Annotated in this window: 107 protein-coding genes (2 of these 107 only partly in view); 85 read left to right on the forward strand and 22 right to left on the reverse strand. The window is 52.1% G+C overall.

Annotated features, from left to right (window positions below; all coding sequences use genetic code 11):
* From ACZ481_RS01330 to ACZ481_RS01355, 6 genes are all read left to right on the forward strand, one after another.
* Positions 1-1,110: the 3' portion of a hypothetical protein gene (locus ACZ481_RS01330; protein WP_464768406.1), read on the forward strand. 219 nt of this gene lie to the left of the window's left edge; 1,110 of the gene's 1,329 nt are visible here — the last part of the coding sequence; its start codon lies beyond the left edge, outside the window; its stop codon occupies positions 1,108-1,110.
* 15 nt (positions 1,111-1,125) lie between these two features.
* Positions 1,126-1,506 (forward strand): DUF1257 domain-containing protein, encoded by a 381-nt coding sequence (locus ACZ481_RS01335; RefSeq protein ID WP_464768407.1) that lies wholly within the window; start codon positions 1,126-1,128, stop codon positions 1,504-1,506.
* 26 nt (positions 1,507-1,532) lie between these two features.
* Positions 1,533-3,080 (forward strand): AAA family ATPase, encoded by a 1,548-nt coding sequence (locus ACZ481_RS01340; RefSeq protein ID WP_464768408.1) that lies wholly within the window; start codon positions 1,533-1,535, stop codon positions 3,078-3,080.
* Between the two features lie 20 nt (positions 3,081-3,100).
* Positions 3,101-3,301, forward strand: a complete 201-nt coding sequence (locus ACZ481_RS01345) for a DUF2997 domain-containing protein (protein WP_464768409.1) — start codon at positions 3,101-3,103, stop codon at positions 3,299-3,301.
* Positions 3,298-3,885 carry a 4Fe-4S single cluster domain-containing protein gene (locus ACZ481_RS01350; protein ID WP_464768410.1) on the forward strand — a complete coding sequence of 196 codons (588 nt, stop codon included), beginning with the start codon at positions 3,298-3,300 and terminating at the stop codon, positions 3,883-3,885. Before ACZ481_RS01345 ends, ACZ481_RS01350 begins: the two co-directional genes overlap by 4 nt.
* Positions 3,886-4,077: 192 nt before the next feature.
* Positions 4,078-4,593, forward strand: coding sequence for a GNAT family N-acetyltransferase (locus tag ACZ481_RS01355; RefSeq protein ID WP_464768411.1), 516 nt, complete (start codon positions 4,078-4,080; stop codon positions 4,591-4,593).
* Positions 4,594-4,990: 397 nt separating this feature from the next.
* Here ACZ481_RS01355 and ACZ481_RS01360 read toward each other — a convergent pair whose 3' ends face one another.
* Both ACZ481_RS01360 and ACZ481_RS01365 read right to left on the reverse strand, forming a co-directional pair.
* Positions 4,991-5,422 carry a hypothetical protein gene (locus tag ACZ481_RS01360; protein ID WP_464768412.1) on the reverse strand — a complete coding sequence of 144 codons (432 nt, stop codon included), beginning with the start codon at positions 5,420-5,422 and terminating at the stop codon, positions 4,991-4,993.
* Positions 5,423-5,985: 563 nt separating this feature from the next.
* A complete protein-coding gene (locus tag ACZ481_RS01365; protein WP_464768413.1) occupies positions 5,986-6,870 on the reverse strand; it encodes a LysR family transcriptional regulator in 885 nt (294 codons plus the stop codon).
* A gap of 171 nt (positions 6,871-7,041) precedes the next feature.
* Between ACZ481_RS01365 and ACZ481_RS01370 the strand changes: the two genes are divergently transcribed.
* The 14 genes from ACZ481_RS01370 (at position 7,042) to ACZ481_RS01435 (ending at position 27,080) form a co-directional block, all read left to right on the forward strand.
* The gene (locus tag ACZ481_RS01370; RefSeq protein WP_464768414.1) at positions 7,042-8,007 is read left to right on the forward strand and encodes an ABC transporter ATP-binding protein; all 966 of its coding nucleotides are present in this window, start codon (positions 7,042-7,044) and stop codon (positions 8,005-8,007) included.
* Positions 8,008-8,019: 12 nt separating this feature from the next.
* Entirely contained in the window at positions 8,020-9,045 is a 1,026-nt protein-coding gene (locus ACZ481_RS01375) for an ABC transporter substrate-binding protein (RefSeq protein ID WP_464768415.1), read from the forward strand.
* An 8-nt stretch (positions 9,046-9,053) separates the two neighbouring features.
* The gene (locus ACZ481_RS01380) at positions 9,054-10,727 is read left to right on the forward strand and encodes an ABC transporter permease (protein ID WP_464768416.1); all 1,674 of its coding nucleotides are present in this window, start codon (positions 9,054-9,056) and stop codon (positions 10,725-10,727) included.
* Positions 10,720-12,048 (forward strand): MBL fold metallo-hydrolase, encoded by a 1,329-nt coding sequence (locus ACZ481_RS01385; protein ID WP_464768417.1) that lies wholly within the window; start codon positions 10,720-10,722, stop codon positions 12,046-12,048. Before ACZ481_RS01380 ends, ACZ481_RS01385 begins: the two co-directional genes overlap by 8 nt.
* A gap of 975 nt (positions 12,049-13,023) precedes the next feature.
* Positions 13,024-14,763, forward strand: coding sequence for a methyl-accepting chemotaxis protein (locus ACZ481_RS01390; RefSeq protein WP_464770557.1), 1,740 nt, complete (start codon positions 13,024-13,026; stop codon positions 14,761-14,763).
* A gap of 44 nt (positions 14,764-14,807) precedes the next feature.
* Positions 14,808-15,002, forward strand: coding sequence for an H-type small acid-soluble spore protein (locus ACZ481_RS01395; RefSeq protein WP_464768418.1), 195 nt, complete (start codon positions 14,808-14,810; stop codon positions 15,000-15,002).
* 184 nt (positions 15,003-15,186) lie between these two features.
* A complete protein-coding gene (cydD, locus tag ACZ481_RS01400) occupies positions 15,187-16,875 on the forward strand; it encodes a thiol reductant ABC exporter subunit CydD (protein WP_464770558.1) in 1,689 nt (562 codons plus the stop codon).
* Positions 16,868-18,595, forward strand: a complete 1,728-nt coding sequence (cydC, locus tag ACZ481_RS01405) for a thiol reductant ABC exporter subunit CydC (protein WP_464768419.1) — start codon at positions 16,868-16,870, stop codon at positions 18,593-18,595. The genes cydD and cydC overlap by 8 nt, the downstream gene beginning before the upstream one ends.
* Before the next feature lie 43 nt (positions 18,596-18,638).
* Positions 18,639-19,319 (forward strand): DUF2225 domain-containing protein, encoded by a 681-nt coding sequence (locus ACZ481_RS01410; RefSeq protein ID WP_464768420.1) that lies wholly within the window; start codon positions 18,639-18,641, stop codon positions 19,317-19,319.
* 392 nt (positions 19,320-19,711) lie between these two features.
* On the forward strand, positions 19,712-23,074 hold the full coding sequence (locus tag ACZ481_RS01415) for an ATP-binding protein (protein ID WP_464768421.1): 3,363 nt from the start codon (positions 19,712-19,714) through the stop codon (positions 23,072-23,074).
* Positions 23,075-23,156: 82 nt separating this feature from the next.
* The gene (locus ACZ481_RS01420) at positions 23,157-23,831 is read left to right on the forward strand and encodes a response regulator transcription factor (protein WP_464768422.1); all 675 of its coding nucleotides are present in this window, start codon (positions 23,157-23,159) and stop codon (positions 23,829-23,831) included.
* A complete protein-coding gene (locus tag ACZ481_RS01425) occupies positions 23,832-24,518 on the forward strand; it encodes a response regulator transcription factor (RefSeq protein WP_464768423.1) in 687 nt (228 codons plus the stop codon).
* 194 nt (positions 24,519-24,712) lie between these two features.
* Positions 24,713-24,934: a hypothetical protein gene (locus tag ACZ481_RS01430; RefSeq protein ID WP_464768424.1), complete on the forward strand. Its 222-nt coding sequence runs from the start codon at positions 24,713-24,715 to the stop codon at positions 24,932-24,934.
* A 49-nt stretch (positions 24,935-24,983) separates the two neighbouring features.
* Complete coding sequence (locus ACZ481_RS01435) at positions 24,984-27,080, forward strand: bifunctional diguanylate cyclase/phosphohydrolase (RefSeq protein ID WP_464768425.1); 2,097 nt, start codon at positions 24,984-24,986, stop codon at positions 27,078-27,080.
* A gap of 24 nt (positions 27,081-27,104) precedes the next feature.
* On the opposite strand, the gene larA is transcribed toward ACZ481_RS01435, so the two are convergent.
* Entirely contained in the window at positions 27,105-28,367 is a 1,263-nt protein-coding gene (larA, locus tag ACZ481_RS01440; protein ID WP_464768426.1) for a nickel-dependent lactate racemase, read from the reverse strand.
* 244 nt (positions 28,368-28,611) lie between these two features.
* On the opposite strand from larA, the gene ACZ481_RS01445 reads away from it, so the two are divergent.
* Together ACZ481_RS01445 and ACZ481_RS01450 are read left to right on the forward strand one after the other, a co-directional pair.
* Complete coding sequence (locus ACZ481_RS01445; RefSeq protein ID WP_464768427.1) at positions 28,612-29,238, forward strand: DUF3793 family protein; 627 nt, start codon at positions 28,612-28,614, stop codon at positions 29,236-29,238.
* Positions 29,239-29,390: 152 nt separating this feature from the next.
* Entirely contained in the window at positions 29,391-30,554 is a 1,164-nt protein-coding gene (locus ACZ481_RS01450) for a type III PLP-dependent enzyme (RefSeq protein WP_464768428.1), read from the forward strand.
* 76 nt (positions 30,555-30,630) lie between these two features.
* Here ACZ481_RS01450 and wrbA read toward each other — a convergent pair whose 3' ends face one another.
* Complete coding sequence (wrbA, locus tag ACZ481_RS01455) at positions 30,631-31,245, reverse strand: NAD(P)H:quinone oxidoreductase (protein ID WP_464768429.1); 615 nt, start codon at positions 31,243-31,245, stop codon at positions 30,631-30,633.
* A gap of 257 nt (positions 31,246-31,502) precedes the next feature.
* Here wrbA and ACZ481_RS01460 point away from each other — a divergent pair, with 257 nt between their 5' ends.
* Positions 31,503-32,318: a methyl-accepting chemotaxis protein gene (locus ACZ481_RS01460; protein ID WP_464768430.1), complete on the forward strand. Its 816-nt coding sequence runs from the start codon at positions 31,503-31,505 to the stop codon at positions 32,316-32,318.
* A 287-nt stretch (positions 32,319-32,605) separates the two neighbouring features.
* Here the strand turns inward: ACZ481_RS01460 and ACZ481_RS01465 are convergent, their stop codons facing one another.
* From ACZ481_RS01465 to ACZ481_RS01500, 8 genes are all read right to left on the reverse strand, one after another.
* Positions 32,606-33,463, reverse strand: a complete 858-nt coding sequence (locus ACZ481_RS01465) for a 3-hydroxybutyryl-CoA dehydrogenase (protein WP_464768431.1) — start codon at positions 33,461-33,463, stop codon at positions 32,606-32,608.
* A gap of 12 nt (positions 33,464-33,475) precedes the next feature.
* On the reverse strand, positions 33,476-33,895 hold the full coding sequence (locus tag ACZ481_RS01470) for a MaoC family dehydratase (RefSeq protein WP_464768432.1): 420 nt from the start codon (positions 33,893-33,895) through the stop codon (positions 33,476-33,478).
* Positions 33,896-33,928: 33 nt separating this feature from the next.
* Positions 33,929-35,128, reverse strand: a complete 1,200-nt coding sequence (locus ACZ481_RS01475; protein ID WP_464768433.1) for an FAD-binding protein — start codon at positions 35,126-35,128, stop codon at positions 33,929-33,931.
* 13 nt (positions 35,129-35,141) lie between these two features.
* The gene (locus ACZ481_RS01480; protein WP_464768434.1) at positions 35,142-35,927 is read right to left on the reverse strand and encodes an electron transfer flavoprotein subunit beta/FixA family protein; all 786 of its coding nucleotides are present in this window, start codon (positions 35,925-35,927) and stop codon (positions 35,142-35,144) included.
* A gap of 111 nt (positions 35,928-36,038) precedes the next feature.
* A complete protein-coding gene (locus tag ACZ481_RS01485; RefSeq protein ID WP_464768435.1) occupies positions 36,039-37,178 on the reverse strand; it encodes an acyl-CoA dehydrogenase in 1,140 nt (379 codons plus the stop codon).
* Between the two features lie 78 nt (positions 37,179-37,256).
* On the reverse strand, positions 37,257-38,438 hold the full coding sequence (locus ACZ481_RS01490) for an acetyl-CoA C-acetyltransferase (protein WP_464768436.1): 1,182 nt from the start codon (positions 38,436-38,438) through the stop codon (positions 37,257-37,259).
* A gap of 38 nt (positions 38,439-38,476) precedes the next feature.
* Entirely contained in the window at positions 38,477-40,030 is a 1,554-nt protein-coding gene (locus ACZ481_RS01495; protein WP_464768437.1) for an acyl CoA:acetate/3-ketoacid CoA transferase, read from the reverse strand.
* Positions 40,031-40,392: 362 nt separating this feature from the next.
* The gene (locus tag ACZ481_RS01500) at positions 40,393-41,793 is read right to left on the reverse strand and encodes a GntP family permease (RefSeq protein ID WP_464768438.1); all 1,401 of its coding nucleotides are present in this window, start codon (positions 41,791-41,793) and stop codon (positions 40,393-40,395) included.
* A gap of 429 nt (positions 41,794-42,222) precedes the next feature.
* Between ACZ481_RS01500 and ACZ481_RS01505 the strand changes: the two genes are divergently transcribed.
* From ACZ481_RS01505 to ACZ481_RS01525, 5 genes are all read left to right on the forward strand, one after another.
* Positions 42,223-42,963, forward strand: coding sequence for a beta-ketoacyl-ACP reductase (locus tag ACZ481_RS01505; protein ID WP_464768439.1), 741 nt, complete (start codon positions 42,223-42,225; stop codon positions 42,961-42,963).
* 289 nt (positions 42,964-43,252) lie between these two features.
* Positions 43,253-45,019, forward strand: a complete 1,767-nt coding sequence (locus tag ACZ481_RS01510; protein WP_464768440.1) for a sigma-54 interaction domain-containing protein — start codon at positions 43,253-43,255, stop codon at positions 45,017-45,019.
* Between the two features lie 305 nt (positions 45,020-45,324).
* Positions 45,325-46,533 carry a response regulator gene (locus tag ACZ481_RS01515; protein WP_464768441.1) on the forward strand — a complete coding sequence of 403 codons (1,209 nt, stop codon included), beginning with the start codon at positions 45,325-45,327 and terminating at the stop codon, positions 46,531-46,533.
* A 164-nt stretch (positions 46,534-46,697) separates the two neighbouring features.
* Complete coding sequence (locus tag ACZ481_RS01520; protein WP_464768442.1) at positions 46,698-47,828, forward strand: sensor histidine kinase; 1,131 nt, start codon at positions 46,698-46,700, stop codon at positions 47,826-47,828.
* A gap of 218 nt (positions 47,829-48,046) precedes the next feature.
* The gene (locus ACZ481_RS01525; RefSeq protein ID WP_464768443.1) at positions 48,047-48,463 is read left to right on the forward strand and encodes a TadE/TadG family type IV pilus assembly protein; all 417 of its coding nucleotides are present in this window, start codon (positions 48,047-48,049) and stop codon (positions 48,461-48,463) included.
* A 124-nt stretch (positions 48,464-48,587) separates the two neighbouring features.
* On the opposite strand, the gene ppnP is transcribed toward ACZ481_RS01525, so the two are convergent.
* The gene (gene ppnP / locus ACZ481_RS01530) at positions 48,588-48,899 is read right to left on the reverse strand and encodes a pyrimidine/purine nucleoside phosphorylase (protein WP_464768444.1); all 312 of its coding nucleotides are present in this window, start codon (positions 48,897-48,899) and stop codon (positions 48,588-48,590) included.
* 184 nt (positions 48,900-49,083) lie between these two features.
* Here ppnP and ACZ481_RS01535 point away from each other — a divergent pair, with 184 nt between their 5' ends.
* The 7 genes from ACZ481_RS01535 to rsmI all read left to right on the forward strand — a co-directional run bounded on the left by ACZ481_RS01535 (position 49,084) and on the right by rsmI (position 55,444).
* Complete coding sequence (locus ACZ481_RS01535) at positions 49,084-50,577, forward strand: aminotransferase class I/II-fold pyridoxal phosphate-dependent enzyme (RefSeq protein ID WP_464768445.1); 1,494 nt, start codon at positions 49,084-49,086, stop codon at positions 50,575-50,577.
* Between the two features lie 10 nt (positions 50,578-50,587).
* Entirely contained in the window at positions 50,588-51,265 is a 678-nt protein-coding gene (locus ACZ481_RS01540) for a dTMP kinase (protein ID WP_464768446.1), read from the forward strand.
* Between the two features lie 300 nt (positions 51,266-51,565).
* Positions 51,566-52,018 carry a YaaR family protein gene (locus ACZ481_RS01545; protein ID WP_464768447.1) on the forward strand — a complete coding sequence of 151 codons (453 nt, stop codon included), beginning with the start codon at positions 51,566-51,568 and terminating at the stop codon, positions 52,016-52,018.
* On the forward strand, positions 52,019-53,017 hold the full coding sequence (gene holB, locus ACZ481_RS01550; RefSeq protein ID WP_464768448.1) for a DNA polymerase III subunit delta': 999 nt from the start codon (positions 52,019-52,021) through the stop codon (positions 53,015-53,017).
* 2 nt (positions 53,018-53,019) lie between these two features.
* Complete coding sequence (locus ACZ481_RS01555; RefSeq protein WP_464768449.1) at positions 53,020-53,829, forward strand: PSP1 domain-containing protein; 810 nt, start codon at positions 53,020-53,022, stop codon at positions 53,827-53,829.
* Positions 53,829-54,578: a tRNA1(Val) (adenine(37)-N6)-methyltransferase gene (locus ACZ481_RS01560; RefSeq protein WP_464768450.1), complete on the forward strand. Its 750-nt coding sequence runs from the start codon at positions 53,829-53,831 to the stop codon at positions 54,576-54,578. Before ACZ481_RS01555 ends, ACZ481_RS01560 begins: the two co-directional genes overlap by 1 nt.
* Positions 54,575-55,444, forward strand: coding sequence for a 16S rRNA (cytidine(1402)-2'-O)-methyltransferase (rsmI, locus tag ACZ481_RS01565; protein ID WP_464768451.1), 870 nt, complete (start codon positions 54,575-54,577; stop codon positions 55,442-55,444). The genes ACZ481_RS01560 and rsmI overlap by 4 nt, the downstream gene beginning before the upstream one ends.
* Positions 55,445-55,450: 6 nt before the next feature.
* Here the strand turns inward: rsmI and ACZ481_RS01570 are convergent, their stop codons facing one another.
* Positions 55,451-55,699: an AbrB/MazE/SpoVT family DNA-binding domain-containing protein gene (locus tag ACZ481_RS01570; protein WP_144352568.1), complete on the reverse strand. Its 249-nt coding sequence runs from the start codon at positions 55,697-55,699 to the stop codon at positions 55,451-55,453.
* 286 nt (positions 55,700-55,985) lie between these two features.
* On the opposite strand from ACZ481_RS01570, the gene metG reads away from it, so the two are divergent.
* The 6 genes from metG to rsmA all read left to right on the forward strand — a co-directional run bounded on the left by metG (position 55,986) and on the right by rsmA (position 63,549).
* Positions 55,986-57,917, forward strand: coding sequence for a methionine--tRNA ligase (gene metG / locus ACZ481_RS01575; RefSeq protein WP_464768452.1), 1,932 nt, complete (start codon positions 55,986-55,988; stop codon positions 57,915-57,917).
* 1 nt (position 57,918) lies between these two features.
* Complete coding sequence (locus ACZ481_RS01580) at positions 57,919-58,698, forward strand: TatD family hydrolase (protein ID WP_464768453.1); 780 nt, start codon at positions 57,919-57,921, stop codon at positions 58,696-58,698.
* A gap of 219 nt (positions 58,699-58,917) precedes the next feature.
* Positions 58,918-59,907: a 3D domain-containing protein gene (locus ACZ481_RS01585; protein ID WP_464768454.1), complete on the forward strand. Its 990-nt coding sequence runs from the start codon at positions 58,918-58,920 to the stop codon at positions 59,905-59,907.
* A gap of 363 nt (positions 59,908-60,270) precedes the next feature.
* On the forward strand, positions 60,271-61,998 hold the full coding sequence (locus tag ACZ481_RS01590) for an ABC transporter ATP-binding protein/permease (protein WP_464768455.1): 1,728 nt from the start codon (positions 60,271-60,273) through the stop codon (positions 61,996-61,998).
* Positions 61,999-62,122: 124 nt separating this feature from the next.
* Entirely contained in the window at positions 62,123-62,692 is a 570-nt protein-coding gene (rnmV, locus tag ACZ481_RS01595; protein WP_464768456.1) for a ribonuclease M5, read from the forward strand.
* Complete coding sequence (gene rsmA / locus ACZ481_RS01600) at positions 62,692-63,549, forward strand: 16S rRNA (adenine(1518)-N(6)/adenine(1519)-N(6))-dimethyltransferase RsmA (protein ID WP_464768457.1); 858 nt, start codon at positions 62,692-62,694, stop codon at positions 63,547-63,549. Before rnmV ends, rsmA begins: the two co-directional genes overlap by 1 nt.
* Positions 63,550-63,565: 16 nt before the next feature.
* Here rsmA and ACZ481_RS01605 read toward each other — a convergent pair whose 3' ends face one another.
* Positions 63,566-64,372, reverse strand: coding sequence for a glycosyltransferase family 2 protein (locus ACZ481_RS01605; RefSeq protein ID WP_464768458.1), 807 nt, complete (start codon positions 64,370-64,372; stop codon positions 63,566-63,568).
* Positions 64,373-64,553: 181 nt separating this feature from the next.
* Here ACZ481_RS01605 and yabG point away from each other — a divergent pair, with 181 nt between their 5' ends.
* From yabG to ACZ481_RS01625, 4 genes are all read left to right on the forward strand, one after another.
* Positions 64,554-65,429, forward strand: coding sequence for a sporulation peptidase YabG (gene yabG, locus ACZ481_RS01610; protein WP_464768459.1), 876 nt, complete (start codon positions 64,554-64,556; stop codon positions 65,427-65,429).
* A 346-nt stretch (positions 65,430-65,775) separates the two neighbouring features.
* The gene (locus ACZ481_RS01615) at positions 65,776-67,542 is read left to right on the forward strand and encodes an Eco57I restriction-modification methylase domain-containing protein (RefSeq protein WP_464768460.1); all 1,767 of its coding nucleotides are present in this window, start codon (positions 65,776-65,778) and stop codon (positions 67,540-67,542) included.
* 111 nt (positions 67,543-67,653) lie between these two features.
* Positions 67,654-68,112 carry a helix-turn-helix domain-containing protein gene (locus tag ACZ481_RS01620; protein ID WP_464765965.1) on the forward strand — a complete coding sequence of 153 codons (459 nt, stop codon included), beginning with the start codon at positions 67,654-67,656 and terminating at the stop codon, positions 68,110-68,112.
* A gap of 14 nt (positions 68,113-68,126) precedes the next feature.
* On the forward strand, positions 68,127-68,783 hold the full coding sequence (locus ACZ481_RS01625; protein WP_464770559.1) for an IS630 family transposase: 657 nt from the start codon (positions 68,127-68,129) through the stop codon (positions 68,781-68,783).
* Between the two features lie 173 nt (positions 68,784-68,956).
* On the opposite strand, the gene ACZ481_RS01630 is transcribed toward ACZ481_RS01625, so the two are convergent.
* Together ACZ481_RS01630 and ACZ481_RS01635 are read right to left on the reverse strand one after the other, a co-directional pair.
* Positions 68,957-69,124, reverse strand: a complete 168-nt coding sequence (locus ACZ481_RS01630; RefSeq protein ID WP_464768461.1) for a hypothetical protein — start codon at positions 69,122-69,124, stop codon at positions 68,957-68,959.
* Positions 69,125-69,366: 242 nt separating this feature from the next.
* Positions 69,367-69,648 carry a hypothetical protein gene (locus ACZ481_RS01635; protein ID WP_464768462.1) on the reverse strand — a complete coding sequence of 94 codons (282 nt, stop codon included), beginning with the start codon at positions 69,646-69,648 and terminating at the stop codon, positions 69,367-69,369.
* Positions 69,649-70,153: 505 nt separating this feature from the next.
* Here ACZ481_RS01635 and ACZ481_RS01640 point away from each other — a divergent pair.
* From ACZ481_RS01640 to ACZ481_RS01650, 3 genes are all read left to right on the forward strand, one after another.
* Positions 70,154-70,810 (forward strand): DUF3794 domain-containing protein, encoded by a 657-nt coding sequence (locus ACZ481_RS01640; protein WP_464768463.1) that lies wholly within the window; start codon positions 70,154-70,156, stop codon positions 70,808-70,810.
* 36 nt (positions 70,811-70,846) lie between these two features.
* Positions 70,847-71,794: an SPOCS domain-containing protein gene (locus tag ACZ481_RS01645; RefSeq protein ID WP_464768464.1), complete on the forward strand. Its 948-nt coding sequence runs from the start codon at positions 70,847-70,849 to the stop codon at positions 71,792-71,794.
* Positions 71,795-71,922: 128 nt separating this feature from the next.
* On the forward strand, positions 71,923-72,726 hold the full coding sequence (locus tag ACZ481_RS01650; protein ID WP_464768465.1) for a HipA family kinase: 804 nt from the start codon (positions 71,923-71,925) through the stop codon (positions 72,724-72,726).
* Here ACZ481_RS01650 and ACZ481_RS01655 read toward each other — a convergent pair.
* Positions 72,688-73,173: a L,D-transpeptidase gene (locus tag ACZ481_RS01655; protein WP_464768466.1), complete on the reverse strand. Its 486-nt coding sequence runs from the start codon at positions 73,171-73,173 to the stop codon at positions 72,688-72,690. The two genes, ACZ481_RS01650 and ACZ481_RS01655, sit on opposite strands and share 39 nt — an antisense overlap.
* A gap of 145 nt (positions 73,174-73,318) precedes the next feature.
* Here ACZ481_RS01655 and ACZ481_RS01660 point away from each other — a divergent pair, with 145 nt between their 5' ends.
* From ACZ481_RS01660 to ACZ481_RS01735, 16 genes are all read left to right on the forward strand, one after another.
* A complete protein-coding gene (locus ACZ481_RS01660; RefSeq protein WP_464768467.1) occupies positions 73,319-74,155 on the forward strand; it encodes a cyanophycinase in 837 nt (278 codons plus the stop codon).
* 17 nt (positions 74,156-74,172) lie between these two features.
* The gene (gene cphA / locus ACZ481_RS01665; RefSeq protein ID WP_464768468.1) at positions 74,173-76,839 is read left to right on the forward strand and encodes a cyanophycin synthetase; all 2,667 of its coding nucleotides are present in this window, start codon (positions 74,173-74,175) and stop codon (positions 76,837-76,839) included.
* 94 nt (positions 76,840-76,933) lie between these two features.
* Complete coding sequence (locus tag ACZ481_RS01670; RefSeq protein WP_464768469.1) at positions 76,934-77,410, forward strand: chemotaxis protein CheW; 477 nt, start codon at positions 76,934-76,936, stop codon at positions 77,408-77,410.
* Between the two features lie 10 nt (positions 77,411-77,420).
* Positions 77,421-78,281, forward strand: a complete 861-nt coding sequence (gene ispE, locus ACZ481_RS01675) for a 4-(cytidine 5'-diphospho)-2-C-methyl-D-erythritol kinase (RefSeq protein ID WP_464768470.1) — start codon at positions 77,421-77,423, stop codon at positions 78,279-78,281.
* Between the two features lie 2 nt (positions 78,282-78,283).
* Positions 78,284-78,967: a GntR family transcriptional regulator gene (locus ACZ481_RS01680; RefSeq protein ID WP_464768471.1), complete on the forward strand. Its 684-nt coding sequence runs from the start codon at positions 78,284-78,286 to the stop codon at positions 78,965-78,967.
* 23 nt (positions 78,968-78,990) lie between these two features.
* Positions 78,991-79,749 (forward strand): NTP transferase domain-containing protein, encoded by a 759-nt coding sequence (locus tag ACZ481_RS01685; protein ID WP_464768472.1) that lies wholly within the window; start codon positions 78,991-78,993, stop codon positions 79,747-79,749.
* A gap of 135 nt (positions 79,750-79,884) precedes the next feature.
* A complete protein-coding gene (gene purR / locus ACZ481_RS01690; RefSeq protein ID WP_464768473.1) occupies positions 79,885-80,703 on the forward strand; it encodes a pur operon repressor in 819 nt (272 codons plus the stop codon).
* Between the two features lie 55 nt (positions 80,704-80,758).
* The gene (gene ilvA, locus ACZ481_RS01695) at positions 80,759-81,979 is read left to right on the forward strand and encodes a threonine ammonia-lyase (RefSeq protein WP_464768474.1); all 1,221 of its coding nucleotides are present in this window, start codon (positions 80,759-80,761) and stop codon (positions 81,977-81,979) included.
* Positions 81,980-82,112: 133 nt separating this feature from the next.
* Positions 82,113-83,480 carry a bifunctional UDP-N-acetylglucosamine diphosphorylase/glucosamine-1-phosphate N-acetyltransferase GlmU gene (gene glmU / locus ACZ481_RS01700; RefSeq protein ID WP_464768475.1) on the forward strand — a complete coding sequence of 456 codons (1,368 nt, stop codon included), beginning with the start codon at positions 82,113-82,115 and terminating at the stop codon, positions 83,478-83,480.
* 5 nt (positions 83,481-83,485) lie between these two features.
* Positions 83,486-84,433: a ribose-phosphate diphosphokinase gene (locus tag ACZ481_RS01705; RefSeq protein WP_464768476.1), complete on the forward strand. Its 948-nt coding sequence runs from the start codon at positions 83,486-83,488 to the stop codon at positions 84,431-84,433.
* A 118-nt stretch (positions 84,434-84,551) separates the two neighbouring features.
* The gene (locus tag ACZ481_RS01710; RefSeq protein ID WP_464768477.1) at positions 84,552-85,184 is read left to right on the forward strand and encodes a GNAT family N-acetyltransferase; all 633 of its coding nucleotides are present in this window, start codon (positions 84,552-84,554) and stop codon (positions 85,182-85,184) included.
* 16 nt (positions 85,185-85,200) lie between these two features.
* Entirely contained in the window at positions 85,201-86,019 is an 819-nt protein-coding gene (locus ACZ481_RS01715; RefSeq protein WP_464768478.1) for a polysaccharide deacetylase family protein, read from the forward strand.
* A gap of 1 nt (position 86,020) precedes the next feature.
* Positions 86,021-86,581, forward strand: a complete 561-nt coding sequence (pth, locus tag ACZ481_RS01720) for an aminoacyl-tRNA hydrolase (protein ID WP_464768479.1) — start codon at positions 86,021-86,023, stop codon at positions 86,579-86,581.
* 4 nt (positions 86,582-86,585) lie between these two features.
* Complete coding sequence (locus tag ACZ481_RS01725; protein ID WP_464768480.1) at positions 86,586-87,812, forward strand: radical SAM family protein; 1,227 nt, start codon at positions 86,586-86,588, stop codon at positions 87,810-87,812.
* 606 nt (positions 87,813-88,418) lie between these two features.
* Entirely contained in the window at positions 88,419-89,078 is a 660-nt protein-coding gene (locus tag ACZ481_RS01730) for an N-formylglutamate amidohydrolase (protein WP_464768481.1), read from the forward strand.
* A 6-nt stretch (positions 89,079-89,084) separates the two neighbouring features.
* Positions 89,085-89,435 (forward strand): hypothetical protein, encoded by a 351-nt coding sequence (locus ACZ481_RS01735; RefSeq protein ID WP_464768482.1) that lies wholly within the window; start codon positions 89,085-89,087, stop codon positions 89,433-89,435.
* 31 nt (positions 89,436-89,466) lie between these two features.
* On the opposite strand, the gene ACZ481_RS01740 is transcribed toward ACZ481_RS01735, so the two are convergent.
* Complete coding sequence (locus tag ACZ481_RS01740; protein WP_464768483.1) at positions 89,467-90,057, reverse strand: hypothetical protein; 591 nt, start codon at positions 90,055-90,057, stop codon at positions 89,467-89,469.
* A gap of 121 nt (positions 90,058-90,178) precedes the next feature.
* Here ACZ481_RS01740 and ACZ481_RS01745 point away from each other — a divergent pair, with 121 nt between their 5' ends.
* From ACZ481_RS01745 to gltA, 10 genes are all read left to right on the forward strand, one after another.
* The gene (locus ACZ481_RS01745; protein ID WP_464768484.1) at positions 90,179-91,714 is read left to right on the forward strand and encodes a GGDEF domain-containing protein; all 1,536 of its coding nucleotides are present in this window, start codon (positions 90,179-90,181) and stop codon (positions 91,712-91,714) included.
* Between the two features lie 21 nt (positions 91,715-91,735).
* Complete coding sequence (locus ACZ481_RS01750; protein ID WP_464768485.1) at positions 91,736-93,067, forward strand: PDC sensor domain-containing protein; 1,332 nt, start codon at positions 91,736-91,738, stop codon at positions 93,065-93,067.
* Positions 93,068-93,424: 357 nt separating this feature from the next.
* Positions 93,425-93,598: an indolepyruvate ferredoxin oxidoreductase subunit alpha gene (locus ACZ481_RS01755; protein ID WP_464768486.1), complete on the forward strand. Its 174-nt coding sequence runs from the start codon at positions 93,425-93,427 to the stop codon at positions 93,596-93,598.
* A 72-nt stretch (positions 93,599-93,670) separates the two neighbouring features.
* A complete protein-coding gene (locus ACZ481_RS01760; protein ID WP_464768487.1) occupies positions 93,671-94,351 on the forward strand; it encodes a Crp/Fnr family transcriptional regulator in 681 nt (226 codons plus the stop codon).
* Positions 94,352-94,677: 326 nt separating this feature from the next.
* Complete coding sequence (locus tag ACZ481_RS01765; protein ID WP_464765965.1) at positions 94,678-95,136, forward strand: helix-turn-helix domain-containing protein; 459 nt, start codon at positions 94,678-94,680, stop codon at positions 95,134-95,136.
* 14 nt (positions 95,137-95,150) lie between these two features.
* The gene (locus ACZ481_RS01770) at positions 95,151-95,807 is read left to right on the forward strand and encodes an IS630 family transposase (protein WP_464770559.1); all 657 of its coding nucleotides are present in this window, start codon (positions 95,151-95,153) and stop codon (positions 95,805-95,807) included.
* Positions 95,808-96,415: 608 nt separating this feature from the next.
* A complete protein-coding gene (locus ACZ481_RS01775; protein WP_464768488.1) occupies positions 96,416-97,390 on the forward strand; it encodes a DUF1858 domain-containing protein in 975 nt (324 codons plus the stop codon).
* A 16-nt stretch (positions 97,391-97,406) separates the two neighbouring features.
* Positions 97,407-98,075, forward strand: coding sequence for a hypothetical protein (locus tag ACZ481_RS01780; protein ID WP_464768489.1), 669 nt, complete (start codon positions 97,407-97,409; stop codon positions 98,073-98,075).
* A 118-nt stretch (positions 98,076-98,193) separates the two neighbouring features.
* Entirely contained in the window at positions 98,194-99,078 is an 885-nt protein-coding gene (locus ACZ481_RS01785) for a sulfide/dihydroorotate dehydrogenase-like FAD/NAD-binding protein (RefSeq protein ID WP_464768490.1), read from the forward strand.
* Positions 99,071-100,462 carry an NADPH-dependent glutamate synthase gene (gene gltA, locus ACZ481_RS01790; protein WP_464768491.1) on the forward strand — a complete coding sequence of 464 codons (1,392 nt, stop codon included), beginning with the start codon at positions 99,071-99,073 and terminating at the stop codon, positions 100,460-100,462. The genes ACZ481_RS01785 and gltA overlap by 8 nt, the downstream gene beginning before the upstream one ends.
* 6 nt (positions 100,463-100,468) lie before the next feature.
* Here the strand turns inward: gltA and ACZ481_RS01795 are convergent, their stop codons facing one another.
* Positions 100,469-101,158 carry a heparan-alpha-glucosaminide N-acetyltransferase gene (locus ACZ481_RS01795; RefSeq protein ID WP_464768492.1) on the reverse strand — a complete coding sequence of 230 codons (690 nt, stop codon included), beginning with the start codon at positions 101,156-101,158 and terminating at the stop codon, positions 100,469-100,471.
* A gap of 526 nt (positions 101,159-101,684) precedes the next feature.
* On the opposite strand from ACZ481_RS01795, the gene ACZ481_RS01800 reads away from it, so the two are divergent.
* From ACZ481_RS01800 to ACZ481_RS01810, 3 genes are all read left to right on the forward strand, one after another.
* Positions 101,685-102,029: a DMT family transporter gene (locus tag ACZ481_RS01800; protein WP_464768493.1), complete on the forward strand. Its 345-nt coding sequence runs from the start codon at positions 101,685-101,687 to the stop codon at positions 102,027-102,029.
* 109 nt (positions 102,030-102,138) lie between these two features.
* On the forward strand, positions 102,139-102,768 hold the full coding sequence (locus ACZ481_RS01805; RefSeq protein WP_464768494.1) for a DUF47 domain-containing protein: 630 nt from the start codon (positions 102,139-102,141) through the stop codon (positions 102,766-102,768).
* Positions 102,761-103,753 carry an anion permease gene (locus ACZ481_RS01810; protein WP_464768495.1) on the forward strand — a complete coding sequence of 331 codons (993 nt, stop codon included), beginning with the start codon at positions 102,761-102,763 and terminating at the stop codon, positions 103,751-103,753. The genes ACZ481_RS01805 and ACZ481_RS01810 overlap by 8 nt, the downstream gene beginning before the upstream one ends.
* A 124-nt stretch (positions 103,754-103,877) precedes the next feature.
* Here ACZ481_RS01810 and ACZ481_RS01815 read toward each other — a convergent pair whose 3' ends face one another.
* Positions 103,878-104,789 (reverse strand): LysR family transcriptional regulator, encoded by a 912-nt coding sequence (locus ACZ481_RS01815; protein WP_464768496.1) that lies wholly within the window; start codon positions 104,787-104,789, stop codon positions 103,878-103,880.
* 98 nt (positions 104,790-104,887) lie between these two features.
* Between ACZ481_RS01815 and ACZ481_RS01820 the strand changes: the two genes are divergently transcribed.
* The 4 genes from ACZ481_RS01820 (at position 104,888) to ACZ481_RS01835 (ending at position 112,058) form a co-directional block, all read left to right on the forward strand.
* Positions 104,888-108,676, forward strand: coding sequence for a phosphoribosylformylglycinamidine synthase (locus ACZ481_RS01820; protein WP_464768497.1), 3,789 nt, complete (start codon positions 104,888-104,890; stop codon positions 108,674-108,676).
* Between the two features lie 82 nt (positions 108,677-108,758).
* Positions 108,759-109,892, forward strand: a complete 1,134-nt coding sequence (locus ACZ481_RS01825; protein WP_464768498.1) for an ABC transporter substrate-binding protein — start codon at positions 108,759-108,761, stop codon at positions 109,890-109,892.
* A 16-nt stretch (positions 109,893-109,908) separates the two neighbouring features.
* Positions 109,909-111,684 carry a sensor histidine kinase gene (locus ACZ481_RS01830; protein WP_464768499.1) on the forward strand — a complete coding sequence of 592 codons (1,776 nt, stop codon included), beginning with the start codon at positions 109,909-109,911 and terminating at the stop codon, positions 111,682-111,684.
* 2 nt (positions 111,685-111,686) lie between these two features.
* The gene (locus tag ACZ481_RS01835; RefSeq protein WP_464768500.1) at positions 111,687-112,058 is read left to right on the forward strand and encodes a VOC family protein; all 372 of its coding nucleotides are present in this window, start codon (positions 111,687-111,689) and stop codon (positions 112,056-112,058) included.
* Positions 112,059-112,129: 71 nt separating this feature from the next.
* On the opposite strand, the gene ACZ481_RS01840 is transcribed toward ACZ481_RS01835, so the two are convergent.
* A complete protein-coding gene (locus ACZ481_RS01840; protein WP_464768501.1) occupies positions 112,130-112,351 on the reverse strand; it encodes a hypothetical protein in 222 nt (73 codons plus the stop codon).
* A 156-nt stretch (positions 112,352-112,507) separates the two neighbouring features.
* On the opposite strand from ACZ481_RS01840, the gene ACZ481_RS01845 reads away from it, so the two are divergent.
* The 4 genes from ACZ481_RS01845 to ACZ481_RS01860 form a co-directional block, all read left to right on the forward strand.
* Positions 112,508-113,362 carry a DUF2156 domain-containing protein gene (locus tag ACZ481_RS01845; protein ID WP_464768502.1) on the forward strand — a complete coding sequence of 285 codons (855 nt, stop codon included), beginning with the start codon at positions 112,508-112,510 and terminating at the stop codon, positions 113,360-113,362.
* A gap of 225 nt (positions 113,363-113,587) precedes the next feature.
* Positions 113,588-114,430 (forward strand): adenosylmethionine decarboxylase, encoded by an 843-nt coding sequence (gene speD, locus ACZ481_RS01850; RefSeq protein ID WP_464768503.1) that lies wholly within the window; start codon positions 113,588-113,590, stop codon positions 114,428-114,430.
* A gap of 37 nt (positions 114,431-114,467) precedes the next feature.
* Positions 114,468-115,079, forward strand: coding sequence for a cytochrome b/b6 domain-containing protein (locus ACZ481_RS01855; RefSeq protein ID WP_464768504.1), 612 nt, complete (start codon positions 114,468-114,470; stop codon positions 115,077-115,079).
* A gap of 80 nt (positions 115,080-115,159) precedes the next feature.
* A protein-coding gene (locus ACZ481_RS01860) for a SpoIID/LytB domain-containing protein (protein WP_464768505.1) crosses the window boundary here: on the forward strand, positions 115,160-115,343 show its 5' end (the start). 830 nt of this gene lie beyond the right edge of the window; 184 of the gene's 1,014 nt are visible here — the first part of the coding sequence; it begins with the start codon at positions 115,160-115,162; the stop codon falls past the right edge of the window.

Raw genomic sequence — 115,343 nt, forward strand, 5'->3', positions numbered from 1 at the left:
AAACTGAGTGGCGTGGTTGATGAGCGGCTGGTATACAGCCAGCTAAAGCTTGATGTAATTACAGGCAAACGGGTTTTTGGCCCTGCCGGCGGCCGCTGGCTTTGCCGACAGGATATGGCCAGGGACTATTTAGCAGCTGTCATCCGCCGTGCCAGTCAGGTTCTGGGGTTAGGAAGCGAGGCGGTTATCACCTTTACGGTGCCGGCCGAAGCTTGTCAGGCCGAACCCCTGTGGCAGCGGTATTGCCACTGGCTGAAGGGGACCGTGAGGCAGGCCGGGTTTAGCCGGCTGGATATGATTGAGCATCCCTGGGCCGCGGCCTGGGGGGCCGGTTTGGTTGTGAAGCCGGAGGACCGTTTTATTGTGGTTGACCTGGAGGCCGATCTGGCGGAGGTTGTGATTGCCCAGGCCGGAAAAGAGGCTGGCGGGGAGCCTGAGCGGCATCTGCGGATACTCAGCCATATTCGTGACTGGTTGATTGAACCTGAGCCTGGTCAGGATCAGGATTTGGCTATGTATACCCAGCTTGAGCAGCTCTTGCAGCAGGCGCTCCGGCAGACCGCCGGGCGGGGCTATGGCGGGGACGGGTATGCCGGTGTGGTTGTGACCGGCAGCGGCGGGCTGCCGGCTTTGGATCCAAGCGTTGTCAAGGCGTTTTTTGCCGGTATCCCTGTGTATGATCAATATTCGCTTAGCGCTGCCGCCTGCGGGGCGGCGTCACTGGCGGCCGGCACCGACGCCTGCGGCTATATCCGGCACTCCTATGGCGTGCGGTATCTGGAGCAGGGCCAATACCGCTATCAGCTGCTGGCAGCCAGCGGCACTTTTTATCCCAGCGCTGGCCCTGTGGCTGAATTGTCCATTAAAGCCAGCTATGACGGCCAGCAGGAGTACGGCTTATTTATCTACCGGCTGGAACTGGGGGCCGGCCACTGTGTAAACGGGGAAGAGCCGCTGATATTAAGGACCGGCCAGCCAGGGCGGTCCGGGCAGCCGGCGATCCGGGCCACGCTTCGCATTGACGGAACAGGCCAACTGTCGGTAACCGCCTGCGAGGCCGGCAGCGGCCAGGTTATTGCCACAAATGTACCGGTTGTTAAGCTTATCTAGAGGAGGCGCAGAAGGATGTCACATTTTACGCAGGTGGCTACTAAAATCACGAATAAGGAACTGCTGCTCAGCTGCCTTAAGGAATTAGGCTATGAGGCGGAAGAGGGCGCCGCGATCAAAGGGTACCGGGGCCAGGAAACGCCGGCGGATATTGCGGTGCGCATGCGGCAGGGGTATGATGTCGGTTTTGTTCTGGGCCCTGATGGGACCTACAGCCTGGTGGCCGACTGGTTTGGTGTGCAGGGCGTAAATGAGCAGCAGTTTACGGCCAAGGTCCAGCAGCAGTATGCACTGGCTACGGTTATGCAGCAGGTTAACCGCCAGGGCTTTAATGTTGTCGAGCAGCAGCAGGATGCCAGCGGCCAGATCCGGCTGGTTGTCAGACGCTGGGTATGAGACAGCGATGAAGGGGGCGGGAGTATATGGATAACTTTGCCGAGCAATTTGATACGTATATAAGAGCGCGGGTCACGCTGATTGTTGTCGTAACCCCGGAGGAGGAACGGGCTATTGAGCATGTTAAAACCGTGTGCGAGCAGAAAAACCGCACCTGCCTGTCCTGGGATGTTGCCGACGGCTTTGTGGTATTAACCGGCCGGACCGCGCTTGATCTAAAGTGCAGGGACCCGCTGGTGGCCCTTGATCTAATGGAAAAGACCGGCATGGACAATGCCGGGACAATCTTTGTGTGTAAGGATTTCCACGATTTTTGGACTAATCCGCCGGTGCGGCGCAAGCTGCGCAGCGTGGTCCAGCGCCTGACCCAGACCCGGACGTCAATCGTGATTACAACCCCTACCGGCCAGATTCCGGACGAACTGCAGGACGAAGCCGTGATCATCCATCTGCGCCGCCCCAGCGGGGAGGAGCTTGACGCGGTTCTGGACGGGTTGCTGAAGGGGGCCAATGTTAAGATCAATCTCACGGAGCCCGGGCGGGAAAAGGTAGTCCAGGCGGCGATGGGGATGACTGCCGGCCAGGCCCGGCGGGTATTTTCCAAAGCCATTGTTACCTGCGGCTGCCTGGACGACCGCAGCATCACCCTCATTACCGAGGAAAAGGCCCAGCTGGTCCGCCAAAGCGAGGCGCTGGAGTTCCTGAGCGCCACGGAAACCGCCGACAGCGTGGGGGGGCTGGGGGTGTTGAAAGACTGGCTGCGCCTGCGGGAAAAAGCGTTTACCAAGGATGCCCGCGACTATGGCCTGCCTGCGCCCAAGGGGATTGCCATGGTAGGGATTCCCGGGACCGGTAAAAGCCTGACGGCGAAGATGATCAGCGGCTTATGGCAGCTGCCGCTGCTCAGACTGGACGTAGGGGCTTTATTCGGGTCCTATGTGGGCGAATCGGAGGACAGAACCCGCCGGGCTCTGCATATTGCCGAGACGATCGCCCCCTGCATTTTATGGGTCGATGAAATTGAAAAGGCTTTTGCCTTTGGGTCAGGCGACGCCGGCACCAGCCAGCGGGTTTTTGCCACCCTGCTGACCTGGATGCAGGATAAAAAGGAGCCCTGTTTTGTGGTGGCCACAGCCAATAACATCGCGGCTTTACCGCCTGAACTCATGCGTAAGGGCCGGTTTGATGAAATCTTTTTCCTTGATTTGCCCCATACGGCGGAACGGCGGGAAATTTTTATCACCCATCTTAAGCGGCGGAACCGCTCACCCCGCGACTTCGACATCAACCGTCTGGTGAAGGAAGCGGACGGGTATGTGGGGGCTGAGATTGAGCAGGCCATTATTGATGCCATGTATCTGGCCTTTAGCGACCAGATGCGGGAAATTACCACCGAGGATATTGTGATATCGCTTAAGCGGCAGGTGCCGCTGTCTGTTTCCCAGCGGGAGAATATTCAATACCTCCGGCAATGGCTGCAGGAAGGCCGGGCCCAGTCGGCGTCTTATCCGGGCGAGGTTGCCGGTGAACCGGGTCCGGGCCAGGTGTTACTGGAAATCGAGACTGGCGATTAAGCGGGAAAGGGTGGTGCACGATGGAAAAAGAGGAACTGGAGATAACGATTGGCGCCGACGGCAAAGTCAATATTAAGGTGGCCGGGGCCAAAGGCGGCAAGTGCCTGGATATTACCAGGCCCCTGGAAGAAGCCCTCGGTGAGGTCAAGGTCCGGGAAATGACGCCTGAGTATTACCAGCAGCCGGATGATCTCACTAAAGTTAAGGACAGCCGGCGATGAATACCGGCGCCGGGGGTTTGCCGGGCGGCCTGATTAACATGGCCGCCTTTTTGCCGGCGTCCAGCGTTAACGGACCGGGGCTGCGCGCCGTAGTGTGGGTGCAGGGCTGCCGCCGCCGCTGCCCGGGCTGCTTTAATCCGGAGATGCTGGCGCTTAAAGAAAACCAGCTGGTGACGGCAGCGGAACTTGCCGGCCGGATTCTGGCAGCCGGCAGCATTGACGGGGTTACCTTTTCCGGCGGCGAGCCTTTTCTGCAGGCGGCGGCGCTGGCTGAGCTGGCGGCGATTATGATTAAACACGGCTTAACGGTAATGGTCTTTACCGGTTATGAATATAAGGAGCTTATACAGGCCGGTCAGCCTGACTGGCATAAGCTGCTGCAGGCAACAGACCTGCTGGTAGCCGGTCCCTATCTTGCCCACCGGCCCTCCCGCTCGTATCTGCGGGGCTCAGCCAATCAGGAACTGATTTTTCTTAGTCCCCGCCTGCGGGATCACCCCGATATAATCCGGCCGGCCGGCCAGGCGCGGGAGTTTATTATTGATGGGGCCGGCAATGTCATTATTACAGGCTTAGACGGATAAGCGTGCGGGTTATTAAAAAAAATTGCCGGCTTGCCACTGCCAGACTTTACTTTTTTCTGATAATGTTAGATAATGAGGAATACTATACTTAGTATACTTAGGCAAATAAAAATCCGCTTTTATACATATATTTGCTAAGGAAGGCGTGGTAGTGTGAGGTGTGGCTGTGTGCTTCAGGGAAAAAAAGTCTGTATGCGGACTGTACGGGAAAGTGATCTTGAATTAATTTATAGATTAATGACAGATGTATCGGAAAAGGGTATGTACTGGCTGCTCGATATTCCGGCTGAGCCGGCCTTTCGCCGGGGGTTTGCCGAAAAAGGATTCTGGTCGGAGAATTTTGGCCGGATGCTGATTACCGATAAAGAACAGGCGGGGAAGATTGTCGGCGAGATTATTTACTTCCGGAATGCCGATTACCGGGCCGGCTATGAGGTCGGCTACCAGGTTTTCCGGCGTGAGGACCGGGGGAAGGGCTATATGTCCGAGGCCCTGGCCCTGCTGTCGGCCTTTTTGTTTGAATCCAAACCCATTCCCCGCCTGCAGCTTACCCTGGTTGCCGGCAATGCAGCCAGCCGCAAGGTGGCGGAAAAGTGCGGCTACCGTTATGAGGGCACCCTGCGCAAGGCTGCTTTTCTGGCCGGCGAATATGTCGACCTTGAGATGTTCGGCCTGCTCCGGGAAGACTGCCCGCCCCTGCGGCTGTAAAGCCCGGCCGTGGCTGTCAGGCTGGGCCCGGGGCTAAGGGGAAGGGTAGTAATACATGGGGGGATGCCTGCTGGCATCCCCCTTTTTGGGATATTATCAGAATTTATAAGTTTTGCGAGGCTGAAAGTCCTTATAAAATAAGGGGAGCCAAGGTCAATGCCCAGCTTGAGCAGAGACAGTGCCCCCGCACCCCCGGTAACTTACGGGGTCAGGCCTTACTGTTTATACTAATGCTAATTCTAAATCATGCTGGGAATTCAGCAGAGTGGCCCCCGCTATTATGACCGTAAATCTGACAGCGTGGAAAACCCTGTTGGACAGCCAGCTTGCATAGCAGACTGGAAACAGCGGTAGCCTGGATACGGATGTAGAAGGGTAAGGCCTGACCCCACTCCTACTAGCGCTGCTGCAGGAAGGTCATAAACTCCTGGTGGATCTGGCTGCAGTCCCGCAAGCCCTGCTTGTAGGCGATTTCCGCCGCCTGGCCGGACTCCAGGGCGGTGAAGGACTCGTAATCCATGACCAGCTCCAGCAATTCCGGATACTGGTCCGCCAGCTCCCCGGCCAGGGCCAGCAGCCGGTCGAGGGTGGCGCCGACCTGGCTGACCGTCTTGCTGTAGTCGGCCTCGTTGGTGCCGGCCAGCTTGAGGATACTGTCCACCCGGACAAAGATATACTGATTAAAGGTCTTGGTTAAGATGCTTTGCAGCATCAGCCGGTCATCCGGCTCGGCCCCGGGCGGCTGCGGCTCCCGGTCCCGTTCCGCCGGCCGGAAGGAAGCCAGCCCCGGACAAAAAGCCGCGCCGGCTACCGTTGATTGATCAGACATAGTTATACCCCCTATATTCAGACTGCGGCCGGTATGGCCGTCAGCTTTTTTACAGGGGGAAATTAAAAAGAACGCAGGCAAAGGTTTTTATCCCCTACACATGCGTTCTGTTGCGATAGCTGTTACATACTCAACGCCAATAAGCCGGCAGACCCGGCCGAAACAACAAGGGCGGTCGCAAACCGGTCATCCTGTTTGCCCGCTGCTGCTCCTTAGCGGCTGAGGATAGTCGAATCATTTGCTGCGTCCAGTCGCACTCCCAGCCCGGCAGCGCCCCGGCAACGGCTATCAACCCCGCTCCCCCCCCCGCTTGTGCGGCGGCCGAAGTGCGGTTATAATAGAAATGTCGTCGTGGACAGCTTGGCTGTTACGTGTAGGTGTCTGTGCACCTTGCGCGGGCCTGAAAGTGTTGGCGCACTTTCAGGTCACGGCGACTTTTTAATTTCCACCTATTTCTAATTATAGCCTGTTTGCAGTAAAATGCAAGTACCGCTGACTGGCCGGCAGGGAGTTTCTGGCGGTGATGGGGGCACCTTTCATTTTGCTTGTGTGCCAAGGAAAACTTAAGCCTCAGGCTGACAACGCAAAGCTTCGATAAACCGCTTAACCAGCGCGGACAGATGACGGTCGCCATTAATGGCGACATACACCAGCCGCTTTACACCGCTAAGGGTATGGCAGCACAGACTGCCGGTATTTATCTCCCGGACGACTGCCAGCCGGGAAACTATGCTGATGCCGCCGCCCAACGCCACCACCTGTTTGATAGCTTCCAGCGAGTCGATCTCCATGCAGCTGTGAAATTCCACCCCCTGACTTTTCGCCCAGGTCTCGGTCATGTGCCGGGTATTGGACTCCGGTCCGTGAAGTACCAGCGGATATTGGGCCAATTGGCCGGCATCAGCCGGTAAGCCGGCAGACAGTTCATGGGCCGGCGCAAAGATGACAACAAGCTCATCTCTGCATAAAACCTCACTGGCCAGGGTTGCGTCCTGGCAGGTTGCCGCCGAGAACACCCCGATATCAATCGCATGCTTGTGCAGCAGTTCCTGAATGACCGGAGCCGGCTTAACCGTCAGCGACAGATTCACCTTCGGATGGGTTTGGGAAAAAGCGGTAAGCGCCTGCGGCAGGATGTAGGTCCCCGGTACATAACTGGCTCCGATTTTAAGGCTGCCGCATTCCAGCGTTTCATACTCCTTGACGACCCGGCCGGCCTCCTGCGCCAGGGAATTAATCTTAACCGCATAGTGCAGCAGTGAGTTTCCGGCCTCAGTCAATATGGTCCGGCCATAATGCGACTCAAACAACTGGATGCCGAATTCCTGCTCCATCTTTTTCATGTGGAATGTGACGGTTGGCTGTTTTAAGCCCAATACTTCGGCAACCGCCGTGACTTTTCCATGCGTTGCCATTAGTTCAATAATTCGCAGCCGGGTGATATTCATAGCAACCTCTTTATAAGCGTATTCTGTTTATAATCATAGATGATTTCTATGGAAATGAATATAGTGTATTGATTTTTTTAACCAACACTTTACCCCTGCTTAACATTAAGCCGGAGTATGCCAAGTATACTGGTACTAACAAGTTTTGTACAGGAAGGTCCGGATGGGAGCATGAATATTGAAATACGCGATATCAGCAAAGCCTTTGGTTCAATGCAAGCCTTACAAGCCACCTGTTTATCCATAAAACAGGGACAGTTCACCTCCCTCTTGGGTCCGTCCGGCTGCGGCAAAACCACCCTGCTGCAACTGGTGGCCGGTCTGGAAACGCCGGATACCGGTGAAATCTATATAGGGGATGAATGTATTTATTCCCACGCCAAACACATCAACAAGAGCGCCAGTAGCCGAAATTTCGGCATGGTCTTTCAGGACTTTTCACTCTGGCCGCATATGACCATTTATGAAAATATAGCCTTCGGCCCGAAAGCCAGAGGGCAGACCGCCAGCCTGCAGCAGCAGGTGACGGCCGCCATCGCGGTTGTTCGCCTCCAGGGCCTGGAAAGCCGGTATCCTCATCAGCTGTCCGGCGGCCAGCAGCAGCGGGTGGCTTTTGCCCGCGCCATCGCCACCAAACCCCGGCTGGTCTTATTTGATGAACCGTTAAGTGCGCTTGACGCCGTATTGCGCGACGAAATGCGCTTCGAGCTGATGAATTTGGTGGAAACCGCCGGTCTGACAGCCTTATATGTGACCCACGACCAAACAGAGGCCATGTCCATGTCCGGCAAAATTGCCGTGATGAACAACGGACAAATTTTGCAGACCGGTGAGCCGGAGACCATTTACCGGTCGCCGGCTCACCCTTTTGTGGCCCAGTTTATCGGCAAAGCCAACTGGCTGAAAGAAGGCCAGGCCGTCTTCCGGCCCGAACATATTCGCTGGAAAGCGGCCGACGGCTGTCAGGCCTATACCGGTATCGTACAACGGGTAAGCTACCTGGGAGATAAGTATGAGCTGCAATTGGCGGTGGCCGGTCATGGCATCTGGACCGCCTATCACGCCCGGCGAATGACGGTCGGTGATAACGCGGCCGTCTATGTCTCACCGGCTGACATACATTACATACCAAATTAAGGAGGAATTCCGATGAAAACAGGCAATCTTATAAAAATTTGTTCTCTCCTCGTGTGTATCGCGCTGGCCGGCTGCGGCCCGGCCAACAAGACGGAGGAGGCGGCCGCCCCGGCAGCCGGCGCCAAATTAAGCGGCAAGCTGGTGGTATACAGCGCCGGCCCCAAAGAACTGGCTGAAAAAATCCAAAAGGGCTTTGAAAGCAAAACCGGTGTAAAGGTCGAAATGTTCCAGGGAACAACAGGCAAAATCCTGTCCCGCATCCAGGCGGAAAAAGCCAATCCGGTTGTTGATGTAGTTGTGCTCGCCTCGCTGCCGGCTGCGCAGGGCCTTAAAAAGGACGGACAGACACTGGCCTACGCCAATGTCCGGAATGCGGAAAAACTGATTGCCGGCTGGTCCGATAAGGACGGGCATTTCTTTGGCTACAGCGCGTCGGCGCTAGGCATAGTGTATAATACCAAACTAGTTAAAAATCCGCCCCAGGACTGGAGCGACCTGACCAGGGAAGAATGGCGCGGCAAGGTTAACATTCCTGATCCGGCGCAGTCCGGTTCCGCGCTGGATTTCATAACCGGTTATCTGAGCGGCCAGGGTGAGGCCGGCTGGCAATTATTTGAGCAATACAAACAAAACGGCGTAGCTGTGGCCGGCGCCAATCAGGCGGCCCTGGACCCGGTTATCACCGGCGCGAAAAGCGTTGTGGCGGCGGGAGTTGACTACATGACCTATCAGGCCAAAGCCAAGGGCGAGCCGGTCGACATGGTGTATCCCAAGAGCGGCACCGTGATCAGCCCGCGGCCGGCAGCCATCATCAAGACCGGTAAAAATACCGATAATGCGAAAGCCTTTATTGACTATCTGTTATCCGATGAGGTGCAAAACATGGTGGCCGATACCTACCTGCTGCCGGGACGCAGTGATGTAAAAGCCAAAGACCGGGCCAGCGCCAGTCAAATCCCGTTGCTAAAAATCGACTGGGCCTGGATGGATGCCAACGGGGATGCCGTGGTCAAACGATTCAGCGCCCTGTTTAAATAAGAGAACAGATGCTGCCCCTGCGACTGCCTGATTATAAGCAAGCGGGGATGCTGCTGGCCCTAGTGCTGCTGGCCACCCTCACCGTCATCCCCCTGTTGTGCATCTTTGTCACCAGCTTCTATCCCGCGCAAACGTTTGACCTCTTGGCGCCGCTTAAGACCGTTGCCGCAGGCAACCTCAGCGAAGTGTTCCTGAATTCCCTCTGGCTCAGCGTTTGCGTGGTGGCGGCAACTACCCTGCTCGCCCTGCCGCTTGCCTGGATCTTAGCCAAAACCGATCTTTGCCGCCATAAGTGGCTGGACATTGTCCTGACCATTCCCTTCATGACGCCGCCCTATATCGGCTCCATGGGCTGGATTCTGTTTATGCAGCATAACGGCTATCTGGAGCAATTGCTGCCGGCCGCCGGCGCTGTCACCCCGGCGTTCTTCAGCTTCAGCGGCATGGTCGGCATTATGAGCCTGCATTTATTTCCCTTTCTCTATCTTATCCTGCGTAACACACTTACCGAGATCAGCGGCAATAAGGAGGCTGCGGCCGTTATCCACGGCGGCGGCTTCCTGTATACATTCCGCCGCATCGTCGCCCCGCTGGTCCTGTCCGGCTATGCCATGGGTGCGCTGCTTATCTTTGTTAAGACGATCTCCGAGTTTGGCACACCGGCAACCTTTGGCCGGAAAATCGGCTATTACGTGTTAACCTCGGAAATCCACCGCTACCTTTCTCACTGGCCGATCGACTTCGGCAAAGCCACCGCGCTGGCCTCTGTACTGCTCAGCGCCAGCCTGCTCTTGTGGTACTGTCAGACCCTGATCAGCCGGCGCTTTACTTATCCGTTGGTGGGAGCCAGGGATTCCTTCCGGAAGATATACCGCTTAACCGCCGGCAAGCGGCTCTTCGCCTGGCTGTATATTGCCTGTTTACTGGCCCTGTCAGTGGGCATTCCCTACTTTTCCATAGTCTCAGCCTCGCTTATGAAACTGCGGGGAGGCGGTCTTGGCTGGGATAACCTCACCTTCCAGTATTATTTCGATCTCTTAGCCTGGGGCTCCAGCAGCCTGACGGCCTTGCTGAACAGTCTGGGGCTAGCTCTCCTGGCCGCGACTTTATCCGTAATACTCGGGACCGGCTGCGCCCTGCTGATCGGAACCAGCCGCAGCTGGTGGCAGCGCCTGCTCGATTTATTCAGCCTGCTGCCCAACACCGTGCCGGGTATTGTACTGGTAGTGGGGCTGATTATTTTCTGGAATGCTCCGCACATGCCCATCCCGCTCTATAATACCTATTGGATGGTGGTCCTGACCTATGTCATCCTGTTTCTTCCCTATACAGTCCAATATGTCAAGGCCAATTTAAACCAGCTGCACGTGTCGCTGTTTCATGCCGGCCGGGTTTTTGGCGGCAGCCCGTTATACATTTTCCGGCGCATCGTTTTACCGCTGCTGCGGCCGGGCATGCTGGCCGGCTGGGTGATGACGCTGACCATCGCCATCAGGGAACTGGTCGCGTCCCTGCTGATCCTGCCCCCGTCCATGGAAACAGCCGCCACCTATATCTTTTCTCAGTTTGAGCAAGGCAACGTCGCGCTAGGCATGGCGATGGCCGTGATAGCGGTAGGTCTGACCACCGGCCTGCTCTTGCTGGTCAATCAACTCAATCCTGTCGGAAAGCAGCGTGAATAACTTCATGACCCATACAGCCCAGTTAACCGTTTGCGGCGGGGCAGGGGAGCACGGGCGCGCCTGTTTTCATTTGCAGACTAAATCACTGTCCATTTTGCTGGATTGCGGCGCAAAAAAAAGCGGCGGCGGCGAATATCCGCTGCTGCCGCCCGCTAAAATCGCCGGCTTGCACGCCGTATTTCTTTCGCATGCCCATGAAGATCATTCCATGGCCATTCCACTGCTCTACAAACTAGGCTATCAGGGCAAAGTATGGACCACCCGCGCCACCCGGCAAAAACTGCCTCAGTATTTTTCCGCCTGGGAACAATATGTCGGCGGCCATGGCAACCTCCCCTACGAGCGCCGTCATATTGACCAGATCCGGTTTGCCTGCCTGGAAGACGCCGCTTTTCCCGGCAACTGGACCGACCTTTGCCCCGGCTTATCCGTACTCTGGGGAAAAAGCGGCCACACGCCCGGCGCTGTTTGGTTCCTGCTCACTATGCAGGGCAAGCGCATTTTTTTCTCCGGCGATATGAGCACCGAGGGGCGCCTGCTGGCCGCCGACGTGCCGTTGCCGGGAACGCCGCCGGCATGGTCTGCTGCCGCAGGCAAATTTGCCTGCGATTTGGCCATAGTGGAAGCAGCCTATGGCTTGGATGAGGAAGACCAGCAGACAAAACTCGCCCGGCTAGCCCAGAGCGCCCGGTTTATTCTCGCGCAACAGGGGTGGCTGCTGCTGCCTGTTCCCTTCATTGGCCGCGGTCAGGATTTGCTGGTCTGGGCGAGTGAGAGCTTTCCCCGGACTGTTTTACTGGCGGAAGAAGACCTTGTTGCAACCCTGCGGCAAATGCTTGCCTGCCCTGAGTGGCTGCGTCCCGGTGCCGCCGCTGCCATAAGCCGGGCACTGGCCAATCCCTGCCTCACGGTTATTAAAAACGCCAGAGAAAGAAAAAAAGCCGTATCCGGCCAGCCGGGCGGCATCATCCTTGCCGGTGACGGCATGCTGCAGACCGCCGCTGCCCGCTGGTATTACCGGCAAATCCAAAATCAGGCCGACAGCGGCGTCATCTTTACCGGTCATTTAGCGGCCGGCACTCCCGGCTGGCGGTTGTGGAGCTCCCCGCCCGGCCCTGCAGGCTGCAAGGTGGACGTAACGCACTACAAAGTGCATCAGGGCCTGCAGGATGTCCGGCAATTACTCCGCCGCCTGCCCAGCCGTCACACGGTTTTCTTTCATACCGGCCAGGCGGTCGTCGACGCCCTTTGCCGCACCCTGTCACCGGAATGCGCCGGCAGCCTGCACTCCCTGCTCCCCGGCGACACCCTGGCATTTTAAAGGCGATAGGGGCACTTTTTAAAGGAATTCCCTGAAACTATGGTCCGAACCGATGAACGAGTAGCAAGATTGAGCGAGTGACCGGCCTGGCCTCTCCCGTGGCATTGGCAATATTCTAGCTTAAACAGGACGACGTGTAGGGAGCGAATTTCATTTCCTGTTCGCCGGTAACTTCGGCCAAAGATTTTAAATCTTCATGGCTAGAATCAACTTTCAACTGCAGGTGTTAATGATGTTTTTAATAAAGCGGTTGATATGTTTAAGAATACTTTCTATAATCATATTCAAAATATAGAATAGCCTTTGCAAGGTCGCATTTATTACGCGACAATGGAATATCGTTTCTAACTCAGACCGGTTTCCGTCACTTGCTTTTGACGTACTCCGTTTGTGTGGCAGCAGAATCAATCTGCTGCCACATTTTTTGTTAACGTACGAAAGTGGACAAATGGGGACATTCTCTTTTGTCTCATGCATGGTCAATATGAAAGGGAAGATTTCTGTGGAGAGAGGTAAAAATATGAGCAGACAAGCAAGGAAAATAAACACTATAGGCTTTAACGGAACTGAATTTCATGGGCCTGTTACTAAGTAGAGCTGAGCGGCTAAAACTATATCAGATAATACCAAACAGATTTTTTGTAACAGGCGGGAGGGCACCTCATGAAATAGCAGGTCAGCCTAAAGCAGAACAGGATTAATTAATTGGTCATAGCTATTTATCAAATTGGAGCGGGCAGCAGGAATATTGCACGGTGTCGAAAGAAAAAAAGTTGACAGAAAAGGAACGTCCCCTATCGTAGCTCTATCGTAGCTTCTATCGTAGCTTCTATCGTAGCTTGAGGTAATTTTCAGGATTTAATTCGACAAAAAAATACAAAATACATTTACTTTTATCAAAAATATGTCGAAATATATTATGATAGGTACTATACAGAATATCGTAAGGAAATAGGGGGATTGTTTTTGTTTCGCATGGTTACCGATTTAAAAATGGGAGTAAAAATTAGTTTAGCGTTAGTTCTTATTCTGGGGCTGCTTAGTATTATTGCCGGCACCTCCATATTCTCGTCTTATGCCCTTAAGGCGGAGATTCAGGAGATTGACGTTTCCAATCAACGGTCGATGCTGGCAGCCAAGGCCGAAAACGAATACACCGGTGCGGTCCTGGAGATCAGGCGGTTTATAGCTGACGGCGACGACCAATACAGTAAAAATTTCGCGGACAAGCTGAATCAGGTTATGGCCCTGGAAGCAGAACTGCTGGAACTGACCGGCGCCGGCCAACGGCCGGAGATTGAGAAGCTGATCCAGGATACGGTCAGTTACAAACAGGGGGTAGCGGATCAGCTTATTCCGGTTTTACGGCAGCAGTTTGCAGAAAAACAGGCGGGAAATACGGCTAAATATAACGACCTGGCGGTCCAGTCGGCAGTCATAACGCGCAGCCTGACGCCTTTTGCGCAGTCCATCCAGCAGACGTTGCATGCGGTCATGGAGGATAATGCCAGGGTGGCGGCCACTAATGTGCGTTCGGCGCAGCAGCGCAATGCCGACGCCGTAGCGACGGCGATTACGGTCGGCCTCATATCGTTAGTGGCGGCCATTGTGCTGAGCGTTGTCCTGACTAAAATGGTTATCCGGCCTGTGCAGGCAGTAACAGGCCAGCTCGACAAAATGGCGGCCGGCAATTACACCGGGCAGATTGAGGGGCAGCTGGCCGCCCGCGGCGATGAATTCGGCACTGTCGCCGCCTCGCTGGCGCACCTGCAGCAGAACATGCGGGTGCTGCTGCAGCAGGTTCAACAGGGGGCCGAGCAGCTGGCCGCCTCGTCGGAGCAGCTGACGGCCAGTGCGGACCAGTCGGCGCTGGCAACCCAGCAGGTGGCGGTAAGCATCAGTCAGGTGGCCGCCGGGGTCGAGCAGCAGGTAACAGCCATAAACGGCACGGCAACGGTTGTGGACGAGATATCCTTAAACATTGAGGCTACGGCCGCCAATACCAAGGCGGTAAGCAGCGCCGCCGAGCAGACGGCCCAGGCCGTGCAGGCCGGTACCCAGTCTATTGCCGCCGCGGTGGCGCAAATGGACAGTATAGAAAAAACCGTTGCCGGTTCGGCCGCGGTTGTGGCTAAGCTGGGCCAGCGTTCGCAGGCGATTGGGCAGATTGTGGAAACAATCGCCGGTATTGCCGGTCAAACCAATCTTTTGGCCCTCAATGCCGCCATTGAAGCGGCCCGCGCCGGCGAGCAGGGCCGGGGGTTTGCGGTGGTTGCGGAAGAGGTCCGCAAGCTGGCTGAGCAGTCCCAGGAGGCAGCCAAACAAATCGCCGGTTTAATCGGCGAGATTCAGACCGATACCGCCCAGGCTGTACAGGCGATGGCCGCTGGCACGCACGAAGTAAAGGTCGGCAGTGAGGTCGTTGGTTCAGCGGGTAAGGCCTTTGCGGATATTGCCGCGCTCATAACCGGGGTCTCGGCGCAGATAAAAGAGATTTCGGCGGCGATTCACCAGATGGCCGACGGCAGCCAGCAGATCGTGGCGGCTGTCCGGACGGTTGATGGCGTGAGCAAAGATACGGCCGGCCAAACCCAGACGGTGTCCGCCGCTACCGAGGAGCAGGCCGCCTCGATGCAGGAGATTGCCTCCTCCAGCCAGGTGTTGGCGAAAATGGCGGAAGAATTGCAGGCGGCCGTAAAAAAGTTTGCCGTATAAACCTGTCAGCCGGAGAAAATACTACTCTAAGAAGGGGTGGTATAATGAAAGCCACAAGGGCTGAGGAAATCTTAAAATCCAAAGAGATTATCGGCGTAAAATACCGCAACAATGATGTCTGGATTGAGAGTGTGGATAAAGAACGCAGTACCGCTTATGTTACTTACCTGGAGCAGCATAATACCGTTCATGTTGCTATCGGCCAGCTGGAAGAGACCGGGCCGGTGGACCCCGCGTAAGGCGCCAGGCTTTTGTCGCTGGTTAGCTTGCCTGCCAGGCAGGAATTAGCCGGTATTTGTAGTATATGTATAACAGTAAGCATAATTAAACCGCCTTTTATTGGCGGTTTTCTCTTTATAAGGCAGGTGAGCCAGGCTGATCGACAAATATCTGGGAAAACAGGCGCTGCAGCAGCGGGGGCTGCTGGTAAGGGTTGCCGGCTTAGGGGTGACCAATGGCCTGTTAGCGATTGTTCAGGCCTATTATTTAGCCGGGGTAATTGATATGGTGTTCCTGCAGGGCCAGGGGGCAGCCGCGGCTGCGCCCAGCTTATGGCTGCTGGCCGGTTTGGCTTGCTTGCGGGCCCTGCTGACCTACCGGGAGGAGGTGCTGGCCTTTACGCTGGCGGCAGCAGTAAAAACAGCCGTCAGGGAACGGCTGACGCGCCATGTGTTCCGGCTCGGGCCGGTGGCTCTTGCCAATCAGCCGGCCGGCGAACTGGTTACGATCCTAAGCGAAGGGGTAGAAAATCTGGAGGCCTACTTTGCCAAATATCTGCCGCAATTAGGTAAAGCCGTTTGTATCCCTGTACTGATTTTGGTGATTGTGTGGCCGCTGGACCGGACCACGGCCGCCATTATGCTGGTGACGGCGCCGCTGATACCGGTGTTTATGGTTCTGATCGGCAAAGCGGCTGAACGGATGAACCAGCGTCAATGGGAGACTTTAAATAGGCTGGGTGCCCACTTTCTGGATGTTCTGTCCGGGCTGACGACCCTAAAGCTATTTGGCAGGAGCCTTGAGCAGGTTAACATCATTACCCGGATCAGCCGGGAGTTCCGAGATGCCACCCTGGATGTGCTCCGGGTCGCGTTTTTATCCGCCCTGGCCCTGGAACTATTGGCCACGATCAGTACGGCCCTGGTGGCGGTAGCCCTGGGACTCAGGCTGTTGTACGGGGAGATCGCTTTTATGCAGGCTTTTTTCCTGCTGCTGCTGGCACCGGAATATTATTTGCCCCTGCGGCTGCTGGGCAGCCAGTTTCACGCCGGCATGGCCGGGAAAACGGCGGCGGCCGATATTGTCCGGATACTGTCCCTGACCGGCGGGGAGCGGATTAGCGGCCAGCAGCGGCTGCTGTCCCCCCGCCGGATTTCGCTGGCCTTTAATGAGGTACAGGCCGTGTACCGGGAGGGTAACCGGCCGGCCTTGCACGGGATTTCGTTTACCCTGGAGGCTGGCCGGCATCTGGCTATTGTCGGCCCGAGCGGAGCCGGCAAAAGCACGGTGGCAGCCCTGCTGCTGGGGTTTATCAGGCCGGCGGCCGGAACCATTCTGATTAATGACCAGGATCTCTCAACCCTGGATTCGGCTGAATGGCTGCGCCATGTCGCTTATGTTCCCCAACGGCCGCATGTATTCCAGGGTACGGTAGCGGAAAACATCCGGCTGTCCAGGCCTGATGCGCCGCTGGCGGCTGTTATGGAAGCGGCGAAAGCGGCCGGAGCCCACGAGTTTATCAGCAGCCTGCCGGCGGGCTATGATACGCTGGTGGGGGACGGGGGCCGGGGCTTAAGCGGCGGTGAAAGCCAGCGGCTGGCCATTGCCAGGGCCTTTCTGCAGGATGCGCCGCTGCTTATTCTGGATGAGGCGGCACGCGGTCTGGATGTTGCTGCCCAGGCAAGGCTGGATCAGGCCCTGGCCCGGCTGCTTCAGGGCCGGACGGCCATTATTATCGCCCACCGGCTGGCAACAGTGCGGCAGGCCGATCAAATCCTGGTGCTGGCAGAAGGCACGCTGGCCGAGAGCGGCACGCCGGCCGAGCTGATGCAGCGTCAGGGCGCGTACAGCCGGCTGCTGGCGGCCCAGGCGGGGGAGGGACAATATGCTTAAGCTGTTACTGGGCAGCCGTCGTACGTTAGGGCTGGCTGCGGCTGCCTGTATACTGGGCAGTTTCACTGTGTATGCCGGCATCGGCCTGATGGCGGCTGCAGCCTGGCTGATTGCAGCGGCTGCTCTGCAGCCGCCGCTGGCGGCTTTATCGGTAGCGATTGTCGGGGTGCGGTTCTTTGGCCTGGCCCGGGCCGTCTGCCGCTATCTGGAACGCTATCTGAGCCATCATGTTACCTTCCGGCTGCTGGCCGATATCAGGGTCTGGCTGTATACCCGGCTGGAGCCGCTGGCTCCGGCCGGCCTGCAGGCGGTTAATAAAGGCGATGTCTTTAGCCGCCTGGTCGCCGATGTGGAGACCTTGCAATATTTTTATTTACGGGCCGCATTGCCGTATCTGATTGCCCTGCTCACGGCAACGGCAACCGTACTGCTGCTGGCGTGGCTGGCCCCGGCGCTGGCGTGGCCTGCCGCGGGCGCCTATCTGGCCGCAGGCTGCCTGCTGCCGGCCCTGATCGCCCGGCTTGGCTCGCGGACCGGGCACCAGACGGTCAGGACCAGGGCGGCTCTAAACGGGGCCCTTACCGACAGTATTGAAGGGATAACCGAATTAGCCGCATCAGGCCGGGCCAAGCTGCAAACCGACAAAGTGGCAGCCTTGCACCGGGATTATATGGCAAGTCAAATGCAGGCCGGCAAGATAACCGCCCTGGCAGACGCCCTGGGGACAATGACCATGAATCTGGCCGTTGTTGCGGTGGTGGCTCTGGCTGTGCCGCTGGTCGGCAGCGGCAGCCTGAACGGGGTTTACCTGGCAGTGGTGGCCTTGGTTGTGCAGGCCGGCTTTGAAGCGGTTTTGCCGCTGCCGGCCGTCACGTATTACTGGCGCGAGTGCCAGGCCGCCCTGGCGCGCATTCGGGCCATCAGCGGCCTGCCGCCTGTTGCCGGCCCCGCCGGCAACAAAGAAGTATTGCCGGGACCGGTTGCGCTTGCGGCCCGCCACCTGACCTTTGCTTATCAGCCTGATGGGCCGCCGGTACTGGCGGATATAACGTTCAGCCTGCCGGCAGCCAAGCGCCTGGCGGTTGTGGGGGCCAGCGGGGCCGGCAAAAGTACGCTGGCCGGGATTATTTTACGGTTTTGGGACCATAACAGCGGGGTCTTGCAGCTAAACGGGTCTGACATCAGGGACTATAAACCGGCCAGCGTACGGCAGGCTTTCAGTGTAGTTAGTCAGGACACCTATCTTTTTCAGGCCACGATCAGGGATAATATCCTGATCGCCAGACCGGAGGCAACAGCGGCAGAGTTGAAAAATGCCCTGGCCGGCGCGCGCCTGGAGGATTTCCTGGCCCGGCTGCCGCAGGGGCTGGACACAATGACAGGCCAGAACGGACTGGCGTTATCAGGCGGCGAGCGGCAGCGCATTGCCTTGGCCCGGGCCTTGTTAAAAGCGGCGCCCCTCTGGCTGCTGGACGAACCGACCGCCGGGCTTGACGCCTGTGCCGAAGCGGCGGTTATGGAGAATATCCTGCAGGTGTCCTGTAACCGGTCGGTTATTCTTATTACCCATCGGCTGACAGGTCTGGAAGCGATGGATGAGATCCTCGTATTAGCAAACGGCAGGATTGTTGAACAGGGCACCTGGACTGAATTGCTGGACAAACGCGGGGTGTTTTCCCAAATGTGGGCGATTCAGCGGGATTTGCTAAATATTTCTTGAGCCCTAGGACCTGGTATGGTAAGGTATATATGGAGGCGATGAAATGGCAGAGCCAACCTACTCGGTAGAAAAAACATGTCCTATATGTCAGCAAAATTTTTATGTTACCCGGTTGCGCGGCCGGCAGGTTATGATAAAGCAGGATACCGATTTTTGCGCCTATTTTAAAGATGTAAAACCCTATTATTATACAATCTGGGTCTGTTCCCATTGCGGCTATGCGGCGGAAGACACCTGCTTTGACGAGGTGTCTGCCGCCGCCGGGGACAAGATTGGCACCTTTTTGGCAGGGCGGGATGTCAAGGTTAACCTTGGCGGGGAACGCACCCGTGCCCAGGCTGTCGCCACCTACAAACTGGCGATTTTTTTTGCCGACCTTATTGCCGCCCCTGCCAGCAGGCTGGCTGAGTTATATCTGAAACTAAGCTGGCTGTATCGGGAGGGGGAAGAGCTGGAGGAGGAGCAGCAGGCGCAGGCGAAAGCCTGCGAATACTATGAGCAGGCCCTGCTGCGGGAGCGATTGCCCATCGGCACGCTGAGTGAAGCGGCTGTTACCTATTTAATTGGTGAATTGGCGCGCCGTACGGGTCAGACGGATAAAGCGCTAGTATATTTGGCTAAGGTTGTCGGCAGTCCGGTAGCTAAGCTCGAACCACGGGTAACAAATCTGGCGCGCAGTGCCTGGCATGAAGCCAGGGCGGCCCGGGAGGAGGCTGACAGTTAGCGGCTGTTTGTTCAGCAATTTGCAACCAGGAGCGCTGGCGGAATTGACCGTCGCGCTCTTTTTTAATTATTAATGGCAACGTTTGGAAACGGTGGTAATGGCTTTCAGGTAGATATTCCTGAAAGCCATTTTAATTCAGCCCGGTTATCGGCCTGCCCGGTCCAGGACAAAACCGGACTAAATTAGCTGTTTGCATTGATTTTGACAGCACGATAGAGGGGATTGTCGAAAAATGTTTAATTAAAAATAGCGAAAACCGTAATGTATTAACATTTAAGGGTATAAATGGCAGGAGTGCTAATGAGAGAATAGGAAGAAGGGTGACTGCTTGCGTGAACGATAAATTCCGAGAATTAAAAAAAAGTTGTAAATCTGACCTGGAGAAGGGCAGCTTGTATGGCCAGCTTCAGGTCACTCAGTCGTTGTTGCATATTCTTAGCATTGCCGAATCTACACAAGAATTCTTAGATAAACTGGTTGAACTCATCCGTCAGGCCTGCCAATGCCAAGCTGCCGGTATCCGGGTGCTGCAGGGAAACGGCTATTTGCCGTATCAGGCCTATAGTGGCTACGCCTGTGAGTTTATGGCGGCGGAAAACCAGGTCCACATCAGGAGCGCCGAGTGCACCTGTACGCGGTTGGTCAGGGGTGAATTATTGCCTTGTGAGCAGGATATGACGACTCCGGCCGGCTCTTTGTGGATAAATGATACAGACCTCTTTGCCAAGCGGTTGGCCAAGAGTGAGCGAAGCATGTTCAGGGGTGCCTGCGTTAAAGCCGGCTATGGCAGTGCTGTTTTTGTGCCTATCGCCTGCCAGTCGGCCGTGCTGGGCCTGATTCAGGTGGTCGATGAACGGGCCAACCGGTTTAATCCGGCCATGACGGAGTTATTAGAGTCGATTGGCTTACTGGCAGGTAAGGTTATCCAGGAGGATAAAAAAAAGTCCTGGCAAAGCATAAGCCCGCTGAGTCCGGCCGTATGGGCCGGTGTCGCTGGCAGCAGCCTGGCCTGTGTTATTGACAGGGATACGCTTACGTTAATTTATAGCAGTAAGCAGCTGGACGAGCTGTGGGGTAAATCTATGCTTGGCCGTAGCTGCTATGAAATTCTTGGCTCCTCTTCGCCTTGTCCTGATTGCCATATCAGGCAGGCGCAGCGGCCTGAGAGCCATTTTGGCAGCTGGGAGTGGGAGCGCCACGATGCCGTCAATGACCGTTATTACCTGTTTGAGCTTAAAACGGTTACGCTGCCAAACGATAAAACAAGAGACGCCATCTTGGTGACAGATATTTCCCAGCAGAAACTGGCTGAAAAAAAGCTGTGCGACAGTGAAACCGAACGGGCCCAGATGACCAGGCAGCTGCAACGGCTTGGCAAGCTGCTGAAAGCCGAGGCTGCCGCCAGACAGACCGCTCAGGCTGAGTTATGTAAGCTGCGGCTGTTTTTTGTCCACAGCCAGGACAGTCTGTTCCTGCTTGACCCGCAAGACGGCAGGATTATGGAGGCTAATCCTGCCGCCGAATACAACTATGGTTACACGCGGGCCGAGTTAGTAACTATGAATATTGGGGCCCTGCATCTTGAACAACAGCAGGAAAGCATCACCGCCAGGCTGAGCGTAGCGGCCAAGGGCGGAATCACCTTCGACAGCATTCACCGTTGTAAGCACAATACGCTGTTTCCCGTACGGGTAAATCTGTATAGTGAAAGGATCGGCATAAAACAGGTTGTGATTGGTGTCGTCAGAAAGCTTGCGGAATTTGAACCGGAGCGGCGCCAGCTTCACCCGGCTCAGGCTGAAGCGACGTACCGGCTGGCGCATACCGCTGCGTTCAGGGGGGCGTTGGCCGCGTTCGCGGCGGCAGTTATTCAGCCTGATATTACCAGCGGCGAATTATATCAACTGGTGCTGGAACAAGCAAAATTATTAACAGGCAGCACCCAGGGCTGTATTGCCTTAGTTGATGACTCGGCCGGGGGCGGCTTTGGCCCGGGGCGGGCGGAGACCGGGGCTTTTTATACGAACAACCCTGAGCCGCAGGCGCTGATAAACGAAGTGTTCGGCAGCGCGCTGCCTGGAGAAAATGTTCTTATCGTGCCGGCAATATGTAAAGATGTTTTACTTGGCCATATCATACTCGCTGCTTCGGCCCGGGGCTATACGGCGGCCGAGCTGGAAGCAGTGCAACAACTGGGGAGAATCTTTGCCAGCGCCTTGTGGACCCGGAAGCGGGAGGGGCAGCTGCAGGCGGCCAGAAACTCGGCCGAAGCAGCAGCCCGGGCGAAAACCGAATTTCTGGCCAATATGAGTCATGAGGTGCGAACCCCGATGACCGGCATCTTGATCAGCTCGGAATTGCTGCTGGCCAAGTCTTTGCCGGCCGAAATTGCCGAGCAGGTGAGGGACATTCATGCCAGCGCCAAGTCGCTGGTAACCATACTTGACGATGTGCTTGATTTTGTCCGCTTAGAAGCGGATGTAATCCGGATTGAGGAAAAGGTATTTTCCCTGCCTGACCTGATACGGTCTACTTCCCTGCTGATCAAGGCCAAAGCCCGGGCTAAAGGCCTGGCGTTGGAAACTTCTATTGCGCCCAATTTGCCGGCCTGGGTAGTGGGTGACAGTGTCCGGATCAGACAGGTTTTAACAAATCTGCTGGATAATGCCGTTAAATTTACGGCCGCCGGTCAGGTGGTGCTGGAGGTTGCTCAGGCTGCCGGCCAAGCGGGCGGCACGCCCTTGATTACTTTTTCCGTATCAGATACAGGGCCGGGGATACGGCCGGAGAACCAGGAGCTGATTTTTGAACGCTTTTATCAGATTGACGCGGCGGCGGCAAAACATCACGGCGGCATCGGCCTGGGCTTATCGATTGTCAAGCTGCTGGTTGAAAAGATGGGCGGGAAACTATCTTGCAGCAGCAATATGGGGCAAGGGTCTACGTTTTCGTTTTCCCTGCCCTTACAGCCCGGCAGCCTCAGTAAGGACAGCGCGGCCGGCTGGTCGCTGGCCGAGGCCGTGGTTAAGGGGCTGCGGGTTTTATTAGTAGAGGATAATGAGATGAACCGCAGGGTTGTCGCGCAATTGCTGGCGCAAATGGGTGCAGACGCCGATGTGGCCGTGGACGGGCGGGACGCTTTGAGCAAGTTGAAAAATAAGAAATATGATGTTGTTTTGATGGACATTCAAATGCCGGGCTTAGATGGTTATGAAACGGTGCGGTTGCTGCGCCGGTCGCCGGCAACAGCGAATAACCGGGATGTTTATATTGTGGCTCTGACGGCAGGGGCGCTGGCTGATGAACGGGAGCGGTGCCTTAAGGCCGGTATGAATGATTATTTGGTAAAACCCTTCACCGCCTTGCAGCTTTATCAATTGCTGACAGGTACAACGGCCTGCCCGCCTGGCAATGAGATCCGGCCTGATATTGTTTTCGACCCGGCTGCCCTGCTGGCGTATGTAGGGAATGACCGTACTGCCTTTCAGGAATGCATCAGGCGCTTTCCCCAGACAATAGGCCCGCTGCTGACTGAGCTGTCCGCCGCAATCGGGGCCGGCCAGTGGCGCGAGGGAAAACGTCTGGCTCACATTATCAAAGGGGCGGCCGGCAATTTTGCCGCCCCCCGTTTGCAGCAGGCGGCGATTGGTTTGGAAAAAAGTCTGCAGACGGCAGATGGGCATTATAACGACAAATTACAGGCGGTAGTAGCGGAATATCATTATCTAATAGATAAAATCTATAAAGAGCAATGAAAAACAGAAGACTTTCATGATTTTATAAGATTGCGTAATTTATAATGAGTATGGTGATCTATGTAAAGAAGGTGTCTAATGGATGCGCATTCTGATGGCGGAGGATGATCCTTTTACCGGCGAGATGCTGGTCTTGCAGCTGACAAAAGCAGGCTGGGAGGTTGAGTGGGTTAAGGACGGTCAGGAAGCAATAAAGAAGAGCAGCAGTCATAAATATGATCTGCTGCTTCTGGACTGGATACTACCAGGCTATGATGGTATTGAGATCTGCAGTTTATTACGGCAGCAGCGAAATTACGTACCGATTATCATGCTAACTTCCCGCAACACCGTGGATGATTGTGTTACCGGCCTGAACTGCGGTGCTGATGATTATATTGCCAAGCCCTGTATATTTCCCGAACTTTTGGCCAGAATTCAAAATCTGATACGTCGTACCCACTCTATTGATGAGGCGATTGTTACCAAGTCGGCTGCAATAGAGTACCGGTATGGCGAACGGACGCTTGTTGCCGGCGAGCAGGTGGTTCACCTCTCAAAAAAGGAAGCAGCCTTATTTGAAATCTTATTGCGTTGCAAGGGACAACCGGTTTCACGGGAAAATTTGGCAGTGGCCATTTGGAAAGAGAAATCGGTGTCGCTTGCGGCTGTTGATCCGTTAGTCGCTCAACTGCGACGGCGCCTCGAACCTTTCCATTTTTGCTGCAGTATTGAGAATGAAAGAGGAAGCGGGTTCGTACTTCGCTGGGAAGATTGAATGTTGAAGGAAAAAGAAGCCATGCGAATTTTGTTGGTTGAAGATGAACCGCTCACTGCACGCATGATAAACAATGGGTTGACGACCAATGGAATTGAAGTTGATTGGAGTGAGGATAGTGAACAGGCAAGCAGTTTTTTGTCATATGATCATTATGATGCCATTATTCTTGGTCTGGCGGAGGGATTATCTGTTCTTAAAATTTTACGGCAGCAAGGTGTAAAAGCCCCCATTTTAATGCTTATTCACCGCGACACAGTACAAAACCGGTTAACCGCTCTGGAAAGCGGTGCTGATGATTTTCTGGTAAAACCATTTTCCTTTGTTGAACTGCTGGCCCGGTTAAATGCTTTAACACGGCGGGTTTCCGGAAGCTGGACAGGAAATTATGAATATAACGGGCTGTCCTATGTTCCCAAGGCACGAATGCTGTCGTTTGCAGCAAGCTGTATCCGTTTATCCAAAAAGGAGGGGCAGCTGTTAGAGCTGTTGCTTAAGCACCGGGAAAGAGCCGTGGCCAGAGAGACGATTCTCAGCCATATCTGGGGACCTGGTGAAGCGGTACCGAACAGTGCGGACGCCTTAGTCAAACAACTGCGGAAAAAAGTCGCGGTTTTATCCCCGGCGATCATGATCAGCACCGTCCGGGGCGTGGGGTACCGGCTGAATATTGCTAACCGGGAGTAGCAGCAGACCCGGCCGCGGGTGGGAGGGCCGGCCGGCGTTAAATACACCTGCGAAAATGCCAAAAATCATTTTTTGTCATGATTTTTATAGATAAAGCCTGTTATAGTAATAGTGGTGCAATATAACTTTGCAGGGAACAGAAACGCTACTTTTTATGATATGGGAAGACAATCTATTATTGAAGGAGCGCGGTGATGGGGAGCAGGCGTAGTGCAAATCAACGAGAGAATGAACTTACTGATAAGATTGAAGAAAAATTACAGCAGATCCGAGAGTGGGAAAAAGATGAAACCGCTGGTGATGTCTCTGCTCTTTATGTGGAGCTGGAGAAGCTTTTAAACGAAGTCAACAGACTGAGGGCCACAGCTAAAGCTCAGACCGCTGGCAGAAGCGGTGTTTTTTTTAAAACAGTTTAATATAAGCCCCCGATACTGATGCAGAGAGAAACGTTGGAGGAATACCGGAATGATGCCAACAGATGATAATGTGAATATGCGGGATTGTAAGGACCTTATATTATACAAAAGTGTTACAAATAAAAAGCTTACAGCGGCGTATGAAGAATTATTAGCCTCGCAGGAAGAGTTGCGCTACCGGCTGGACGAGTTGTTAGCAAAGGAAGTCATCATAAGCCGCCAAAATGCGATTTTAACCTCCCTGAATGATATTGCCGTGGGCCTGATGCATAAAATTGATCTGGACGACGTGCTGGCAATGATTGTTGACAGTGCGACTCAGCTGGTCGGTACTCACGATGGCTTTATAGCGCTGGTGGACGAAGAAGCGGGGGTATTTGACCGCAAAGCCGCCGTAGGCTCTTTTGCCGATGACGCAATCCGGCGGATTAAGGTAACCGAAGGGTTGCTGGGCCGGGTCTATCGTACCGGGAAACCGGCAATTGCCCGAGACTATAATACCTGGGAACACCGTTTGCGCCATCCGGTTTTTGATAAAACCCATTATTTTGTTATTATCCCGCTCCGGCGGGGCATAAAGGTGATTGGGGCGTTTGGGCTGGCATTCGCCGACAAGGGGAGAAGCCTGGCTGAACATGAGGTTGCTTTGCTGCAGCGATTTGGCGATCTCGCTGCCATTGCCCTGGATAATGCCACCCTCGTCAACTCCTACAAGCAGGACTTGCAGGAGCGCAGGCTGGCTATCGAGGCGCTGCGGGCTTCACAGGCCAGTAATCAGGCCTTGATTCATGCGATTCCCGATCCGCTGTTCATCCTTAAACCCGATGGTACGGTTGTTGATTACAAGGCCGGTAAAGAGCAATTATTTATGCCTCCTACCTGGTTTATTGGCAAAACGGTGTTTGAGCTATTTCCGGCTGAGATTGCTGCGAAAATGCTGCAAAGCGCCGAATTGGTCCTGGCCGGCGGCGATATCCAGAGTTTTGAGTATCAGGTTACCGTCCAGGGCAAAATCGAACATTATGAGGTGCGGATTGTCAGCAGCAGCGACGAGGAAGTGCTGGCGATTAACCGCAATATAACCGAGCGCAAGCGGATGGAGGAGCAGCTGGAGTTCCTGAGCCTGCATGATGCGTTGACAAAGGTATACAACAGGGCGTTTTTTGAGGAGCAAATCAAACGGATTCAGCTCTTACATGAGGGTGCGGCCGGGATCATCATGTGCGATGTGGATGGTTTGAAGATGGTAAACGACACGCTGGGGCATATAGCAGGTGATTCTATTTTGCAAAAGGTTGCAGATATATTGACCAGCTGCTGCCGGGCGGGCGATCTGATCGCCCGGATCGGGGGCGATGAGTTTGCTATTCTCCTGCATAGCCATTCAGTAAAAGGCATTGTAAGCTGCAGTCAGCAGATACGTGAGAAGATTGATGTCTATAATTCACAAAACCCCACTGTACCTATTAGTTTATCCATGGGGCTGGCGGTATGCGCCCAGCCCCCCCTGGACCTGCATGCGTTATTAAAACAAGCCGACGACAGCATGTCTAGGGAGAAGCTCCACCGTCATAACAGCACGCGCAGTGCGATTGTTACGGCGCTGATGAAGGCGCTGGAAGCCCGTGATTATATAACCGAGGGGCATGGCGACAGGCTGCAGGACCTGATAGAAGCCTTTGCCGGGCTTGTTGAGCTGCCGGCAACCAGTATTGCCGATCTTAGACTGTTCGCCCGCTTTCATGATATTGGCAAAGTGGGCATACCGGACAGTATATTGTTCAAGGCCGGGCATTTGACGGCGGAAGAATGGGTTACCATGCGCCAGCATTGTGAGATTGGTTATCGGATAGCGGTATCGGCGCCGGATTTAGTGCCGATTGCCGACTGGATACTTAAGCATCACGAATGGTGGGACGGCCACGGCTATCCCTTGGGACTGGCAGGGGCGGATATTCCGCTTGCCTGCCGGATGCTGGCTATTGTGGATGCCTATGATGCCATGACCAGTGACCGGCCTTATCGCCGGGCCATGAGCAAACAAGCAGCGCTGGCCGAACTGCTCAGCTGCGCCGGGAAGCAGTTTGACCCTGAGCTGGTCAGGCGGTTTTGCACGCTGATCGAGACAGGGGAAAAACGGGCCTGACGATTCCCCGGCAGGGAGCAGGGATCACTCTTTTATATACGGAATCGTCAGCGGCCCCAGCGGGAGTACGGCCACGCTGGCAGCGGGCCTGGCTTTCAGTAGTTCGTTAATGGCAGCACCGGGGCTGGTTACCGGAATCAGCTTGGCCGCTTTTACTGTCTGGGGATCAAGACGGGAATATAAATAGCAGTCGGCTTTACTCTGAATCATGGCCTGGGCCTGGACCTGCCATTGGTCGAACACGCGAAACTCAGGGTCGTTAATCATAGCCAGCAGTTCCTGGGGCGTAGCTCTCATTTTAAGAATGCTGGCGAAATTGCCATGGTCGGGTACACCATCCGAACATTCTGAGCAGGATAAAATTGCGCCGCCCTCTTTCACAACCTGGGCTGCCGCACTCATGCCCTTGATAGTTTGGTACAGATTTTGATCAAGGGGATAACCGGAATTAGTGGTAATGACAATATCAAAAGGGTGGTCCACCGGGTACATGGCATGCTGTTTCACAAAGGCGCAGCCGGCCCGGTGGGCCGCAAGCAGGTCGCCGGCAAAGACGCCGGTAATTTCTTTATTGCCGTTTAAGGTTACGTTAAGCAGGAAATCGGGCCTGGCCAGCAGGCAGTTCTGGGTGGCGGCATCCTGAACCGGATTGCCGTCGACAATACCCCAGGTACTGTTTTTACTGCCAATCATCCGGGCGTTATGAAAGTCCTGGATTGTTGTTATGCCGGCAATGCCGGGGCAGATGCCCTTCGGACCGCCGGAGAAGCCGGCGAAGAAATGAGGTTCGATAAAACCGGTGACGATCTTAAATGTACAATCCACATAGGTCTTGTTCAAATAAACAGCAGAGCCATAGCTGTTTGTGCCGACCAGCACCAGTTCTTCCGGGGCAAAGGCGTTGTGATTGACGACACGGACCGTATCGACGACCTCCTGTCCCAGCATCTGTATCAGCTCTTCCCTGGTATTGGCGCGATGGCTGCCAAGGCCGTTAATAACGACAATGTTGGCTTTCGGCACATGGTCAAGCTCTGCCAGCAGCCAGGGAACCAGTTTGTGGTTTGGCGTAGGGCGGGTCATGTCTGAAATGACAATAGCTACCGTGTCTGAAGGCTTTACCATGTCTTTGAGCGCCGGTGTTGCGGACGGCTGGCGCAGGGCTTTTTGGACAACTGCTTTTTCATTGCTTACTCCGGCTAAAGACGTGGGTTCAATAATGACTGCATGCTCAGGAACCATAATATCGAGACCGGTTTTTCCGTAAGCAAGGGACACAGGTTTCATATCACAACACTGCCTTTCGTCATTTAATTTTATTGTTAGCTTGGCGTTATAACTCTATTTTATCCGGAATGTTCAAAATCTCAATAGCATTTTTAAACCGCCTTGTTAGCCCCCGCCCTGCCGATTGACAATCGAAGAGGAAGGCCTTATACTAAATATAAATGATAATGATAATCATTACATAAGCCTTTCGATTATGTACGGCATACTATGTAAAAAGGGGTAAGGGGAAGGAGGCGGCCTTGTGCCATACAGGCAAACCGGGGAATCCTTATTACAGCTTGAGAATCAGAATAATCCCACCTATTTTTTCAAATGGCTGGTTGTTGAGCTGGCCCCAACCATTTACGGGGAAAAGCCGGCAACGTTATTAACCTTTGTTGACAGTCGCAGGTTTCACCGGCTAACTTTTTGGCGTAAGTTTGGTCCGACTTTTTTTCGGCAATCCGCTGTTGAATGGGCCATTGTCCGGGAGAGTGCCAACAGTCTTACGGTTCTGTTCTATCATCCCGACAGCCTGTCCGGCTGCTTACAGCAAACAGACCACTGCCGGTTCTTAGCGGCGTTCGGCTACCGGTCTGACTGTCCTTTGTGGGAAAACATGAATTGCCTGAAAAAGAGGTATCAGCATGGCTGCCCGCATGAAATCGGGCTGCTGCTGGGCATTCCCTTAAAAGATGTGCTGGGTTTTATGGGGCAGGGCGACGAATGTTTAAGCTGCCGGGGGCTGTGGTGCATCTACGGTGATCCGGAGCCGTCCTTAAGGGTGATGGAGAAAATCGCTGCCCACAAAACGTATGCCGCCGGGCTAATCAATTGCGGTGTCAGCCCGCGCAGCATCCTGTTAGAAAAGTACAGCAAAACTGCGTAATGATTGCAGGATTAATAACTGATTTTCCCGCGTATCCTAATAGGGTGCGCGGGTTTTATTTTTAAAAAAAATTTACTTGCACTTTGGGGCAGTTATGTTACAATCATAGAGTACTTTTGGCGAGAATATTGTTGTTAAAGGAGCGATGATAAGTGAAATATTTTAAGTTATCCCAGGCTGCTGTCAAGGCGCTGGCTGATAGCTACGGCACTCCGTTACTGGTGCTGTCTTTGGAACAAATTGAACTGAATTATAATTTGCTGGCAGAGAACATGCCTGGCGTAAAGATATATTACGCTGTCAAAGCAAATCCGGACGAGCGCATTGTCCGGAAGCTTAGCTCGCTTGGCGGCTATTTTGATGTCGCCTCTGATGGCGAGATGCGAATGCTGAATCGTTTAGGTATCAACGGCGGGCGCCTGGTTTACGCCAATCCGGTGAAAACGGGCAGCGGGCTACAGGCAGCCTGTGAAACCGGCGTAAATAAGTTTACTTTTGACAGTGAGAGCGAAATCGGCAAGATGGCGGCCGCTGTTCCCGGCGGTACCGTGTTATTGCGGATCCGGGTGGATAATCCCCGGGCCCTGGTCGATCTTAATAAAAAATTCGGGGCTCACCCGGATGAGGCGCTGGCACTGCTGGTGAAAGCCAAGGCTGCCGGTCTAGACGTTGCCGGGCTGTGCTTTCACGTAGGCAGCCAGTCAACAGGCATTGAGGCTTATCTTGAGGCCTTAGCCATCTGCCGCCGCCTTTTCGACGCTGCCAAAGAGCAGGGGCTAAACCTGCGCATCCTGGATATCGGCGGGGGGTTCCCCATTCCCACGCTAACGGAGGAACCGGATGTAGCCGCTATGGCTGCCGGCATTTACAAGGCGGTCAAAGAGTATTTTCCCCATACCGAGATCTGGGCCGAACCAGGCCGCTATATCTGCGGTACGGCCGTCAATCTGATTACCCAGGTTATTGGCACTACGGTACGCAATAATCAACAGTGGTATTTCCTTGATGACGGGCTATACGGTACGTTTTCCGGGGTTATTTTTGACCATTGGGATTTTGAGCTGGAGGCCTTTAAGAGCGGCAAGCGCATCCAGGCTACTTTCGCCGGCCCCAGCTGTGATTCGCTGGATGTCATGTTCCGGGATAAACAGACCGTACCGCTGGAGCTTGGGGACCTGATCCTTGTACCCAATTGCGGGGCCTATACTTCGGCCTCGGCCACCGTATTTAACGGTTTTGCCAAAACGCAGATTGTGGTGTGGGAGGAGCTCTACGAAGAAATTACGGCGAAGCTTGAATTGGCGACTGCCGGCTAACTTAATTTTTGTGAAACAGCTTTAGGTAGAGAAGACTCCCGTTGTGTGAACGGGAGTCTTCGGCATATAACCGCGATTACTTGCTATTCAGTTTCCGGGCAATTGTTGCCACATGTTTTCCCTGAAATGCGGCTCCGGCCAATTCGTTGGCGCTGGGCAGCCGTTCGCCCCGGCCGCCGGCAATGGTTGAGGCGCCGTAGGGGGAGCCGCCGGTCATTTCATCAATGGTGCTCTGGCCGGCAAAGGAGTAAGGCAGGCCGACAATAACCATGCCATGATGCAAAAGCGTAGTATGCATGCTGAGGATCGTCGATTCCTGGCCGCCATGCTGCGTGGCCGTACTGGTAAAAACGCTGCCGGCTTTGCCGACCAGCCTGCCCTGCTGCCATAACTGGCCGGTGGCGTCAAGAAACTGGCGCATCTGTCCGCACATATTGCCAAAGCGGGTTGGCGTGCCAAAGATAATCGCGTCGGCTGCCGCCAGTTCCTCCAGCGTGCAAACCGGAATATGGCTGAATGCTTTTTGGGCTTCGATAGCTCCCATTTTTTCCAGAATTTCCGTGGATAATGTTTCCGGGACCCGGCGCAGAACCGCCTCTGCCCCGTCCACCTCGCGGATACCGTCGGCAACCGCCTCTGCCATGCGATGGATGTGACCATACAAGGAATAATACACAACCAGAATTTTCAACTTGCTCACTCCTTTAGCAATATAAATTATTTTTGAATAACTTATTTCTCGATAAATCCTCATTTTCCTTCCTGAATATGTTAATTATTCGTAACAATGGATTCCTTTAAACAAAAAAAATAATAATTGCGAATATTGTTGAAATCAGGCAGGAAAAACAGAGTAAAATGCCGTATTTTGTATAGGGACTTGTCTAGACGTACAAACAATTGAAGCCTGCAGGCAGTATCGAAAACAATAAAGGGAGGGCCTATATTATGAATAAATTAGCAGCCGCAGTTGCCGCCGCCGAGCTGTTCCGGGATCTGAACGCGTTTGACTGTTCTGTATTGGTGGCCAATGCGGAAGGGGTTATTATTCATTACGTGGAAGGCAAAACATTCCAGGCTAATGTAAAACTGGGTGAGCCGGCACCGGGAACCTCGGTTAAAAATTGCCTTGCCACCAGACAGATTGTGAAAACACTGATTCCTGAACACTTATATGGTGTCAAGCTGCGCTCGATTGTCAGGCCCATTATTGAGGAGGACGGGACTCTTTCCGGCGTAGTCGGTATGGCCATCAGCCTGATGACAGAAGAAGCTTTACATAATGCGGCGCATACCATTGCGACCATGACTGAGGAAATCACAGCCACGACCGAGGAACTGGCCGCTTCGGCCAGCCGCCTGGCGCAGGAGCTTGTCAAGGTGAAGGGCGGCAGCGAGCGGGTGATTACGGAGATTAATAAAACCGACGAGATTTTAAAGTTTGTAAGTGATGTTGCCGCCAATTCCAATCTACTGGGGCTTAACGCCGCCATTGAAGCCGCCCGGGCCGGAGAGCAGGGCCGCGGTTTTGCCGTTGTGGCCGAGGAGATACGCAAAATGGCGGTTAATAGCTCTCAGTCGGTTAATGATATAAAAAAGATTCTGCAGAATATTGAGCATGAAGCGATTGCTGTAGTGGCAGTGATTGGCAGTACGGCGCAGTTGAGCGAGCATCAGGCGCTGGCCACCGAACAGATTGGCAAAACGATGCAGGAGCTGACGGCTACTGCCAATGAAGTAGAGAATATAGCCAATATGGTCTAGTACCTCATCTTTCTTAAAAGCGAGGGAATAGTTTGCGTAGATTTTTTCGCAATGCAAGGCGGAGGAGCCGCACATATCGGACATATGTAAGGCGACGACAACGAAGCAGTGCGGGAAAAGATGCGCAAACTATCCTTGGTTTTAAGGGAGATGAGGTACTAGTACTCCTGGTATTTGGCCATACGCGCCCCGGACGTGAACCAGCTGATAATAAATTACCCCTGCGATTAGGCCGGCAGTTAGCCGGCAGAGCGCAGGGGTAGTTTATTATGACTGGGCGATTACGTTTACCGGGAATACGCAAAGAATCCTTTGCCGCTTTTGCGCCCAAGGTAGCCGGCCTGCACCATTTTCTTAAGCAGCGGGCAGGGACGGTATTTGGGGTCGCCATAGCCGGCATAGAGGACCTCCATAATCGACAGGACGGTATCATTGCCAATCAGGTCAGACAGCGCCAGCGGCCCCATAGGATGGTTAAAGCCGAGCCGGGCCACGGTATCAATATCTTCGGCGCTGGCTACCCCTTCCATCAGGGCATAGACAGCCTCGTTGATCATGGGGATCATGACCCGGTTACCGATGAAGCCCGGGAAATCCTCGACTTTGACCGGTTCTTTGCCTAATTTGCGGGCTAAGGCCTGGATGGTGTCAAAGGTAGCCTGCGAGGTTGCCAGGCCATTGATGATTTCTACCAGCTTCATGACCGGCGCAGGGTTGAAGAAGTGCATGCCGATGACCTTGTCGGCCCGGCCGGTAGTGGCGGCGACCGCCGTGAGCGGCAGGGAGGAGGTATTTGTTGCCAGAATTGTGTCAGCAGGGCACAATTTATCCAGCAGCTGAAAGATTTCTTTTTTTATTTCCATCTTCTCTACAGCGGCTTCCACGACTAAATCGACAGCGCAGATATCGGCAGTCAGCTCCACGGCCCCGGTAATCCGGTCCATGACCGCTGTTTTTTCGTCAGGGGTCAGCTTGCCTTTGTCAACAGACCGGGCCAGGTTTTTGTCAATGGCGGTTATGCCTTTCTGCACAAACTCCTCGCTAATGTCTCTGATAATTACGGTAAGGCCGCCCTGGGCCATTACCTGAGCAATGCCGCTGCCCATTTGGCCGGCGCCAATGATTAATACTTTTTTTATGTCCATCTGCTACCCCCGCTAGTCTTTTTTCATTACTGTGGCTTTGCCGTCGGTGACCACCGTTCCTGCCTGGTTGGTGACGGTCGTTTTCAGGATTAACCGGTTTTTGGCCTCAATTTTTTCAATAACCTCAACTGTGGCGGTAACGGTGTCGCCAATTTTTACCGGCGCTTTAAAGGCCAGCTCCTGGGCAAGGTAAATGGTGTTGGCGCCAGGCAAGGCCGTACCCAGGACGGCGGAGATAAAAGCAGCCGACAGCATGCCGTGGGCAATGCGCCCTTTAAACATAGATTTTTCGGCAAACTCGGCATTGATGTGTACAGGGTTGAAGTCGCCGCTGAGGCCGGCAAAGGAATACACGTCATATTCGCTTACTGTTTTCGCCATACTGGCTTTGTCGCCGACCTTGATGTCGGCGAATTTTACGTCTTGCACCATAAACAATACCTCCCTTTGTTATCGATGTAGTGGTCAGCCGGCAGCTTTGATTTTTTTAAATTCAGCGATAAGGGCCGGGATTACTTCGAGGGCATCGCCGACAATTCCGTAGTCGGCCATCTTAAAGATCGGTGCATCCGGATCTTTGTTGATGGCGATAACGATATCGGAAGAGGACATGCCGGCCAAGTGCTGGATAGCGCCGGAAATACCACAGGCAATGTATACTTTCGGACCGACGGTTTTGCCTGTCTGGCCAACCTGGTTTAAGGCCGGTATCCAGCCGGCGTCGACCGCCGCCCGGGAAGCACCGACTGCGCCGCCCAGGACAGACGCAAGCTCTTCGATCAGCTTAAAGTTTTCCGGCTTGCAGATGCCGCGGCCGCCGGCCACGATGAATTCGGCTTCCTCCAGGTTGCAGGCGACCGTACTGCCCTGAATGACTTCAATAAGTTTGGTCCGGATATCGCCGGGCTGTACTTTGCTGGCAACCTTGATTACTTCGCCGGTGCGGGAAAAATCCTGAGCAGGGCGTTTAAATACTTTGGGACGGACAGTTCCCATCTGCGGCCGGTGGTCAGGGCACAAAATGGTTGCCATAATATTGCCGCCAAAGGCCGGCCGGGTCCAGGCAACCAGCCCGGTGGCCTCGTCAATGTCCAGATTGGTGCAGTCGGCGGTCAGCCCGGTGCCTACCCGGCAGGCAACCCGCGGGCCAAGATCCCGGCCGTCGTTGGTAGCGCCCATCAGAATGACCGAGGGCCGGTAGGTATTAATCAGATCGGCCAAGGTAATGGTGTAGCCGTCGGTGGAATAGTGCTTGAATTCAGGGCCTTCCACTACATAAATTTTATCGGCGCCGCTGGCAAAGATCTCTTTGGTCAGGCCGGATACATTCTGGCCGATCAGTACGGCTGCCAGTTCCTGTCCCATAGCCTCGGCCAGCTTGCGGCCTTCCCCTAACAGCTCGTGGCTTACATTGCGGATACTCCCGTTTACTTGTTCAATATAGACCCAAACGCCTTTATACAGGTCTTTGTCAATCGCTACGGATTTTTCTTCTGCTTCACGGATAATAGCCCCGACCGGACAAACATCCACGCAGGCGCCGCAGGCTGTACAGGCCTCGGTGATGACCGCCTTGTCGTCTTCCATGATGATAGCGCCGAAAGGGCAGGTGCCTACACAGGCGGTACAACCAATACATTGTTCAGCAATTACTTTTACTGCCATTATTTAACCCCCCTTAAACGATCTTGGCATCAGACAGTTTTTGAATTAACTGCACTGCCGCCGCCCGGGCGGTATCTGCCTGAATAATTTCCCCCTGGGTACGCTGCTTGGGGGTAAAGATTTTACGTACCTGGGTAGGTGAGCCTTTGAGGCCAATTTTCTCGGCTTCTACCGCTACATCGTTTACCGTCCAGACAGGGATTTCCCGGCGGTTGGCTTTCATTGTGCCCTTAACAGTGGGGGTGCGGGGGTCGTTGATTGATTTGACTACTGTCAGCATAACCGGTGTGGAGACCTCAATCACTTCATACCCTTCCTCCTGCTCCCGTTCTACCCGGAGCTTGTTGCCGTCGGCTTCCACTTTCGACACATAGGTGACTTGCGGAATAGCAAGATGCTCGGCAATCTCGGGTCCTACCTGGGCGGTGTCGCCGTCGATGGCCTGCTTGCCGCAGAGGATGATGTCGACATTGCCGATTTTCTTGATTCCGGCTGCCAGTGTATGGCTGGTAGCCAGCGTATCGGCGCCGCCAAAGGCCCGGTCGCTCAGCAGGACTGCGTCATCAGCCCCCATCGCCAGGCATTCTTTCAGGGCGTCCTTGGCCTGGGGCGGACCCATGGTAATGACGGTAACCTTGCCGCCATGTTTTTCCCGGAGCTGTAAAGCGGCTTCTAAGGCATTTTTGTCGAAGGGATTGACAATGCTGGGCACACCCTGGCGGATTAACGTATTGGTGGCAGGGTCAATTTTTACTTCCGTGGTATCAGGTACTTGTTTTACGCAAACTACTATTTCCATTAGACCTGTAATCCTCCTGTTAAAAAGTGGCGGTGCTTCATTTTGGGGCTGCCGGGGCGGGGGAGAACCGCTGCAGCGGTTCTCCCTGCCGGCAAGCGTATAAGCGTTATCTTACCGCAGAACAGCGCTGGAAATAACGATGCGCTGCACCTGGTTTGTTCCTTCATAAATCTGGGTGATCTTGGCATTGCGCATCAGCCGTTCCACCGGGTATTCACGGCTGTAGCCATAACCGCCAAATATCTGTACAGCATCGGTGGTTACCGCCATGGCCGCATCGGAGGCATACATCTTGGCCATGGCCGCTTCTTTGGAATAGGGGAGGCCTTTTTCTTTCAGGTAGGCGGCACGGTAGACCAGCAGGCGGGCGGCTTCCACTTTCGTGGCCATGTCGGCCAGCATAAAGGCAATCGCCTGGTTGCTGGCGATCGGTTTGCCAAACTGCACCCGTTCCTTGGAATATTTTACGGCATGGTCCAGCGCGGCCTGGGCAATGCCCAGGGCCTGGGCCGCCACACCAATGCGGCCGCCGTCGAGGGTCGCCATGGCAATTTTGAAGCCGTCGCCTTCTTTGCCCAGCAGATTTTCTTTCGGGACTTTGACATCCTGGAATACCAGTTCCATGGTAATGGAGGTGTTGATCCCCATTTTGTGCTCTTTTTTGCCAAAGGTGAAGCCTGGCATGCCTTTTTCAATAATGAAAGCGGAAATTCCTTTTACTCCCTTGGCCTTATCCGTCATGGCAAAGACTACATAGGTTTCCGCTTCACCGGCATTGGTAATGAAAATTTTGCTGCCGTTCAGCACATAGTGGTCTCCTTCTAACACGGCAATGGTTTGCTGGGCGGCGGCATCGGTGCCGGCGTTGGGTTCAGTCAAACCAAAGGCGCCCATTTTTGTGCCTTCCAGCAGGGGTCCAAGATACTTTTGTTTCTGTTCTTCGGTGCCAAAGGCATAAATCGGCCAGGCGCACAACGATACGGTCGCGGAGAGGGTGATGCCAATGCCGTCGTCCACCCGGGACAGTTCTTCTACGGCCAGAATGTAGCTGAGCACATCGCCGTCAGCGCCGCCGTACTGTTCGGGAAAGCAAATACCGGTAAAGCCCATTTCCCCCATGGCATCATACAGCTCGCGCGAGAAACTCCCGGCTTCGTCCCGTTCGGCGACACTTGGTGCAACCTGCTTTTCGGCAAACTCCCGCACCAGTTTCTGGGTCATTTTTTGATCTTCTGTCAGTTCAAAAATCATAGAGTAGACCTCCTTATCAAAGCTATATTTACCACCTCCCTTTGTGCTATAAAGGGAGGTGGCAGCTAACCAATAGAATTAGAGCCGTTCGACGATGGTGGCAACGCCCTGGCCGCCGCCGATGCAAAGGGTAGCCAGGCCAAGCTTGGCTTCTCTGGCCTGCAGGGAATGCAGCAGGGTGACTAGGATCCGGGCGCCGCTGGCCCCGATCGGATGGCCAAGGGCAATGGCGCCGCCATTGACATTTACTCTGTCTTTGGGGAAGCCGAGTTCTTTGCCTACGGCGAGAAACTGGGCGGCAAAAGCCTCATTCGCTTCAATTAATTCGATGTCGTTGATGCTGAGACCTGCTTTGGCTAGCGCTTTGCGGGTTGCCGGCACCGGACCCATACCCATGATGGAGGGGTCGACACCGCCTGCGGCGTAGGCACGGATGCGGGCCAGTGGTTTCAAGCCCAGCTCGCGGGCCTTATCGGCAGACATAAGGACAAGGGCGGCCGCACCGTCGTTAATGCCGGAGGCGTTGCCGGCAGTAATGGAACCGTCTTTTTTAAAGGCCGGTTTCAAGCCGCAGAGCGATTGGGCGGTTGTGCCTGCTTTGGGATATTCGTCCGTGTCGAACGTGGTATCGCCTTTGCGGCCTTTGATTACAACCGGGTATATTTCCTGTTTAAAAGCGCCGGACTCAATGGCTTGGAGAGCCTTGGCCTGCGATTCGTAGGCCAGCTGGTCCTGTTCTTCCCGGCTGATGCTGTATTGAGCCGAGACGTTTTCGGCCGTGATTCCCATATGGTAATCGTTGAAGGCGCACCAGAGACCATCATGAATCATGACATCGGTGAGCTTGCCATGGCCCATGCGGTAGCCCCAGCGGGCCTTGCTGTCCAGAAGATAGGGCGCCTGAGACATATTCTCCATGCCGCCGGCTACGATGATATCGGCATCGCCGGTCATAATGGCCTGGGCCGCCAGATTGACTGTTTTCAGGCCGGAGCCGCAAACCTTATTTACGGTATAAGAAGGAACCTCTACCGGCAGGCCGGCTTTTATAGCTGCCTGGCGGGCAGGATTTTGGCCCAGGCCGGCCTGGAGCACGTTGCCGAAAATGACCTCGTCAACGGCTTCTTTATTGATCCCGGCTTTGTCGATCGCCGCCTTAATGATTAAAGCGCCAAGGTCTGTGGCGGCTACAGAAGCCAGGGAGCCGTTAAAATTGCCAATAGCTGTACGCGTTGCGCTGACGATTACTACTTCTTTCATTACATGCACCATCCTTTAGTGAGTATTAGTTGGCTTCATTACTGTTTATCCAGGCCCATGGGCGTGGCGCGGAAGAGGCGTTCGTCCATGAGTTTCAGATCAGGGGCGATAATTGGCTTGAATTCCATCTGGGCCAGTATATCTTTTTCCAGATCTACCCCGGGGGCTATTTCGATCAGGGTCATACCAGCGGCCGTCAGCTCAAACACGGCCCGCTCCGTGATGTACATGACCGGCTGTTTTACTGTTTGCGCATAGTGACCGCTGAAGGTAATCTGTTCTACCTGTTCCAGAAACTTTTTGGCTTTACCCTCGTTCAGGATCGACAGTTTGCCGTCGGCAACCTGGACTTTGAGACCGCCGGCGGTAAAGGTGCCGCAAAAAAAGACCCGTTTCGCGTTTTGGGTAATGTTGATAAACCCGCCGCAGCCTGCAACCCGGCCTTTGAATTTGCTGACATTGATATTGCCTTGTCTGTCCGTTTCGGCCAGTCCCAGAAAGGCGAGGTCCAGGCCGCCGCCGTCATAAAAGTCGAATTGGTAAGGCTGGTCCAGAATGGCCTCGGCATTCGTAGCCGCGCCGAAACTCTGGCCGCCGGCAGGGACACCGCCGACAGGTCCGGCCTCGACCGTCAGGGTCAGGGTATCGCCGATGCCTTCCTCATTGGCCACCAGCGCCACTCCTTCCGGCACGCCGATCCCCAGGTTTACCTTGGCATCAGGAATCAATTCCAGTGCGGCCCGTCTGGCGATTACCTTGCGCTCGTCCAGCGGCAGAGGGGCAATGGCCGACAGGGAGACGCGAATCTCGCCCGAGTAGGCAGGATTATATTGTTCGCCGAAGGTTTGCATGTGCAAGGACGGCGATTCGGCAACCACGATATAGTCGACGCTGATGCCGGGAATTTTGACGTTCATCGGCTTAAGACTGCCGTTGGCGACAAGCCGCTCAACCTGAACAATGACAATGCCGCCGGCGCTCTTGACTGCCTGGGCAATCGACAGCTGTTCCAGGGAAACTGCCTCATGCTCAATGGTAATGTTGCCGCGTTCGTCGGCACTGGTGCCGCGGAGGAGGGCCACATCAACCGGGAAGGGCTTATACCACAGCCATTCCTCGCCGCCCAGTTCGATGACCTCTACGAGATCTTCTGTGGTGATGTCGTTGATTTTGCCGCCGTCAACCCGGGGGTCGACAAACGTATTCAGGCCAACCTTGGTGATTACCCCGGGCTTGCGGCCGGCTAAATTACGGAACCAGTGGGTAAGCGTTCCCTGGGGGAAGTTGTAGGCTTCTATTTTGTTCTCCACAGCCAGTTTGCCCAGTTTGGGGGCCAGGTTCCAATGGCCGCCGACCGCTCTTTTTACCATGCCTTCTGACCCGAAATGATTCAGGCCGCGGTCTTTGCCGTCGCCCTGGCCGGCACAGTAGATTAAGGTTAAGTTTCTAGGAGCGCTTTCGTTAAGGAAACGTTCTTCCAAGGCGGCTGTCAATGCTTCCGGATGACCGTTGCCGACAAAGCCGCTGGTTGCAACAGTTTGGCCGTTTTGTATAAGTTTGGCGGCGTCCTGTGCGCTGATTACTTTTGCCAATATACCCACTCTCCTTGTGAAATATCTCTCGAAATTATTTAATGCAAGGAACATGCCAATAGTCTGCACGTTTTTCCTGCAATCAGGGTGGAATCTTTCCGGCAGGCGGTGAACAGGCACCGGCACGGTGTTGTTTTCTGCCGGGGAAATAAGCCGGCCGTACCATAATTTGCCGGTGCCTGCCGTTGCGGCCGGTCTTTCCTGTACAGACGATTTGCGTTTATGGTATTCAGGTGTGTATTGTTCTACACACCTGTGTCTAATTTCTTGTACACTCTGCCCGCTTGCAGGGCAGCTATGGTGTTGTTAATAAAAAACCTGTGTTGTTTTTCAACACAGGTATTTGACTTGCAGTGAACAGCTTACAGGATTCCGGTCATGGTATGAATGAGAATAATGACAAATACCATGAGGGTCTTAAGTACGGTCAGGACAAAAATGTCGCCATAGGAGTCTTTGTGGGTTAGCCCGCAGACGGCCAGCAAGGTGATAACCGCGCCGTTGTGGGGCAGTGTATCCATGCCGCCTGAGGCCATGGAGGCCACGCGGTGCAGGATTTCCGGCGACATACCGATGGAGTTGGCCCAGGCCAGCCAGTCTTTGGCCATCAGGTCCAAAGCAATGGACATGCCGCCTGAGGCGGAACCGGTGACGCCGGCGAGGATATTGACGGTTACGGCTTCGGATACCAGGGGCGAACCGCCGACTTTAATGCTCATCAACGCGCTGGAGATGGATTTGAAGCCGGTAAGCGAAGCGATAACGTTGCCATAACCTACTTCCGAGGCGGTATTCATGATGGCCAGGAGCGAGCCCACGGCGCCGGCATTAAGGGATTTGGCCAGCATGCCGGTGGAACCAAGGTTTTTATAACCTAATACGATGGCCAGGCCAATACCGGTAACCAGGGCAATAATCAAAGACCAGATGCTGATAACATTGCTGACGGCAGCAGCGGTCAGCGGCAGTTTCATGGCTTTAAAAGGCTCCAGGATTGCCGGATCCCAAGTAAACATACGGGTCATGGCAAAATTAACAACCAGGACGGCGAGTAACGGCAAAATAGCCAGCTGCCAGGAGGGGAGAGCGGTGTCGGTTTTGACCTCAGGCTCGTTGAGCGTATGGTTGCCATAGCCTTCGCCGGCTGCGGCCGCACTGCGCCGGCGGTGCTCCAGCCATAAGATGCCCAGGGATAGAATCGCGATGCCGCCTATGAGGCCAAGAATGGGAGCGGCATAAATATTGGTGCCGAAAAAGTTGGTGGGTATAAGGTTTTGTATTTGGGGTGTACCGGGGATACAGTCCATGGTGGCGGTAAACGCACCCAGGGCGATCGTCGCCGGCAGCAGCCTTTTGGGGATGTCAGCTTGTTTGAATAAGGCCGATGCAAATGGATAGATGGCAAACACAACAACAAACAGGCTTACACCGCCATAGGTAAGTACGCACCCGGCCAGAACAATCGACAATATAGCCCGGTCCTTGCCTAAGCCTTTAATGATGGCCTGGGCAATGCCTTTGGCCAGCCCGGTATCTTCCATTAGCTTGCCAAAAACGGCGCCAAGCAGGAAGACGGGGAAAAAGGATTTGATATACGTAACTGCTTTGGCCATAAACAATTCGGTATAGGCCGGCATGAGGGAGAGGCCGGATAATGAGGCGGCCAGCAGGGCAAATACGGGGGCGAATAAAATTACTGAAAAACCACGGTAGGCAAAGAACATGAGCAAAAATAAACTAAGGAGAATTCCGATTACTTCCATTAAATTACCTCCTAAAAGATAGTAGCCTGTTTTTGGTAAGCGTCAGTCGTTGGTTGCTGCGATAACCTCCTTCTGTATCATAGTGCGCAATTCAGATAAATTTATAAGCAAGTATCGTGCCAATAAATTTTTTTTACCGCAGCAGGGGTAAAATCATTATTTTCTGTCTTCCGGCTATGGATTCGGCTCCGGAACGATAATGGCGGTTGTTCATTTTCATAGACAGTGTGTGTATGAATTGCGACATATATACATAATCTTTTGCGTTACAGCGGTAGCGGTGTTTATTGCATAGCGGTAAAATTCGGCAGTAATTTTTTCCACGGGGATATTGGCATGTTTTTTGCATCATACTTACATTGAACATTGCATCTACATGCATTACTTAATTACTCTAAATATTGTCTTATTAACAGGGAGGTATTTTCGATGAAGGGTTTGAAAAACAAGGTTGTCATTATTACCGGGGCTGCGGCCGGCATTGGCCGTGCCACGGCGCTGCGGTTCGCCGAAGAGGGGGCGCATATTGTTGTCGCCGATTTTGCCGACGGCTCAGCCACTGTGCAAGAAGCGGCCGCGAAGGGTGTGCAGGCCATCTATACCCAGGTTAATGTTACTGATCCGGAAAGTGTTAAGGCTATGGTGGCTAAAGCAATAGAGGTTTTTGGCAAGGTGGATGTGTTAATTAATAATGCCGGTATAACTAAAGATGCGATGATGAAAAAGATGACAAAAGATGCCTGGGACGCAGTCATCAATGTTAACCTGACCGGTGTATTCAACTGCACTTCGGCCGTGCTGCCGCAGATGCTTGAGCAGAAAGCCGGTGTAGTGCTTACGACTTCTTCCGTAGTAGGCCTGTACGGCAATCTTGGTCAAACCAACTATGCGGCCGCCAAGTGGGGGGTAATTGGCATGACTAAGTCCTGGGCCAAAGAGATGGCCCGCCATGGTCTCCGGTTTAACTGCGTGGCGCCCGGATTCATTGCCACGGAAATGGTTAAGAAGATCCCTGAACAAGTCCTCAACGAAAAAATATTGATTAAGGTCCCGGCCGGCCGGCTGGGCGAGCCGGAGGAAATTGCCGCGGCCTTTGCTTTTCTCGCATCCGATGATGCTAAGTTCATCAATGGTACAGTTCTTAGTGTTGATGGTGCTTGCACACTGTAAGCCGATTTTCCTTATCCCTGCCCGGACTTTCTGTTCTGATGGTAAAAAAGGCAGCGCGGAGTGTACGTACTCCGCGTTATCTTTTTTTTTTTCGGCAGAACCCGTTATTTTTCACCGGCTAAGGCCGGTTCTTTTTTTATTGCCGCCCTGATGGTTGTCCTCTTTTATGGCCGGGAGTGACTTTTTTTGTAGACACTAACGTACTCTCGTTTTATAATTGTTTTGACAGGCGGAAATGTTGTCAGCTAAGTTGACTGTATTCTTAGACATTATTACAGGAGGTACCGGAATGCAAAAATGTGGAGTAAGCGGTATGCTGGAAGCATTCGCGTCAACCGGTATGACGGAATTGCGGACTGTGCTTGACTCGGTCTGCAATGGCATCGTTGTGGTCAACTACCAGGGTGTTATTACCTTTTTTAATACCGCGGCCGAGAAGATTACCGGCTTACGGTCTGAAGCCGTTATCGGTCAGAAGATCGATGACGTTCTGCTCAATTCCGGGCTGATCAGGGTTATGGAAACCGGCGAGGCTGAACTTAATCAACGTCAGAATATTGGAAAATGCGAAATAATGACAAACCGTACGCCGATCATAAAAGAAAACACTGTGGTTGGGGCTGTCGCCATCTTTCAGGATATTACCGAGTTTAATGAGGTGGTTACACAGCTTGAGGATATGAAAAGGCTTAAAAGCACACTGGAATCGATTTTGGAAAGTATGCATGAAGGCGTTGTGGTTGTGGACAAAGACGGGTTGATCACGATGCTGAACAAAGCCTACAGTGAATTTCTGGCTGTTGATCCTCAGGCGGTGATAGGCAAGCATGTAGCTGAGGTCATTCCCAATACGAGGATGCACCTTGTGGTGCAGGAGGGGAAGGCGGAGGTTACCGATATCCAGAAAATCCAGACCAATACCAGTGTTGTCAGCCGTATTCCCATCGTCAAAGACGGGGAAATTATCGGTGCTGTCGGCAACATGATTTTCCGGGATGTAAAGGACCTGAAGTCTCTGGCCGGCAAAATCAGCAAGCTCGAATCAGAATTAGAGTATTATAAAGAAGAACTGTTCAAGGTGTACGGCGGCAAGTTTACGTTTGACAGTATTATCGGCAACAGCGACACGATGAAAGGTCTTAAAGAGGTGGCCGCTAAAGCGGCCAAGGGCAAATCGACTGTATTAATCCTGGGGGAAACCGGCACCGGCAAGGAATTGTTTGCCCATGCCGTGCACAACGCCAGCAGAAGGCGCCAGGGCCCGTTTATTAAGATTAATTGTGCGGCCCTGCCGGAAAACCTGCTGGAAGCGGAATTATTCGGTTATGAAGAGGGCGCGTTCACCGGTGCCCGCAAAGGCGGGAAACCGGGCAAGTTTGAATTGGCTAACGGCGGCACCATTTTTTTGGACGAGATTGGTGAAATGACTCTGGCCATGCAGGTTAAACTGCTCAGGGTGCTGCAGGAGCGGGAACTGGAACGCCTGGGGGGAACAAAGCCTGTTAAGCTCGATATCCGCGTGATTGCAGCAACTAACCGCGATTTGGAAAATATGATCCAGCAGAAGCAGTTTCGTCAGGATTTATATTACCGGTTAAATATATTTACCATCAATATTCCGCCGCTGCGGGAGCGGACGGAAGATATTCTGCCGTTGTGCCGCATGCTGTTTCAGAAAATTAATAATCAGGTCGAACACTGGGTGGAAGGCATCAGCCCGGAGGCCCTGGCCATGCTGATGCAATATAACTGGCCCGGTAATGTCCGCGAACTGGAAAATGTCCTGGAGCGGGCAATTAATCTGATGGATGATGAGATTATTATTACGCCGGAGCATTTGCCGCCGATGATTAAAAAGGGGAACGGGGCGAAAGGTGAGTCCGGGAACGGCGATCCCCCCAGCGACTTAGCCGATATAAAGGAAAACGCCGAGCGGCAGGCGCTGGTGCGGGCGCTGGCTGCAGCCGGCGGTAATAAAAGCAAAGCAGCGAAAATTTTGGGCATTCACCGTTCCGGTTTTTATCAAAAAATGCAGAAATATAATCTTATAAAATAATTAGTGGCAGTTGTAAATAATCCCTTGCATTCGGTGGTGAATAAGCAAGGGATTACCTATATATAAGGTATTGGCGGCCCGGGAGAATTATTTCCTGCACCAACAGGCTATGAATGTAGGTCTTAAGTCCTAATAATTTAAACAGTAGGTCTGATAGGTCGGCGGGAAATAGTCGGGTAAAATTAATTTAGAATGTTGGCGTAGCAGGCAAGCGGCGGAAATCACCTGCTAATCTTTGCCTGAACCATTCGATGCCTGACAGGACCGGGAGAATTTGTCCGCAAAAACCCTAGGGGGTAAGACAAATGGTTAAGAAGATTAAGGTGCTTATTGCCGATGATAGTGCGGCAACGCGGGAGAATATCTGCAAACTGATGGCGTTTGATTCCGAATTGGTGATCATTGGCCAGGCCGAATCGGGGCTGGAAGCGGTAGTAATGGCCAAGGAGCTGCAGCCTGATGTAATTTTAATGGATATAAATATGCCGGGTATGGATGGCATTACGGCCACCGGCCAGATTACGGCCGAAGTTCCTGGCTCCTCAATCATCATGATGAGCGTGCAGGGGGAGCAGGAATATCAAAGACGGGCGATAACTGCCGGTGCTGTAAGTTATCTCATAAAACCTTTTAGCGGTGAAGAATTGCTGCAGGTTATTAAAGAGAGTCTACATAGGAAAAAAACAGGCAGGGCGATAATGGCTCCTGCGAAACCGCCAGGACAGGGTAAGCTGATTACCGTGTTTAGCACCAAAGGCGGTACCGGTAAGACAACGATTGCCACCAATTTAGCGGTGGCGCTTGCGGCTAAGACCGGATTGGAAACAGGCATTGTGGACGCTGATCTTCAATTTGGCGACGTAGCGTTGTTGCTAAATCTTATGCCCCGGGTTACCATCGCGGACCTGGTGCGGGATGATGCCCAGCTTGATAAACAAAGCCTGGACAGCTATCTGGTACACTTTAACCATTCGGTAAAAGTGCTGGCAGCACCTTTGCGGCCTGAACAGGCGGAAATGATAACAACCCGGCATTTATCAGCCATTCTCAATATTATGCGGGCTAACTTTGCCTATACGGTTATTGACACAGCCTCCGTATTTTCCGAGGCGATGATGACGGTGCTTGCGGCGTCCGATATGATCCTGGTTGTGGCAGCCCTTGACCTGCCAACTATCAAGAATGTAAAATTGTGCCTGGAAATGCTGGAATCCCTTGGTTATGGCGAGGATAAAATCAAGGTAGTGCTGAATAAGACCGCTGCTGACAGCGGGATGGAGATCAGTGAGGTGGAAGAGAGTCTGAGCTATACATTTGCTGCGGCTGTGCCCGGCGATGACCAGGTGGTTGTGTCGTCTGTAAACCGCGGGGTTCCTTTTGTCAGCAGTCATCCGGAAACACCGGTTGCCAGAGGGATTGATGATCTGGTTTGCCTGGTCACTGGCGGCAGGGAGCAACCGGCCGGCCAGCCGGGCCTGGGGGTTGTGGAACGGGTTAAACGGTTATTTGGCTAAACCAGGGATTGGCTTTTATCGCCACTGGCAGCTGTGCTGATTTTGGAAGGGGGCGCAAGTTTCTGCCCTCTTTAGCTATTTTCCGGCAGCAGGATATGGGGCAGGTATGACGAAATGGCTTATAGTGTACCGATTCAATTAGAGGGATGAGGAGCCTGGCCTGCATGAAGAATCTTGATGTGAAAATCCTAGATAAGATTGTTAAAGGGACAGTTGCTGCGGTTGAAAAAAGTAAATCGCAGATTTTTGACATATATGAGGCCGCCCGGGGGGAGACCGAGAATGTGCGGCGGGATGTTGAGCGCCTTAAGCAGGAAACGGCTGAAATCATTTTCAAGGTGGATGAGCTGGAGAGAAAAGAACGCCGATCCCGGCTGAGACTGATGGAGGTTAGCCGGAATTTCCGCAACTATACCGAGGTTGATATCAAAGCTGCCTATGAGGATACCAGCAATGTTCAACTGGAATTGGCAATGGCCCGCCTGCAGGAACAGAATCTGCGGCGGCAGCGTGATGACCTGGAGATCCGGCTTAAAGTACTTAAAAACACGGTTGAGAAAGCGGAGGAACTCGTTTCGCAGGTCGGAGCGGTGCTGGGTTATTTAGGCAACCAGATGGGCACTGTGGTCACCCAGATTGAATCTTTGCAGGCCAGCCAGATTTTTGGCGCCAAAATAATCAGAGCCCAGGAAGAGGAACGGCGCCGTGTGGCCCGGGAGATTCATGACGGCCCGGCTCAGGCCATGGCCAATATTGTTTTCCGGGCGGAGGTGTGTGAACGCCTGATTGATAGCGATATTGCCAGATCCAAACATGAACTTAAAGACCTGCGTGAGCAGGTCAGGGTAGCACTTAGGGAAACCCGCAAGATTATTTTTGATCTCCGGCCGATGACGCTGGATGACCTAGGGCTGGTACCCACGGTTAGGCGGGTGCTTGATACGATGAAAGAGCGGTGCGGCATATTCCCGGAGGTTATTATAATCGGGGAGGAAAAGCGGCTGGACTCGCATATTGAGATTGGCTTGTTCCGCATTATCCAGGAGGCTCTCAATAATGTGGAGAAACATGCCCGCGCATCGGCGGTATGGGTTCGGTTTGACTTTCGCCTTAGCACGGTGGCCGCGGTTGTTGAGGATAATGGCCGGGGGTTTGCGTCGGCGGAGAATCTTGGCAGCGAGAGTTTTGGCCTGATGGGTATGCGCGAACGGATCAATCTGCTGGGCGGGGAGTTAAACATAAAATCGGAAATAGGAAAAGGCACGCGAATTTACGCTGCCGTACCGCTGAAATGATAAGCTGCCTGTTGCCGCAATATATCCGTAGCAGTGCCGGGAATCCTTTCGCCCCAGGGCAGGAGGGATTTTTTGCATTTATGAATTTAGGCAGGCCTAGGACTATCTGCCTAGGCGCTGCAGAAGATAAGACTTAGGTATGATAGTGCTCGCGGCTGCTGGCTGCTATAATTAAACTACCGGTAGTAAATCCAACTGTTTGCATATGGGGTGATAAGGTGGACATTACCCGTTATTTCAAACAACCGCGCGGGCAGGCTTCGCTTCGGACTGTCATTTTGTTGCCTGTACTGGCATTGCTGCTATTCAGTCTTTTGGAGTTCGGACAGGTGATGAATCAGTATCTGGTGCTTACCGCTGCTGCCCGGGAGGGCGCGCGCTCCGCTGCGCTCAGCAATGATTTTGCCGCCCGGTCAGCAGTGAATCAGGCTGTGGCCAGTATCGGCAATAACGACCTGCTTGTTACTATTGGCTATGCAAACGGTAAACGCGCCCAGGGCGAGGCGGTCACTGTAACCGTCAGCAAGCCCATTACGGTAATCACCCCGATCCTGAGAGACATTGTCAATCAGGCCTTTATACCAGAGCCGCTGCTACTTAGCGGCCGGTCGGTTATGAGGGTGGAAGTGCCATAAGTTAAGCTTAATATAGAGCGAAGTGTAGTTTGCCCCGGCTTACAAGCCGATAGCCTCAGGCCGAGGCAGGGCAACCCAGCCATGATCGAGCCCTGGCGCTTACTGCGTCAGGGCTCTGGGCTTTTTAAATATAAGAGCAGCAGTAGTCTATAACTGTGGCTACTTTAAGTTTAAAGCGCGATGCTGCCGGCACCTGGAAGGTGTCGCCTGGCTTATACGTTTTCCACTCTGTTTCTCCCGGCAGTAATACCGCCATTTCTCCTGCCAGGATCTCCATAATCTCGGCGGCTGCGGTGCCGAACTCATAATCTCCCGGCAGCATAATCCCAAGGGTTTTTTTGCTGTTATCGGCAAAAATTACTGTCCGGCTGGTTACCTTGCCTTCAAAATAGACATTAGCTTTTTTAACGATAGTTACCTGTTCAAACTGCTCCATATCATCATCTCTCCCTATTCGCGTTTACTGGGGATTACCATTATTACTATTTCTTTATTATAGTTTATTGCCAGGCTTTAGTAAAACATAAAAAGTCTGTGGGGACAGTTCTTTTGTCTTTAAACTTGTAGCCTGCACGGCAGTATGTTAAAATATTTACAACTTGCCTGGGTATAATATAGCAATGAATTTAAAGGTGGTGGGCCGCGTGCTCGATCAGAAGACAGTACCCTTGCTGACGGCAATGAAGGTTTATGTAAATGATAAAGTAATACCGTTCCATACCCCGGGCCATAAAATGGGCAAAGGTATGCACCCGGCGCTGGCTGATCTGGTACCGCCGCAGACGCTGGCCCTGGATTTGGCGCTCATGGAGGAGCTGGATGACCTGCATGAGCCGCATGGGCCGGTAAAAGCGGCTCAGGATCTGGCGGCTGACCTGTATGGAGCTGATCACAGCTATTTTGTGGTTAATGGCACAACCGGCGGTATTTATGCCATGATTCTGACTATCGCCGGGCCGGGGGACAAAATTATTGTGCCACGCAATGCCCACCGTTCAATTATCGGGGGCATTATTTTAAGTGGTGCAATCCCGGTGTTTATGCAGCCGGAAGTGGATAATGACCTAGGACTGGCAATGGGGGTTACGCCGGCTACTGTGGCCGGTACGTTGGCCCAGCACCCTGATGCCAAAGGCGTATTGGTGATTAATCCGACTTATTATGGGGTTGCAACCGATCTGAAGAAGATAGTAGACATTGTTCATAGTTATGATATTCCGGTGGTTGTGGATGAGGCGCATGGGCCGCATCTCAAATTCTCCGGCCGTTTGCCTGTACAGGCCCTGGATGCCGGTGCTGATATTGTCGCCCAAAGCACCCATAAGATCATCGGGGCCATGACCCAGTGCTCGCTGGTGCATTGCCGGGAAGGACGCATCCGTGTCCCCCGCCTGAAAGCCATGCTGCAATTAGTGCAGTCGACCAGCCCCAATTATATTCTCCTGGCTTCGCTGGATGTGGCGAGAATGCAGATGGCGACAGCCGGCCCGGCCCTGATTGAACGGGCTGTTGATCTGGCGAATCAGGCCAGGCAGGCAATTAATGAAATTCCCGGCTTAACCTGCTTCGGCCAGGAAAAAGTGGGTAACCCGGGTGTTCACAGCTTTGACCCGACCAAGGTAACTGTGACTGTTAAGGGGTTAGGACTGACAGGGGCGGAAGCGGAACGAATTTTGCGTCATCAATATAAAATTCAGGTGGAACTGTCTGATGTTTACAATATACTTTTTCTCATTACCTTAGGCGATTCGGAACGGGAAGTGGCGGCGCTGGTGGCGGCATTGCGGGATTTGGCCGCCACTCATCACGGCACCCGCGATTTTTCGGATATTCATCAGATCAATCTGGCAGGCAAGTACCCCCAGCCGCCGGCCCAGGTGATTTCACCACGGAATGCCTTGTTTGGCAACACCTGCATGGTTCCTTTTAAAGATGCCGATGGTATGATCTGTGCGGAAATTGTTACTTTCTACCCGCCCGGCATTCCGATGCTGTGCCCGGGGGAGCGGATTACGCAGGAAATAATTGACTATTGCCATGTTTTGCAGACTGCCGGCCTGCATATTTCCGGGCCCGAAGATTACCTGCTGAAAACGATTAAGGTAGTTGACTGAGGGAGGCTGTATGCGAGGAAAACTAATTGTTATTGAAGGGACTGACGGGAGCGGCAAGGCGACCCAGTCCGGACTGCTGGCAGAGCGTTTGCGGACCGAGGGCATTGCGGTGCGTAAAGTCGATTATCCCAACTATCAGAGTCAGTCGTCGGCCCTGGTTAAGATGTATTTGAACGGGGAGTTCGGCAATCGCCCGGAGGATCTTAATGCGTATGCCGCCTCGGCCTTTTATGCTGTTGACCGCATTGCCTCTTATAAAAAAGAGTGGGAGAATTTTTATTTACAGGGCGGTGTTGTTATTGCTGACCGCTATACTACTTCCAATATGATTCATCAGGCCGTTAAAATCAGCGACAGGACGGAGCAAAACAATTATCTTGACTGGCTATGGGATTTTGAATTTGTCAAATGCGGCCTGCCTGTTCCTGACATGGTATTTTTTTTGGCAATGCCGCCGGCCGTTAGCAAACAGCTCCTGTGCGGACGGGAAAACAAAGCCGGCAGCAGCCGGGATATCCATGAGCAGAACCATGCCTATCTCGAACTATGCTATAAAAATGCCTGCCATATTGCCGACCGATTTGGCTGGCACCGGATCGACTGCACCGGCGCGGGGCAGCTTAAAGACGTTGCAATCATACATAGTGAAATATACCGGCAGGTTGGCGAACTGATTGGCAGGGAATAGGGAATCCTAGTGTCTTGGCCATGTTATATTTTAGTTTTAGGGCGAGACAAAATGGCCAAGGGCAAGGAAGCACCGACGACGCATACTGGAAGGGGTCTGCTAGGAGGGGCTGACGCCGCCATTGGCCATTTTGGCCGTCATCAAACTAAAAAGATAATGTGGTCAAGACACTAGCACCCTGCCTTTTATATTACCGTTTTTCTGCCAAATATTTGATTATTTTACTAAAACCATTTATAATTTATAGGATAAGAAGTATGTTATCTGCCCTGTAATTTCTAGGCAGGAGGGCTATAATGCATGAGTATGAAAATAAATAAATTAGCTATGGGCAATCAACCGGTGGTCGCTGAACGTGAACAGGCCGGCAAAGCGGAGAAAACAGGCGATTATTTTGCTGCCGACTTATTGAAAACACAGGAAAAGCAATCAGCGGAGCGTCTCAAGGCGATGCTGGCCGAAATCGATGACAGTGGGCGCAGATTGTCGAATATGCCGACCTATGGCGAACTGAAAGCCTATAAGGAGCTTGTCCGTAATTTTATTGGTGAGGCTGTAGCCCGTATGTATACGCTGGAATCACGCACCGGCTGGGACCGTCATGGCCGGCAGAAAATGTATACGACCATCCAGCAGATTGATGCCAAGCTAAGTGAGATGGCCGAAGATGTGCGCCTCGGCCAGCAGCGCCAATTGTCAATTATGTCCAAGCATGACGCGGTCCGGGGCATGCTGGTGGATTTATACACGTAGATGATGAACAATTGGCACGATCTAATCGGACATGATGTTAATGTGCGCATCATCCGGGCGATGCTGCTTGCTGATACAGTGCCGCATGCGCTATTGTTTACCGGCCCGGCGGGGATTGGCAAAAGTCTGGCCGGTAATTTGCTGGCTGCCGGCATCTTATGCGGCGGTACCGGTGCCAAACCCTGCGGGGTCTGTCAGGCCTGCCGCCTGTTCGGCCGCAGCGCTCACCCCGACTTTGCGCTGGTGCGGCCTGACGGCCGGGCAATCAAGATTGATCAAATCCGCACGCTGCAGCATTTTGCCGCTTTCACTCCGGCTCTGGGTTTACGGCGGGTATGCCTGATCGAGGATGCGGAGCTGATGACGGTGCAGGCTGCTAATAGTTTGCTCAAACTGCTGGAAGAGCCCCCGGCTGGTTTTGTGTTTATCCTCGTGGCAGGGATCGCGCAGCCGTTGCTGCCGACCATTCTATCGCGCTGCCAAAAGCTTTCCTTTCAGCCGCTGGCAGCCGGTTTGCTCGCCCAGGCGCTGGCGGCCAAAGGCTATGTGCCGGAAGCGGCCAACGTAGCGGCGCGGTTAAGCGGCGGCCGCATGGGGACGGCACTCGAATTATTGGCTCCCGGCGGTCTGATTAACCGGGATAAGGCGATGGCATTATTAGACAGTCTCCAGGATAAGGGGCTGGCGGCTGTGTGGGACCAGGCGCTGGCGCTGGACAGTCTTGACACGAAAGACGTGGTAGGAATTCTGGAGTTTTTGGTGTGTTTATTGCGTGATATTGTACTTGTAGCCGGCAGGCATAGTGAGCATTTGCTGTATAATAGTGATTGTATTCCCCAGTTAACAGGCTGGGCGGAGGCTTGGCCGGAAAAACAAAATCTTTTGGCAATCAGTGCAGTGAAAGATACGCTGCGGGCGATTCGCGGCAATGCCAATACCCGGCTGGCCATCGAGGCGCTGCTCTTAAATTTGAAGGATTTAGCGGAAAAAGGAGATTAAGTATGTTGACAGTAGTGGGCATCCGCTTTAAAAAGGCGGGTAAAATATATTATTTTGATCCCGGCGGGTTGGCGATAAAGGCCGGTGAGCATGTGATTGTAGAGACTGCGCGGGGGCTGGAGTTCGGTGATGTTGTTGTGGGGCCGCGGCAGGTGGAAGACAATCAGATCGTGGCGCCTTTGAAGCCGGTGCTGCGGAAAGCTACACCGGAGGATGAGGAAAAAGTCAAGGATAATCGGAAAAAAGAGAAAGAGGCCTTTAAAATCTGCGAGCAAAAAATTCAGGCCCATGACCTGCCGATGAACCTGGTGGACGTGGAATATACTTTCGATGTCAATAAGATTATTTTTTACTTTACCGCGGAGGGGCGGATCGACTTTCGTGAACTGGTGAAAGATTTGGCCAGCGTTTTCCGTACCCGGATCGAACTCCGTCAAATCGGTGTCCGCGATGAGGCTAAGCTGATGAACGGGATCGGCTGCTGTGGCCGGTCGCTGTGCTGTGCAACCTTCCTGGGAGATTTTGAACCAGTGTCAATCCGGATGGCCAAAGACCAGCATTTATCGCTTAACCCTACGAAAATCTCCGGTATCTGCGGCCGCCTGATGTGCTGCCTGAAGTACGAAAATGACTGCTATGGCGGCTGCTGCGCCAAAAAGGTGGTGGCGCCGGCGGTTGGCAAGGAGGTTGTCACAATTGAGGGCGAAGGCAAGGTATTAACAATTAACCAGCAGAAACGGACGGCCACTATTGCCCTGCCGGAAGGAAAAACCTTAATTATTCCGTGGGACGAGGTAGTGGAGAAAGAATAATGGCAGCTGACGGGATTCGGTTAAAGCCGGGTGAGCGGGTAGATGACCTTGTTATTGATAATATGAAACTAATTCAGCATCCTGACGAGTTTTGCTTCTCGCTGGATGCTGTGTTGTTGGCGCAGTTTGCCAGCCTGGGGCCAGGCTGGCAGGTGGCAGACCTTGGGGCCGGCACCGGGGTTATCGGCCTGCTGCTGCTGGCGCGGGGCGCCGCTAAAGTCACCGGCGTGGAGCTGAATCCGGCCATGGCCGATAGGGCCGGCCGGTCGGCGGCCTGTAACGGCCTTGCCGACAGATTTGCCGTAATCCACGGGGACCTGCGGCAGGTACAGGAATTTTTGGCAGGCGGCTGTTTTGAACTGGTTGTTTCCAATCCGCCCTATCGCCCTGTGGGCGGCGGCTACATAAGCCCCAACAGCCGGGTAGCAATGGCCCGGCATGAGGTGACGGCAACGCTGGCCGATGTTGTTGCGGCCGCCAAATATCTGGTAAAGTACCGGGGCCGGTTTGCTATGGTGCACCTGCCGGAGCGGCTGGCGGAAATTACGCTGGCTATGTGTGCGGCCGGCATCGAACCAAAGCGGCTGCAGTTTGTGCATCCGGCTGCCGGTAAAAAGCCCAACATGCTGCTTATTGAGGGGGTGCGGGGGGCTAAACCGGGAATTGATGTACTGCCGCCCTTAATTGTATATACTACTGATGGGAACTATAGTGAAGATATTATGAAGTTTTATAGTCAGGACAGGTGACTGCTGTGACAACAGGTCAGGGAACTCTCTATCTATGCCCCACACCGCTCGGTAATCTGGAGGACATGACCTTCCGGGCTGTCCGCGTGTTAAAAGAGGCGGCCGCAATTGCCGCCGAAGATACCAGGCATACGCGTAAGCTTTTAAATCACTTTGCAATCCATGTGCCGCTGATCAGCTATCATGAGCACAATAAGGCGGAACGGGGGCCTGAACTTATCCGGCGCCTGTTAGACGGTGACAGCATTGCGCTGGTCAGTGACGCCGGGATGCCGGCCATCTCCGACCCCGGGGCTGACCTGGTGAGGCTGGCCGTTATGAATAACGTGCCGGTAGTGCCCCTGCCGGGCCCCAATGCGGCGTTGACGGCCCTGATTGCCTCCGGGCTTGACACCAATAGTTTTACTTTTATCGGTTTTTTGCCCAAAACGAATAAACACCGGCGGGACATGCTGGCCGGATTAGCGGGCCAGCCCTACACACTCATCTTTTACGAAGCGCCGCACCGGGTGCGGACAACTTTGCAGGAGCTAAAGCGGGCCCTGGGCAACAGGCCGGCGGCCATTGCCCGGGAATTGACGAAGAAATTCGAGGAATTTGTCCGGGGTGACCTGGACAGTATCGAACGGTACTTTACCGAAAACCAGCCCCGGGGTGAGTTTACTATCCTGGTAGCCGGCCGCCAGGCTGAGGAAAAGCCGGCGGGAGCGGCCGAGCCGGTGGCGGCTGCTGCTGTAATCCAGGCGGTTGCCGGGCTTATGAACCGGGGCATAAATAAAAAGGACGCCATCCGTGAGGTGGCGTCGCAGAAAGGTCTACCGCGAAGAGTGGTGTATCAGGCTGTTCTTGACAGCGATTTAGTCTAAGCAGGCTTAGACGGCTTTGTTACCCATTGATTCCAGGCACTCTTTGCAGACATTTTTGTTTTTGAAATTGGTAACATCGGCGGCATTGCCGCAGAATACACAGGCAGGCTCATATTTCCGCAGAATGATGCGGTCACTGTCCACATAGATCTCCAAGGCGTCTTTTTCTTCAATATCCAGAGTCCGGCGCAATTCAATCGGAATTACCACCCTACCCAGCTCGTCCACTTTACGTACTATACCAGTTGATTTCATTTTTCTTTCTCCCTTCATACGCTACTATAATTTAATAACATTCAATCAACAAGATTCGACAAAACCTGCTCAACTAAATAATACCAAATATTACAATGCTTGTCAACCTAGAATTTTCCAAATCGCAAATTATTTTTAAAATTGCGGGAAACCTATGTATAAAATTACTATACAATGTCATATAATACTACTTTATGTCGAAAAAGACAACTGTTGACAATTTTGATAACAATGTCTATAATTGGTAAAATATACGTAAAGCGCGTTATGCTAAAAGGAGGATATTATGCCGAAAAAACCTTTTTATATTACAACCCCGATTTATTATCCCAGTGACCGGCTGCATATCGGCCACGCCTATTGCACTACGGTTGCCGATACCATTGCCCGCTATAAACGGCTGGCCGGATTTGATGTGCTGTTTCTGACCGGCTCGGACGAACACGGCCAGAAAATTCAGCGCAAGGCGGCAGAGAACAATACAACGCCGCAGGCCTATGTGGATAAGATTGTGGCCTCCTTCAAACATCTGTGGGAGAAGCTTAATATCTCTAACGACGACTTTATCCGCACTACCGAGCGGCGTCATCATGAGCTGGTACAGGCCGTATTTCAAAAAATCTATGATCAGGGCGACATCTATAAAGCGGAATATGAAGGCTGGTACTGTACGCCCTGCGAGACTTTTTGGCTGGAGCGCCAGCTTAATGAGGGAAAATGCCCGGATTGCGGCCGTGCGGTTGAGATTGTGAAAGAGGAAAGTTACTTTTTCCGGATGTCCAAGTATCAGGACCGGTTGCTTGCCTATATAGAAGAAAATCCCGAGTTTATTCAACCCGTATCCCGCCGCAATGAGATGATTAACTTTATTAAAGGCGGCCTGGAGGACCTGTGTGTGTCGCGGACTACCTTTGACTGGGGCATACCTGTTCCGTTTGATACCAAGCATGTGGTATATGTGTGGTTTGATGCGCTGACTAATTATATTACGGCTGCCGGTTACCTCCATGACCGGGAAAAATTCGCCAAATACTGGCCGGCTGATATTCATCTGGTCGGCAAGGAGATAGTCCGTTTTCACAGCATCATCTGGCCGGTTATTTTAATGGCGCTGGGGGTCGATCTCCCGAAAATGGTATACGGACATGGCTGGCTGGTGGTGGAAGGCGATAAAATGTCCAAATCCAAAGGCAATGTCATTGATCCGCTGGCTTTGATTGATGAGTTCGGTCCTGATGCCATCAGGTATTTCCTGCTGCGGGAAATTACTCTGGGCCTTGACGGCAACTTCTCAAGGGACGCGCTGATTAACCGAATTAATGCTGATCTGGCTAATGATCTGGGCAATCTGCTGCATCGCAGCCTGAGTATGATTGGCCGGTTTAATGGCGGTGTTATCGAGGCTCCCGGTGAAACGGACGCGATTGACCAGGAGCTTATTGAGCTGGCCCGGGTTACTGCAGCCCAGTATGAAAAACACATGGAATACCAGGACATTAACGCGGCGCTGAAGGATGTCTGGACTCTGATCGGGCGTACCAATAAATATATTGATGAGACCGGACCGTGGGCGCTGGCCAAAGACCCGGCCAAAAAAGGCCGGCTGAATACGGTATTGTTTAATCTGGCCGAGGTGCTCAGAATTGTTGCTATCCTGATTTCGCCGTTTATGCCCGTAACCGCGCCTAAGATCTGGCGGCAGCTTGGCCTGGCTGCTGACTTCACCGGCGCAACCCTGAGCGAGGCGCAGGCCTGGGGGCGCCTGCCGGCAGGGACTGTGGCCGCGAAACCGGAACCGATTTTTCCGCGTATTGAGGAAAAGCCGGCGGAAGAGACGGAAACCAGGCCTGCGGGCAAAGCGGCAGCGGCGGCAGGTGATGAGCCGCAGGTCCCCGTCCTGCCTGAGATTACTATTGATGAGTTTGCCAAAGTGGATCTGAGAGTAGCTAAAGTCCTGGCGGCGGAAAAGGTTAAAAAAGCGGATAAGCTGCTGCTCTTAACCGTTGACCTGGGAACCGAACAGCGGACGATTATCTCCGGTATTGCCAAGCATTATGAGCCGGAACAGCTTGTCGGCCAGAATGTCGTCATGGTCGTTAACCTGAAGCCGGCCACGATCCGGGGGATTGAGTCCCGGGGCATGGTTTTGGCAGCATCGGTCGATGACAGGCTGCAGCTGGTTACTGCCGATATGCCGGCCGGCAGTAAGGTGAAATAAGATGCTTTTCGATTCGCACGCCCATCTTGACGACAAGCGGTTTGCCGACGACCGGAGTGCGGCAATCGACCGGGCGGCGGCAGCCGGCCTTGTTGGCATCATTAATGCCGGGGCCTGTATGGAATCGTCAGCCCGTTCCGTCGCGCTGGCGGCTCAGCATGATATGATTTTTGCGGCCGTCGGTATTCATCCCCATGATGCCAGAGAGGCTAAAGAAGAGGATTATGACCAGCTAGCAGCCTGGCATTCTTTGCCGAAGGTGGTAGCTATCGGCGAGATTGGCTTAGACTATTATTATGATCTGTCACCGCGCGAGCAGCAGCAGCAGGTGTTTATCCGCCAGCTTGATGTGGCCCGTCAGCTTAAGAAGCCGGTCATTATCCATGACCGCGATGCCCATGGTGATATCCTGGCCATTGTAAAGAAAGAGGCGAAAGGGCTGACCGGGGTATTTCATTGCTTTTCCGGCAGCCTGGAAATGGCGAAAGAGGTCATTAAGCTTGGCTTCTATGTATCGTTTGCCGGACCGGTAACTTTCGCTAAAGATGGGAAGCTAAAAACGGTGGCGGCCAATATACCGCTGGAGCGCCTGCTTGTCGAAACCGACTGCCCCTACCTGACCCCGCAGCCGTTCCGGGGGCGCCGCAATGAACCGGCATATGTCAAGTTTACTGCGGACGAGGTGGCCCGGGTGCGGGGGCTGGAGCCGGCCGCGCTGGCCGAGGCGGCAACGGCCAATACAAGGCGCCTGTTCGGCCTCGCCGGCGGCAATGAGCCCTGAGGCAAGATGATAGCAGGACGTAGCAGGAATAAAATGGAAGTCGGGCGAATACTCTTACAATAAGTAACAGTTTGCCCGACTTTTTGTATGTATAAATTTTCCAGACATTGGTAATACTCCCAATAGAGAGTGGATAATTATGGTTAAAAATTGGTCAAGCGTTTGACTGATTAACCATGTTATGATATAATTGTTAGGCTCGCAGAAAGGGGGGTATTCATGAGTGATGAAATGTCCGTACTGACAAAGTACAGGAACAGGAAAGCGGTAATGATTATCGCGCTGCTCCTGGCATCACTAGTGGCAACCGGATTTGTTTGGGCGTATAAAAAAGTACATATTGTAGCAGATGATCAAACGTATAGTGTCAATACGCTATACAAAAGTCCGCACAGAATATTAAACCAAGCCGGCATTACGCTTAGCCCTGAAGACGAAATCAGATTGTCGACAGCCAGTGTAAATACCGGGACCGTTATTGAGGTATTCCGGGCCATACCGGTCACAGTAACTTATCAGGGTAAAACCACCAGTATTTTTACCGGTAAGCCGACTGTCCGCGAAGTAGCCGACCAAATGGGAATTCCTCAGGACAAAATTAAATTAATTCCTGAGGACAGCACCAGGCCTGCCGCCGGCATGAGCATCCGGGCCGTCACGTTAAGTGAGCGGATTGAGGAGCAGGAAAATCCCGAATTGTATCAAATTGTCCGTCAGCCTGACTCTACCCTGGAAAAGGGTGTGGAAGAGACTGTACAGGCCGGTGAAAACGGCGTAAAGAAGGCTACCGTCCGGGTTCGCTTTGAAGATGGGGCCAAGGTGGCCGCCGATGTGCTGGCCGAAACGGTGACCGTAAGCTCGAAGCCGCAGATTATCCGGGTTGGCACCCGGGATGTTGTCGACACCTCGCGCGGCAGCATGCGCTTCAGGAACGTCCGCTACATGGAAGCCAGCGCTTATCTGCCGACAGACGGTTCGGCCCAGGGCTTAACTGCAACCGGCATTTACGCCCGCCGGGGGATTGTTGCCGTCGACCCGTCGGTCATACCGCTCGGCACCCATGTGTATGTTCCCGGTTACGGGATGGGACTGGCCGCTGATACGGGCGGCGCCATTGTGGGCGAAAAAATCGACCTGTGTATGGAGGATGCCGCTGAAGCCTGGCGCTTCGGGCGCCGGATGGTAAAGGTATATGTGTTAGACGATTAGCGGTAAACAGCCTGTAGCCCTGAAATTGGGCTTACAGGCTGTTTTGTTGTGTGCCGGGGTGAAAGTCGGGGTCAGGCCTTACTTTTACACTTTTTTTACACTAATGATAAAATATGATATAGTATGCCGCCAAAGCGAAAGGCAGGCTGTGGTCCGGCGAGGAGCTGAAACACCTGGCAAAAAAGATTAGTAACAATTTGTGTGAAGTGTAAGGCCTGACCCCGCTAGCCCGCTAGCCAAGCGGGGCTGGCTGTGATGTTTGGCCACCGGTTAGGGGGCGCGATAATTGTTGCCCTGACAGACAGCAGGAGTCAGGCCGGGAGGCAGCGAATCTAAGAAGATTATTATCAAATAGCCGAAGGGATGATGCACTTGGCTGCCTTAAACCGTAAGTTTTTACAGGCTACGTGGAGCCTGGCCCGTGAATACTGGCATTCGGAGGAGAAATGGCAGGCCCGGGGCCTGTTAGCTGTAAATGTAACCCTGAACCTGGCCTATGTTTATATTTTAGTGCTGATTAATAAGTGGTTCAACCGGTTTTATAATGCCCTCCAGAACTTTGACAAAGAGGAGGTTTTCAGCGCCCTGGTCGAGTTTTGCCTGCTGGCAGCCTGTTATATCCTTGTCGCCGTTTACCAGCTTTACCTGCAGCAGATGCTTGAGATCAAATGGCGGCGCTGGATGACCCATAAATATCTTAATCACTGGCTTACAGACCGGATGTTTTACCGGCTGCAGCTGACAGACAGTTATACGGATAACCCTGATCAGCGTATTAGCGAGGATTTAAGATTATTTACGAGTTATACCCTGGATTTGTCATTAGGCCTGCTGAAAGCGGTGGCGACTCTGGCTGCCTTTATTGCCATTTTGTGGCAGTTGTCCGGCACCCTGGTGATTCCGCTGGGCAGCGAGCAACTGGCTGTCTCCGGTTATCTGGTGTGGGTGGCTCTTATTTATTCTGTGGTTGGCACCTGGCTGGCTCATAAAATTGGCAAGCCCCTGGCCAGGCTTAATTTTGACCAGCAGCGCTATGAGGCGGATTTCCGGTTCAGCCTGGTCCGGCTGCGGGAAAATAGCGAAAGTATTGCCTTCTATGGCGGCGCGGCCCGGGAAGAGCATTCCTTTATCAGCCGCTTTGGCAAAGTGTTCAGTAATTACTGGCAGATCATGCAGCGGCGCAAGCAACTGACCTGGTTTGCCTCGGGCTATGGGCAGATCGCAATTATTTTTCCGCTCGTGGTGGCGATGCCCCGTTATTTTGCCAAAGAAATACAACTCGGCGGCTTGCTGCAGATCGCTAAGGCCTTTGACAGTGTGCACGAATCTCTTTCTTATTTTGTCAGGAGTTATGCCGTTATGGCCGAGTGGAAGGCTGTGGTTGACAGGCTTACCGGTTTTATTGACAGTATGCAGCAGGTGAGCACGCTGCCTCAGGGCAGTGCTGTCATCAAAGCGAGTCCTGAAGCGGTTCTGGCTGTCAGTGACCTGAACATTAACCTGCCTGACGGCCGGAGAATCCTTGATGGTCTCAGCCTGACCGTCCGGGCCGGGGAATCGCTGCTGGTGGCAGGCCCATCCGGCAGTGGCAAAAGCACTCTCCTGCGCACCCTGGCCGGCTTATGGCCTTATGCGGAAGGCCGGATAACGATCCCGGCCGGGCACAGCTTTTTGTTTTTGCCGCAAAGATCGTATCTGCCGCTGGGGACGCTGCGTGATACATTGTTGTACCCAGGTCTGAACCGCCAGGTAACAGATGAGGAAATTACAGCCGCCATGTCGCTGTGCAAGCTGGAGGGATTGCAGGGTCATCTTGATAAAACGGAAGACTGGTCTCATATTTTATCTTTAGGCGAGCAGCAGCGGATTGCCTTTGTCCGGGTGCTGATCCATCAGCCGGACTGGCTGTTTATGGATGAAGCCACATCGGCGCTGGATGAAACTACGGAACGACTGCTGTATGGTTTGGTGCAGGAACGTCTGGCAGGTACGACTTTGGTCAGTGTTGGCCACAGGAACACCCTAAATAGTTATCATAAAAAGAAACTGTCTCTTGATGGCCGGGGCCACTGGAGTTTGCTGGTGATATAGGCTGGCGGACAAAAGTAAGACCGCCACCGGCGGTGCATATAGGTCTTTCTTTAATCGCTAGATAGATAAAAGTCCGTCAAATGTGATATGATAATCATATTGTGCAGGTAATGGGGTAGATTAGATGATAAAAGAAGTAATCGTGGTGGAAGGCAAGCAGGACATTGCCGCTGTCAGACGGGCTGTCGCTGCGGAGTGCATTGCCACCGAGGGTTTTAACTTATTGCCGCGCTGCTTAAGCCGGATTGAGCAGGCCTATAAGAAAAGAGGGATCATTATTCTTACCGACCCTGACAGCGCCGGCGAGCGGATACGGAAATTTTTGTCTGAACGGTTTCCGGAGGCTAAGCACGCTTTTGTGCCGCGAGACCAGGCACATGCCAACAACGATATCGGTATTGAGCAGGCTTCACCTGCGTCCATCCGGGCCGCGCTGAGCAAGGTGCGCCTCCATGAGTGGGAGCCAAGCGGCGAATTCAGCTGGCCTGATATTATGGCTGCCGGTTTAAGCGGTGTGCCGGCAGCTGCCGGCCGGCGCGCCGCTGTGGGGGAACGCTTAGGCATAGGCTATGCGAATGCCAAAAGCTTTTTGTACAGACTGAATCATTATGGGGTCAGTCGTGATGAATTTATGGCGGCAATAACCGGATTGGCGGCCGCAGCCGGACAAAACAGCGGCGTGGAGGACGAATAATGGCGATAAAACCATGCATTGCGCAAAAAGACGTAACTTTACATATCTTAAAGACCTTCGGAATTCATATGAGCAAGCGGCTGGGACAGAACTTCCTGATTGACAGCCAGGTTGTTGCCGGCATTGTCGACGCTGCCCAAATAACAGCGGGAGATGCCGTGCTTGAAATCGGTCCCGGAATTGGCACCTTAACCCAGGGGCTGGCTGAAGCCGGGGCTGCCGTTACGGCGGTGGAGCTCGACCGGCGTCTGCTGGATGTGCTGGCTAAAACGCTGACTGGGTATGATAATGTCAAAGTAATTCATGGCGATATACTCCAAATCGACATTTCCCGGGAAATTAACCAGGAAAGGTACAAGGTTGTCGCTAATCTGCCTTATTATATTACGACACCAATTATTATGAAGCTCCTGGAGGACCGTCTGCCAATCGACATCCTGGTAACGATGGTCCAAAAAGAGGTAGCCCAGCGTATGGTTGCCGGGCCCGGCGGAAAAGACTACGGAGCGTTGTCGGTAGCCGTGCAATATTATACCCAGCCTGAAATCATGTTTTCGGTGCCGCCCCGGGCCTTTATTCCGGCCCCGGCCGTGGAATCGGCGGTTATCCGCTGTACTGTGCGGTCAGAGCCGCCGGTCCAGGTCGGCAGTGAAAAAATGTTTTTCCGGGTGGTGAAAGCCGCCTTTGCCCAGCGGCGGAAAACCCTGGCGAACAGCCTGAAGGCCGCCGGACTGGACAAAGAAGCGGTCATTCAGGTATTAGCCGAGGCCGGGATTGACGGCCGGCGGCGGGGCGAGCAGTTGTCGCTGGCTGAATTCGCTGCTGTCGCTAATGCCTGGACGAAGCTTATATCATAAAAACTTGAAGCCCTGCTCATTTCGAGCAGGGCTTTTCGCTTAAAAACAAGTCTAAGAGGTCAAAACGGCGCTCACTATGGTACCCTAAGTAGGTCTTTGTTTGCCATTGGCGGTTGCGGCTCTGGTCATGGAAGGCGGCAATGGCTTCTAGGCAGTCACCAACAATGGTATCGATGATTTTATTGGTATGAATTTGATTCTTTACCGATGAACCCAGACGGTAGTGGGGAATCGTTGTTGCTATATCAATTTTTAACTTATTGAGGCGGGCCAGTGCCATTGTGACCGGGGGAACAGCCAACTCGCGCAAGGAAATTGTCTCCAGGAGGCGGCGAGAGACTGCATGGGGCCCATGGGCCGGGCTGGCTAAATTGATTTTTTTGTCTAATCCCAGTTCTTTATTAAGGTTTAGCCGCCACTGGAAGGTGGGGTTATAACGCTCAATATGGCGCGGGGGGGAAGGGTAGCAGTTTGTTAGGGCCATATCCATATGTTTTAATAATACGCCGTCGACCAGCTCCATCAAGTTTTCATTAAAGGTGCCTACCATATCGCCGTCCACAAAGACGACAACGTCGCTGCCCAGAGCCAAAGCCGCTTTAGCACCTACGGCGCGGGGAGTGTCAATTCCTAAACATTCGTGAAAATAGATAATCTGCAGTTTGGGGAGACGCATCGCTAACGCTTCACGCATTGTACTGTCTTTTGAACCGTTTGCCACTAGAATGATGTGATCAATCGGTAAAGTTCCCAGATTTTGCAATACAGTAGTAATGCGGCCTCCTTCGTTTTTGGCCGGTACGACCACGCAAATCACGTCCATCACCTCGGAGTAAGCATGCGTGTGCTGTGCTATCAGATAAAGCGGTCTCCACGGGGGCTCACTATAGTATATAGTGGGGATTAGAGGTTTGCTACTGCGCCGGCAAGGATAATTTTGTGGCACTTCAGATAGACGCTACATAGTATGTAATAGTCACAGCGTTATCTAAGGGGGGGAGTACATGGACATTCAAGTCGGCGATCTGGTCGTCAGAAAGTCTCATGGCGGCGATATAGTTTTTAAAGTAACAGATGTGTTCGAAGATAATGCCCGGCATATTCATTGTGTTCTGAAAGGTCTGCACCTTAGGTTAATTGCCGATTCGCCGATAGATGATTTAATGCCAATTGAGGCCGAACATCTGCGCAATGAGATTGTGCGCATGGAAGGCATGCATAATGATACGCTAAGACGGGTGTTAATGCGCCGCAGCCGTGAACGGGAGCAAGTCGAGTTAAGGCGCGCGGAGGTAACGAAAAAGTTTACTTTTTTTGATTTGCCGGGACGGGTTTTACATCTGGACGGTGATGAAGAATACCTGAGAATGTGCTTAAAAACGTATAACCAGCTTAATATCCCGGCCGAGGGACGCTGGGTGGAAGAAAGCAAACAGGTGGAGGTTGTTGCCGCCTTGTTGGAAGAATTCAGACCGGATATTTTGGTGCTGACGGGCCATGATGCCCTGACAGGCAATGGTAAGAAAGATTTTGCCGATATTAATAATTACCGGAATTCCAAACATTTTATTGCTGCCGTAAAAAAAGCCAGATTATTTGAGCCTTCCCGCGATGATTTAGTGATTTTTGCCGGCGCCTGCCAATCTCATTTTGAAGCTATATTATCATCAGGTGCCAACTTTGCCAGTTCACCCAACCGTATTTTTATTCATGCTTACGATCCGGTTTTTATTGCTGAGAAGGTGGCGTTTACGCCTATTAATAAAACGGTGGAGGTAAGTGACGCGATTACCGCTTCCGTAACAGGTATTGACGGCGTAGGTGGTCTGGAAACAAGAGGGAAGTTTAGACTGGGCATGCCGAAAACACCAATTAAGTAATGCTGAAAATACGCCCTCACAGGCGTATTTTTTATATGTTATCCTGTTATGCCCCTGCTATCTTAAAGGAAAGCGGCAGGGTATTAGCGAATATAGAAGCAGTAGTTACTGGTACTTCATCCTTCTTAAAACCGCTGGAATAGTTTGCGTAGATTTTTTCGCAATGCAAGGCGGAGGACGCTAACTGCTTCAGTAAGAGCTGCTGTAATGAAGCCGGTAGGCGATAGGTCTGTGGCCGCGCCTATCGGACATAGGTAAGGCGACGACAACGCAGCAGGGCGGAAAAAGATGCGCAAACTATCCTTGGGTTTAGGGGAGATGGAGTACTAGTCCCGGAGGCGCTGTGGTGTTGAATGCTGAGAAATGTCAAACCGGTCGGCCGGCCTGTAAAGCGGCCGGGATTTTTTATACGCCGGAACCTATTGTCAATTATATTCTCAACCATACCCTGGCCAGGCATGATGTCGTGATTAACCCGGCCCCCCGGGTTTTGGATCCGGCCTGTGGCTCAGGCAATTTTCTGGTGGCCGCCTACGATCTATTGTGGAGAAAATTCACTGCCGCCCTTATGCTGCTCAGGCAGCGCTATGGCAGTCACCAATATACGATGAATACGGGTGACGCCGAAACAAGGCTTACGGGCAGGCAGTACTGGCAGCCGGAAAACCTCCACTATCATATTATCAGTTGCTTATATGGTGCTGATGTTGATGCTGCTGCTGTTGCTGCGGCCAGGCTCCGCCTGGGGGAAAAAGGCGGCGAAGCAGTCAAACCCGGAGGCTGCCTGCTGGTTTGCGACAGTTTGATTAAATGGGAAACGGAAGAAACGGCCGCAACCGGTCAGGGCCGGAACCGGCCGGCGGCGGCCGGCTTCTGGGGACTGGGGTTCGATTATATTGTGGGTAATCCGCCGTATATCAGTTTCGGCTTAAACCGGGTAGGCAAATTGCCGGCAGAGCAGGCCGCGTATCTAAGACGCAATTATCCGCATTCCGCCCAGTATAAGCTGAGTTATTATGCTTTGTTTCTGGAAAGAAGCATTCAGGTCTTAAAAACCGGCGGCTACCTGGGCTTTATCACGCCTGACAGCTACCTGCTCGGACGCTATTATTCGAAGATTCGGGAATATATTTTGCAGACTTGCTCCATTCAGGCCATCAGTTTGGTTAAGCGCAATGTGTTCGCCGGTGTTCTCGTAGGTACTCCGGCTATTACGATTCTGAAGAAGGGCAGCTGGAATACAGCCGAAACGGTAGCCGTCAGCAGAATTGACAGCAGCGGGGCGGGCGAAGACCCGTACCGGTATGAGCAAAGGTATTTTGCCTGGCAGGTGTATAGCCGGTTTCGCTTATTTTTTCATGCTAAGGATAAAATGCTGATCGATAAGATTGAAGCAGCCCCATACCTGTTCAAAGATTTCACCAAGATCAGGACGGGAATGCGTTCTTTAACCAGGCAGGCTGATATTAAAGGCAAAACTAAGTTAGGGCCTACATGGCGGCAGGGGTTAATCTCCTCCGGCCAGGTATTGCCGTTTTGCCTTACTTATCAGGGTGACTGGCTTGACGTAAACTCTGCTAAGCTGAACAAAGGCGGCTGGAATGCGGCGATTATGGCCGGCCCCAAGATTTTTTTGCGTCAGACCGGCGACAGCTTAATTGCCGCCATTGACAGATCCGGGTTCTATCATTTAAATAATATCCATTCACTGGTGATTTCACGGGCCGGAGTAAGCCTGGAATTCCTGGCCTGTATCCTTAATTCCAGGCTGATGAACTATTACTATCACACGATAACCCTGGAAAAAGGCCGGCCTATGGCCCAGGTGAATATTGAAACCGTCGAAAAACTGCCATTAATAACTGATCATCCTTGTAGGGAAAAATTAGAAGGGCTGGGAGTAAAGCTGGCCGAACTGTCCGGTGCTGCCTACTGTGGCAGCCTGGAACCGCAGGCTGAAACCAAGACGGCCGGCGAATTAGCAGCACTGTTCCAGGAGATGAATACTCTGATATACGCCATGTACGGCCTGGCGGACAATGAAATCAGCTATATTGAGCAGCTGAGCATTCTCCAGCCGGGAAATGGTAAAAGCAATGGTGGTAAAAAATAGAAGGACATCAGGGAGACGTCCTTTTTTACTCTGGTGGCTACTAGTATATAGACACAATTAGATATTAGCATTAAACTATACCTTAGAGAGAAAAAAGATAGAGGTATAGAAATGAACAAGAAATATGTTGTACGGTTAAGCGAAAAAGAGAAAAAATTAGTCAACGAAATACTAAATAGTAAAAAGACAGCAGCAGGATATAAGAAACGAGCCAATGTACTGCTGCTGTTAGATGAAAGCGTAGGTAAGCCCGCTACCCAAGCGGAAATAGCTGCGCGATGCGGGGTGAGTGATGTAACGGTGTACCACACGGTTCGGGATTATTGCCAACATGGCATAGAATATGCCCTCCAGTATAAGAAGTCGCAAACTCCCCCAAGGGCCGCCATAGTGACGGGCGAAAAAGAAGCACGGATCATAGCGCTTGCCTGCGGAGAACCACCGAAAGGCTATTCACGCTGGACAGTCCGCTTGCTGACAGAAAAGATTATTGAGCTTTCCATAGTCCCTACAGCCAGCCGGGAAACCGTGAGACGGACGTTAAAAAAACTGAACTTAAGCCTCACCTGAAAAAGCAGTGGTGCATTCCACCCCAGTACAACGGTGAGTTTGTTGCGCGCATGGAAGATATTTTAGAGGTATATGCCTTGCCCTACGATGAGGAAATTCCGTTGATTTGCATGGATGAACAACCGTATCAGCTGTTGGGAGAAAAACGCAAACCGCTTTCCATGAGTCCTGGAAAAGCCCACAAAGAAGATTATGAATATACGCGAGAGGGCACCTGCTGCCTATTCATATTCACCGAACCGCTGGGGGGATGGCGACAGGTTCAGGCAACCCAACGCCGGACAAAAAAAGATTGGGCATTGCAAATTCAAGAACTTTTGGAAGTTCATTATCCTCAGGCAAAACGTATTCGTTTGGTCATGGATAACCTAAATACCCACTCGCTTTCTTCTCTTTATGAAACCTTCCCGCCAGAGGTTGCGTTAAAGCTGGCCAAGCGGCTTGAAATACATTACACTCCAAAGCATGGAAGCTGGCTCAATATTGCAGAAATAGAACTTAGTGCCATGACAAAACAGTGCTTGAATCGGAGAATTTCTGATATGGGGCAATTGCAGCTACAAATCGGAGCTTGGCAAAGCCGGCGCAACGCTTCTGCAAAGAATGTTTCATGGCACTTTACAACGGATAATGCGAGAGATAAACTGAAATGGTTGTATCCTAAATTCTAATTGTGTCAATGTACTAGTAACGTGACAACCCTAATCCTGTGGATACTGACGGGATATTTTCCGTAAGCCTGCGTTGTCGTCAATCGGCATACGTCCGGTATGCCTCATTCCTCCGCCTTGTCTTACGAAAAATCTCCTCGCCATTATCCTACAGTTTTAAGGTTGACACGCTACTAGCGTTTTGGGCCGGTTGCCGCTGCTTTAGCGGCAGGTATAGCAGTGGCGGCCTTTGGGTTTGTCAGACTGTCGGTGTCTTTGCCGCCATAAGGGCCCGGTTGTGCCTGGGGCTGGCCGAAGGGACCGTGTTGTGATTTCTCATTGTTATCATAAATTTTACCCATCCTTGCATCACCTCCGGTGATAGTGTTTCCTTAACTGATTGTTTCCCGTCTGGTAATTTTTTAATTGCTGGAGCTATATGCCGCCGGCAGGCACTGCGGAATTTCGGCCAGTCAATTAAAAACCCGCGCTCAAGCGCGGGTTTTTAAGCCTGATAGAAAGTCTGACATTCCCTGGTTAAGGGCAACAGCGGCTTTTGCTTTCGCTAAAGCCCGGCGCAAGCCGTGTTTTCCTGATCAAATCGTTACATGCATTTGGGACAGCCGCCGCGATGTTCATGATAGTCGAATTCATGGCCGCAGTATGGACACAGTTTATACAGGCGGTAAGTGGAGATTCTGTACAGCTTATAATAACATTTGTAGGTTTTTACGCATTCTTTTGTTGTCTGGCATTTCATTTTGGGGGTACAGCAGGACATATCCAGGTCCTGGCAGTCATCCATATCGCACTTGTCATATTTGTCAGTACAGCCGCATTTGTCGTCGTCGCATTTCCAGTGGGGGTATTTTTTATAACTCTTCATTAAAAATATAACCTCCTTATATTTGAGAAATGTGAGTCGTTTTACCTGTAAGGCAGAACAACATCCTGCTATATACTATGAAGAAGACCGGGAGAATGTTATGTTGATTTATGCATAACATTCTTTTTGTTAGGCGCCAGTGTCTTGTCCCTGTTATATTTTAGTTTTAGGGCGAGACAAAATGGCCAAGGGCAAGGAAGCACCGACGACGCATACGGGAAGGGGTCTGCTAGGAGGGGCTGACGCCGCCATTGGTCATTTTGGCCGTCATCAAACTAAAAAGATAATGTGGCCAAGACACTAGGCCACAGCCGTTTATTTACAGTGTGGATAAATACATTTATTTAGTACTGTTTTAGCAGCTTAGCTCATAGTAATAGGTAGGATGTGCCTGCGCTGATAGCTTCTGCTAGGGGTTGCTGTCCTTTGCCGTTTTTTAGTTTTTTGTCACATAAAAATTAGAGCAGGCATATATATAACTAGAATATAAAAGGGGGGAATCTGCATGAACGATAGAGCCATTAACAACTGCACTCTTGGTGCGGAAACGCAAACTATTATCGTGCGCCAAATAATCGGGGAAAAGGAAAAACAGAAAGCTCTGGATATTCACGTGGTTGTTCCGGAAAGGAAGCCTTCGATTGAACAAATTGTTGATGTATTTGTCAAAGAAGTAGAAGTTTGCAGTGTTGATGTTATTACTGATAAAGTCATAGTTCGCGGCGAATTCGAAATCAAGGCTATTTATGTGGCCTCCTTGCCTGATCAGCCTGTTCATGCTGTGGAAATCAAACATTATAAATGGACTCTTGATATTGATATCCCCGGTGCCCGCAGGGGGATGGATGCTGAGGCCAGCGTAATTGTTGAATTTGTTGATTATGATGTGGATGATCACCATCGCGCCTACAAGTATAAGAATTTCGAACCTATCGACTGCGACGACGATGATGACGATGACGACGATGATTGCCACGACCACGACCATGACCATGACTGCCATGATCACGATGACGGCTGCGGCGGACATCACCACCATCATCATCACCATAACTGCCGGGAATTTGATGTATCCGTTATCCTGAAAGTCACAGCTAAGGTTATGACTGACCGCGAAGTAAATATTGGTACCAGCAGCCTGCCAAGCAAACCAAAAGGCTAACAGCCAGAACAAAAGCCTTAATAAGGGGGGGAAACTATGGACGATGATAAAACAAGGGTAGTATCAGCCTCGACTGATACTTTATCGACAACGACAAAATCAGTTTCAGGCGTAACAACAGTGGAAAGTTCGGAACTGGTATGCGGCTGCCCTGAGCCGGGGCCGGAAACGATTGAGGTTGAGCAGGTCCTGGGGGCGGAGATGGCCCAGCGGGTTGTGGAACTTGACATGTTTGTTCCCGAACAAAAGCCGGACATCGAACAGGTAGTTGACGTATATGTGAAAGAACTGGAAATTACTAAAATTGATGTTATCAGAGATAAGGTCATTATTCGCGGCGAACTGGAAGTAAAGGTCATGTATGTGGCCGACCTGCCGAATCAGCCGGTCCATGCTTTTGAGAGACGGCATATTCGCTGGACGCGGGATATTGAAGTCGATGGTGCTGAGCCGGAAATGAAGGCAACGGCCGATGTCGTTGTTGAGTTTGTGGATTATGATTTTCACTGCCATCATGATAGGCGCAAAGTGCATGTTACGATTGTACTTAAAGTCTGGACCCGGGTGGTCACCACCACTGAGATGGATGTATACGCACTAAGTCCTATTGATGAAGTTGGCGTGCTCTCAAGCTCCGGATCAAGCGATAAAGCCAGTGCCAGCCAGTTTGACAATGAGACCGTATCGGCCTCCGAAACCGGTGGTGGCGATATCGAGGCTTTTGGCGAGCAGAATGTAGTTGTTACCGGCCCGATCACGCCTTCGGCCGGAACGCCGATAAGTGTCAGCGGCGCAGTAACCGTAAACGGCAATAATGTCAACATCCGCTCAGGACCAGGCACTAACTTCCCTGTAATTACTCAGGTTAACAGGGGTACAACATTAAATATAAGAGAGCAGGCTTTCGGTTGGTACAGAGTTATACTGTCTGATGGATCCACAAGTGGTTGGATTGCCAGCTGGCTGGTTAATGGCGCTCCTTGATCCGGAAGACTGATGATAACGACCCAGGGATGAAGAAAATCCCTGGGTATTGTTTTAATAAGATAAGCGGAAAATCCCGGCAGCTGCCGCTGCCGGGATTTTGGAATATAAGGAGAGGAGCTGGCTGGATGTATCGGGCGATAGAATATCTGGGGCCGGTAGGGCTGGGGGCAACATCCCCCCAATTATTCCGGGCTGAAACCGACCACTGTGAGAAGAAGATTTGTGTTGTCAAACTATCCGCAAATCGTCTCGGGGCTAAGGTATTGGTAAATGAATTATTGGCAGTCCGGTTTGGGCAGTGGCTTAATCTTTGTTTTCCACCAGGGGGGCCTATCGAAATCTCTTCCGAGGTAATTGGCAGCAGCAGGCGGCTGACGGCTGCCGGGGTACTGCCGGGCTGGCATTTTGGCTGCGAGTACCTAAAAGGAGCCGGTTATGTAACCAAATATAACCTTCACCGGGCTGTAAACAAGGAGCAAATGGCCGGTGTCATGCTTTTTGATCATTTGTTTCATAATCCTGACCGCACTAAAAATCGCAAAAATCTGCTGATCAGGCGAGAAAATACCGGTTATAAGCTATATGCCATCGATAACTCCCATTTATTTCGCCGGGGAAAATGGACAACAGATATGCTTAGGGAGCTTTCTGACAATATAACTTTGAATCACCGGCGGTCTTATGGGGTCTTGCTTAAATACTATCTGAAGCCAACACACTTTTTTAAATATGTTCAGGCAGTTAAGGACATTCCTGCCGAAAAGTTCAGTGAGCTGATTGACTCTATGCCTGAGGCGTGGCTGCCTGATCCCGGCGAACGCCAGGCTTTACTGGAGTTCCTGGTGACCCGGTGCGGCAAGGTCGACTGGGTAATGCGCCAGCTGACAGCTTTAATCCCTGATATACACCGGCGTACCAATATTCACTAAGGTAAACAGCTCTTCCACATGGTTATTATGCATGCGGATACAGCCGTTTGACACCATTTTGCCGATCAGCCAGGGAGCACTGGTGCCATGTACGCCGTACGCATCATAATTAAGTCCCATCCAGCGGGTTCCTAAAATTCCCCCGGGGTTGATAATTTTAGTGGCAATCGCATAATTGCCGATCGGAGTGGGGGTTGACGGCTTGCCAATAGCAACCGGATATTGCCGCATGGGGCTATTGCCGTCAAACAGGGTTAATTGCCGCTGGGACTTGACAAGCAGGATATTGGCCCTGCCCAGAACCTTGCTGGCCCTGTCAATACGCGGTGCCAGTGTTATCTCGCTGACTTCAGCAGGCTGACTCTGGCAATAGGTGATATAGCGCTCATCTTCCGCGAGCTTGATAGTTTTTAATGATTCCGGGAGATATATAATTCTTACCTTCATCGCTGGTATAACCTCCGTTTCCCGATTTCTCTGCTTCATTATATTCAGAATACCGATATTTGGTCAGTGCAATTTAGAGTATAAAGATCTGGTATTTTTGGTAAAAATAGGAGTAAAGGCATAAAACAGGAGATATTCTGACAAAATGAATGAAAAAGAAGCAGGGATGGAACGCGAAACACCGGGCAGTTTACTTATTATCGGCGGCCATGAAGATAAAACAGGCGAGTGTGTTGTTTTGCGCAAGTTTGTGGACATGGCCGGCGGACGGGACAGCCTTATTGTAATTATCGCCACAGCTACCGATGAGCCCCGTGCTGTTGGCAGCGAATATAAAGAACTGTTTACTCTAATGGGCGCTTCATCCGTGTACGTGCTGGCCGTTGCCGGCAGGGATACAGCGAACCAAACCCAGCAGGCTGATATTATCAAAAATGCCACTGGCATATTTTTCACCGGCGGTGACCAACTGCGGCTAACAAGTATTTTAGGCGGATCGGCAGTTGACGCCGCCATTCGTGCTGCCTTCCGGCAGGGGGCTGTCATTGCCGGCACAAGTGCCGGTGCTGCCGTCATGAGCGAAACCATGATTGTAGGTGGCCATTCCAATGACTCCCCGAAGAAATCATCGCTCAGTATGGCTCAGGGCATGGGCTTTTTGCGTGAGGCAGTTGTCGATCAGCATTTTGCCCAGCGGGGCCGGATCAACCGGTTGTTGTCCGCGGTGGCCCAGAATCCTCATGTCATGGGAATTGGGATTGACGAGGATACGGCACTTATTGTCGGCCCGGACCGGGTGTGCCAGGTAGTCGGCTCGCAGACGGTAACGATTATTGACGGTAAAAATATAATCTACTCCAATATATCAGAGTCTAATCAGAATCAGCCTCTGGTTATATCCAATGTTTTACTGCATATATTGCCGGCAGGCTATGGTTTTGACTTAAACCTGCGTTTGCCGCTTCAGCTTAATCTAAACTAGGTTAGGGAGGATTAATCATGAAATTAATATATTCACGCTTTATTGGCGGGCCCAATGTATATAGCTACCGGCCTGTAATCAAAGCCCTGCTTGATATTGGCGCCTATGAGGATACCGCCAGCAATGCTATTGCCGGCTTTGTGGCGCGTTTGCTGGCCTTACTGCCCGGGCTGAATCAGCACTCCTGCTCGCGCGGATACCCTGGCGGTTTTGCCGAACGCCTGCGGGAAGGAACCTATGTAGCCCATATTTTTGAACATGTTGCCCTGGAACTGCAAACACTGGCCGGTCAGGAATACATGTCAGCCTTTGGCAAGACCAGGGGGGCCGGCCGGCCAGGCTTTTATCAGATTGTTATTGGCTGTAAATCAGGCCCTGTCGGGCTGGCGGCGATTGAAGGCGCCTACCGCCTGCTTGCCGCTGTGCTGGAGAACCGGGAATGTAGTGTCCCGGAACTGGTAGCGGGACTGAAACGGATTGGCGATGAAGCTAAGCTGGGACCCAGTACCGAGGCAATTTACGCCGCGGCCAGGCGCCGCGGTATTCCCATATTACGCCCTGATTATGATAATAATTTTCTCATCATGGGCTATGGCAGCAGGCAGGAGCGGGTATGGGCCACGGTTACAGGCCGGACAAGCTCAGTCGCTGTTGATTTAGTTGGCGATAAATATTTCACCAATAAACTGTTGCGCCAGAATGCCGTCCCTGTACCCGGCGGGCAGGTTGTTGACGGCTGCGCTGAAGCCCTGCGGGCCTTTGCGGCTATGGGCGGGCCTGTTGTTGTTAAACCGGCCGGGGGGAACCATGGAAAAGGGGTAACGCTTAATATTCGGAGTGAAGCTGAGGTTGAGCAGGCTGTTCAGTTGGCTGTGCAGTTTGATGAGCGGCTTCTGGTCGAAGAGTATATAGAAGGCCGTCAGTACCGGCTGTGCCTGGTTAACGGCCGGCTTGTCGCAGGCGCGGAAAGGATACCTGCCCATGTAGTTGGCGACGGGATCCATACCATTGCCGAACTGACGGAGATTGTGAATCTGGACCCGGCGCGCGGCTCAGGCCATAGCCGGGCTTTAACCCGGCTGGAACTGGACGCCGCGGCCAGAACCACTTTGGCCCGGCAGAAGCTGTCGCCGGAGTCGGTACCCCCGGCGGGCCAGTATGTTTTTATCCGGGATAATGCCAACTTAAGCGCCGGCGCCACCGCTGCCGACGTGACAGAGGTAATCCATCCGGATACAGTCCGGCTGGTGGAGCGGGCTGTCCGGCTGGTCGGCCTGGATGTAGCCGGTGTTGATCTGGTAATACCTGACATTACCTTGCCATTAACTCCTGGCAATGGCGCCATTATTGAGATTAATGCCGCACCCGGCTTGCGGATGCATTTGTATCCGAGTACAGGAACCGCACTGGATGTTGGGGCCGCTATTGTCGACTATTTGTTTCCCGCCGGCAGTGATGGCCGGATTCCGATTATCGCGATTACCGGTACAAACGGCAAAACAACAGTGACCAGGCTGATTTCTCATATTTTCCGCCTCGCTGGCCATAAAACCGGCATGACTACGTCTGACGGCATTTATGTGAACCACGAATGTATCGCCCACGGTGATACCACCGGGCCGGTAAGTGCCGCTATGGTATTGGCCGATCCCACGGTTGAGGTTGCCGTGCTTGAAGTGGCGCGGGGGGGCATCATCCGTGGCGGACTGGGTTATGATGCTGCCGATGTTGGGGTTATCACCAATATTACGGAAGACCACATTGGCCAGGACGGGATTGAGGATCTGGATGATTTAGCCCATATTAAATCGCTGGTTATTGAAACCGTCCGTCCCGAGGGCGCGGTACTGCTTAATGCCGACGATCTCCGGATCGTGACCCTGAAATCGCGGGTAAAGGCGGAAATCGTTTATTTCAGTGCAAAACCCGATAACATCGTCGTCAGGCGCCACCTAGGTGAAGGCGGCAGGGCCTGTTTTATTAAAAACGGGGTGATTTATCTTGCTAAGGGACAGAATGAACAGCCTGTCATTACTGTCACAGACATCCCGCTGACCTTGCAGGGGTATGCAGGACATAATGTTCAGAATGCGGTAATTGCCACGGCTGCTTGCTGGTGCCAGGGCCTTCACCCGCTGGAAATATGCCAGGGACTTGTCAGTTTCTGCGAAAACCCGGGACGGCTTATGCTGATGGATATCGGCAACTTTCGGGTTTGCGTTGACTATGCCCACAATCCGGCCGGCTGCCAGGCCTTAGTGAGTACACTGCGGCGCCTCCGGCCCAAGCGGCTTGTTGGTGTTATTGCGGCCCCCGGCGACCGGCGCGATGATATCATCGTGCGTCTTGGCCGGGAAGCAGGGCAGGGCTTTGACAGGCTATATATCAAGGAAGATGCCGACCGGCGCGGGCGGCAGCCGGGCGAGACGGCGGCACTGCTTATTCAGGGCGCGCTGGAGGCCGGTTTTGCTGCGGAAGGGATCACAACCATTCTTGATGAGCGTGAAGCGGTAATGGCGGCTCTGGGGCAGGCAGAACAGGGAGATCTGGTTGCTGTCTTTTACGAGCAGTACGGGTTGGTTATGGAAACCATAACCGGTTTTTATAAAACCGATGCCGCCTGCCACGGTGTTAAGACAGAAGTGCAGGAACTGGTCGTCGCCGGCGTACGGGTAGAAGGATAAGAAAAAAATTTTGTAGGGAAAATTGGCAGTTGCAGGCAAATACATGAGCAGGTAGAATATAATACTGTAAGATTGTATGTGGAGGTGTTCCGGGATGGAAACAAGTAGTCTAATTGTTGATCAGGAACTGCAACTGGTGGTTTTTCGTCTGGCTAGAGAAGAATACGGCTTGCCGATTACCAAAGTGCAGGAGATAAATCGCCTGGTTCCCATAACTAAACTGCCGCAGACGCCGGACTTTATGGAAGGAATTATAAATTTACGGGGACGGATTATTCCCGTGATTGACTTAAGAAAACGTTTTCAGCTAGAAATTTCCAACTATAATGATGACAGCCGGATTATTATCGTCGAGGTGGATGGGCAGACTGTAGGTATAATTGTTGATTCTGTGACTGAAGTGGTCCGTTTGGCGGCAGTAAGTGTAGAACCCCCGCCTCCGACCTTTATTCTTGACGCCAAATATATTCAAGGCGTAGGCAAGCTTGACGATCGGTTGCTTATCCTGCTGGAAATTGACCGGATTCTGACTTCGCAGGAAACAATAACCTTAAAGCAGTTAAGTGCCTAAGGTGTCTGGCATGCTGACGCTTAAAGCCTATGCAAAAATTAATCTGGCCCTTGACGTGCTCTCGAAACGGCCTGATGGCTATCACGAAGTGGCAATGATCATGCAGTCGGTCAGTCTGGCCGATACGATTGTGTTAACGGAACAGCCGGCAGGCATTGCTCTTAGTGTTACTATTCCGGGTTTACCGGCAGATGGCAGCAACCTGGCTTATCGGGCCGCCGCTCTGATGGTAGAATATGCCAAACCCGGCAAGGGAGTACATATTCACCTGGAGAAGCAAATCCCGCTGGCGGCAGGTTTGGCCGGCGGCAGCGCCGATGCCGCCGCAGTGCTCAGGGGACTTAATCAGCTGTGGCAGCTTAACCTTAGCCTGGACGAGCTTAGCAACCTGGCGGCCCAGCTGGGATCAGACGTGCCTTTTTGCCTGTATAACGGTACAATGCTGGCAACCGGCCGGGGCGAGCTGCTAAAGCCGTTGCCGCCAATGCCTGACTGTTATGTCATATTAGCTAAACCGGCTGTGGCGGTAGCAACCGCCTGGGTATATGGCCGGTTTAGGGCCAGTGAGATCAGAGTCCGGCCTGATATTCAGGCAATGTGTAAAAATCTTGCGCAGGGCAACCTTACCGGTGTGGCCGGGGGGTTGGCCAATGTCCTTGAAAGTGTAACAATCCCGGAGTATCCCCAAATTGCCGAAATAAAAAATGCTATGCTGGCTTACGGGGCCCTGGCGGCATTAATGTCAGGCAGCGGACCTACTGTATTCGGTCTTGCCGGCTGCCGGCGCCAGGCGGAAAACATTGCCGCCCGGTTACAGGCGCAGGGGGTACCCGAAATATTTGTGGCAAAAACAGTATCAAAGGTGGAATGATTGTGGAGAGGCGATTGGTACCGATAAAATTAGACAGCTATAAGCCGCTGCGGGAAGTTGTGGCGGAGACGCTCAGGGAAGCGATTGTGAACGGTATGTTGAAGCCCGGTGAGCGTCTCATGGAGATTCAACTGGCTGAAGAACTGGGCGTCAGCCGGACACCGGTCCGGGAAGCGATTAGAAAGCTGGAACTGGAAGGGTTTGTGGTGATGATTCCCCGCCGGGGAACCTATGTGGCTGATCTGTCAATCAAAGATATCAATGAGGTATTTGAAATCCGGACAGCCCTTGATGTGCTGGCCGCCGGGCTTGCCGTCGAACGCATTACCGAGGACGAGCTTGAGCAGCTCGAGCGTCTGCTGGTCGAAATTGGCGAGTTGATTGAAGAGGACGATGCCGACAAAATCGTGGAATCTGACAGCCAGTTCCATGATATTTTATACAGGGCCAGCCGGAATGACCGTTTAGTGGGGATTATCAATAATCTCAGGGAACAGTTTACCCGTTTCCGCTCCATCTCGATTCAATATCCGGGACGGATGCAAAAATCAGTAGAGGAGCACCGGCGCCTGGTAGAAGCGATTGCCAGCCGGGATACCGACCTGGCGCAGCAACTGGCCCGCGAACATATGGAAAATTCAGAGCAGACACTGCTCCAGGACCTGAACGAACGCCGTCAGACTTAATTTCTTGAAGGGGTGTACTTACCATGTATGATGCTATAATCCTGGCTGGTGGCGAAAACAATGAGCACCTGAACCGCTATACATCCCAGCCTTATGAGGCGATGATTGATATTGCCGGCAAGCCAATGGTTGAACTTGTGGCCAGTGCTCTGGCGGCCAGTGCCCAGGTATCCCGCATCTTTATTGCCGGTCCGGTGTCTGAGCTGGCTAAATGCTCCTTTCCGGACAAAGCAGTCATTGTGGCCGGTGGCCGGACAATCATGGAAACCATCAGCTTAGGGATGAAGGCATTAGGACATGAAAACCTGACCCTGGTAGTGACGGCCGATATTCCGCTGCTAACGCCGACGGCAGTCGAGGATTTTCTGTCACAGTGCGCCGGTATCCAGGCCGATTTATATTATCCGATTGTTACCCGCCGGGATCATGAATACCGTTTTCCAGGGAATAAGCGCACGTTTGTGCGCCTGCAGGAAGGGACTTTTACAGGGGGGAACATTTTTTTGGTAGACCCGAAAATCGTGCCCCAGTGTATGACGGTGGCGGAAAGAATTATTGCTAATCGCAAGAACCCCTTTAAATTGTGTTGTTTGTTAGGGTGGACCTTTGTTGTCCAGTTCCTTTTTGGCAGGCTTAAGCTTAAGGAAGTGGAGAGAAGAGTGAGCGATATTTTAGGGATTAAGGGGGCGGTTATTCAGTCCCAGTATGCTGAACTTGGCATTGATGTGGATAAACCCAGCGACTTGGAGTTAGTACGCAGTTGTTTTATACAAAGTCTTTGATAAGACGCGGATAATCCGCGTTTTTTGTTTTTTTTTGCTGCCGGGCAGGAATTGCCGTATCTATAGAGAATGTGAATAAAAAAATATATTTAGGAGAAAATATTCGGTATTTCCCTGATTGTGGAGGAAGTAAGAATGGATAAAGTACGGAAAATGGAACGGGTAGCTGCATTAACCAAGCTGATTGCCGACCGGCCCCGGCATTTGTTTTCACTCAGTCAGTTCAGCGAGCTGTTTGGTGCCGCCAAATCAACAATTTGTGAAGATATCAACACGATTAAGGAAACCTTGGGGCATTTTGGGCTGGGAACCATTGAGACAGTCGCGGGGGCAGCCGGCGGCATACGGTTTATTCCTGCCGTATCGCCCCGGGAAACCGACAGGCTGCTGAAGGACCTGGCGCAGCGGCTGGCTGAACCTGACCGGATTATCCCCGGCGGTTTTTTGTATATGTCGGATCTGCTGTTTACCCCGCACCTAATGGTCAAGGTGGGCGAGATATTTATGGAACGGCTGGCCCATTTATCGCCTGATTATATTTTGACAGTTGAGACCAAGGGGATTCCGCTGGCCTTTATGACCGCGCGGGCCTTTGACTTGCCGCTGATTACTGTGCGGCGCGGCAGCAAAGTAACTGAGGGCTCGGCGGTTAGCATCAACTATGTAACCGGATCGTATAAACGCATTCAATCCATGTCACTGCCTAAACGGGCCCTGCCGGCCGGCGCCAAAGTGCTGATTATCGATGATTTTATGAAGGCAGGCGGCACCGCCCGCGGCATGGTGGATCTGGCCCAGGAGGTAGGGGCTAGAGTGTGTGGCATTGGTGTGCTTGTGGCAACAGCCGAGCCTGAACCGAAATTAGTGGAAGACTATCTGGCGTTGCTTATTTTACATGATGTACATGAACATACTAAAGTAACAGATATCAGGCCGGTGCTTACAACCGGCTGATGTGATCTTGCGGGCTGTTAGCGTAAGCCCACTATCCTTAAAAGGGGGCAGACAGGTGTTTGGTACTAGGACCGGTGTAACACTGTCAGACATTGAGCAAGCCAGGGAGGCGCTGGCCGGCGTTATTCATCATACGCCTCTTGACCGCAGCAATACTTTTAGTGCTTTGGCCAGCAGTGAAGTGTATTTAAAATTAGAAAACCTGCAAAAAACCGGGTCTTTCAAAATCCGGGGCGCCTACAACAAGATTATGAGTTTAACCCCGGAGGAAAAACAGCGCGGGGTTATTGCTGCTTCGGCCGGCAACCATGCCCAGGGCGTCGCTTATGGGGCCAGGGCAGCCGGGATTAAAGCCACAATTGTCATGCCGGAGATTGCGCCTTTGGCTAAAATCACGGCTACACGGGGCTATGGGGCAGAGGTTGTCCTGGCTGGCGGCGTTTATGATGAAGCCTATGCCAAAGCGATCGAACTTCAGGCTGAAACAGGACAGACCTTTATCCATGCCTTTAACGATTATGCGGTGATTGCCGGGCAGGGGACAATTGGCCTGGAGATATTAGCGGATCTGGAAGATGTCGATGCCATTGTTGTGCCTATTGGCGGTGGCGGCCTGATTGCCGGTATTGCTGTCGCCGTGAAAGAACTGGCGCCGCATGTAAAGGTATACGGTGTGCAGGCTCAGGGGGCGCCGGCCATGTATATGTCCAAAAAGGCCCATGCCATTAAAACCACCAGGGACGCGGAAACCTTTGCCGACGGCATTGCCGTTAAAATTCCCGGGGATTTGACCTTTGCACTGATCGAAAGATATGTGGACGATATTGTTGTCATTGATGATGAAGCCATTGCCAGTACCATTCTGATGCTGTTAGAGCGGGCCAAACTGATGGTGGAAGGGGCCGGAGCCATTAGTCTGGCTGCTGTTTTACACGACAAAATTCCGGCTAAGGGCAAGCTTGTCAGTGTAATTTCCGGTGGTAATGTTGATGTTAATTTTATATCCCGGATTATTGAACGCGGTCTGGTGAAGGCCGGCCGGCGCGTGCGGCTCCAGACTGTTGTCGTAGACCGGCCGGGCAGTCTGCAGCGGCTGCTGGCTGTCATTGCCCGGCTCCAGGCCAATGTTCTCTATGTTTCCCACGACCGGGTTGAGCGGCATGTGCCTTTGGGGCAGGCTGTCGTTGAGATTGGGCTGGAGACAAGGGATGTTCTTCATACTGAGCATATTATGGCCTCCCTCCGTCAAGAGCAATATAAGGTAGAGATTATTTAAGCAGCGGCTGAGGCAAAAGCTGGTTTATTTGCATACCTTAGAGGAATATGAAATTTTGTGTCGAAGGGATATTACTTGTTCCAAATTGAGCAATCCTGATCGCGTCACAACCATCAGGAATGGAGGTATATCGATGTCGGATTTGATGACCATCATCCTTGCAGCCGGTAAAGGCACGCGTATGAAGTCGGCTTTGCCCAAGGTGCTGCATCAGGTTGGTGGCAAATCGATGGTTCAGCAGGTGCTTGATGCAGCCAAGTACGCCGGAGCCGTTAAGAATGTTGTTGTCATTGGTTTTGGGGCGCAAAGCGTGGCGGACGCGCTGGCCGGGCAGGCAGAATTTGCCGTACAGACAGAACAGCTTGGCACCGGCCATGCTGTGATGCAGGCCCGGCGGCACCTGGAGGGTTTTGGCGGCACCGTAATGGTGTTATGCGGTGATACGCCGCTGTTGACCGGAGAACTCCTGCAAAAGCTGTATAACGAGCATTGCCGTGCTCAGGCTGTGGCGACTGTGCTTACCGCAGTTATGCCTGATCCGGCCGGATATGGCCGGGTTATTCGCAACCCGGCGGGCCAGGTTGTCAAAATTGTTGAACATAAAGACGCTACTCCGGTGGAACTGGCAGTAAACGAGGTGAATACCGGGATCTATTGCTTCGAAGCCAAAGATCTGCTTAGCGCGCTTGATGGCCTGACCTGCAATAATGCTCAGGGTGAGTACTATCTTACCGATGTTATCGCAATTTTAAACAGCCAGCAGCATCAGCTATGGGCAGTGGCGGCCCCTGATTATCATGAAACTTTGGGCATAAACTCGCGGGTGCAGCTGGCTGAGGCCGAAGGCTTAATCAGGCGCCGCCAGTTGGAATTGCTCATGAATAATGGCGTTACCATTATGGACCCGGGCAGCACCTTTATTGACGCTCAGGTTGAGATCGGGCCTGACAGTATTATTTATCCTTTTACCTGGATAGAAGGCAATAGTAGAATCGGCGCTAACGCGGCGGTGGGTCCTAACAGCCGGATTGTGAACACGATTATCGGTGATCGCTCCACCCTTCATTTTACTTATGCCCATGACTGTGTAATTGGTGAAGATGTAACTGTAGGGCCTTATGTCCATTTACGGCCGAATACGCAGATAAAAAACGGCGTCAAAATCGGTAATTTTGTGGAAGTAAAAAATACCGTGGTTGGTGAGAAGAGTAAAATCCCGCATCTTAGTTATATCGGCGACACCGATATGGGGGCTGGTGTAAATATTGGTTCAGGCACGATTACCGTTAATTATGATGGCAAACATAAACACCGCACTACGATCGAAGATGAGGCTTTCATTGGCTGCAATACCAATCTGGTGGCACCTGTTACTGTCGGCCGCGGCTCTTATATAGCGGCAGGTTCAACAATTACCAAGAACGTTCCCCCCGGTTCCTTGGGAGTAGCGCGCTCACGCCAGAGTAATCTTGAGGGCTGGGCGGAAAAACAGCGGAGGTAAGAAAAGTGGAAGATACGAAACGGTTACGAATATTCAGCGGGAACGCCAATCCGGCGTTAGCCCAGGAAATTGCAGCCTATCTTGGTTTGGCCGTAGGCGATGCCTTTGTCGGCAGGTTTAATAATGGTGAGATTCAGGTTATGATTGACGAAAGCGTGCGCGGCACCGATGTCTTTATTGTTCAGCCCACAAGCTATCCGGTTAACGATAATATGATGGAAATGTTAATTATGATTGATGCTGTAAAACGGGCGTCAGCCAAAAACATTACTGCCGTTATTCCTTATTATGCTTATGCCCGCCAGGACAGAAAAACCCGCGGCCGGGAACCTATTTCAGCCAAGCTGATGGCTAATCTTTTAACGGTAGCAGGGGCTACCCGGGTCGTTACCATGGATCTTCATGCCGGCCAGATTCAGGGTTTTTTTGATATTCCTGTGGATAACCTGCCAGGTGTGCCTACCCTGGCTGAATATATTATGTCCTTGCAATTGGAAGACCTTGTCGTTGTATCGCCTGATCTTGGCGGTGTTTCGCGGGCCCGGCTGTTTGCCGACCGCATGCATGCGCCGATTGCCATTATCGAAAAGCGCCGGCCTGCTCCGGGCGTAGCTGAGGTAATGAACCTGATTGGCAATGTTGAGGGCAAAACAGCTGTTATTGTCGATGATATTGTTGATACAGCCGGCTCGCTGACAGAAGGGGCCAATGCCCTGGCGCGGATGGGGGCCAAAGCGGTGTACGCCTGCTGTACTCACGCCGTGTTGAGCGACCCGGCGGCAGAGCGGATACAAAAGTCGAATATTACCGAACTTATTGTTACTAATACTATTCCTATGACGCAAGCAAAAGCCAGTTCTAAGATTAAAGTATTGTCGGTTGCCCCGCTCCTGGGCGAGGCGATTATCCGGATCTTCGGTGAACTTTCTGTTAGCAAGCTGTTTGATGATTAATTAGGCGGCAAAAACTTGAGCATATTAGCGTAAAGAGAGTTTCGTTTGGGGAATAAGATATAACGGAGGTCATTTGCATAGGGCGCGACTACTCGCGCCCTATTCGTAAATAAGGACTATGGATAATTATGCGATTACCCGGGCCGGGGCGGCAGACATTCCCGCTATTGCCAGCCTGTTTACGGAAAGTTTTATGGATAGTGTTCTTCACCATTGCGGCGGGCGTCTGCCCAAACCCCAGGCGATGGAGGATGTATTCACTCTGGTGTATACGGCCGAGCCGGAAGCTGCCCTGATTGCCAAAACGCGGTCAGGGGAGCTTATCGGCTACTGCTTTGCGCCAGTCAGATTAAACCGGCTCTGGCTGCAGGCCATTACCGGCGGCCATCTTGCCAGATGGGCCTGGCGCTGGCTAAGGGGTAAGTATGGTTTTGGCCTCCAGCCTGTCAAAATAATTCTTTTAAACAAGCTCGCATTTTTACGCTCGGCGTCTACACCCGGGAAAACGGCCAATGCCCGGATCTTATCCATTGCTGTTGCTCCGGCCGCCCGCGGTTCGGGGGTGGCCAGCGCGCTGATGGCTGAAGCCCACAGGTATTTCCGGGAGCAGCGGGTAACGCGGGTACGGCTGGAAGTCCGGCCGGATAACCGGCCGGCTGTCCGGGTATATGAGAAGCTGGGCTATTATCCCGGCGGCACTACCTATGACTCGCAGGGACCCTGGTTGATCATGTTCAAAGATTTTTTGTAAGCGGGGTAAAAGACCAATGTTTGACATGCAAGTCCGGCTTATCAGCATGCTGGGGCTATTGACAATAATCGTTATTATCGGTTTGGTTCTGGACTATTTCCGCATACTGCGCCGGCCGGTCCGGGTGGGGCTGGGAATTGCAATCCTTGGAATTACGGCCGGGTTTGTGCTTACTCTCAACGCCGTGCTGCCGGAGAACCGTTTTTACGGTCCCGTATTTTCCGGGATCCAGACTAGTGAAAAACTGGTGGCCCTTACCTTTGATGACGGGCCATGCCCGCCGTATACCGGTCAAATTCTTGATATTCTGCGGGAACGGCAAATTCCGGCCACCTTCTTTGTTCTGGGGCACAATGTGGCCAAGTATCCTGATTTAACCAGGCGTATTGTCGCCGAGGGGCATCAACTGGGCAACCACACCTATAGTCATGTTGATCTGCTCAAGTTGAACCGGCAGGGTGTTGTTGAGGAGATTGAAAAGACCAACCAGGCAATTGCCGCTGCCGTAGGCTACGTGCCGCACGTTATGCGTCCGCCCCATGGTTTTAGAGATGCAATGGTTATGAATATTATGGCTGAGCACCAGCTGAAAGTCGTGGAATGGTCTGTTGCCAGCCGCGACTGGCTTAATCCGGGGACTGCGGTTATAGTGGACAGGACGCTGCGCAAAGTGAAAAACGGGTCCATCATCCTGCTGCATGATGGTGACGGCATAGCCGGCAGGTTGCCTCGCACCCAGACAGTAGAGGCTACCAGACTGATTATTGACGAACTGCTGGCCCAGGGGTACAGGTTTGTTACTGTTGATGAAATTCTTGAGAGTATGGAGGAGTAGTGTGAAAGTTATTGTCGGCCTGGGTAATCCCGGGCAGGAATATGGGGCTACCCGTCATAACATCGGCTTTATGGCTGTTGATAAATTAGCGGAAAAATGGTCAATTACCGGCTGGCGTGAGCGGTATAATGCCCTGGTGGCCGAACACCGGGCTGAGGAAACCGTGCTTCTGGTCAAGCCGCAAACCTACATGAATCTGAGCGGCAGGGCAGTAGCGCCGCTGGCTGCTTTTTATAAGGTCCAGTATCATGATATTACTGTAATCTATGATGACCTTGACTTGCCGGTCGGCCGGCTGCGCCTCCGGTTAAAGGGCGGCTCCGGCGGCCACCGTGGTATCGAGTCCATGCTGTATGAATTAGGCAATGATGACTTTACCCGGATACGCATTGGCATTGGCCGGCCGCCACAAGGCTGGGAAACGGCCGGTTACGTCCTCAACCGGTTTACGGATGAGGAAGCACCGGTTATTAGCGAAGCTGTTGATCAGGCTGTTGGTGCGGTGGAATGTATTTTGCAGGAAGGCTTTACTAAGGCCATGAATAAATTTAACAAAGGGTAATAAGATGATTACTACTCTGTATGCTGATGAAAATGGAGAAATATTTGATGCGCCCGGCTACCGGGCTGCTGCCCGCCTTGGCGCCGGCTTGCTGGCGCTGAAGCCGGAGGACCTGATCAGGCTGCCTGAGGGGGCTGAACTGATGTTTCTGCCCGAGCGGGATTGCCTGTATTTTGCCGGTAACAATGTAAAACCGCTGAAAGGCTGCAAAGCTGTGGCGGCAATGCTGCCTGTAGGCTATACCCGCACCCTGCTGCCTGCTTACGCGCGGCGGCAGGGGGCTCCTTCCCTGCCCCTCTTTGGCTATACGGCGGCAGCGCTTTATCAGGATGAAATCCATGTAGCTGCCGTAAGAACGGCCGATAATGCGAAATGGCATCCGTACCGGTATAATACCCCTGGCTTGAAGAAACGGGTTGCGCAGGTACGGCGTGAGCTGCCTGGCAACCGGCTGGTGGAGCATTTGGCCAACTGTTCCCTGGTGTGGCACTGCTGTACAGCGCAAAATCTGTTTTACCGCCGCTGGGAAGCGGGGATCCCGGTTTCGCCGGCCTGCAATGCCAATTGTCTGGGATGTATTTCGCTGCAGCCATCCGAATGCTGTCCTGCGCCCCAAAGCCGTATTTTATTTTCGCCGACCCCGGCCGAGATCGCTGCTGTCGGTAAGTATCACCTTGCCCAGGCGCCGGCGGCGATCATCAGCTTCGGCCAGGGCTGCGAGGGTGAGCCGTCACTGGCTGCCGACTCTATTGCCGCTGCTATAGGCAGCATTCGCAACGCTACGACCCGCGGGCAGATCAATATAAATACCAATGCCGGTTACACCGACGGTATCAAAGCCATTGTCGACGCCGGCCTGGATAGCATGCGGGTCAGTATCATCAGCGCCCTGCCGGCGACCTATCAGGCGTACTATCAGGCCGGTTACAGTCTCGACCAGGTGCGGCAATCCATTGCTTATGCCAAACGGCGTGGTGTCTATGTGGCATTAAATATGCTGCTTTTTCCCGGCCTTAACGACCGGCCGGAGGAGGAGGCCGCCTGGCTTGACTTCCTTGGCGAGACCGGGGTGGATATGATCCAGCTCCGGAACCTGAATTTCGATCCGGACATCTTGCTCGCGTCTATGCCTGCCGGTGGTGTTCCGGGCGGTGTCCGCAATTTCCTTGCCAGCATTACTAAAACCTATCCGGCAATCAGACTGGGGAGCTTTACCGAGCGGATTTCATGAAGGGGCAGCTTTATGCTACCGATTTTATCTATATATCAGAATTTATAAATGAAATAATAATGCCGACATACAAGCTGTAACCGTATATACCGGGCAGTCTTGTATGTTTTTTTGTTGGCGGTCAGCCTATACTTCTCGGGCAGCCCGTCAGTAAAGAAAGGGAATTAACCTGTGTGTATTGACAAAGAACAAAGTAAGTTGTATGATGTATACATGATAAAATTTTTATTTAAATTATTGTAAAGCTGTAAAGGAAAGAGGAGTGATGAGACTGTGTCCGAAAAATCACAGGGCGATTTTGAATCTCAGGGAGGTAAGGTCGCGCTGCCAGAGGAATTTAGCGAGCTGGGAAGCCTTGACCCAAATGTGGATCAGAATTTATTGCGTTTATCTGGTACTGTGTAACCGAACACCGGAATTTCAGTAATATCTGGAATTTCGGTGTTTTTTTTGCAGGATTTACCGGCGCAGATAAAGAATTATGGGGATATCCGGTTGCTGCATTTCTAAAAATAATCTACAGATATAAATCGGTATAGTGGCACCTGATCGACACTAGACCGGTATTATACTGGGGAAGACAAAAAATTTGCAGGGGGCGGAATTTTGAAAACCGGCAATTATATTAAATATTGTTTTGGCACCAATTATTGTCATGTTGATGCCGTGCATGCGGCTTCACCGAAAGCCGACCGGTTTACCGATGAAATCGTGGCCGGAATCATAGCTAAGGCTGGTTGTGCCGGTATTATTGGCACTGTTTCCAGGACTATCGCCGATCTTAACCGGCCGCCCGGACCGGATAATGACGAAGCCGTATGGGAATACCGGCATGTGATCAGCCAGTTCCTCTATAATACAGGCTTACTTGCGCCAGGCAGCCGTAGCCTGGCAAGACCCTATCTGCATATTGGCATTCATGGGATGAAAGACCAGCCCCACGGGCCATTCAGCATCGAAGTGGGGACGATTTATGGCCGCACGTGCTCGGCCCGGGTAAAGAAATGGTTTGGTGAGGCACTGAAAACCAAAGTCAGGGAGTTTTCCCCGGATATTAAGGTTATTTTTGACAAGCACTGGGTAGGGAACAAGTCTCTGGCCTCACACCGTTGGGGCGAGAGCCGGCGCTATCCCGGTTATGGTAAGAATTATAACGCTTTTCAGGTGGAAATTTCCCGGACGCTAAGGGAACATCACCGGCAGGCGATGATTGATATTTTTACTGCTGTTGTGGCAGATTTTAGTGCTATGTCTTGCAGGAGGTAATGAATTGTGGCCAAGATCAAAAAGAATCTCAGTGACAGCGAGATGTTAAAAGGCTGGCATGAACAAGTCACCTTTGAAAACGATGTCAATGAGGAACAGCCTGCCCGGCCAGTGGTTAAAACGGCTAAGAAGGACCCGGCTGAGGATATTAACAGTGCTTTTTTCACCCCGGAACTTAAGGAGTCTGTCGGCAAGGCGCTGTTAGAGCTTAAACTTAATTTATATAAAGAAGGAATTGTTGATTACCAGGTAAAGGTCTCTTGCCAAGGCCACCAAGTATTACTGACGGCAGTACCGCTAAAAGCTAAATTGTCCAGTAACCAGCCTGTACAGCAGGGCGGCAGGAGTAAAGGATAGGTTAATCGGCCTATCCTTTTTATTACCGCTTTTAGTTGTACTCCAGCGGTTCATTAGTAAGCTCAAATAATGCGGCAGTCAGTTCGGTAATATGCTCTTTTTCTTCATTCATTAAATGGCAAAATAATAGCTGAACATCTGTATTTTCGGCTGTTAGCATATAGCGCTGGTATTTATTGGTGGTAAGAAATGCATCATTTAGGGCCTTGGTTAGCAGGTTGACAGTCGGCATTTCTTTTTTGTCCGGCAGGGTTATTGGCGAATCAGGGCACAACGTTTCCTTGGCGGCTTTGGCTTTGGACGGAAACAGCGGCCGGATCATTACCAGCTGGTCAAGGCCAGCCTCGCTGAGCAGTGTGGCCTGTACCGGGTCTAAACGGGATATTGCCCGCATAATCTCCACATAATGCTCCATTTTCGTTGCGGCAATATCGAGAAATAACTGGGGCGTACAGGAGTTTCTGGCAGCATCCAGATAAAAAGCAATGGCTGTACGCTCATCTGCGGCGGCATCTCTCAAAAGTAGTAAATCAGGATCACTGGGGCATGGTTCAAGCGGGCATGCATTAGTTGTTTCGGCTAAGACCTTAGGTTTATTCTTACGGGCTCGGAACATAGCCATACATCCACCTCCGATATAATTACTTATATATTGTATGCCGCAGGAGCGTGGGTGTTAATGCTGATATTACTGCATGTGGTAGCAATAGTGCCGTAATATTTTACAAAAAGAGGCGGGCAGGATGGACGAAAAACAACAACCTGATAAGTATATTGAGGAACTTATTGCTAAGTTGGCACTGCTCGAAGCTGAAAATGATCAACTTAAAAAGACTCAGCAACGGCTGGCTGAGGTAAATAATAATTATCTGATGCTCCATTATCTGACGAACAACATTCAAGACTGCCAGACGACGCAGAGCCTCTGGGAGGCCTATTTGCACAACCTGGGCGGCTGTGGTTTTAATTATGACGCTGTTGCTGTTGTCCTGCCTGATGATAATGACAATTTTACCATTAAACTTACCCTTGCGGACGGTATGCTAAGGCAAACGGCATTTGCGCTGGAAGACGATTATAGCCGGCAGGCGGTTACTAGGAAGGCTGCTGTCACCTCAACTGATAATTTGCAGGTTGCCGCCCCCATTGTGAAAAAAACAGGTGTGGTCAGAGCGATTATTCTGGCGGAAAAAGCCAGTGGCATCTTTTTTGAAGACTTACAGCTGCTGGATGTCTATATCCGGCAGACAGCGGCTATTGTTGAAAATATTATTCTTAATGAAAGCCTCCGGCAGTTTCAGGAATTATTAGGGCGGCAGCTTGATCAGTTTGTTATGCTTCATTATGTTACGAAAGCCATCCATGATGCCGGTAATTACTACGATGTGCTGACAAATTATCTTACAACATTATGTTCACCGCTGGGATTTGGCTTTCAAGAGGGAATTCTTTATATTCTGGCTGAAAACAAGCCGCAAAAAGCCACTTTAAAGGGAGACCGGCTCTTGCTGGCTGAGCTTGATCCCTTTGAAAGCGGACTGATTGAGCGGATTATAAAGGCCAAGCATTATCAAATTTCTCCGGATCACAGCCATTTGTTAATGCCGCTTAACTCTTTCGGCAATATTACGGCGGTAATTGAAATAAACCATGATAAGGGGATTATGCCTGAACAGGTGCAAATGCTGGAGATATTTGCTATGCAGACATCTTCGGCCATTGATAATACCAGGCTTAAACTGCATCTGGAGTATTTGAGCTTCCACGATCAGTTGACAAAACTCTATAACCGGGCCTATTTTGAGACAGAGATCCAGCGGATTGAGGCGGAGAAGCTCTATCCGGCAGGGATTATAGTCTGTGACCTGGATGGACTCAAAATGGTCAACGATACTTGGGGACATGATGCCGGCGATGAATTTATTGTCGCCGCCGCCCAGCTTATCAGGGCAGCCACGCCTGACGATGCAGTGGCTGCCCGCATCGGCGGCGATGAATTCGGTATTATTATTACCGGCAGTGCGGCGCAGACAATAGACAAAGCCGGCCAGAATCTAAAGAAACTGCTTGTCAAGTACAATGCCGGCGGGCCTGATATTCCGGTTGGTATGTCGATCGGGTGGGCTGCCAGCGAGGCTCCGGTGGCAGTCATTGAGATTTTTAAACAAGCTGATGCGCAGATGTATCGGGATAAATCCCTTAATGCTCCCGCCAGCCGCAGGCATATTCTCAAGATGAACAAGCGGCGTTTGGGGACCGGGGCAGAGAAGTTCCAGTAGATAGTGGCTTGGGAGGCGCGCATGTTGCATGTAAGTTCAGTTCGCAAACCTATAAATTACTGGCTGATCGCAGCAGTTATTGTTCCACTGCTGCTGATTGCCGGAGGGGCCTGGGTTGAAGGTCGGCATAGCAGCAACCTCAGGCAGGAGATGGCTAAAATCAGGCACGAAACTGAAGCGGTCTGGATTAACCGGCAGGCCGTATATCTTAAGGCGATTGCCAGGATTTGTGGAAGCCAGGCCGGCAATCACGCGGCCATACTGCAGGATTTTAATACTTTCCTGGATGAGAAAGCAGGTCTGGCGGCATTAGCATACGTTGACCTTGACGGGAGAATTCAGGTTGCAACTGCTGAACCGCCGGGGCGTTATGTTGGCCAGCGTGAGTATTTTACCGCTGCTGCAGACGGGCAGCTGTATACAGGCGAGATACCGGCGGCAGAGTGGGGGCTGGATGAGACTGTGACGGTGGTGGCTGTACCGGTTACCGTAAATAATGAGATCACCGGCGTGGTTTATGGGGTTATGCGTAAAGACGCTGTACAGGCGATGACGACAGGCGTTATTCCTGCCGGACAGGAGGCTGACTGGCAGTTGAGCCGCTGGCTGGCTTGGCTGGGGGCAGTCTATTTAGCAGGGATAATACCCGTATTATGCATGAGTTTTTCGCGTTCCCGCCAGGCGGCGTGCCTGCGGCCGGGTTCTGACAAGCCTGAGCTGCCGGCAGTTCTGGGGGACAAACTATCGGCAGCGGTGGTCGATAAAACCCTGGCTGCCGCAGTTAAGGAACAGGCTGCCGGCAAAAAGTCCGCAGCCCGCAGCAGGGAAACGCCGCCGGCGAAACCGGAAGCCTTGGCAGCAGCGGCTTCACTGCCGGCAGGTTTGCCTGTAGCTGACGGCAGTGGCAAAACAGCCGCCGCCGGGGCAGGGCAGACAAGTCCGGGCGTTATCATTTGCCATATAGATGGCATCGGTGTTATCAATGATATTTTAGGGGCGGAGGCAGGCGCTGCCGCCGTTAAGGCCGCGACCGGGGTAATCCTATCCGCCGTTGGGGTGCAGCCAACAATGGCTCGCCGGGCGGACTGTACCGTCGTGATTGCAGGGGCCGGTACGGCGGTACTGGCGGAATATAAAAAAGACATCGAGTTTTATGTCGACCTTCATAACCTGCTTCAACCGGAGCTGCCTCTCAGTATTACTGTCGGTTTTGCAAGCGCTGCGGAGGGGGATGATCTGCCGGCAGTCTGGGAGAAGGCAAGGGCGGATATGGAGCGCGGCAAAGCCGGCCGGCAGGCAGCGGCACATAAGTTCATCCGCTGGTCAATCAACCGGTACCACCCAAGACACTAGTGGCTCATGCCTTGCCCGGATTACATCGTAATACCTAGTACCTTGTCAGCCCTAATTCAGTGAATACTGACGGTCTATTTTCCGCAACTCTGCGTTGTCGTCAGTCGGCATACGTCCGGTATGCCTCCCTCCTCCGCCTTGATTTGCGAAAAATAGCCTTGCCACTATTCTACTGTTTTAGAGCTGACAAGGTACTAGTACCTAGCTTTTTCTTCATGTTCGTATCGTAAAAGCCGTCAAACTGCAGATACTACAGATAGCTGATTACTGGAAAACCTGGGGGAGGCCGGTTATTACGGTATAATCAGTTCGATGCCGCGGGAATTTCGATCAACAAAACGTTAGGAGGAAAAGCAAATGGCATACAAAATTGACGCAGAATGCATTAAATGCGGGGCCTGTGCGGCGGTCTGCCCGGTTGAGGCTATTTCTGACGGGGATACCCAATATGTGATTGATCCCGGCCTTTGCATTGATTGCGGGGCCTGTGCGGCCGTGTGTCCGGTAGGTGCTATCAGCCCGGGAGAGTGATGGCCAGTTGTCCAGCCTGCAGGCTGGACTTTTATATATAGTTCCAGTATAGCGGGAGGAGAGGTTTGCCTGTTGGAATTTGAATATTTAAAGCATCTGCCGGTTTTTGAAGAATTAGCTCCTGCGGATTTGGCCGCCATCAGCCGGGTGACCCTTGAACGGCGCTACAAAAAAAACATGATTATCTTTATGGAAGGGGAACCGGGCGAAGGCTTTCATTATGTAAAAAGCGGTAAAGTTAAAATAATCAAGGTCAGCCAGGACGGCAGAGAACATATTATTAATATTCTCGGGCCGGGGGAGGTGTTTGCCGAGGTATTGCTCTTTAATCCTGGACCTTATCCGGCTACTGCGGTTGCCTTGGAGGATTCAGTTATCGGCATTATAAAAAACAGTGATCTGGAAAGCGTAGTAGCCGGCAATGCCCGGATTGCCCTGCACATTATTAGGGTTATGAGTAAAAAGCTGCTCCATGCCCAAATGAAAATAAAAACACTGGCATTGTCAGATACCTTTTCGCGCACCGCCCAGATCCTCATCCGCCTGTCGCAGCAATACGGGCGGGCTGTGGCCGGCGGCGTTGAGATTGATCTGGAAATGACCAGGCAGGACTTAGCCAGCCTGATCGGAACAACCCGTGAAACTGTGAGCAGAGTGCTCAACTCTATGAGGAAAGACAAGGTTCTTCAGTTTGCCGATCAGAAAATTATTATCTTAGATGAGCAGCGTTTGCATAGATATCGGGAAATGTAAAAAGCCTGGCGGTATTCTGTTCAGAAATCCGTACTGTTTGAGCGAGTTTACGGATTTTAGGAATACCGTCCGGCTTTTCCGTTTTTGGAGGCTACTAGTACCTTGACAAAGTCAAATATTAGGTTATACAGCGCATCTTTTCCCGCACTGCTTTGTTGTCGTCACCTTACAGATTGCCGAACTGCGCGGCTCCTCCGCCTTGCATTGCGAAAAAATCTACGCTGTCTAAAACTAATATCTAACTTTGCCAAGACACTAGTATATAGACACAATTAGATATTAGCATTAAACTATACCTTAGAGAGAAAAAAGATAGAGGTATAGAAATGAACAAGAAATATGTTGTACGGTTAAGCGAAAAAGAGAAAAAATTAGTCAACGAAATACTAAATAGTAAAAAGACAGCAGCAGGATATAAGAAACGAGCCAATGTACTGCTGCTGTTAGATGAAAGCGTAGGTAAGCCCGCTACCCAAGCGGAAATAGCTGCGCGATGCGGGGTGAGTGATGTAACGGTGTACCACACGGTTCGGGATTATTGCCAACATGGCATAGAATATGCCCTCCAGTATAAGAAGTCGCAAACTCCCCCAAGGGCCGCCATAGTGACGGGCGAAAAAGAAGCACGGATCATAGCGCTTGCCTGCGGAGAACCACCGAAAGGCTATTCACGCTGGACAGTCCGCTTGCTGACAGAAAAGATTATTGAGCTTTCCATAGTCCCTACAGCCAGCCGGGAAACCGTGAGACGGACGTTAAAAAAACTGAACTTAAGCCTCACCTGAAAAAGCAGTGGTGCATTCCACCCCAGTACAACGGTGAGTTTGTTGCGCGCATGGAAGATATTTTAGAGGTATATGCCTTGCCCTACGATGAGGAAATTCCGTTGATTTGCATGGATGAACAACCGTATCAGCTGTTGGGAGAAAAACGCAAACCGCTTTCCATGAGTCCTGGAAAAGCCCACAAAGAAGATTATGAATATACGCGAGAGGGCACCTGCTGCCTATTCATATTCACCGAACCGCTGGGGGGATGGCGACAGGTTCAGGCAACCCAACGCCGGACAAAAAAAGATTGGGCATTGCAAATTCAAGAACTTTTGGAAGTTCATTATCCTCAGGCAAAACGTATTCGTTTGGTCATGGATAACCTAAATACCCACTCGCTTTCTTCTCTTTATGAAACCTTCCCGCCAGAGGTTGCGTTAAAGCTGGCCAAGCGGCTTGAAATACATTACACTCCAAAGCATGGAAGCTGGCTCAATATTGCAGAAATAGAACTTAGTGCCATGACAAAACAGTGCTTGAATCGGAGAATTTCTGATATGGGGCAATTGCAGCTACAAATCGGAGCTTGGCAAAGCCGGCGCAACGCTTCTGCAAAGAATGTTTCATGGCACTTTACAACGGATAATGCGAGAGATAAACTGAAATGGTTGTATCCTAAATTCTAATTGTGTCAATGTACTAGTACCTCATCTTTTTTAAAAGCGAGGGAATAGTTTGCGCAGATTTTTCGGCCGGCTAGGCGGAGGACGCTAACTGATTCAGTAAGATCTGCTTTAATAAGGCCGGTAGGTAATAGGTCTCTTATTACTTGCGCGGGCCGCGCATATCGGGCATATGTAAGGCGACGACAACAACGCAGGGCCGGAAAAGATGCGCAAACTGTCCTTGGTTTTAAGGGAGATGAGGTACTAGGCCTTGTTACTTTTGGCTATGCCAAAAGTAAGCCCATTCCCCGGTATGCCAGGCTTAGCGATAGGCGTAAAGCCCAAAAACCGCGCTGGCGGTGCTTGAATTTTCCAAAGTGTAGATTTGACCTGATTCCGGCAAACTAGGGACAGAACGTGAGGCAGATCACTGTGATCAAAATCACAGTATATTGTGATGCCTGCCAATGAATGGCAAACGGGTATCATATTAGAATAAAAGCAGGAAATAACAACAGGAACCAAAGGCAAGGACGAGTATTTTATGAATAGCCTTCAGCGCTGCTGCCGCGGGAAGGCGCAGCCAGAATGGCAGAGGCAACAATAAGAAGAGTTAAGGAGGTGGCACCATGCTGCCAAAAGGAGCAAATCTGCAAAAAATTCGGAATGGCCAGCGTACTTATGCCATAACCCCCCATCTGCCCGGTGGCTTTATCAAGCCTGAGGTCATGCAGAAGTATGTGGATGTTACCAAAAAATATGGCGGGACAATGAAGCTGACCTCGGCGCAGCGGATTATGATTACCGGGCTTAAGGCCGAAGAGATTGAAAGCATTTGGCATGAACTGGGGATGACACCGGCGCTGGGGTTTGCCAACTGCGTCCGCAGTGTTAAAATTTGTCCGGGCAATGCCTTTTGCAAGCGGGGTAAGCAAGACAGTATCAAGCTGGGGCTGGAGCTTGACAGACGTTATATTAAGAAGGAAATGCCCAGCCGCATCAAAATGGGTGTATCTGCCTGTCCCAACTCATGCGGGGAGTCTGTCGTCAAAGATGTGGGTGTCATCGGCACGGATACCGGCTGGGATGTCTATGTGGGCGGCAGCGCCGGCTCCCATCCCCGGTTGGCCGACAAGCTGATTGAAAGCCTTGATTATGATGACACCCTGCGGCTTGTCGATATAATTATGCGCTATTACCAGCGCCATGCCGATATTGAACGCATAGGCCAGTTTATTGACAGAATCGGGTTTGAAAAGTTCAAGACCGATATTCTGGCCGAGTACTATGGCGGGAAGAGCGCGGCTACTGCACCAAAAACCGCTCAAGCCGCAGACGGGGAAAAGATTGTACCCCTTCCCGGCGGGCTTACAGAAGGGCAGCTGGTATTTGGCGACCCGATTACCGGCGACAGTGTAATCAGCGATATTATCCGGGTTTATCCGCAGACGGTTCCGGTATTCCGCTCTTTTGGCATGGGGTGCCTTGGCTGCCCGTCTTCAGCCGGTGAGCCTGTTACCCAGGCGGCTGAGATCCATGGCCTGAATATAACAGAACTGCTGGCTGCCTTGAATAAAGTCGTGCCAGCTAAAATCAAGTCTTAAACAGGGAGAGATCATCATGAGTGCTTTTTTAGCGCCGATTCATTTTTGGCTGTATAATAAAATACGCTATGTCATTGAGCGCGAGCGGCTGCTTTATCAGGCGGCCGAAAACCTGGGCGACGGTAGGGCTGAAGAAGCCCGGGCCCAGTCCTGGCAAAGCTATGGCGAGCCTTTGCCTGACACTGATTTGACAGAACACATTGACCAGGGCAACATCCATGGCTGGCTGCAACGGCAGATTAATATCGCTGAAAGCCGGGAAGCCGCTTTTATCCAGACACTTGTGGACAGCTGCGGTGCGGCGGCCGCCGATCTGGCGCAGCGGATTTTCCGGGAACATGGCGCCCGCTGCGCCCGCCATGCCGCTGCGCAGAACAAGTATGAAACCGTGTCTGCCATTGGTATCTACAAAGCGCTGAATGACTATTATTTAAATGGCATGCCCTGCGACCAGGCTGATTCAGTACAGGAAAGCACACCCGGCAGATTAGTCTGGGAAAGTGAGGTTTGCTTGCAGGCACCAAACTGGAAAAGGGCCGGGGCTGACGGGAAACTGATGAAAGCGCTTTATAGTCAATGGCTTACAGCCTTTGTCCAAAACCTCAATCCTGAATTTGCCTGTAACCAAACCACGGCTACCAAGGACGGACGGTTACTTACCAGGTATGAGATTGTCCGGGTCTAACCCTTGCCGCGGCCCAACGCTGCGGCTTTTTTCCTATTCCCAACCAGGGCAATTTGTGCTATAATCGTCGTACTGATTTTTGTCGTATAATGTCGAAAAAGTAAAGGGTGAGGCTGAAATGTTCCCAATAGTTGAGAAACGAAATTTAGCAGCGCAAATTTATCTAATGGATGTAAAAGCTTCCCGGGTAGCAAAGGCGGCCAGGCCTGGACAATTTGTCATTGTAAAGATGAATGACAAAGGGGAAAGAATACCTTTAACCATTTGCGATTATGATACCGAGCGGGAAACGGTCACCATTGTGTTTCAGACCTTAGGGCAGTCGACGACAGAGATGGCTAAATATAATGCCGGCGATTATTTTTCTGATTTTGCCGGGCCGCTGGGAAAAGCCTCAGAGTTTATTTGGGACGATATAGAGGCTTTGCGGAGACAACGGTTTGTTTTTGTGGCCGGCGGGGTAGGCGCGGCGCCGGTGTATCCACAGGTCAAGTGGCTGCAGCAGCGTGGTGTCCAGGTCGATGTAATCCTTGGCGCCCGCGCTAAGGATTTCGTCATTCTGGCAGCGGAAATGCAGGCATTGGGGGCTAAGGTGTATGTTACGACCGATGATGGGTCCTATGGCCGTAAAGGCCTCGTGACTGACGTTTTAAAAGATCTCATTGACAGTGGCACAAGGTATGACCAGGTAATAGCTATTGGGCCGATGATTATGATGAAGTTTGTGGCCAAGCTGACCAAATTGTATGATATTAAGACAACCATCAGCCTAAACCCGATCATGGTTGACGGTACCGGCATGTGTGGCGCCTGCCGGGTCACGATTGGCGATGAGACAAAGTTCGCCTGTGTCGACGGGCCTGAGTTTGATGGCCATTTAGTCGATTTTGATGAAGCCATGCGGCGCCAGGCAATGTATAAGACAGAGGAAGGCCGCTGCCGGCTTGCGGCCGAAAAAACCAGCCACACCGGCGGCTGCTGTGGAGGTGAGAATAATGGGTAAAGCAGCCAGAGTACCGGTACGTGAACAATGTGCCCGGACCCGGGTCGGCAATTTCGACGAGGTATGCTTAGGCTATTCATTGCCTGAGGCTGTTGCCGAAGCAGCCCGGTGTTTGAACTGTAAAAATGCCAAATGCGTGGGTGATTGCCCGGTAGCGATAGATATTCCGGCCTTTATCAGTTCTGTTAAAAAAGGGGACATTGCCGAAGCGGCCCAAATCATTGCCAGGTCCAGTGCCCTGCCGGCGGTGTGCGGCCGTGTCTGCCCCCAGGAAAGCCAATGTGAAGGCAAGTGCATTCTCGGCCATAAAGGGGAGGCCGTTGCGATTGGCAAACTGGAACGGTTTGTTGCCGACTGGGCCAGGGAAAACCAGGTAGATACCAGCGCGATAACGGCAAAAAACGGAAAAAAGATTGCTGTTATCGGCAGCGGCCCGGCGGGTCTGGCCTGTGCCGGTGATCTTGCCCGTAAAGGGTACTCCGTCACTATTTTTGAGGCCCTCCATGAGCCAGGCGGCGTACTTGTTTATGGTATTCCCGAGTTCCGGCTGCCGAAAGAAACGGTGGTCAAACATGAGATTGCCAATCTTAAAAAGCTGGGGGTTCGCATTGAGACCAATGTCATAATCGGCAAGACGGTAACAATTGACGAGCTGTTACAGGAAGAAGGCTTTGCCGCCGTATTTATCGGGTCAGGCGCCGGACTGCCCAAGTTTATGGGGATTGCCGGCGAAAATGCCAACGGTGTATTTTCTGCTAATGAGTTTTTAACCCGCAACAACCTGATGAAAGCCTTTAAAACAGATTATGCGACCCCGATCAAGGTCGGGAAAAAAGTCGCGGTTGTCGGCGGCGGCAATGTGGCTATGGATGCCGCCAGAACTGCCGTCCGGCTGGGAGCCCAAACCCATATTGTCTATCGCCGGTCGGAAGCGGAACTGCCGGCCCGGGCCGAGGAAGTACATCATGCCAAAGCAGAGGGCATTATTTTTGACGTGCTGACAAATCCGACCGAGATTGTGGTGGATGATACCGGCTGGGTTAGCGGCCTGCGCTGCGTCAAGATGGAATTGGGTGAGCCTGACGCCTCCGGCCGCAGAAAACCGGTTCCCGTACCCGGCTCTGAGTTTGTTATGGCGGTAGATACGGTGATCATGTCCCTGGGAACTTCGCCGAACCCGCTCATCGCTTCAACCACCCGGGGGCTTGACGTCAATAAGTGGCAGTGTATTGTTGCCGATGAAGCAACCGGTCTTACCAACCGCGAACGTGTTTATGCCGGCGGCGATGCCGTCACCGGTGCAGCCACCGTAATCTTGGCCATGGGAGCAGGTAAAAAAGCCGCCCAGGCCATTGACGGCATGCTCAGGGGCAACAACCAGTAAAGCCGCCTAGGGCTTTATTATGTGCAGGAGTGCCAATATGACCGGCTGGTGTATAAGATAGATAAGCAGCGACCTTCGGCCCAGCCAGCCTAACCAGCGGCAGGGACGGCAGCCTGCTGCGGCCGGCCACCGTGTTTGGCTGACAGGATACAATCGCTTGCCTATAGCCATACCGTAGAGGATAATACCCAGCCAGGGCAGCAGGGGGTAGTAGTCAAGGGAGGTAAAGGCTGCCGGCGTGAGACCAAAAGGTATCAGCCAGCCGGTGGTTACTGTCAGCTGAGAAAAGGCATTGCCAAGAGCAAGGCTCAATGTGCCGGCGATGCTGAGCGCCAGGGCGCTGCCCTTGTTAAGGAGCGGGGCGGCCAGCATGGCCGCGCCCAGCAGGTGCAGAATGCCGAACCGGATATAAACGGCAGGGTTGTAGCAATAGGTAATGACCGTAATGAGCAGACCGGTGCCAAATACAATCAGCCCGCGGCGCAGCGGCCGGCGGCTGAGAACATTGCTGACACCGGATACCAGCATGAATAATATGGCGGCGGATTTGCCCTGGTAGTACCAAAAGCCTGCCAAATAATTAATCGGCCAGTCATAAAAAAAAGCCAAATCAAATACAGTATGAAAAATGATCATTAACAATATTGCTATTCCCCGTACTATGTCCAGTTCAGCAAGCCTGACAGCGTTGGCCACGGTAAGCGCCTCCCTTATATGCGGCAGTAATGCATCTAGTACCTCATCTCCCTTAAAACCAAGGATAGTTTGCGCATCTTTTCCCGCACTGCTTCGTTGTCGTCGCCTTACATATGTCCGATATGCGCGGCCCGCGCAAGTAATAAGAGACCCATCACCTACCGGCCTTATGAAAGCAGATCTTACTGAATCAGTTAGCGTCCTCCGCCTTGCATTGCGAAAAAATCTACGCAAACTATTCCCTCGCTTTTAAGAAAGATAAGGTACTAGTTTAACGATAAATGACAATTTGGCCGACGTCAAGTAATGCGGCCATGACTGCCGGGTTTGGCTGCAGCCGGGAACTGAGCGCGTCTGTTGATCATGCCTTGGTAATGTCACCTTAAGGCCCTGGTCGGTAAATGGGCAAACTGTCCGGGAAGATGGATAACAGCTTGCAGGAATACCTCCGCCAAAAGGGAATATACTACCAAAGACAAGCTTTGGGTTATCAGCGCTCAACCCTGACCACAGGATGGTGTATGAGATGAAAGATATTTATATTATATTATTTTCTATTTTACTGGGGGCTGTTGGGCAAATTGCCTTTAAGTTTGGTGCTGTCCGTATTCCGGACACCGGTTCTTTGCTGGTGAAGATGATAGCCGCCTGGCCAATACTTGCCGGTTTAGGCTTGTATGGAGTGAGTACGCTGCTCTGGATTTATGCGTTGCGCACGGTTGAACTAAGTTATGCCTACCCGCTTATCAGCTTAGGGTACGTACTGGTGTTTATTGCTTCTTTTTTTCTGTTTCATGAGGCGATTGGCCTGCTTAGACTGGGCGGAATGGTCTTGATTCTGGCCGGTATTGTCCTGGTGGCTAACTCGTAGACAGTAGGCTTAAATTAACCGAATCTTAACATTTCTTTACAATTAGTTAACAAAGCCTGAGGGTATATGCTATAATCAGTTTGAATCCGACAAATTGAGGAGGCTAAGTATGGGATTTGGCTTAAAGCCCCGTGAAGAAAAATTTTATGGTTATCTTCTGGCAAATACTCAACTTATTCGGGATGCAGCCGAAGTTTTGCAGGAGGCGCTGAACAGAGACGGAGATTTGTTTGAATTAATGGCTCAAATCGACGAACTGGAGAACAAGGCTGACGAGAATACGGCTAAAATTGTTGGCTTGCTGCACAAAACATTTATTACGCCCCTTGACCGGGAAGACATCTATAGCATTGCTCATAAACTTGATGATGTTATAGACTGTATGCAGGGCACGATTGAACGTATGGAACTCTACAACGCCGGTACGGCATCAGAAGGGGCCAAAGCTCTTGCCGAACTGGTAGCTAAAAGTGCCAAACAGATTGATAAAGCGTTCAGTCATTTGCCTGAAATTAAAAAGCAAAAAGATAAGCTGGAAGAGCGCTGTGCCCGGATAATTGAATATGAGTCACAGGGAGACCGGCTATACAGGCAGGAGATGGCCAAACTGTTCAGAGAATGCAATGATCCTATTGAAATAATCAAATGGAAAGAAATCCTGCTGCATCTGGAAGAGACTCTTGATATCTGTGAAGATATCGCCAATTTATTAAAGGGAGTCATCGTAAAGTATGCCTGATATGACGCTGGTTTATATTGTGGTCTTTTTGGCGCTGGCCTTTGACTATATCAACGGCTTTCATGATACAGCCAACGCCATTGCCACTTCGGTATCGACCCGGGCTTTGGATCCTCAGTACGCTGTAATACTGGCCGCTATTCTTAATTTCGCCGGGGCGCTGTATAGTACCGGGGTAGCCAAGACAATCGGCGGCGATCTGGTTAAGTCAGCTTCGTTAGTGAGTCAGCCGGTCATTATCTCCGCCTTGTTCGGGGCTATTGTCTGGAACCTGATTACATGGTGGGTTGGCATTCCCAGCAGTTCCTCCCATGCGCTTGTTGGTGGCGTACTGGGAGCGGTTATAGTAGGCGCCGGTTTTAGCGCCATCAACCTTACGGGTGTCGAAAAAATTGTCCTTTCCCTTGTCCTGTCGCCGCTGCTTGCGATGGCTGGCGGGTATGTTATCATGATTGCTATGATGTGGATTTTCGGGCGGCAGGAGCCGGGGAAGCTAAATACCGGCTTCAAGAAAATGCAGCTTCTTTCCGCCAGTCTGATGTCTTTCTCCCATGGTTCCAACGATGCGCAAAAAGCGATGGGAATTATTACCTTGGCTCTTTTGAGTTCAGGGCAGATACCGTCACTAGAGGTCCCGCTGTGGACCAAAATTGCCTGTGCCACCGCCATGGGCCTGGGGACGGCCGCTGGCGGCTGGAAAATTATCAAGACTATGGGCGGTAAGATTTTTAAACTGGAGCCTATCAATGGCTTTGCTGCCGATATGAATTCGGCAATGGTTATTTTTGCAGCTACGAATCTGCACCTGCCAGTCAGTACTACCCATGTGGTATCTGGCTCGATTATGGGGGTTGGTTCGGCCAAACGGATTTCCGCTGTACGGTGGGGCGTAGCCCAGCAAATGCTGTTTGCCTGGATACTGACCATTCCGTTCAGTGCAGTAACAAGTGCACTTATGTATAAGTTTCTCATGTTATTCCTGTAAATTACATTTTAATCAGGCCTGCAGGGCGAGCACCGTACTTTCCCGCAGGAACAAGTTATTGTAAGCAAAGCAGCTCAAGCCTATGGCCAGGGTTGCTTTTTTGTCCAGTCTTTGCGGATTTTATTTACTGTGCTGCTGTGATCAGGTTCATGAATTTCTGGGCTGCGACCGGCAGCGGTACGGTACTGTTGGTGACCGCTCCTAAATAACGGGGCGGGATATCCTCGCTAATTGTCACAAGGAATAGCTTTTTTTGTGCGAGCTGGTCGGTCATGTATTCCTGGGGGGCAAAGGCAATACCAAGCCCGATTTGGGCCAGATCAATCAGCAAATCAATGCTGCCGAGCTCTATTTCGGGGGTTATGGATACCTGATAGCGCTTAAGCAAGGCGTCAAAGAAGCTGCGGGTAACCGTGTCTTTTTCCAGAACCAGGATGGGGTACTTAGCCAGATCTTTTATGGAGAGCTTGTGGTGACGCAGGGAATAGTAATCTTTTCCCGCCACGAAGACATCATGGATTACATTTAGTTTGGTAACAGAGAGCTTGCTGGTGAGTTCTTCCGCTGGGGGCTGCAGTTCGGGGTGCAGATTAACAAAGCTTATATCTGCCAGGCCTTTGCGGACAAGTTCAGTACATACCGGCGATGTCCTGTTGGTGATATTGATTTTGATGGCGGGGTACAACTTATTAAATTGTTTTAGGTAGGATAGTAAATAATATCTGCACAGCGTGTCACTGGCGGCAATTCTAAGCTCACCCCGGGCCAGAGAATGAACAGCCTGGATATTGCGCTCGCCTGTCCTGAGGAATTGGTAGGCTTGTTCTACGAAGGAAAATAACATGGCTCCCTCCGGGGTTAGCCGTACCTGTTTGGTCGTGCGGGAAAACAGGCGGCTGTTGAGTTTTTCTTCCAGCAAGTGAATCGACTGGCTGACGGCAGACTGGGAAATATGCAGCTGCAGGGCGGCTTCTGTAAAACTTAAGGTTGCCGCAACATGGTAGAATACCTTATACAGCTCAAAACTAATATCCATATATATAATTTCTCCTTATTAATAAAATAATTATTATTAATTTTTATTATTAATTATATTGTGTTACGATAAGAATGTAAAGATAGGAGGCGGATAATTTGGACAGGGTAAAAGAGATAATACGTCGCATATTTGTCGAGAAGAAGCCTGGCTTTCAAATTGAGGCGACAGGCATATATTCTGATCTGAAAGAGAATCTGGGGATAAAGGGCTTACAGTCGGTTAGGGTCCTGAACCGCTACGATGTGGCCGGGCTGACGGAACAGGAATTTGCCAGTGCCGTTCCTGCCATTTTTTCCGAGCCGCCTGTGGATATTGTATATTTTGAGAAGCTTGACTGTAAAGACGGTGACCATGTATTTGCGATAGAGTATTTGCCGGGCCAGTATGACCAGCGGGCCGACTGGGCGGCACAAAGCGTGCAGATCGTAACCCAGCAGGAGCCGCCGGCTGTGAATACGGCGAAGGTTCTTGTTTTGACAGGCGAAATCAGTGAGCAGGAACTATTGAAAATCAAGGGGTATTGCATTAATCCGGTTGAGGCGCGGGAAGCTTCGCTGGCCAAACCGGAATCACTAACTATGGTGTGCTGTGTTCCCGGCGATGTATTGGTGCTGCAGGGTTTTATTACAAAAACTCCCCAGGACCTGGTAGAGTTTATGAACACAGAGGGCTTGTCAATGAGCTTTGAGGATTTGGTTTATTGTCAGCAATATTTCCGGGATACGGAGCGCCGGGAGCCGACCATCACCGAGATTAAGGTCATTGATACGTATTGGTCGGATCACTGCCGGCATACGACGTTCCTGACAGAGATTCAGTCGGTTTCCATTGCCGGGGGCCGGTTTTCCCGGCCGGTGGAAACGGCTTATCAAGCGTATTTACAAGCACGGGAGTTTGTCTATAACGGCCGGGCCAAAGACGTCAGCCTCATGGATATAGCCACTTTGGCAATGAAAGAACTGAAAAAACGCGGGCAGCTTACTGATCTGGATGAATCGGAAGAAATCAATGCCTGCAGTATCATTGTGCCTGCTGATATCGAGGGCCGGACGGAAGACTGGCTGGTCATGTTTAAAAATGAAACTCATAACCACCCCACCGAGATTGAACCGTTCGGGGGAGCGGCTACCTGTCTGGGCGGCTGCATCCGTGATCCCCTGTCAGGCCGCTCTTATGCCTACCAGGCGATGCGTGTTACCGGCAGCGGTGATCCCCGTACCCCGCTGGCAGCCACGCTGCCGGGCAAGCTACCGCAGCGGAAAATAACGACAAGCGCAGCGGCCGGCTATAGCTCTTATGGGAATCAGATTGGTTTGGCAACAGGCCAGGTGTCTGAGATCTATGATGAGGGGTATATTGCGAAACGGATGGAAATTGGGGCGGTCATCGCAGCGGCGCCCAAAGAGAATGTGGTGCGCGCCATGCCGGAACCAGGCGACGTTGTCATTCTGGTAGGCGGCCGTACCGGCCGGGACGGCTGTGGCGGCGCAACCGGCTCCTCCAAGGCTCACACGGAGGAGTCGCTTATGAATTGCGGGGCCGAAGTCCAGAAAGGAAATCCGCCTACAGAGCGCAAAATCCAGCGCCTGTTTCGCCGGCGGGCAGCCAGTACCATGATCAAGCGCTGCAATGATTTTGGCGCCGGCGGCGTGTCTGTGGCCATTGGTGAACTGACCGACGGTCTGCATATTAACCTGGATGCCATTCCTAAAAAATATGAGGGTCTTACAGGCACCGAGCTGGCTATCTCGGAATCGCAGGAACGGATGGCAGTGGTGGTTGCCGCAGCCGATGCGCAGCAATTTATCCACTACGCCGATGAGGAGAATCTGGAGGCGACTATTGTTGCCACCGTTACTGACAATAAGCGTTTGCAGATGCTTTGGCGCGGCCAGGCTATTGTCAATATCAGCCGGGAGTTTTTGAATACGAATGGCATCAAACAGCATACGGCCGTAGCTGTGACTGCTCCGCCGGCCAACAGCTATTTCGAAAGCCTGCCGGCCCTGGCCGGTAAAAGCCTGTCAGACCTGAAGGCCGCTTGGCTGGGGATGCTGCAAAACCTGAATATCTGTAGCCAGAAGGGGCTTGTTGAGCGCTTTGACAGCAGTATTGGCGCCGCTACGGTGCTGATGCCTTTTGGCGGCAAATACCAGGATACGCCCGCCGAAGGCATGGCCGCCAAGCTGCCTGTGCTGGCGGGAGATACCACGACCGGGACAATCATGACCCATGGTTTTAATCCCGGACTTTCGGCCTGGAGTCCTTTCCACGGTGCGGTTTATGCCACGATTGAGGCTATTGCCAAGGTTGTCGCCTTAGGGGGCGATTTCCGCACAGTCAGGCTGACTTTGCAGGAATACTTTGAAAAGCTGGGCAAGGACAGGGTAAAGTGGGGCAAGCCCTTCAGTGCGCTGCTGGGAGCGTTTTATGCGCAAAAACAGCTGGGCATCCCGGCTATCGGCGGCAAAGACAGCATGTCAGGCACCTTTAAAGAGCTTACTGTACCGCCTACCTTGGTGGCCTTTGCGGTAACGGCAGTCGATGTGCGGCATGTTGTCTCCCAGGAGTTTAAGCTGACCGGCAGTAATGTGGTTTTGGTCCGGGCCCGGCGCGATGCAACCGAAATGCCGGATTTTGCTGCCTTAACTATAGCGTATGACCGTGTGCGTCAGCTGGCTGCAGCCGGCAAGATTCTGGCCGCTTATACGGTTAAACTGGGAGGCGTAGCCGAAGCTGTCTGCAAAATGGCATTTGGCAACCGCATTGGCATCCGGTTTACCGCCGCCGTTACGGAGACTTCCTTGTTTATTCCGGATTACGGTTCGCTGGTGCTGGAACTGCCGGCCGAGGTACAGCCGGAAAAGGAATTAACCGGTGTGGATTATGCCTTGCTTGGCAAGACAACAGCCACTCCTGTTATTCATGTTAATAACACCGAGATTGCCCTGGAAGAAGCTTTTGCCGCCTGGGAACAACCGCTGGCGAGGGTGTTTCCTGTCCGCACAGAACCGGCTGCCTGTGAGCCGGCTGGTTTTAGTTATTATCAAAACCGCCGCCGCTGCCGGCCGGCAGTCCGTATTGCCGCGCCGAAGGTGCTGATTCCGGTATTTCCCGGTACTAACTGTGAATATGATACGGCCAAAGCGTTTGCCCAGGCCGGGGCCCGGCCGGAAATCCTGGTGATCCGCAACCGGACTGCGGCTCAGATTGAAGAGTCTATCCGCGTGCTGGCCCGGCAAATAGGCACCGCTCAGATTGTGATGCTGCCAGGGGGCTTTAGTGCCGGCGACGAGCCTGACGGTTCAGGCAAGTTTATCGCCGCTATGTTTCGCAATCCCCTAGTGAAGGAGGCCGTGACCGAGCTTTTAGAGCAGCGTGATGGTTTGATGCTGGGGATTTGTAACGGGTTCCAGGCGCTTATTAAGCTGGGACTTGTTCCTTATGGTGAAATCCGTGACCTGACAGCCGCCAGCCCGACCTTAACTTTTAATACAATTGGCCGGCATATTTCGTCCATGGTCCAGACTAAGGTCGTTTCCACCTTGTCGCCCTGGCTGAGTTATACTCAACCCGGTGATGTGTTTGTTATCCCGGCATCGCACGGCGAAGGCCGGTTTTATGCCCGGGAAGAGGACATCATCGGCCTGGCGGCAAATGGACAAATTGCCACCCAGTATGTTGATTTTGACGGCCGTGCCACTTATGACGGCAAATTTAATCCGAACGGCTCTTGCCATGCCATTGAGGCGATTACCAGTCCTGACGGGCGGGTGCTGGGGAAAATGGGTCATTCGGAACGGACTGGCAGCCATGTGGCCGTTAACGTTCCCGGAACCAAAGACCAGCAGTTGTTTCAGGGCGGCGTTAAATATTTCCGTTGAATAGCAGGCAGCGGGAGCAGGAAAATAATTCTTTCATGGCTAATTAAATTACCAAGAATGAATTGTCGGATGGAGGGATATTGTGCCAACTGTGAGACGTTTTCAGACGGCAGCTTTAACAATATTCCTGCTCATAACCCTGGTCGCTGCCGGCTGTATTGACCGGGCCCCGCTTGAAATCGGTTTTGTTGCCGGTTTAACCGGCCGGCAGTCTGATCTTGGGGTTGCCGGCCGCAACGGGGTAATTCTGGCGGTTGAGGAAATAAATGCGGCCGGTGGTATTGACGGCCGTCAGGTTCAGCTTGTTGTTAAAGACGATAAGAATGATCCTGAGGTAGTCCGCCTTGTTGATGAAGAACTCATTAACGCCGGCATAAAAACGATTGTCGGGCATATGACCAGTGTGGCAGCAGCCGCTTCGCTGCCGGTAATTGCCGGCGGCCAAGCCCTGATTGTAAGTCCGACGGCGCGGGCGGACAGTCTGAGCGGCCGGGATGACTTCCTGGTCACCGTGATGCCGCCTCTTAGTGTATCGGCCCAAGCGCAGGCGGCTTATGCGGCCGATACGCTTGGGCTCAAAAAAATGGCCGTTATTTATGATATAACCAATGGGGATTTTTCTCAGGCCTGGCTACAGGCTTTTACGGCTGAATATGAGGAACTTGGCGGCACGGTTGCGATTGCCTATTCGTTTATATCAGGCAAGAGCGTGGATTTTGAGAAGCTGGTAACCACGGTAGCCGGCTACTGGCCGGAGGGCGTACTTATTATTGCCGGTGCAGTGGATGCTGCGGTTCTTAGTCAATGGCTCAAGAAGGATCATGCTGCTATGGCTGTATTTTCCAGCAGCTGGGCAATGACCGACGACTTTATTCACCACGGCGGCAGTGCGGTGGAAGGGGTTATTTTCAGCGGCCCCTTTATTCCTGATCCGCAGGGAATAGCTTACAGCCGGTTTGCCCGTGTCTACCAGGAGCGGTTTGGCAGCAGGCCCAACTATGCGGCTGCTTATGGCTACGAGGCTGCGCAATTGCTGGTGGCCGGCATTAAGCGAGCAGGCAATACCGAAGCCCGGGCTGTCAGGGATGCAATTTTAGCCCAGCGCCAGTTTCCGGGATTATGGAGTGAGATTGTTATTAATGCGACAGGGGATAGTCAGCGCCCTGAGGGACTGATTCTTGTAAAGGACGGTCAGTTTACACCCCTGATTAATTAAAGTGAGCAGATGGCATATGAGCAAGATTGCAGGCAGCCTAAAACAGGTCATGACTTTATATTTTATCGTCGCCGCCGCGTTGCCGATCCTTATTATCAGCGTGATTACAATTACGTTGTTGTCTCGCAGTATGGGTGAGCAAGTCGTTAAATATAACACGCAAATGGCCAATGACCTGGTAAAAGGAACAGAGGATTTCCTGGCGATGGCTGATGCTGTCATCAGTCAGGCCGCTATTACGCTGGAGGCAGGGGGCTTTGACAACCGCCAGACCCAGCACTATCTGGACACCCTTGTTGCCAGCCATTCCTATCTGGATGCGGTACATGTGGCTGATAAAGAGGGCCGCTCGGTCTTTGCCTCGCCTTCTGATCCCAGCTATATGACTCTTGATTTGTCAAGGCAGCCTTTTTTTCAGGCCACTAAGCAAACTGCCCGGGTGCACTGGTCAACTACCTTTATCTCGCCGCATACGGGCCAGCCGACCCTGTCGATTACCAGGCCAACCGGGAGCGGCGTGATCGTCGGTTATATCAATTTAAGCAAGCTGAATGAACTGACAGCGAAAGGCGGCAATAATCCCCATAGCTGGGCTGCTATTCTTGACAAGGAAGGCACTTATATCGGGCATAGTGACCAGGAGCAGGTGTACCAGCGCAATATCGGCGACCGGGAATTTATTGCAGCTGCCCTGGCAGGAAAGGCCGGGATCATGAATATCAGGCAGGGGCGGGACAATTATCTTGTTACTGTTGCTGTAGTTAAGCCGACAGGCTGGCCGGTCGTTGTGGCCCAACGGACCGACGTAGCCTTTGCCCCGGTGAATCATACCCGGAATATATTTATTGCCGGTTCGCTTCTGGCCTTAGTGTTAGCGGTTTTTATCGCCATGGGTAATCTGAAAAGGATTTTAATGCCCCTTGCTGTATTGGCCCGCAAAACCCAGCAGGTAGCTTTGGGCGATTATAATCTGCCGTTGGCGCGTTATGAATTTTCGGAGATCAATACAATTTCGGAGCACTTTCAATCCATGGCCGAGGCTGTACGGCTGCGTGAAGACGAGCTGCGGCGCAAGCAGCAGGAATTGGCCAAATATATGCGGACACTGGAGCGCAGCAACCGGGAGCTTGATCAGTTTGCCTATGTCGTTTCCCACGACCTGAAGGCGCCGCTGCGGGCCATCGCCAATTTGTCGCAGTGGCTGGAAGAGGATTTAGGAGGCAGCCTTGAGGCGGAAACACGGCATAAAATAGAGCTGTTGCGGGGACGGGTCCGGCGGCTGGAAAAGCTGATTGAAGGGATACTGGAATACTCACGTATTGGCAGGATTAAAGCGGCTGCCGAGCCGGTCAAGGTCAGTGAGCTGGTTGCCGAAGTGATTGAGGATCTGGCTCCGGCCAGGGAGCTGTCGATTCAATTTGCCGCTCAGATGCCTGAGATTATCGCCGTCAGGATCAGGCTCAAGCAGGTATTTGCCAATCTTATCGGCAATGCTATTCGCCATCACAACAAACCGGACGGTCAGATATGGATCACGGTTAGTGATTTAGGGAGCTGGCTGGAGTTTAGTGTGGCTGATAACGGGCCGGGCATTGCTGCCGACTATCATCACAAAATTTTTGAAATGTTTCAAACCCTGCAGCCGCGTGATACACTGGAGAGTACAGGCGTTGGCCTCGCGCTTGTGAAAAAGATAGTGGAAAGTCAGGGCGGTTCGGTGAGCGTTATTTCGGCTGAAGGTCAGGGCGCTAACTTTATTTTTACCTGGCGGAAAGTGGTAAAGGAGGAGTAGCTTTGTTGGAGGGGGCTCATGTGGGTCTGGTGGTTGCAGATGCTGATCGGTCTCTGGCATTCTATACCGGGGTGTTAGGCTGCCAGGTGGCAGACCAATACGAGGATGAACGGATTCGCCTTATCTTTATTAAGGCAGGCCGGCTGACAATCGAACTTATCCAGTATCGGGCAGACCCTGCCCCTGGCCGCAATGCCGGGCGGGTTGACCATATTGCCTTTTTTGTAAGCGACATTACAGCCGAGATTGCGAAGCTGCGACAGCACGATGTACCCTTACTGTTTGCGCAGCCACGGATAGTGGGCCGGCAAAAAATTATGTTTTTCACCGGCCCCGATGGGGAGCGCCTGGAGCTTGTACAAAAATTAGCATAACAAAAGGGACGATTTTTAGCGTGCACATAAATGCAGGTCAAAAACCGTCCCTTTGGCGCCGGTTTCCCCTGTTACCCCAGGCCTATACCGGGAGGGTGCTTGGGGGCATTTTCGGCCAACGGGCATTTTTCCAGAGGGCATTCCTCCTCAAAATCACATTCTGCTTCCTGGACATGATAGTGTGGCACTGTTTTACCCGGAATGCGGGTTTCCTGATATACGGCAATTATGCTGTGGCGCCTTTTAAGATAAGGACAATCGCCGTATAATATAACAGGGGCCCGTTTTGACATATTATCACCTCCGCCTCTGTATTGCGTGTTCGTAATGTCCGGAATATAATAAAGGGTACTACTAAATGCTTAGCTTGGGCAATAAGGCCAGTCTATATTTTAATAATTGGGGGGCTTTTTATCAATTTTCAAGAGATTACCTTAGCGCAAAAACCTTTGTTTGATCAGTATTTTGGCCAGCGGCGCTACGAAAATGCTCATTTAAACTTCACTAATTTATTTATGTGGCGCAACATATATTCTATTAAGTGGGCGGAACAGCACAACTGCCTGCTGATTAAAGCTGATTATGACGGTCAGCAGTATATGCTGCAGCCATTTGGCCCTGACGAGGCAATCGCACCGGTACTTGAAGCTATGCGCTCCTTCTTTGCCCTGCACAACCTGCCCTTTGTCATCCGGGGGGTGGAGAAATTCATGGTTGACCTGATTGAAGCCTGGCAGCCTGGGCGGTTTAATTTTACCGGGGACCGGGACAATTTCGATTATGTTTATCATAGCAAGGATTTAATTGAATTAAAAGGCCGTAAGTATCACAGTAAGAAAAACCATATTAACAGCTTTATGCGCACTTACAGAAACTACCAATATGAGCAGCTGACACCGGCGTGGGTTCCCCACTGTATTGAAAACCAGCTGGAGTGGTGCCGGAAAAAAGGCTGTGACGATGATCCGACCTTGCGCGGGGAAAACAACGCTATCATTGAAGTGCTTACCCATTGGACAGAGCTTAATTTACAGGGCGGGCTCATTACCATTGGCGGCAAGGTAGAAGGCTTTACCTTTGGCGAACAGCTAAATGACAATATGGCGGTTATTCATGTGGAAAAGGCCAATCCTGATATTCGCGGGGTATATCCGGTTATTAATCAGAAGTTTTGCGAGCATGCCTGGCAGCACCTTGAATATATCAACCGGGAAGAAGATATGGGGCTGGAAGGTTTGCGTAAAGCCAAGGAATCGTATTATCCCGTAAAAATGATTGAAAAATATATCGTTACTTTTAAATAGTAAATTAACTAACGGGCAAACTATGTAAGACCTGTAGCGACAGCTGCAGGTCCAAAAATTTTCCGTTAATTACCCTATACTTTTCGGCTTGTTGTGGTATAATTTTTAGAGGATTTTTTGTTGCTTTACAGAAATATTTGTGTTTAAATAGCAAGACCGAGACTGATCGCTGCTGCGCTTTTGGTTGTAGCCAATATTATATCTGTGAGGAGAAGACAACGCCAGATGGAAATTAAATCAATTAAGAAGCTAAAACTTTACGGATTTAATAATCTCACCAAAACGGTTAGTTTCAATATGTATGATATCTGCTACGCAAAAACGCCGCAACACCGCCAGTCGTATATAGAGTATATTGATGAGGAATACAGCGCGGAACGGCTGACCAATATCCTTACCGAAGTGGCTCATATGATTGGCGCCAATATTTTAAATATAGCCAAGCAGGATTATGACCCGCAGGGGGCCAGTGTTACCATGCTGATCTCAGAAGAATTGGTCAATCAGCCCGGAGAGCCGGTAGATAGCGAGGACTGCGGTGAGTGTGAGCTTAATGAGCCGCTGCCGGAGGCGGTGGTCTGCCATCTGGATAAGAGCCATATCACGGTCCATACGTATCCTGAAAGCCATCCGGATGAGGGGATCAGCACTTTCCGGGCTGATATCGACGTATCTACCTGTGGCCAGATTTCACCGCTTAAGGCCCTTAATTTTTTAATTAATACCTTTCGCCCCGACATTGCGGCTATTGATTACCGGGTACGCGGTTTTACCCGTGATGTGAATGGCAAAAAATTCTTTATCGATCACAAAATAAACTCGATTCAAAATTATATTTCCAGTGACAACCGTGACCACTATCAGATGATAGATGTCAATGTATATCAGGAAAATATTTTTCATACGAAAATGCTCCTGAAGGAATTTGATCTGGACAATTATCTGTTTGGTACGGCCAAAAAAGAATTGCTGGTCGGCGAAAAGAAAAAAATAAAACAACGGCTTAAGAAGGAAATGGCCGAAATTTTTTATGGGAAAAATATTCCCAAAGTCCATCTTAAATTATAAGTACATTAAAATCCCCCGTCCGGGGGATTTTATATTTATGAAACTATTATTACATCCTCTAGCTGTGCGAATTTTTCACTGGATCACCGTCTTATCTATCGCATACTTAGTGCTGACAGGGCTGTACCTGCACGATCCCACGGGCAACCTGCCTTTTGGCCTGCTGCGCAAAACCCATACCCTGGCGGGAATCATTCTGCTAATCAATCTGGTAGGGCAAATTTATTATTATGCGGTTACCGGCAAATACACGGAGATATTGTTTACCAGCCGGGATATTCCCAATTTACGCAGCTTTTTCCGCTATGCGCTTTTTATTGAGAGAAACCATCCGAATTATGGCCGTTATAATCCCGGGCAAAAAGGCTTATTTACTGCCTGGTGCCTGGCCGTTATGTTGTCAGGTCTGGCTGCCCTGCCGCACTTGGCGCCGGATTATGCCTCCTGGCTCAGCCGGCCGGTGGGAGGCCTGACGGGGAGCAGGATTGTTTTTTACGCCATTGCCATGTTTTTTGTGGCAACAATCCCCTGGCATCTATACCTGGTTTTTACCGAGGATCCGGCTAAGCTTCAAGCCATGTTTTCCGGGTATCTCCAGCGAAAGCCCAAGGGCAAGGCACCGGCAAGTGAGCGGACCGATGCCCGCTAAAACCAATCTCTCTTGGGTATGCACGGGCTGACGCATAAGCCGGCAGCGGATAAGACATACTAATGATGAGGTGGGAGCGCATGAAAAAATCAACATTACATTCCGCACTAGTTGTAGCAACAGTATTTTTATTCATTACGGGAGCTTACACACTACTCAAGCCTCCCGCCCCCAAGCCTGCACCGGCGCCTACTGAACAAGTACCGGCTCCCGCAGTGCCTGCGCCGCAGCCGATCCCGGGTGTACCGGCTTTCGATACGGCGA

This window comes from Sporomusa intestinalis, from assembly GCF_055383785.1.

Excerpts from the sequence above, each read along its gene's own strand:
- ACZ481_RS01765 (WP_464765965.1), top strand. The coding sequence starts at position 94,678 with ATGAACAAGAAATATGTTGTACGGTTAAGCGAAAAAGAGAAAAAATTA.
- ACZ481_RS01350 (WP_464768410.1), top strand. The coding sequence starts at position 3,298 with ATGAATACCGGCGCCGGGGGTTTGCCGGGCGGCCTGATTAACATGGCC.
- ACZ481_RS01630 (WP_464768461.1), bottom strand. The coding sequence starts at position 69,124 with ATGGGTAAAATTTATGATAACAATGAGAAATCACAACACGGTCCCTTC.
- ACZ481_RS01485 (WP_464768435.1), bottom strand. The coding sequence starts at position 37,178 with ATGATTTTTGAACTGACAGAAGATCAAAAAATGACCCAGAAACTGGTG.
- ACZ481_RS01390 (WP_464770557.1), top strand. The coding sequence starts at position 13,024 with ATGGTTACCGATTTAAAAATGGGAGTAAAAATTAGTTTAGCGTTAGTT.
- cydC (WP_464768419.1), top strand. The coding sequence starts at position 16,868 with ATGCTTAAGCTGTTACTGGGCAGCCGTCGTACGTTAGGGCTGGCTGCG.
- ACZ481_RS01375 (WP_464768415.1), top strand. The coding sequence starts at position 8,020 with ATGAAAACAGGCAATCTTATAAAAATTTGTTCTCTCCTCGTGTGTATC.
- ACZ481_RS01395 (WP_464768418.1), top strand. The coding sequence starts at position 14,808 with ATGAAAGCCACAAGGGCTGAGGAAATCTTAAAATCCAAAGAGATTATC.
- ACZ481_RS01605 (WP_464768458.1), bottom strand. The coding sequence starts at position 64,372 with ATGGACGTGATTTGCGTGGTCGTACCGGCCAAAAACGAAGGAGGCCGC.
- ACZ481_RS01580 (WP_464768453.1), top strand. The coding sequence starts at position 57,919 with ATGCTTTTCGATTCGCACGCCCATCTTGACGACAAGCGGTTTGCCGAC.
- ACZ481_RS01775 (WP_464768488.1), top strand. The coding sequence starts at position 96,416 with ATGCTGCCAAAAGGAGCAAATCTGCAAAAAATTCGGAATGGCCAGCGT.
- ACZ481_RS01815 (WP_464768496.1), bottom strand. The coding sequence starts at position 104,789 with ATGGATATTAGTTTTGAGCTGTATAAGGTATTCTACCATGTTGCGGCA.
- ACZ481_RS01855 (WP_464768504.1), top strand. The coding sequence starts at position 114,468 with ATGAAACTATTATTACATCCTCTAGCTGTGCGAATTTTTCACTGGATC.
- ACZ481_RS01660 (WP_464768467.1), top strand. The coding sequence starts at position 73,319 with ATGAATGAAAAAGAAGCAGGGATGGAACGCGAAACACCGGGCAGTTTA.
- ACZ481_RS01510 (WP_464768440.1), top strand. The coding sequence starts at position 43,253 with ATGCAAAAATGTGGAGTAAGCGGTATGCTGGAAGCATTCGCGTCAACC.
- ACZ481_RS01805 (WP_464768494.1), top strand. The coding sequence starts at position 102,139 with ATGGGATTTGGCTTAAAGCCCCGTGAAGAAAAATTTTATGGTTATCTT.
- ACZ481_RS01465 (WP_464768431.1), bottom strand. The coding sequence starts at position 33,463 with ATGGACATAAAAAAAGTATTAATCATTGGCGCCGGCCAAATGGGCAGC.
- metG (WP_464768452.1), top strand. The coding sequence starts at position 55,986 with ATGCCGAAAAAACCTTTTTATATTACAACCCCGATTTATTATCCCAGT.
- ACZ481_RS01800 (WP_464768493.1), top strand. The coding sequence starts at position 101,685 with ATGAAAGATATTTATATTATATTATTTTCTATTTTACTGGGGGCTGTT.
- ACZ481_RS01810 (WP_464768495.1), top strand. The coding sequence starts at position 102,761 with ATGCCTGATATGACGCTGGTTTATATTGTGGTCTTTTTGGCGCTGGCC.
- ACZ481_RS01710 (WP_464768477.1), top strand. The coding sequence starts at position 84,552 with ATGGATAATTATGCGATTACCCGGGCCGGGGCGGCAGACATTCCCGCT.
- ACZ481_RS01570 (WP_144352568.1), bottom strand. The coding sequence starts at position 55,699 with ATGAAATCAACTGGTATAGTACGTAAAGTGGACGAGCTGGGTAGGGTG.
- ACZ481_RS01360 (WP_464768412.1), bottom strand. The coding sequence starts at position 5,422 with ATGTCTGATCAATCAACGGTAGCCGGCGCGGCTTTTTGTCCGGGGCTG.
- cphA (WP_464768468.1), top strand. The coding sequence starts at position 74,173 with ATGAAATTAATATATTCACGCTTTATTGGCGGGCCCAATGTATATAGC.
- ACZ481_RS01585 (WP_464768454.1), top strand. The coding sequence starts at position 58,918 with ATGAGTGATGAAATGTCCGTACTGACAAAGTACAGGAACAGGAAAGCG.
- ACZ481_RS01355 (WP_464768411.1), top strand. The coding sequence starts at position 4,078 with ATGCGGACTGTACGGGAAAGTGATCTTGAATTAATTTATAGATTAATG.
- yabG (WP_464768459.1), top strand. The coding sequence starts at position 64,554 with ATGGACATTCAAGTCGGCGATCTGGTCGTCAGAAAGTCTCATGGCGGC.
- ACZ481_RS01555 (WP_464768449.1), top strand. The coding sequence starts at position 53,020 with ATGTTGACAGTAGTGGGCATCCGCTTTAAAAAGGCGGGTAAAATATAT.
- rsmA (WP_464768457.1), top strand. The coding sequence starts at position 62,692 with ATGGCGATAAAACCATGCATTGCGCAAAAAGACGTAACTTTACATATC.
- ACZ481_RS01725 (WP_464768480.1), top strand. The coding sequence starts at position 86,586 with ATGATTACTACTCTGTATGCTGATGAAAATGGAGAAATATTTGATGCG.
- ACZ481_RS01475 (WP_464768433.1), bottom strand. The coding sequence starts at position 35,128 with ATGGCAGTAAAAGTAATTGCTGAACAATGTATTGGTTGTACCGCCTGT.
- ACZ481_RS01620 (WP_464765965.1), top strand. The coding sequence starts at position 67,654 with ATGAACAAGAAATATGTTGTACGGTTAAGCGAAAAAGAGAAAAAATTA.
- ACZ481_RS01340 (WP_464768408.1), top strand. The coding sequence starts at position 1,533 with ATGGATAACTTTGCCGAGCAATTTGATACGTATATAAGAGCGCGGGTC.
- ACZ481_RS01755 (WP_464768486.1), top strand. The coding sequence starts at position 93,425 with ATGGCATACAAAATTGACGCAGAATGCATTAAATGCGGGGCCTGTGCG.
- ACZ481_RS01520 (WP_464768442.1), top strand. The coding sequence starts at position 46,698 with ATGAAGAATCTTGATGTGAAAATCCTAGATAAGATTGTTAAAGGGACA.
- ACZ481_RS01335 (WP_464768407.1), top strand. The coding sequence starts at position 1,126 with ATGTCACATTTTACGCAGGTGGCTACTAAAATCACGAATAAGGAACTG.
- ACZ481_RS01840 (WP_464768501.1), bottom strand. The coding sequence starts at position 112,351 with ATGTCAAAACGGGCCCCTGTTATATTATACGGCGATTGTCCTTATCTT.
- ACZ481_RS01740 (WP_464768483.1), bottom strand. The coding sequence starts at position 90,057 with ATGGCTATGTTCCGAGCCCGTAAGAATAAACCTAAGGTCTTAGCCGAA.
- holB (WP_464768448.1), top strand. The coding sequence starts at position 52,019 with ATGATGAACAATTGGCACGATCTAATCGGACATGATGTTAATGTGCGC.
- ppnP (WP_464768444.1), bottom strand. The coding sequence starts at position 48,899 with ATGGAGCAGTTTGAACAGGTAACTATCGTTAAAAAAGCTAATGTCTAT.
- ACZ481_RS01750 (WP_464768485.1), top strand. The coding sequence starts at position 91,736 with ATGTTGCATGTAAGTTCAGTTCGCAAACCTATAAATTACTGGCTGATC.
- speD (WP_464768503.1), top strand. The coding sequence starts at position 113,588 with ATGGAAATTAAATCAATTAAGAAGCTAAAACTTTACGGATTTAATAAT.
- ACZ481_RS01380 (WP_464768416.1), top strand. The coding sequence starts at position 9,054 with ATGCTGCCCCTGCGACTGCCTGATTATAAGCAAGCGGGGATGCTGCTG.
- glmU (WP_464768475.1), top strand. The coding sequence starts at position 82,113 with ATGTCGGATTTGATGACCATCATCCTTGCAGCCGGTAAAGGCACGCGT.
- ACZ481_RS01420 (WP_464768422.1), top strand. The coding sequence starts at position 23,157 with ATGCGCATTCTGATGGCGGAGGATGATCCTTTTACCGGCGAGATGCTG.
- gltA (WP_464768491.1), top strand. The coding sequence starts at position 99,071 with ATGGGTAAAGCAGCCAGAGTACCGGTACGTGAACAATGTGCCCGGACC.
- ACZ481_RS01745 (WP_464768484.1), top strand. The coding sequence starts at position 90,179 with ATGGACGAAAAACAACAACCTGATAAGTATATTGAGGAACTTATTGCT.
- ACZ481_RS01515 (WP_464768441.1), top strand. The coding sequence starts at position 45,325 with ATGGTTAAGAAGATTAAGGTGCTTATTGCCGATGATAGTGCGGCAACG.
- ACZ481_RS01670 (WP_464768469.1), top strand. The coding sequence starts at position 76,934 with ATGGAAACAAGTAGTCTAATTGTTGATCAGGAACTGCAACTGGTGGTT.
- ACZ481_RS01430 (WP_464768424.1), top strand. The coding sequence starts at position 24,713 with ATGGGGAGCAGGCGTAGTGCAAATCAACGAGAGAATGAACTTACTGAT.
- ACZ481_RS01410 (WP_464768420.1), top strand. The coding sequence starts at position 18,639 with ATGGCAGAGCCAACCTACTCGGTAGAAAAAACATGTCCTATATGTCAG.
- ACZ481_RS01650 (WP_464768465.1), top strand. The coding sequence starts at position 71,923 with ATGTATCGGGCGATAGAATATCTGGGGCCGGTAGGGCTGGGGGCAACA.
- ACZ481_RS01545 (WP_464768447.1), top strand. The coding sequence starts at position 51,566 with ATGAGTATGAAAATAAATAAATTAGCTATGGGCAATCAACCGGTGGTC.
- ACZ481_RS01780 (WP_464768489.1), top strand. The coding sequence starts at position 97,407 with ATGAGTGCTTTTTTAGCGCCGATTCATTTTTGGCTGTATAATAAAATA.
- ACZ481_RS01645 (WP_464768464.1), top strand. The coding sequence starts at position 70,847 with ATGGACGATGATAAAACAAGGGTAGTATCAGCCTCGACTGATACTTTA.
- ACZ481_RS01635 (WP_464768462.1), bottom strand. The coding sequence starts at position 69,648 with ATGAAGAGTTATAAAAAATACCCCCACTGGAAATGCGACGACGACAAA.
- ACZ481_RS01370 (WP_464768414.1), top strand. The coding sequence starts at position 7,042 with ATGAATATTGAAATACGCGATATCAGCAAAGCCTTTGGTTCAATGCAA.
- ACZ481_RS01685 (WP_464768472.1), top strand. The coding sequence starts at position 78,991 with ATGTATGATGCTATAATCCTGGCTGGTGGCGAAAACAATGAGCACCTG.
- ACZ481_RS01540 (WP_464768446.1), top strand. The coding sequence starts at position 50,588 with ATGCGAGGAAAACTAATTGTTATTGAAGGGACTGACGGGAGCGGCAAG.
- ACZ481_RS01785 (WP_464768490.1), top strand. The coding sequence starts at position 98,194 with ATGTTCCCAATAGTTGAGAAACGAAATTTAGCAGCGCAAATTTATCTA.
- ACZ481_RS01460 (WP_464768430.1), top strand. The coding sequence starts at position 31,503 with ATGAATAAATTAGCAGCCGCAGTTGCCGCCGCCGAGCTGTTCCGGGAT.
- ACZ481_RS01490 (WP_464768436.1), bottom strand. The coding sequence starts at position 38,438 with ATGAAAGAAGTAGTAATCGTCAGCGCAACGCGTACAGCTATTGGCAAT.
- ispE (WP_464768470.1), top strand. The coding sequence starts at position 77,421 with ATGCTGACGCTTAAAGCCTATGCAAAAATTAATCTGGCCCTTGACGTG.
- ACZ481_RS01470 (WP_464768432.1), bottom strand. The coding sequence starts at position 33,895 with ATGGTGCAAGACGTAAAATTCGCCGACATCAAGGTCGGCGACAAAGCC.
- ACZ481_RS01560 (WP_464768450.1), top strand. The coding sequence starts at position 53,829 with ATGGCAGCTGACGGGATTCGGTTAAAGCCGGGTGAGCGGGTAGATGAC.
- ACZ481_RS01535 (WP_464768445.1), top strand. The coding sequence starts at position 49,084 with ATGAATTTAAAGGTGGTGGGCCGCGTGCTCGATCAGAAGACAGTACCC.
- ACZ481_RS01655 (WP_464768466.1), bottom strand. The coding sequence starts at position 73,173 with ATGAAGGTAAGAATTATATATCTCCCGGAATCATTAAAAACTATCAAG.
- ACZ481_RS01365 (WP_464768413.1), bottom strand. The coding sequence starts at position 6,870 with ATGAATATCACCCGGCTGCGAATTATTGAACTAATGGCAACGCATGGA.
- ACZ481_RS01435 (WP_464768425.1), top strand. The coding sequence starts at position 24,984 with ATGATGCCAACAGATGATAATGTGAATATGCGGGATTGTAAGGACCTT.
- purR (WP_464768473.1), top strand. The coding sequence starts at position 79,885 with ATGGATAAAGTACGGAAAATGGAACGGGTAGCTGCATTAACCAAGCTG.
- ACZ481_RS01500 (WP_464768438.1), bottom strand. The coding sequence starts at position 41,793 with ATGGAAGTAATCGGAATTCTCCTTAGTTTATTTTTGCTCATGTTCTTT.
- ACZ481_RS01830 (WP_464768499.1), top strand. The coding sequence starts at position 109,909 with ATGAGCAAGATTGCAGGCAGCCTAAAACAGGTCATGACTTTATATTTT.
- ACZ481_RS01505 (WP_464768439.1), top strand. The coding sequence starts at position 42,223 with ATGAAGGGTTTGAAAAACAAGGTTGTCATTATTACCGGGGCTGCGGCC.
- rnmV (WP_464768456.1), top strand. The coding sequence starts at position 62,123 with ATGATAAAAGAAGTAATCGTGGTGGAAGGCAAGCAGGACATTGCCGCT.
- ACZ481_RS01640 (WP_464768463.1), top strand. The coding sequence starts at position 70,154 with ATGAACGATAGAGCCATTAACAACTGCACTCTTGGTGCGGAAACGCAA.
- ACZ481_RS01480 (WP_464768434.1), bottom strand. The coding sequence starts at position 35,927 with ATGGAAATAGTAGTTTGCGTAAAACAAGTACCTGATACCACGGAAGTA.
- ACZ481_RS01590 (WP_464768455.1), top strand. The coding sequence starts at position 60,271 with ATGATGCACTTGGCTGCCTTAAACCGTAAGTTTTTACAGGCTACGTGG.
- ACZ481_RS01345 (WP_464768409.1), top strand. The coding sequence starts at position 3,101 with ATGGAAAAAGAGGAACTGGAGATAACGATTGGCGCCGACGGCAAAGTC.
- larA (WP_464768426.1), bottom strand. The coding sequence starts at position 28,367 with ATGAAACCTGTGTCCCTTGCTTACGGAAAAACCGGTCTCGATATTATG.
- ACZ481_RS01715 (WP_464768478.1), top strand. The coding sequence starts at position 85,201 with ATGTTTGACATGCAAGTCCGGCTTATCAGCATGCTGGGGCTATTGACA.
- ACZ481_RS01425 (WP_464768423.1), top strand. The coding sequence starts at position 23,832 with ATGTTGAAGGAAAAAGAAGCCATGCGAATTTTGTTGGTTGAAGATGAA.